The 115,343-nt window shown below is 54.2% G+C and carries 93 protein-coding genes and 1 pseudogene; 46 read left to right on the forward strand and 48 right to left on the reverse strand.

The annotated features are described in order from the left end of the window. The first annotated feature begins 265 nt into the window (after positions 1 to 265). Together MW046_RS17855 and MW046_RS17860 are read left to right on the forward strand one after the other, a co-directional pair. Complete coding sequence (locus MW046_RS17855) at positions 266 to 904, forward strand: TetR/AcrR family transcriptional regulator (RefSeq protein WP_247995868.1); 639 nt, start codon at positions 266 to 268, stop codon at positions 902 to 904. Positions 905 to 1,062: 158 nt separating this feature from the next. Further along, on the forward strand, positions 1,063 to 2,289 hold the full coding sequence (locus MW046_RS17860) for a cytochrome P450 (protein ID WP_247995869.1): 1,227 nt from the start codon (positions 1,063 to 1,065) through the stop codon (positions 2,287 to 2,289). Positions 2,290 to 2,523: 234 nt separating this feature from the next. Here the strand turns inward: MW046_RS17860 and MW046_RS17865 are convergent, their stop codons facing one another. Next, positions 2,524 to 3,996 (reverse strand): cytochrome P450, encoded by a 1,473-nt coding sequence (locus MW046_RS17865; RefSeq protein WP_247995870.1) that lies wholly within the window; start codon positions 3,994 to 3,996, stop codon positions 2,524 to 2,526. A gap of 27 nt (positions 3,997 to 4,023) precedes the next feature. Between MW046_RS17865 and MW046_RS17870 the strand changes: the two genes are divergently transcribed. Together MW046_RS17870 and MW046_RS17875 are read left to right on the forward strand one after the other, a co-directional pair. Then, complete coding sequence (locus MW046_RS17870; RefSeq protein WP_247995871.1) at positions 4,024 to 4,308, forward strand: hypothetical protein; 285 nt, start codon at positions 4,024 to 4,026, stop codon at positions 4,306 to 4,308. 412 nt (positions 4,309 to 4,720) lie between these two features. After that, the gene (locus MW046_RS17875; RefSeq protein WP_247995872.1) at positions 4,721 to 5,491 is read left to right on the forward strand and encodes an IclR family transcriptional regulator; all 771 of its coding nucleotides are present in this window, start codon (positions 4,721 to 4,723) and stop codon (positions 5,489 to 5,491) included. Positions 5,492 to 5,548: 57 nt separating this feature from the next. Here the strand turns inward: MW046_RS17875 and MW046_RS17880 are convergent, their stop codons facing one another. The 5 genes from MW046_RS17880 to MW046_RS17900 all read right to left on the reverse strand — a co-directional run bounded on the left by MW046_RS17880 (position 5,549) and on the right by MW046_RS17900 (position 12,267). Then, a complete protein-coding gene (locus MW046_RS17880; protein WP_247995873.1) occupies positions 5,549 to 6,319 on the reverse strand; it encodes an SDR family NAD(P)-dependent oxidoreductase in 771 nt (256 codons plus the stop codon). Positions 6,320 to 6,482: 163 nt separating this feature from the next. After that, complete coding sequence (locus tag MW046_RS17885) at positions 6,483 to 8,102, reverse strand: acetate--CoA ligase (protein ID WP_247995874.1); 1,620 nt, start codon at positions 8,100 to 8,102, stop codon at positions 6,483 to 6,485. 1,072 nt (positions 8,103 to 9,174) lie between these two features. Beyond that, a complete protein-coding gene (locus tag MW046_RS17890; protein WP_247995875.1) occupies positions 9,175 to 9,924 on the reverse strand; it encodes a hydroxypyruvate isomerase family protein in 750 nt (249 codons plus the stop codon). Beyond that, positions 9,925 to 11,028, reverse strand: coding sequence for a Gfo/Idh/MocA family protein (locus tag MW046_RS17895; protein WP_247995587.1), 1,104 nt, complete (start codon positions 11,026 to 11,028; stop codon positions 9,925 to 9,927). 72 nt (positions 11,029 to 11,100) lie between these two features. Further along, the gene (locus tag MW046_RS17900) at positions 11,101 to 12,267 is read right to left on the reverse strand and encodes a cytochrome P450 (RefSeq protein WP_247995588.1); all 1,167 of its coding nucleotides are present in this window, start codon (positions 12,265 to 12,267) and stop codon (positions 11,101 to 11,103) included. A 440-nt stretch (positions 12,268 to 12,707) separates the two neighbouring features. Between MW046_RS17900 and MW046_RS17905 the strand changes: the two genes are divergently transcribed. After that, positions 12,708 to 13,316, forward strand: coding sequence for a TetR/AcrR family transcriptional regulator (locus MW046_RS17905; RefSeq protein WP_247995589.1), 609 nt, complete (start codon positions 12,708 to 12,710; stop codon positions 13,314 to 13,316). Between the two features lie 342 nt (positions 13,317 to 13,658). After that, positions 13,659 to 13,979, forward strand: a complete 321-nt coding sequence (locus MW046_RS17910) for a hypothetical protein (RefSeq protein WP_247995590.1) — start codon at positions 13,659 to 13,661, stop codon at positions 13,977 to 13,979. Positions 13,980 to 15,040: 1,061 nt separating this feature from the next. Here the strand turns inward: MW046_RS17910 and MW046_RS17915 are convergent. The 3 genes from MW046_RS17915 to MW046_RS19520 all read right to left on the reverse strand — a co-directional run bounded on the left by MW046_RS17915 (position 15,041) and on the right by MW046_RS19520 (position 16,864). After that, positions 15,041 to 15,226 carry a DUF5786 family protein gene (locus MW046_RS17915; RefSeq protein ID WP_247995591.1) on the reverse strand — a complete coding sequence of 62 codons (186 nt, stop codon included), beginning with the start codon at positions 15,224 to 15,226 and terminating at the stop codon, positions 15,041 to 15,043. A gap of 342 nt (positions 15,227 to 15,568) precedes the next feature. Beyond that, positions 15,569 to 16,255 (reverse strand): DUF7504 family protein, encoded by a 687-nt coding sequence (locus MW046_RS17920; protein ID WP_247995592.1) that lies wholly within the window; start codon positions 16,253 to 16,255, stop codon positions 15,569 to 15,571. A 474-nt stretch (positions 16,256 to 16,729) separates the two neighbouring features. Next, on the reverse strand, positions 16,730 to 16,864 hold the full coding sequence (locus MW046_RS19520; RefSeq protein WP_282190251.1) for a hypothetical protein: 135 nt from the start codon (positions 16,862 to 16,864) through the stop codon (positions 16,730 to 16,732). A gap of 96 nt (positions 16,865 to 16,960) precedes the next feature. On the opposite strand from MW046_RS19520, the gene MW046_RS17925 reads away from it, so the two are divergent. Further along, complete coding sequence (locus MW046_RS17925) at positions 16,961 to 17,386, forward strand: CBS domain-containing protein (RefSeq protein ID WP_247995593.1); 426 nt, start codon at positions 16,961 to 16,963, stop codon at positions 17,384 to 17,386. A gap of 384 nt (positions 17,387 to 17,770) precedes the next feature. Then, positions 17,771 to 18,010: a hypothetical protein gene (locus MW046_RS17930; RefSeq protein ID WP_247995594.1), complete on the forward strand. Its 240-nt coding sequence runs from the start codon at positions 17,771 to 17,773 to the stop codon at positions 18,008 to 18,010. Between the two features lie 723 nt (positions 18,011 to 18,733). Here MW046_RS17930 and MW046_RS17935 read toward each other — a convergent pair. Both MW046_RS17935 and MW046_RS17940 read right to left on the reverse strand, forming a co-directional pair. Further along, complete coding sequence (locus tag MW046_RS17935; RefSeq protein ID WP_247995595.1) at positions 18,734 to 19,501, reverse strand: IclR family transcriptional regulator; 768 nt, start codon at positions 19,499 to 19,501, stop codon at positions 18,734 to 18,736. A gap of 417 nt (positions 19,502 to 19,918) precedes the next feature. Further along, the gene (locus MW046_RS17940; RefSeq protein WP_247995882.1) at positions 19,919 to 20,953 is read right to left on the reverse strand and encodes an alcohol dehydrogenase catalytic domain-containing protein; all 1,035 of its coding nucleotides are present in this window, start codon (positions 20,951 to 20,953) and stop codon (positions 19,919 to 19,921) included. 372 nt (positions 20,954 to 21,325) lie between these two features. Here MW046_RS17940 and MW046_RS17945 point away from each other — a divergent pair, with 372 nt between their 5' ends. The 6 genes from MW046_RS17945 (at position 21,326) to MW046_RS17970 (ending at position 28,013) form a co-directional block, all read left to right on the forward strand. Next, complete coding sequence (locus tag MW046_RS17945) at positions 21,326 to 22,720, forward strand: ABC transporter substrate-binding protein (protein ID WP_247995596.1); 1,395 nt, start codon at positions 21,326 to 21,328, stop codon at positions 22,718 to 22,720. A 27-nt stretch (positions 22,721 to 22,747) separates the two neighbouring features. After that, the gene (locus MW046_RS17950; RefSeq protein ID WP_247995597.1) at positions 22,748 to 23,683 is read left to right on the forward strand and encodes a carbohydrate ABC transporter permease; all 936 of its coding nucleotides are present in this window, start codon (positions 22,748 to 22,750) and stop codon (positions 23,681 to 23,683) included. Beyond that, positions 23,683 to 24,558 (forward strand): carbohydrate ABC transporter permease, encoded by an 876-nt coding sequence (locus MW046_RS17955; protein WP_247995598.1) that lies wholly within the window; start codon positions 23,683 to 23,685, stop codon positions 24,556 to 24,558. Before MW046_RS17950 ends, MW046_RS17955 begins: the two co-directional genes overlap by 1 nt. 85 nt (positions 24,559 to 24,643) lie before the next feature. Continuing rightward, positions 24,644 to 25,816 carry an ABC transporter ATP-binding protein gene (locus MW046_RS17960; RefSeq protein ID WP_247995599.1) on the forward strand — a complete coding sequence of 391 codons (1,173 nt, stop codon included), beginning with the start codon at positions 24,644 to 24,646 and terminating at the stop codon, positions 25,814 to 25,816. 66 nt (positions 25,817 to 25,882) lie between these two features. Beyond that, complete coding sequence (locus MW046_RS17965) at positions 25,883 to 26,536, forward strand: class II aldolase/adducin family protein (RefSeq protein ID WP_247995600.1); 654 nt, start codon at positions 25,883 to 25,885, stop codon at positions 26,534 to 26,536. A 16-nt stretch (positions 26,537 to 26,552) separates the two neighbouring features. Continuing rightward, positions 26,553 to 28,013, forward strand: a complete 1,461-nt coding sequence (locus MW046_RS17970) for a rhamnulokinase (protein WP_247995601.1) — start codon at positions 26,553 to 26,555, stop codon at positions 28,011 to 28,013. Positions 28,014 to 28,017: 4 nt separating this feature from the next. Here the strand turns inward: MW046_RS17970 and MW046_RS17975 are convergent, their stop codons facing one another. After that, a complete protein-coding gene (locus tag MW046_RS17975; protein ID WP_247995602.1) occupies positions 28,018 to 28,791 on the reverse strand; it encodes an SDR family NAD(P)-dependent oxidoreductase in 774 nt (257 codons plus the stop codon). 104 nt (positions 28,792 to 28,895) lie between these two features. Here MW046_RS17975 and dgoD point away from each other — a divergent pair, with 104 nt between their 5' ends. The 5 genes from dgoD (at position 28,896) to MW046_RS18000 (ending at position 35,166) form a co-directional block, all read left to right on the forward strand. Then, entirely contained in the window at positions 28,896 to 30,047 is a 1,152-nt protein-coding gene (gene dgoD / locus MW046_RS17980; RefSeq protein ID WP_247995603.1) for a galactonate dehydratase, read from the forward strand. 81 nt (positions 30,048 to 30,128) lie between these two features. Beyond that, complete coding sequence (locus MW046_RS17985) at positions 30,129 to 31,160, forward strand: NAD(P)-dependent alcohol dehydrogenase (RefSeq protein ID WP_247995604.1); 1,032 nt, start codon at positions 30,129 to 30,131, stop codon at positions 31,158 to 31,160. A gap of 146 nt (positions 31,161 to 31,306) precedes the next feature. After that, positions 31,307 to 32,473 carry an AGE family epimerase/isomerase gene (locus tag MW046_RS17990; RefSeq protein ID WP_247995605.1) on the forward strand — a complete coding sequence of 389 codons (1,167 nt, stop codon included), beginning with the start codon at positions 31,307 to 31,309 and terminating at the stop codon, positions 32,471 to 32,473. 240 nt (positions 32,474 to 32,713) lie between these two features. Beyond that, positions 32,714 to 33,598, forward strand: a complete 885-nt coding sequence (locus MW046_RS17995) for an NAD-dependent epimerase/dehydratase family protein (RefSeq protein ID WP_247995606.1) — start codon at positions 32,714 to 32,716, stop codon at positions 33,596 to 33,598. 887 nt (positions 33,599 to 34,485) lie between these two features. Then, positions 34,486 to 35,166 carry a helix-turn-helix domain-containing protein gene (locus MW046_RS18000; protein WP_247995607.1) on the forward strand — a complete coding sequence of 227 codons (681 nt, stop codon included), beginning with the start codon at positions 34,486 to 34,488 and terminating at the stop codon, positions 35,164 to 35,166. 230 nt (positions 35,167 to 35,396) lie between these two features. Here MW046_RS18000 and MW046_RS18005 read toward each other — a convergent pair whose 3' ends face one another. Next, positions 35,397 to 35,954, reverse strand: coding sequence for a transposase (locus tag MW046_RS18005; protein WP_368411447.1), 558 nt, complete (start codon positions 35,952 to 35,954; stop codon positions 35,397 to 35,399). Next, the gene (locus MW046_RS18010; protein ID WP_247995609.1) at positions 35,882 to 36,913 is read right to left on the reverse strand and encodes a hypothetical protein; all 1,032 of its coding nucleotides are present in this window, start codon (positions 36,911 to 36,913) and stop codon (positions 35,882 to 35,884) included. The genes MW046_RS18005 and MW046_RS18010 overlap by 73 nt, the downstream gene beginning before the upstream one ends. Positions 36,914 to 37,186: 273 nt before the next feature. Between MW046_RS18010 and MW046_RS18015 the strand changes: the two genes are divergently transcribed. Next, complete coding sequence (locus MW046_RS18015; protein WP_247995610.1) at positions 37,187 to 37,555, forward strand: WD40/YVTN/BNR-like repeat-containing protein; 369 nt, start codon at positions 37,187 to 37,189, stop codon at positions 37,553 to 37,555. Positions 37,556 to 38,881: 1,326 nt separating this feature from the next. Here MW046_RS18015 and MW046_RS18020 read toward each other — a convergent pair. Continuing rightward, entirely contained in the window at positions 38,882 to 39,304 is a 423-nt protein-coding gene (locus tag MW046_RS18020; RefSeq protein ID WP_247995611.1) for a hypothetical protein, read from the reverse strand. A gap of 322 nt (positions 39,305 to 39,626) precedes the next feature. Beyond that, positions 39,627 to 39,884, reverse strand: a complete 258-nt coding sequence (locus MW046_RS19800) for an LSM domain-containing protein (protein WP_247995612.1) — start codon at positions 39,882 to 39,884, stop codon at positions 39,627 to 39,629. A 428-nt stretch (positions 39,885 to 40,312) separates the two neighbouring features. Between MW046_RS19800 and MW046_RS18030 the strand changes: the two genes are divergently transcribed. Next, complete coding sequence (locus MW046_RS18030) at positions 40,313 to 41,392, forward strand: pyridoxal-phosphate dependent enzyme (RefSeq protein WP_247995613.1); 1,080 nt, start codon at positions 40,313 to 40,315, stop codon at positions 41,390 to 41,392. A 218-nt stretch (positions 41,393 to 41,610) separates the two neighbouring features. Further along, positions 41,611 to 42,807, forward strand: coding sequence for a NosD domain-containing protein (locus MW046_RS18035; protein WP_247995614.1), 1,197 nt, complete (start codon positions 41,611 to 41,613; stop codon positions 42,805 to 42,807). A 499-nt stretch (positions 42,808 to 43,306) separates the two neighbouring features. Here MW046_RS18035 and MW046_RS18040 read toward each other — a convergent pair whose 3' ends face one another. After that, positions 43,307 to 43,540 (reverse strand): cytochrome P450, encoded by a 234-nt coding sequence (locus MW046_RS18040; protein WP_247995615.1) that lies wholly within the window; start codon positions 43,538 to 43,540, stop codon positions 43,307 to 43,309. Between the two features lie 77 nt (positions 43,541 to 43,617). On the opposite strand from MW046_RS18040, the gene MW046_RS18045 reads away from it, so the two are divergent. Further along, on the forward strand, positions 43,618 to 44,994 hold the full coding sequence (locus tag MW046_RS18045) for a dihydrolipoyl dehydrogenase family protein (RefSeq protein ID WP_247995616.1): 1,377 nt from the start codon (positions 43,618 to 43,620) through the stop codon (positions 44,992 to 44,994). 318 nt (positions 44,995 to 45,312) lie between these two features. On the opposite strand, the gene MW046_RS18050 is transcribed toward MW046_RS18045, so the two are convergent. Next, positions 45,313 to 46,641: an MFS transporter gene (locus MW046_RS18050; protein ID WP_247995617.1), complete on the reverse strand. Its 1,329-nt coding sequence runs from the start codon at positions 46,639 to 46,641 to the stop codon at positions 45,313 to 45,315. A 249-nt stretch (positions 46,642 to 46,890) separates the two neighbouring features. Here MW046_RS18050 and MW046_RS18055 point away from each other — a divergent pair, with 249 nt between their 5' ends. From MW046_RS18055 to MW046_RS18075, 5 genes are all read left to right on the forward strand, one after another. Further along, entirely contained in the window at positions 46,891 to 48,816 is a 1,926-nt protein-coding gene (locus MW046_RS18055) for an OPT family oligopeptide transporter (RefSeq protein WP_247995618.1), read from the forward strand. A 12-nt stretch (positions 48,817 to 48,828) separates the two neighbouring features. Further along, positions 48,829 to 49,185, forward strand: a complete 357-nt coding sequence (locus tag MW046_RS18060; protein ID WP_247995619.1) for a PqqD family protein — start codon at positions 48,829 to 48,831, stop codon at positions 49,183 to 49,185. Positions 49,186 to 49,399: 214 nt separating this feature from the next. Beyond that, positions 49,400 to 49,591: a hypothetical protein gene (locus MW046_RS18065; RefSeq protein ID WP_247995620.1), complete on the forward strand. Its 192-nt coding sequence runs from the start codon at positions 49,400 to 49,402 to the stop codon at positions 49,589 to 49,591. Next, entirely contained in the window at positions 49,588 to 50,439 is an 852-nt protein-coding gene (locus MW046_RS18070) for a beta-keto acid cleavage family enzyme (protein WP_247995621.1), read from the forward strand. Before MW046_RS18065 ends, MW046_RS18070 begins: the two co-directional genes overlap by 4 nt. A 21-nt stretch (positions 50,440 to 50,460) precedes the next feature. Further along, positions 50,461 to 50,766: a hypothetical protein gene (locus MW046_RS18075; RefSeq protein WP_247995890.1), complete on the forward strand. Its 306-nt coding sequence runs from the start codon at positions 50,461 to 50,463 to the stop codon at positions 50,764 to 50,766. 1 nt (position 50,767) lies between these two features. On the opposite strand, the gene MW046_RS18080 is transcribed toward MW046_RS18075, so the two are convergent. The 7 genes from MW046_RS18080 to MW046_RS18110 form a co-directional block, all read right to left on the reverse strand. Beyond that, complete coding sequence (locus tag MW046_RS18080; RefSeq protein ID WP_438268216.1) at positions 50,768 to 51,376, reverse strand: trimeric intracellular cation channel family protein; 609 nt, start codon at positions 51,374 to 51,376, stop codon at positions 50,768 to 50,770. A 205-nt stretch (positions 51,377 to 51,581) separates the two neighbouring features. Beyond that, the gene (locus MW046_RS18085; RefSeq protein ID WP_247995623.1) at positions 51,582 to 52,658 is read right to left on the reverse strand and encodes a beta propeller repeat protein; all 1,077 of its coding nucleotides are present in this window, start codon (positions 52,656 to 52,658) and stop codon (positions 51,582 to 51,584) included. A 151-nt stretch (positions 52,659 to 52,809) separates the two neighbouring features. Then, positions 52,810 to 55,254, reverse strand: a complete 2,445-nt coding sequence (locus MW046_RS18090; RefSeq protein ID WP_247995624.1) for an efflux RND transporter permease subunit — start codon at positions 55,252 to 55,254, stop codon at positions 52,810 to 52,812. A gap of 12 nt (positions 55,255 to 55,266) precedes the next feature. Further along, complete coding sequence (locus tag MW046_RS18095) at positions 55,267 to 57,267, reverse strand: COG1361 S-layer family protein (RefSeq protein WP_247995625.1); 2,001 nt, start codon at positions 57,265 to 57,267, stop codon at positions 55,267 to 55,269. A 343-nt stretch (positions 57,268 to 57,610) separates the two neighbouring features. Beyond that, a complete protein-coding gene (locus MW046_RS18100; protein ID WP_247995626.1) occupies positions 57,611 to 58,429 on the reverse strand; it encodes an ABC transporter permease in 819 nt (272 codons plus the stop codon). A gap of 37 nt (positions 58,430 to 58,466) precedes the next feature. After that, positions 58,467 to 58,973 carry a hypothetical protein gene (locus tag MW046_RS18105; RefSeq protein ID WP_247995627.1) on the reverse strand — a complete coding sequence of 169 codons (507 nt, stop codon included), beginning with the start codon at positions 58,971 to 58,973 and terminating at the stop codon, positions 58,467 to 58,469. After that, on the reverse strand, positions 58,970 to 59,794 hold the full coding sequence (locus MW046_RS18110) for an ABC transporter permease (protein WP_247995628.1): 825 nt from the start codon (positions 59,792 to 59,794) through the stop codon (positions 58,970 to 58,972). The genes MW046_RS18105 and MW046_RS18110 overlap by 4 nt, the downstream gene beginning before the upstream one ends. A gap of 278 nt (positions 59,795 to 60,072) precedes the next feature. Here MW046_RS18110 and MW046_RS18115 point away from each other — a divergent pair, with 278 nt between their 5' ends. Further along, the gene (locus MW046_RS18115) at positions 60,073 to 60,660 is read left to right on the forward strand and encodes a metal-dependent hydrolase (RefSeq protein ID WP_247995629.1); all 588 of its coding nucleotides are present in this window, start codon (positions 60,073 to 60,075) and stop codon (positions 60,658 to 60,660) included. Positions 60,661 to 60,791: 131 nt separating this feature from the next. Here MW046_RS18115 and MW046_RS18120 read toward each other — a convergent pair whose 3' ends face one another. Continuing rightward, positions 60,792 to 61,661 carry a UPF0175 family protein gene (locus tag MW046_RS18120; RefSeq protein ID WP_247995630.1) on the reverse strand — a complete coding sequence of 290 codons (870 nt, stop codon included), beginning with the start codon at positions 61,659 to 61,661 and terminating at the stop codon, positions 60,792 to 60,794. 847 nt (positions 61,662 to 62,508) lie between these two features. Next, entirely contained in the window at positions 62,509 to 63,255 is a 747-nt protein-coding gene (locus MW046_RS18125) for a 3-oxoacyl-ACP reductase family protein (protein WP_247995631.1), read from the reverse strand. A gap of 328 nt (positions 63,256 to 63,583) precedes the next feature. Here MW046_RS18125 and MW046_RS18130 point away from each other — a divergent pair, with 328 nt between their 5' ends. The 3 genes from MW046_RS18130 (at position 63,584) to MW046_RS18140 (ending at position 69,438) form a co-directional block, all read left to right on the forward strand. Beyond that, positions 63,584 to 65,362: a 5'-nucleotidase C-terminal domain-containing protein gene (locus MW046_RS18130; protein ID WP_247995632.1), complete on the forward strand. Its 1,779-nt coding sequence runs from the start codon at positions 63,584 to 63,586 to the stop codon at positions 65,360 to 65,362. Between the two features lie 196 nt (positions 65,363 to 65,558). After that, on the forward strand, positions 65,559 to 66,998 hold the full coding sequence (locus MW046_RS18135; RefSeq protein WP_247995633.1) for a ribonuclease H-like domain-containing protein: 1,440 nt from the start codon (positions 65,559 to 65,561) through the stop codon (positions 66,996 to 66,998). Positions 66,999 to 67,005: 7 nt separating this feature from the next. Next, the gene (locus MW046_RS18140; RefSeq protein WP_247995634.1) at positions 67,006 to 69,438 is read left to right on the forward strand and encodes a DEAD/DEAH box helicase; all 2,433 of its coding nucleotides are present in this window, start codon (positions 67,006 to 67,008) and stop codon (positions 69,436 to 69,438) included. Between the two features lie 75 nt (positions 69,439 to 69,513). Here the strand turns inward: MW046_RS18140 and MW046_RS18145 are convergent, their stop codons facing one another. The 6 genes from MW046_RS18145 to MW046_RS18170 form a co-directional block, all read right to left on the reverse strand. Further along, positions 69,514 to 70,743 carry an FAD-dependent oxidoreductase gene (locus MW046_RS18145; protein ID WP_247995635.1) on the reverse strand — a complete coding sequence of 410 codons (1,230 nt, stop codon included), beginning with the start codon at positions 70,741 to 70,743 and terminating at the stop codon, positions 69,514 to 69,516. A 503-nt stretch (positions 70,744 to 71,246) separates the two neighbouring features. Beyond that, complete coding sequence (locus MW046_RS18150) at positions 71,247 to 72,623, reverse strand: glycerate kinase type-2 family protein (protein WP_247995636.1); 1,377 nt, start codon at positions 72,621 to 72,623, stop codon at positions 71,247 to 71,249. 92 nt (positions 72,624 to 72,715) lie between these two features. Continuing rightward, on the reverse strand, positions 72,716 to 73,066 hold the full coding sequence (gene uraH / locus MW046_RS18155; protein WP_247995637.1) for a hydroxyisourate hydrolase: 351 nt from the start codon (positions 73,064 to 73,066) through the stop codon (positions 72,716 to 72,718). Continuing rightward, positions 73,063 to 74,052, reverse strand: a complete 990-nt coding sequence (pucL, locus tag MW046_RS18160; RefSeq protein WP_247995638.1) for a factor-independent urate hydroxylase — start codon at positions 74,050 to 74,052, stop codon at positions 73,063 to 73,065. The genes uraH and pucL overlap by 4 nt, the downstream gene beginning before the upstream one ends. A 159-nt stretch (positions 74,053 to 74,211) precedes the next feature. Then, complete coding sequence (gene uraD, locus MW046_RS18165; RefSeq protein WP_247995639.1) at positions 74,212 to 74,715, reverse strand: 2-oxo-4-hydroxy-4-carboxy-5-ureidoimidazoline decarboxylase; 504 nt, start codon at positions 74,713 to 74,715, stop codon at positions 74,212 to 74,214. Positions 74,716 to 74,780: 65 nt separating this feature from the next. Next, positions 74,781 to 76,031, reverse strand: coding sequence for an MFS transporter (locus MW046_RS18170; protein ID WP_247995640.1), 1,251 nt, complete (start codon positions 76,029 to 76,031; stop codon positions 74,781 to 74,783). 305 nt (positions 76,032 to 76,336) lie between these two features. On the opposite strand from MW046_RS18170, the gene bcp reads away from it, so the two are divergent. Further along, entirely contained in the window at positions 76,337 to 76,792 is a 456-nt protein-coding gene (gene bcp / locus MW046_RS18175) for a thioredoxin-dependent thiol peroxidase (RefSeq protein WP_247995641.1), read from the forward strand. 147 nt (positions 76,793 to 76,939) lie between these two features. On the opposite strand, the gene MW046_RS18180 is transcribed toward bcp, so the two are convergent. From MW046_RS18180 to MW046_RS18210, 7 genes are all read right to left on the reverse strand, one after another. After that, on the reverse strand, positions 76,940 to 77,386 hold the full coding sequence (locus MW046_RS18180; protein ID WP_247995642.1) for a universal stress protein: 447 nt from the start codon (positions 77,384 to 77,386) through the stop codon (positions 76,940 to 76,942). A 345-nt stretch (positions 77,387 to 77,731) separates the two neighbouring features. Continuing rightward, positions 77,732 to 79,111, reverse strand: a complete 1,380-nt coding sequence (locus MW046_RS18185) for a uracil-xanthine permease family protein (RefSeq protein WP_247995643.1) — start codon at positions 79,109 to 79,111, stop codon at positions 77,732 to 77,734. A gap of 190 nt (positions 79,112 to 79,301) precedes the next feature. Then, entirely contained in the window at positions 79,302 to 80,357 is a 1,056-nt protein-coding gene (locus tag MW046_RS18190) for an isocitrate/isopropylmalate dehydrogenase family protein (RefSeq protein ID WP_247995644.1), read from the reverse strand. A 140-nt stretch (positions 80,358 to 80,497) separates the two neighbouring features. Beyond that, positions 80,498 to 81,436 carry a D-2-hydroxyacid dehydrogenase gene (gene ddh, locus MW046_RS18195; protein WP_282190252.1) on the reverse strand — a complete coding sequence of 313 codons (939 nt, stop codon included), beginning with the start codon at positions 81,434 to 81,436 and terminating at the stop codon, positions 80,498 to 80,500. A gap of 630 nt (positions 81,437 to 82,066) precedes the next feature. Continuing rightward, on the reverse strand, positions 82,067 to 82,831 hold the full coding sequence (locus MW046_RS18200; RefSeq protein ID WP_247995645.1) for an IclR family transcriptional regulator: 765 nt from the start codon (positions 82,829 to 82,831) through the stop codon (positions 82,067 to 82,069). A 228-nt stretch (positions 82,832 to 83,059) separates the two neighbouring features. After that, positions 83,060 to 84,328: a M20 family metallo-hydrolase gene (locus tag MW046_RS18205; protein WP_247995646.1), complete on the reverse strand. Its 1,269-nt coding sequence runs from the start codon at positions 84,326 to 84,328 to the stop codon at positions 83,060 to 83,062. A gap of 160 nt (positions 84,329 to 84,488) precedes the next feature. Continuing rightward, positions 84,489 to 84,905, reverse strand: a complete 417-nt coding sequence (locus MW046_RS18210; protein WP_247995647.1) for a DUF3830 family protein — start codon at positions 84,903 to 84,905, stop codon at positions 84,489 to 84,491. Between the two features lie 183 nt (positions 84,906 to 85,088). Between MW046_RS18210 and MW046_RS18215 the strand changes: the two genes are divergently transcribed. Then, positions 85,089 to 87,338: an NADP-dependent malic enzyme gene (locus tag MW046_RS18215; protein ID WP_247995648.1), complete on the forward strand. Its 2,250-nt coding sequence runs from the start codon at positions 85,089 to 85,091 to the stop codon at positions 87,336 to 87,338. A 130-nt stretch (positions 87,339 to 87,468) separates the two neighbouring features. Then, positions 87,469 to 89,079, forward strand: a complete 1,611-nt coding sequence (locus tag MW046_RS18220; RefSeq protein WP_247995649.1) for a thiamine pyrophosphate-requiring protein — start codon at positions 87,469 to 87,471, stop codon at positions 89,077 to 89,079. 109 nt (positions 89,080 to 89,188) lie between these two features. Here MW046_RS18220 and MW046_RS18225 read toward each other — a convergent pair whose 3' ends face one another. Together MW046_RS18225 and MW046_RS18230 are read right to left on the reverse strand one after the other, a co-directional pair. Continuing rightward, positions 89,189 to 90,568, reverse strand: a complete 1,380-nt coding sequence (locus MW046_RS18225) for a dihydroorotase (protein WP_247995650.1) — start codon at positions 90,566 to 90,568, stop codon at positions 89,189 to 89,191. A gap of 112 nt (positions 90,569 to 90,680) precedes the next feature. Continuing rightward, positions 90,681 to 91,487 (reverse strand): IclR family transcriptional regulator, encoded by an 807-nt coding sequence (locus tag MW046_RS18230; protein ID WP_247995651.1) that lies wholly within the window; start codon positions 91,485 to 91,487, stop codon positions 90,681 to 90,683. A 1,155-nt stretch (positions 91,488 to 92,642) separates the two neighbouring features. Here MW046_RS18230 and MW046_RS18235 point away from each other — a divergent pair. Further along, positions 92,643 to 94,010 (forward strand): beta propeller repeat protein, encoded by a 1,368-nt coding sequence (locus MW046_RS18235; RefSeq protein WP_247995652.1) that lies wholly within the window; start codon positions 92,643 to 92,645, stop codon positions 94,008 to 94,010. Positions 94,011 to 94,831: 821 nt separating this feature from the next. Here the strand turns inward: MW046_RS18235 and MW046_RS18240 are convergent. Then, on the reverse strand, positions 94,832 to 95,650 hold the full coding sequence (locus MW046_RS18240) for an IclR family transcriptional regulator (protein WP_368411449.1): 819 nt from the start codon (positions 95,648 to 95,650) through the stop codon (positions 94,832 to 94,834). A 376-nt stretch (positions 95,651 to 96,026) separates the two neighbouring features. On the opposite strand from MW046_RS18240, the gene aceB reads away from it, so the two are divergent. The 3 genes and pseudogenes from aceB to MW046_RS19675 all read left to right on the forward strand — a co-directional run. Beyond that, positions 96,027 to 97,328 carry a malate synthase AceB gene (aceB, locus tag MW046_RS18245; RefSeq protein ID WP_247995885.1) on the forward strand — a complete coding sequence of 434 codons (1,302 nt, stop codon included), beginning with the start codon at positions 96,027 to 96,029 and terminating at the stop codon, positions 97,326 to 97,328. A 339-nt stretch (positions 97,329 to 97,667) separates the two neighbouring features. Beyond that, a complete protein-coding gene (locus tag MW046_RS18250; protein WP_247995653.1) occupies positions 97,668 to 97,964 on the forward strand; it encodes a hypothetical protein in 297 nt (98 codons plus the stop codon). A gap of 119 nt (positions 97,965 to 98,083) precedes the next feature. Beyond that, positions 98,084 to 98,182: pseudogene (locus tag MW046_RS19675) on the forward strand (fibronectin type III-like domain-contianing protein); the annotation flags it as partial. Positions 98,183 to 98,491: 309 nt separating this feature from the next. On the opposite strand, the gene MW046_RS18255 reads toward MW046_RS19675, so the two are convergent. Continuing rightward, a complete protein-coding gene (locus MW046_RS18255; protein ID WP_247995654.1) occupies positions 98,492 to 100,015 on the reverse strand; it encodes an aldehyde dehydrogenase family protein in 1,524 nt (507 codons plus the stop codon). A gap of 838 nt (positions 100,016 to 100,853) precedes the next feature. On the opposite strand from MW046_RS18255, the gene MW046_RS18260 reads away from it, so the two are divergent. Beyond that, positions 100,854 to 101,909 (forward strand): pentapeptide repeat-containing protein, encoded by a 1,056-nt coding sequence (locus MW046_RS18260; protein ID WP_247995655.1) that lies wholly within the window; start codon positions 100,854 to 100,856, stop codon positions 101,907 to 101,909. A 118-nt stretch (positions 101,910 to 102,027) separates the two neighbouring features. Here MW046_RS18260 and MW046_RS18265 read toward each other — a convergent pair whose 3' ends face one another. Beyond that, positions 102,028 to 102,720: a hypothetical protein gene (locus tag MW046_RS18265; protein ID WP_247995656.1), complete on the reverse strand. Its 693-nt coding sequence runs from the start codon at positions 102,718 to 102,720 to the stop codon at positions 102,028 to 102,030. 208 nt (positions 102,721 to 102,928) lie between these two features. On the opposite strand from MW046_RS18265, the gene MW046_RS18270 reads away from it, so the two are divergent. The 6 genes from MW046_RS18270 to MW046_RS18295 all read left to right on the forward strand — a co-directional run bounded on the left by MW046_RS18270 (position 102,929) and on the right by MW046_RS18295 (position 109,856). Next, positions 102,929 to 104,125: an acyltransferase gene (locus MW046_RS18270; protein WP_247995657.1), complete on the forward strand. Its 1,197-nt coding sequence runs from the start codon at positions 102,929 to 102,931 to the stop codon at positions 104,123 to 104,125. A 400-nt stretch (positions 104,126 to 104,525) separates the two neighbouring features. Further along, on the forward strand, positions 104,526 to 105,683 hold the full coding sequence (gene trpB / locus MW046_RS18275) for a tryptophan synthase subunit beta (RefSeq protein ID WP_247995658.1): 1,158 nt from the start codon (positions 104,526 to 104,528) through the stop codon (positions 105,681 to 105,683). Between the two features lie 316 nt (positions 105,684 to 105,999). Then, the gene (locus MW046_RS18280; protein WP_247995659.1) at positions 106,000 to 107,367 is read left to right on the forward strand and encodes a bifunctional metallophosphatase/5'-nucleotidase; all 1,368 of its coding nucleotides are present in this window, start codon (positions 106,000 to 106,002) and stop codon (positions 107,365 to 107,367) included. A 427-nt stretch (positions 107,368 to 107,794) separates the two neighbouring features. Next, positions 107,795 to 108,499 carry a DUF7437 domain-containing protein gene (locus MW046_RS18285; RefSeq protein ID WP_247995660.1) on the forward strand — a complete coding sequence of 235 codons (705 nt, stop codon included), beginning with the start codon at positions 107,795 to 107,797 and terminating at the stop codon, positions 108,497 to 108,499. 5 nt (positions 108,500 to 108,504) lie between these two features. Then, positions 108,505 to 109,029 (forward strand): PIN domain-containing protein, encoded by a 525-nt coding sequence (locus MW046_RS18290; protein ID WP_247995661.1) that lies wholly within the window; start codon positions 108,505 to 108,507, stop codon positions 109,027 to 109,029. 683 nt (positions 109,030 to 109,712) lie between these two features. Continuing rightward, positions 109,713 to 109,856: a hypothetical protein gene (locus MW046_RS18295; RefSeq protein ID WP_247995662.1), complete on the forward strand. Its 144-nt coding sequence runs from the start codon at positions 109,713 to 109,715 to the stop codon at positions 109,854 to 109,856. Positions 109,857 to 110,284: 428 nt separating this feature from the next. Here MW046_RS18295 and MW046_RS18300 read toward each other — a convergent pair whose 3' ends face one another. From MW046_RS18300 to MW046_RS18310, 3 genes are all read right to left on the reverse strand, one after another. Beyond that, positions 110,285 to 111,232 (reverse strand): thermonuclease family protein, encoded by a 948-nt coding sequence (locus MW046_RS18300; protein WP_247995663.1) that lies wholly within the window; start codon positions 111,230 to 111,232, stop codon positions 110,285 to 110,287. 911 nt (positions 111,233 to 112,143) lie between these two features. Continuing rightward, positions 112,144 to 113,442 carry a beta propeller repeat protein gene (locus MW046_RS18305; RefSeq protein ID WP_247995664.1) on the reverse strand — a complete coding sequence of 433 codons (1,299 nt, stop codon included), beginning with the start codon at positions 113,440 to 113,442 and terminating at the stop codon, positions 112,144 to 112,146. Positions 113,443 to 114,012: 570 nt separating this feature from the next. Next, positions 114,013 to 114,894: a cell surface glycoprotein related protein gene (locus tag MW046_RS18310; RefSeq protein WP_247995665.1), complete on the reverse strand. Its 882-nt coding sequence runs from the start codon at positions 114,892 to 114,894 to the stop codon at positions 114,013 to 114,015. Between the last annotated feature and the right edge of the window lie 449 nt (positions 114,895 to 115,343).

Consider the following 115,343-nt stretch of genomic DNA (forward strand, 5'->3'; position numbering starts at 1 on the left):
GAAATGAGCCCGAAACAGTTGATAATTGCTGTCGAAGTTGAATATATTCCGAAACTGAGGCTCCCTACTTTGGAGGATGGAGTTCTGTAAACGGCTTTGTCTCATGTGGATCAGAACGGCATTCGTAAAATCGTTCCACAAAAGGCTCTCTATCAGTATGCTACTGGCTCCACGAAACAGAGACAAAACGTTCTGGATTCACCTGAGACGCGCACGATCGACTGGAACAGAACCCTCATAGGAATGAATAGCCGATGTAATTACAATGAGTACTGCACCGGAGACAGAACGGCGCATTAGAGAAGCCGCATTTCGGGCACTCGTCAAACACGGATACGCAAGTCTCTCGCTTACAGACATTGGCGAAGAGCTGGGCCAAAACCCATCAATTATATATCATTATTTCGACGATAAGGACGATCTATTACTATCAATGATTGATGTATTTGTTGATATTTTCGTCGACGAACGAACAGAGCAGCCGATTACGGACGCTGAAGATGAGCTCAGGATGATAATCGATCAAATACTACATCCACAACCCGATCATGTACACAAGGTTATGTCATCTCCTCCTGAAAACATAGAAACAGCAGTTTCACGGGTGTTCGTCGAATTGTGGGCACACGCGATCTGGGATGATGACTTCCGTTGCGAAACGACAGAAGTAGAAAATAGCCTCCGAGAAATACTTACTCGGACAATCCGTACTGGAATGGAACGCGGAGAATTCCGATCGGTCAATCCAGAATTAACAGCGGAGCACATATTCTTCCTGCTCAAACAAGGGCTACACACACATGCGACGACGAACCGTGCTGCTATCGATCGCGTTCACACACTTGTGAACCAAATTGTAGATGAGTTGTCTACAGACAAGCAAAGCGAGTGCCTCGGGGCTTGATTCCGAGGCGGTTCACAGAGTTCAAGGCAGGATTAGTCCGATAGCCGTCCGATCTCATTCCTGGTTGCTACACAGTTTCCTCCACTGGCTCCGAAAGAATCGAACACGACGCTCTATAGTCCAAAAGGCCTATAATTAATTAATCGTTCAATTAATGCATGCAGTCTTCCGATTCAGTTGTTGGGGTGGGCCAGCCGCCAGCAGCCATCCAAAGCCACAGCGGACAGCTTTCACCGTTCGAGTGGTACGCCGAGATGCGTGAGAAGACCCCCGTTTGTTTCGACGATCAGCGAGAGACGTGGGATGTCTTCCGGTTTGAGGATGTCAATCGTGTGCTCAGGGATCACGACGCGTTCACTGCGAACCGCGCCTTTAAAGATGACACATCCAGCAACGACGAAGACACCGGATCGATACTGCAGACAATGATCACGACCGATCCACCCGAGCACACACGACTTCGAGGGTTCGTCGACGAACGGTTCCAACCGGGAACGATACGGGAATACCAGCCTCGCGTGGAGAACGTGACGAAGAGACTTTTAGACGATCTCGAAGGGAACGAAGCGTTCGACTTCGTCGATGAGTTTGCGATTCCACTTCCCGTCATCGTCATCGCCGAATTGTTAGGAATCCCCGCTGAACGGCGTGATCAGTTCAAGGCGTGGTCGGATGCGCTTGTAGCACGTCCTGAGGAAACCACCCAGGCGGAGTTACAACGAATACAACAGGAACGGCAACGGGCCCAACAAGAGATGGGACGATATTTCGCAACGCTACTGGCAGAGCGACAGGGCAGCGATGGCGACGACTTGATCACGCTCATTGCGAACGCGGAGGACTTATCTAGGGGAGAAAAAGTCGGGTTCTGTATCCTCCTCCTCCTAGCGGGTAACATCACCACGACGAATCTCCTCACCAATGCGATCTGGACCCTCGAAGAACAGGAGATGACGAACGCTGTTCGGACAGGAGACGTTGACCGGGAACAGACCGTCGAAGAAGTGCTTCGATATCGGTCTCCGATTCAATCATTGAAACGTATCGCCATCAAAGATGTCGAGTTAAACGGCCGGTCTATCCAGACCGGAGATGTCGTCACACTCTGGCTGGGTGCTGCGAACCGCGATCCAGCGATCTTCGATTCTCCTGAGACATTCCGGTCCGAGCGGAAGCCAAACCGACACATTGCATTCGGTACTGGGGTACACTTCTGTCTGGGCGCACATCTGGCACGCATGGAAGCGGATGTAGCCCTGAAACAACTCCTCGCTCGCTTCGACCGACTGGATGCGGATCTCTCGGATTTAGAGCCGTTGAACAGCCTTTACGGTCTCGAATCCCTTCCCTGTGAAGTGCACAGGAATACCCTGTCTGGGGAATAGGGTACTGGTCGCGGATTGAAGAATGATATATTTCTGTGAATCTCATGGACGCGAGGGACACAATTTTCTCGCGAGAGGACGTTTACCGGTCTGCTAGTTGGTCTGGGATATCAGGTCGAGGTCATAGCAAGTGGTACTGCGAGTGGAGCTACGAGGCGCCGAGAACTGCTCGGAGCTACCGTGCTTTTCACGTGCTGTCTTGCGGTCTGCCTCGTCGGTTTCACTGGTCCAGTCTCACGTGTAGAAGTGCATCGGTACTTCGTCGAATCCGTAGATCCGCGGATTGAACCCCGGCTGCAGTTCATCGAACTCAACCGCGCATTCGATCGACTTGACGCGGTCTGTAATAGCTTCAATGACGATGTCACCTTCGAGTAACGCTAGTGGTGCACCGAGACAGTAGTGGAGTCCCTTGCCGAACGAAATGTGGGGATTCGGTTTGCGTTTGGGGTCGAACTCATCGGGATCATCGAACTTCCGTTCGTCCCGGTTCGCCGACCCGACCCATAGACAGATCTGGTCTCCTTCTGGGATTATCGTCCCGTTTATTTCGACATCTTCGACGGGAGAGCGGCCCGCCATCGACTGGAGTGCCGTCCGATACCGGAGCGATTCCTCGAATGCCAGTTTCTGGTTGATCTTGCCGTCTCGGAGTTGGGAGTACACATCCTCTTCCGCGAACGTCCAGAGGGCGATGTCGATACTTTTTGCTGACGTCTCGACGCCGGCAGAGTACAGAAAGATCGTCATCCAATACTGTTCTTCTTCCGATAGGTCGTCCGCCTGTGCGATCCTCGAAATGACGCCATCTTTTGGGTCTCGGGCGCGCTTATCGAGTAGATACTTGAAATACGCCTCCATTACATCGTGCCCTCCGGGACCGAACGTTTTGCCGTCCACCGTGATGGTCATCGGCTCGGCTTCCGTGGTATCCAGGACTTCGGTCACGAGTTCCGTGAGTTGATCTGTGTGGTCGCTTGGGACACCAAGAATCTCGGTGATCGACCAAACGGTGATCGGCGTGGACAATTCGTTGGCAACGTCGATGGCACTGCCGGTTTCCAACACTTGGTCGAGTAGTTTGTCGACCTTCGTTCGGAGTTCCGGACGGAAGTCCCGCAGTTTCCCCGGCCGGAAGAAGTCGTCAACGGCCCCTCGCTGCCGTTGGTGGTCGGGTAGGTCCGTGTCGCCGAAGACCCTCGCGCCGAAGGCTCCGACCGGATCGATATCAGATATCTTTGATGAGATGAACGTCTCATGGTTCGTGAGGATACGCTCGACATCGTCGTAGCGAAACACGTCCCACCGTTTGCGGTTCTCGTCGTATCGAATCGGGTTGGTCTCTCGCATCTCCTTGTACCAAGAGTACGGATTGCGCTGGGCCTCGATGGAATCGATTTCAGTAGGAAGTTTTTCATCTAGCTCAGGGTTTGGATTCGCCTGCATTTCCATACTAATAGGCGGTTTCGGGAAAGCTGTAAGTTTTATTGTGAATGTAGTTTTGTAATTCCCAAGAGCGTTCGGGCCGACCGCCAGTGCGAACCGAGCGACGTCTTCTACGTTGGCAAGGGGGGCAAAACGGTCTTCGAGGGAGAGAAAGCGGTCAAGCAGGACTTCTATGTCAACACGTTCTACGAGCTCCCGTTTTCGTCGTGCCTCTACGACGAGATACTGTTCGTCGAGGACTGGGGTTTGGGCTCCTACCACACGTCCGTGAGTTTTCCGACCGGCGAAATGCTACTCACTGACCCAGACCAGTTCGGGATCGAATGGGGATGGGACTTCGAGAAAGACGAGATCGATCCGGACGCCACGTACGTCTCAGAAACCAGATCCTCCATGTTTTGGCGGTTCGATGGGGACGCCAAGCTGATTGGGGAGGAAGTCTTCAACCGGAAGCCCGACACCGTGCGGAAGGCCAATGACGACGACATCATCATGACCAAAGAGAAACGGACCGAGATTACAAAGCAGTACTGGCCTGAAGAGATCAAGGCAGAACTCGAGGCGGAGACGTGATCGGGCGCCTACAACTGTGCACCTACTGGTCATGTAGATAATACTTCTGCAAGCAGATGATTTCAAAAATGAGTGCTCCGAACCGTCGATTTCTCATCGACGCGCACCGGCGGTACCTGCTGATGGCTGTTACGACGAGTATCCCACGCTGGTAACCCGTGCCGCGAATTCCGTCATGGAGAATATTCGAATGGACGTACCTGCCAGGAGACACAGCAGCCCACCGATCCGTTACAGATGTAAAACCGTAATTTCGGGTTATCAATGGTGAAAATCAGCTCAGCTCAATTCCGCTTTGCGGAACGGACAGTCAAACAACCCATATTATGAATGACACACTAATCTGTTGCCATTCAGTGGCCTATATTCCGCAGCACGAAAAATATTAGAAGTTAGGTATCATATCGCATTTATGGCTGGACGATCTGCGACAGACGGGGGAGTGAAATCCGACGAGACGCTCTTTTCGATCATCGAGGCGTTGCAATCGGGGGCGTGGACCGGCGTCTCGGAGATCGCTAGAGAGATCGACGTAGCCAACAGCACCGTACACCGTCACTTGCAGTCGCTGCTGACCCATGAGTTCGTCGTTGAGCACAACGGTCGGTACCGGCTGGGCTATCGGTTCCTAGAACTTGGAGGAGCAGTTAGGTCGAGCGACGACCTCGTCAATCAGGTTCGACCGGTGGTTACCGATCTCGCGACAGAAACCGGCGAGACAGTTCACTTCATTATCGAGGAGCACGGCCGTGGGATCGTTGTCTATCATGAGGCAGGAGCGAACGCTACCCCTGTAGTCGTTTCTACCGGGGCACGCTTTCCTCTACATACCAGTGCTGCGGGCAAAGCGATCATGGCCGAGCTCTCGGACGAACGCATACACGACATCGTCGATCGACACGGCCTCAACGCGCTCACAGACCGGACCATCACGGACGAGGAAAAGCTGTTTGCGGAGTTGGAGACGGTCCACGAGCAAGGTATCGCGTTCAATCGTGGTGAGAACAACGAGGTGGCCCGCGGCGTGGGGGCCGCGATCATCCGGCCGAACGGCGAGGTCCTCGGCGGCCTGACCATCGTGGGCCCCCCTCACCGAATGTCGGGCGAACGCTTTGAGGAGGAGATTCCAGCGTTGATTCACAGCACTTGTCAGGAGTTCGAGGTTCTCGTTACCCACCTGTAGCGACTATCCGGGCGCTATGGGCTGCGCTATCGGCGAGAAAACGTGGCGACGAGGCAGTTAGTCCGCAGCCTGACCCCCGTCAACGGGGACGGTGTGGCCAGTGACGTAGCTGGCGTCCTCCGAACAGAGGAAAGCGACGACGCCGGCCATCTCCGCCGGTTTCGCGCCGCGATCCATCGGTACCTCGGTCATCGCGTCCATGCTAAAGGGCAGCGATTCGACGTCATCAGCCATTTTCAGGTTCGTAGCGATGTTCGTCTCGGTGGGTCCCGGTGCGATGGCATTGATTCGGACGCCTCGTGTGGCATACTCCAAAGCGACCGTTTTCGTGAGACCGACGACGCCGTGCTTACTGGCCGAATAACTCGCCAGTCCAGGCATGCCGACCAATCCGGATTCCGAGGCTGTGTTGACGATTGCTCCACCGCCGTGCTCAACCATGACGGGAAGCTCCGCCCGCAGACACGTCCAGACACCCTTCAGGTTGATGTCGAGCAGACGATCCCACGCGGCCTCGTCAACGTCGGTGACGTCTTCAAAGCTCGTGAGGATGCCGGCGTTGTTGTGCGCGAAATCTAAACCGCCATAGGTGTCGACGGCGACATCGACCATGGCCTCGACCGACGCCGGATCGGTAACATCAGCTTCGACAAACGTCGCCTCACCGCCGTCGTCATCGATCAGTTTGGCCGTCTTGTGGCCGCTATCGGTATCGATGTCCGCGATCACAACCGATACCCCTTCCTCAGCGAACCGCTGGGCAGTCGCGCGGCCGATACCCGATCCAGCACCAGTAACTACAGCTGTCTTCCCATCAAGTCCTCTCATGATCGAAATCCGAGTTGAACTTTCAACCAAAGCCTCATAAACGTCTAGGGATCGCCGATCCCACAACCCACTCGGTGGGCCGGGCAGCGGAGTAACGCGAACACCACCCCCTGTTACATGCCGCGGATCACGGCTCCGAACGCCGCCATCCTAATCACGGCACTCAATCGCTCTGGCGGTCCTGTTCCTGTTTTCGCAGCTGAATCCGGCGTATTTTCCCGCTAGACGTCTTCGGGAGTTCCTCGACGAACTCGATGCGGCGAGGATACTTGTAGGGCGCCGTCTCTTTTTTCGTGTGATTCTGGATCTCCTCTGCGAGTTCGTCATCCCCTCGGTGCTCGTCTCGAAGCACGATGTACGCCTTCACGACGTTCCCGCGCTCGTCGTGAGGACTCGCAACGGCGGCAGCCTCGGCGACTGCCTCATGTCCGATGAGCGCGTCCTCGACTTCGAACGGTCCGATGCGGTAACCAGCCGAGAGGATGATATCGTCGGCCCGACCCTCGAAGAAGAAGTAGCCGTCCTCATCACGGGAAGCAAGATCTCCAGTCCGATAATACGTTCCGCCGAACGTCTTCCTGTCGAGATCGGGGTTTTCGTAGTATCCATCGAAAATGCCTGGACAATCGACAGGGACAGCGATCTCGCCTATTTCGCCGATCTCGACCTCGTCTTCCTCTTGGGTATCGATGATGATCGTTCCGAGCCCGGGCGTCGGCTTCCCCATGGAGCCGGGCTTGACGTCGATGCCCGGATAGTTCGATACGAGTGCGACGGTCTCGGTCTGTCCGTAGCCGTCGCGTGGCGTGACACCGAACGCCTCCTCGAACGCCTCGATAGGTTCGCGGTTCAACGGCTCGCCCGCCGAGAGCGCGTCGGTCAGTTCGAGATCCCAATTCGAGAGGTTTTCCTGGGTAAACATGCGGTACTGCGTGGGAACGGCACAGAGCTTCGTGACGCCCTCGTCAGCCATGATATCGAGGAAGGTTTCGGGTTCGAACTCACCCTCATAGAGGAGTTGGGTAGCGCCCGAGGTCACACCGACGCCGACCGGACTCCAGAACCACTTTGCCCACCCCGTACCCGTGGTCGCCCACATGAGCTCGTCATCCACGTCGGTGCTTTCGTCGAATCCCCACCAATGTGGGCCGTTCACGGCATTAAACGCATGCATCCACCGATGCTTGTGCATGACAGGTTTGGGCTGTCCGGTCGTCCCGGAGGTGTAATTGATGCTCATCGGATCCTCAGCGGTGAGATCGGGACCATCGTGGCTGGTGGACTCGCCGTTCAGGAGGGCATCGAAGGCCTGCCACTCTCCGGGTCCGCCGTCTAGTGCGATGAACGTGTCTAAAGGCGTCTCATCTAGTACTGGCTCTACCATATCCGTCAGGTGTTCGTGACAGACGATGGTGGTCGCTTCGCAGTCGTTAGCCCGGAACTGGATGTCTTTCGGTCGTAGCTGCGACGAACACGGTACGAGGAGCGCCCCACGTTTCAATACGCCGAACTGGATGGCGAAAGCGTCCGGATGACGAGGAAACAGATGCATGACGCGGTCGCCTTTCCCGACGTTGAGGTCGGCGAGCGCATTCGCGAACCGGTTCATGTCGTCTCGGAGATCTCCGTACGTTCGCTCGGCTGCTGTCCCTTGCTCGTCGCGATAGATTACTGCGACACGATCTTCGAACGACGCGGCGTGGTCCTCAACGACAGCCGGTAGGTTGTAGTCTGTTGGAATATCCCACTCGAACTCGGCCACGTTGGGGTCGTGTTCGTCCATATGAGGAATGATAGACAGTAGCACTTAATACTTGCTCCACACATGCAAATTACATATTGGGGATACTCCGGGGGAACGGATGGTATTGAACAGTATCGCGGGTACGTTCTTCGCCGCTCGGTAAAGGCGTTACACTCAAACGACAGAACAGTGTTCGGCCGAATATGCGTATAAGGGCACCCAGCAGCCGATTAGATGGGTCGCTCGGTGCTCACACACCGGCAGTAGTCCGCCGATAGTCCTTGTGACGGACCCCAACTTCCGACCCCACGACCGTTGGCCCGAATTCCGCCACGAGGTATATTCGAATGGACGCGCTAAACCGCTTTCACTTCGTGGAACGAATTGGCAAATCACCTCGCCGTTACAGACAACCACAAGTCAAATAGCACTATTCCACAGCGGGTGTTCCGCACGAAAAGTATTGGTCGTATTTCAAATCGGTCTATGGTTTGTTTCTGGCCGTCTCGACCAAGTATGATTACAGACGTACGTCTGTAACCCGAGAGCGATCGCTGTTCTGAGTCGGGCAAGGTATGACGACCACAAGTAGACCGATAAGTCCCAGTTGCCGAAACTACAGTGGGCACCGATCGAACGTCTACGACGATCGCATCGCGTATCGCATCTTCGGGACAGTTCATCCGTCATTACCGAATGGATCAGTGCAATATGAGTGGACGGTAGCCTCCTGATGATCTGGTTGCGATCGTTCAGCTCTGAGAAGCCCATACGAGGCCACTGGTGGGACTTTTTGTCCGCCCCTATACAGCTCGGGATCCGTAACTCGATAGATCTACATCATAACTTAATTAATGTAATAATGTAATCATACAAATAAACTGAGTTTACTATCCGATTATACCGGACAGCTACGAGCCGGTCGTGGTGACAGTGACACCGTTCGTAATACCTCAAACACGACGTTGACTTCCCTTTTCGAAGGGAACACTGTGTAGGGGCAATGCGCTCGTTCAATCTCGTCACGAATATCCGTACACAGTTTAGAGAACTCACCGGTATGTTCGTCGACGACCTCCCTCGTCTTGCTACGGGTCGTCGGCAGCTCCCGTTACCAGTTCAGAACCGCAGCTATCGCCTCATCAGCGTCGCCGGTGGGCGAGAATTCACAGCCGACGTAACCATCGTATCCCGTCTCCTCGATCGCCTCGAAGATGTTCTTGTAGTCGAGTTCACCAGTTCCCGGTTCGTGCCGACCCGGAACGTCGGCTACGTGAAAGTGACCGATACTGTCGACGTTCTCAGTGATGTTTTGGATGATGTTACCCTCAGAGATCTGTTGGTGATAAATATCATAGAGCAATCTGATGTTCGGTGAGCCGACGGTGTCGATGATCTCGTATCCTTCCTCGGACGTTTCGAGGTAGTGCTCCGGATGGTCGACCGCCGTATTCAGTGGTTCCAGAACCAGCGTCACCCCCGCCGCTTCAGCGTCAGGCGTGACCCGAGAGAGGATGTCGACGATAGAATCGCGCTGTGTCGTCCGATCCAGTCCGTCCTGATCCGGACCGGTCGTCACGATGAGTGAGGGAACCCCGAGGGTGACTGCCGTTTCGATCGACTCCCGAATGGTCTCGACGGCGTCGCCGGCTGCGCTGGGATCGGTGAGTGTTCCGCCTGCGACGCAGCTGACGATCGGAATATTCGCAGCGGCAGCGGCGTTCTCGATTTTATCGAGGTCCTTTCCACGCCAGTCCCAGAATTCGACGGCGTCGGCACCCGCCTCGGCGGCCCGCGTAATTCTCTCGTGGAACGGCTCGTCGTCGTACACCATCTCTATGCAGATGGAAATGTTCGGCATTTACTCTCCCTCCGCCGATACGGGAGCCAGTGCGCCAGATTCAACCATCGCTTCGAGTGGGTTGTCGTCGATGTTCAGCGGGAGATCGACTCGACCGCGGCGGCGAGCGGACTCCCACGTAGCGAAGATCAGCTCGGTCGCGTTCAGCGCATTCTCCGCGCCAAGTTCCGGTTTCTCACCAGCCTTGAGGCAGCGAACGTTTTCGGCGATGGCGCGGTCGATGAACTCCCAACTGTGCAGGCCGTCATCGGTCTCGACTGCCTTCCACTCCTCGTCGCCGGCACGGCGGATTCGCAGCGTCGGTAACTCCTCGTCCTCGGCGGAGGGACCGAGTTCGATCGTGCCACGGGTACCGGTCAGGCGATGGTGACAGCCGACGGCGTTTGCTGGGCCCCTGCCATCAGTGCTGTCGCTCGTTCCGAGACCATTGACACCGTTCTCGTACTCCCAGAGAACGACGGCCTGATTCTTGTTGTGCGAACCGAAGAGAATGTTCTCCTCGCTGTACTCGATCTGACCGAGTGCCCAGTCGCCGGGCACCTCGTCGTTAAAGTAGTTACAGAGATCAAAGGAGTGAGATCCGTAATCGAAGATGCCGGCTGGAGAGGCGAATTCGATTCGCTCGAGGTCGCCGATCGCACCACTGTCGAGCAATTCCTTTGCCGTTCTGACCGCGTCACTGAACCGCCGCTGGTGGTTGAACGTTAACTGGACATCATGACGACTTGCTTCCTGGACCATCAGGCGCGCCCCGCCGTAACTGTCGGCCATCGGTTTCTCGCAGTGAATCGCCTCGACGACGCCCGACCGAATGCAGTCGATCGCGATCCAAGCATGGACCGCAGGAGGTACACACAGTGAGACGATGTCAGGGTTGACCGCCTCGAACAGTTCGTCATACGCCTCGAAGACGTTTTCCCCATGAATGTCGAACGCCTCGGCGAACGTTTCAGCGTTCTCGCGAACGATGTCCGCACACGCGATGAGGTCGCACTCCGGATGGCTTTCGTAGGCAGTAGCGTGATGATAGGCCATCGCGTAGCCGTCTCCATCGGGAGCATCCGGTTCTGTGCCGGTACCGATAACAGCGACTCGGTAAGACATACGCTTCGATAGTAGAGAGCACGTATAATAATTGTCACTGTCAAGACGTACCGGATTAGAAGGACGATACGCTCAGGTACGAACTGAGATCGGGAGCGTCTGTAATCCCCAAAGGGTCGGCGTCGTGATCGGGGTGCGTTCATCGGTCGTGACATCCACATCCGAAATTCGGTCGAAGAACACGCGAAGAACGGTTCTGGCCTCGAGTCGGGCTAATGGCGCACCCAAACAGACGTGAATACCCCTTCCAAACGTCATATGGGGATTCGGTTTCCGTTCCGGATCGAAGGTTTCGGGATCGTCGAACTGCCGTGGATCCCTGTTCGCTGATCCAACCCATGCAACGATTCGATCACCTTCCTGAATGGTGTTGCCGTGGAGTGCAACGTCTTCGGTCGCGGTTCGTACGACGGTGTGGACCGACGGCTGATACCGCAACACTTCCTCAATCGCGGTATCGAGGTCGATAGCACCCACTCGAACGTCCGAAATGAAGTCGTGTTCGGTAAACATCCAGATGGCATTTGTCAGAAGAGTAACTGTCGTATGACTCCCGGCAAGCAACAACAGTGCACAGAAATTGTATATCTCTTCCGCAGTCATCTCTTTTCCGTCCGGTGTCGCATGAATCACCTCCGAGAGGATGTCATCCGTCGGGGTCTCCTTGCGTTCCTGAACCAATCCAGTAATGTACTCTTTTAGCTCGCGTTGGGTGTTATCGCCATCCTGTCTTACCCCCGTAAGGATCTCCCGTTTCTCTCGCGGAATACCGAGGATCTCACCGATGACGATCGCTGGAATCGGAGCTGCAAACTCCGAAGCAAAATCGAATTCGGTTCCGTCTGCGAGGATCTGATCGAGTTGTGTATGCGCTAACTCTTCGAAATTCTCCTCAAACTGACGCAGATATCCCGGTTGAAAGTATTCGTCGACGATCCCGCGAAGACGTTCATGTTCTGGGGGATCCCTGTTGATCATCGTTTCCCCGAGATCGAGCGCACTGTCCTCGCTTTCATTTCCCAGGGATATATCGTGTTCAGAGGAGAACGTGTCGAAATCGGTAAGTACGGTTTGTATATCATCGTACTGGAACATATCCCAGCACTCACGTGTTTCGTCGTATCGAACAGGAGCCGTGTCACGCATCTTCTGATACCACGGATACGGATCCAACTGTCCTTCGGGAGAAGCGATCGGATCTGGCATGTGGTCTACAGTGAAACTCTCCGAACCATCCATAACTGAACGTTCAGTCAGCATCAGTGAAAAGTGTTTCGACCGTATTGATACATGTACGTTACGCTTCCCTACAGCAGCACGTCGTTTGCTGGACGCCAAAATACACTCTGGGGACATCTCGGCAGCGCCCGAGCGTTTCGTCAGCTGTCGGAGTGTGATACATGACAGAGTAACGTCTCCGGACAACTGAGTATCGAGAAGAACGAACGGTACACAAACCGTTGCCGTATCCGTGATAACGGTTGCAAACACGTTCGAAGCTCAAGTATCCAACTCATCCTCGTGATGTGTGGGACCCCAAGCTTTATCCTACTGACCGTTCATTAAGGGTATAGAATGGGTAGTGCTATCACCTCTTTTTGTCCCTAGTGTGCAACCGCATTCGAAACGCCACACATCGTCAGACCGAACACGACCGACAACGACGAAACTACCAACTGATGTCCATCGATTCAGCCACCCAAAACTGGAGTACCGCCGAACGAAAGATCATGGAAGCGACCTACCGCGCGATGCTCGAATACGGATATTCGGGCCTTTCGATTTCGAGGATTGCCGACCAGTTCGATAAGTCGAAAGCATCGATATACTACCATTACGATTCGAAGGACGACCTTCTGCTCGCGTTTCTCGACTTCGTCGTCGACCGGTTCAAAACCGATTTCGCAGAGGGAGTCGACGAGGATCCCAACAGCGCTCTCACTACCGTCATCGAAAAGCTGGTCCCACTTCGGATGAACGACGAGGAGTTTCAGGGACAGAGGGTACTCATCGAGTTGCGATCACAGGCGACCAGAAACGATGCTTTCCGCGAGAAATTCACCGAAATCAATGAGCTGTTAGTGAGAACCATCTGTGAAATCATCGAGCGTGGTATCGAAAATGGGACGTTCCGCGATGTTGAGGCTGCTCGTGTTGCCGAACACATCGTTGCCACGGTCAACGGCTCGACGATCGACCGCGTTACGACCGACCGCGAGACTGCCCCTGCTGCGGTTCGCATCTCACTCGTCTCGTATATCGATTCCGAGCTGAGGTCACATCGGTGAGTAGGTCGATCGCTCTCACCAGCGTGGATGGTGAAGTACGTCGTATCGGTGGGCATGTAACAGGCCAGCAGTAGAGATCCGACTTCTCCAAACCGAGCTGTCGAACGTACCTGTTCGATCTCCGTCGTGAACCTCGAATGAATGGTTTCGACCACAACCAAGGCCTTCGAGCAGTCTGTTCGGGATCAGGTGTACGTGCCAGTGAAGTGCGGACTGAGGAGCATCCAACGGTTCCAGACGTACCAAGCAGGTATTGAAGCGTCGGTCCCACGATACAAACATCGAATTCTTTGTACACTAATTCGTGGACAGTTCCGTTTTCCATCACTATTCTAACACTCAATGAGCATCCGAACGTGTTTCCAGTGGATCCCCCGTCGTGCGCTCGTAGTGGAGCCACTGTTTCTCCTCATCATCCGTTCCGTGATAGACGACGGTGTCGAACGTGCCGTCGTCCCAGAGGCGGATCTTGCCGTTCGAGGTGCCGGCAACTCTTCGGTCACAAGATCAGACATTCAGTCGATGAGCGGTTCTATCAGTAAAATCCCTTCCGATCGTATGGTGGTACTGTCTCGTTCTCCCACAGCCACGCGAGGAGGCTGGTCATGGTCGTACCGGTGGTTAGCAATCGGCAGCTGTACCCAAGACCGCGAGAAAACGTGACGGAAGTTATTCCGGCAGGCACTACCTCTTGGGCAGTCGCCTCGTCCGGATCAGTTCACCGCACAGGAGTGTATTGATACGGTCAACGAGGGCGAAAGATACCGTTCTCTTTAGTTAACCAACAATCAGGATCTGAGAATGGGAATCGACTGACGGGTGAACGGGCCATGAGAAACTCTCGACAGTAACACTATCAACTGTCACTAGGAATCATACTGTTCGTATCGATATCAATCGGAAGTAATAGAGCCATGTAGTTGTTCTTCGACGAACTGCCTCTGCTGTGCAGCAACAGCCATACGATCTAGTTCGCCTGCACACCACATGTAGCGGGCTGATTACTAATGATATATAAAATTCATATAATTTATTAATAATTATTCATCCCTTAGTTTCGTATAATCACTTGTGTTTCCACGTACAGCACTCTCCACCAGTCGCGATACTAGTCAGCATAGCTGTGGGCCGATCAGTTTCAAGGTGCGTGGTCTGGCTATGACACCTAATCCGTCGAACTAAAACACCCATTGTCTAGTGAATAGAACGAAGAAAAAGATGTGGGTAGGAAAAGAATTTTATCGACGGGTAGATACGGTTCTATAACGCCCGATGAAGCGGCTAGCCGAGGGCATCAGTGAACACGGGCTATCCCCGTACTCGCGTCCCGAACGTGTCGTGAATGGACGCACCTAACTAGTGAGCGTATCCATTCCAGGTCACGAGACAACCTGTTGTTTCGCCATATTTTTTAGTGTTCGATGGGGAACGTCGTTTCTATATGATTCAGATGAGCTTGACAGACGTACCCTTGTAACACCGAAGATAGTGACACCTCTCGTCGGATAGTATATTCTATATCCGCCAGACGTATTAACCCTTTCCACAATCTGAGAAGTGAATATGAACAAAGCGATACAGTACGAAGATTTGCATCTGTTCTTAAAATTCTCTACCTTATGAATAGAAATGGCGATATCAGACGTTGATCGGCCGGTTTCTGATATCAGAATAACTCACATAAGTAGACAGTTATTTTATGGAAAATATATTATTTATTCGTTTTAATCGTCGTTCGCAGTCGATTTGATCGTTTTGAGTTGATCGACGAGATCGTCGGTCGATGCCTGGGATTCGAATGTGAGTTCACCCTCGTGATCGTTCTCGTGAACGTTGACGCCCTCGGTGTCGTCGTCAGTGTTCAGTTCTTGGTTTTGCTGCTCGGATTCATCGTAGCTTCCAAATCCCATGTCTAACGCTGTGAGTGAGACGAACTAAAAGCACCCGATTCGTAGTAAGCCGAATCAGACCATCCATGTTCAATATTGTTTGTGTTAGAGGGTGTTTGTTCTGATTCCGTCGAACGCAGCTGCTCGCGTCACTTTCCCTGACGAGATAATCATAGCGAACCGTGGCTAACTACGGTATGATCAGCGACAGAGTCTGTAGTTACCGGTATTCGGAGAACACCGAAGCAGAGCCACGATAAACATCGTGTCTTCTGCCTCAACCACTGATGTTCGATCTCAACATGCTCAGGATGATCCCCTACGTTTCGATCACTCAGGCGGAAAATGGAGTCGAGATCGAACTCAACCGTTTCCATCAAGCTCTGTCAGAGCCTGTCGACAGTGGCTGTTTGCTGGCCAGTATTCACAGTCGAACTGTCCGTCTACCGGTCCCAGTATCCAGAGCACACCATCGACTCGCTCGATCAGTGTCGTTATCGTGGTCTCATCGTGGGCCGTGTAATCGACGCCGAGGAAACACCGACCAGTGCCGGTTGGGAGTTCAGTAATTCGATCAAGGATCGTACACACACGTGCTGTCGAGGTCGCCATAAGCAACGGGGTGAGTGACCGGATGAGGAGGTGACGACCCTCTAACGAGGGAAGATGCTCCGTTAGTTCCGAAAGAGCCATGACAACCCGTTCGATATCGGTCGGCGACGGGACGAAGACGACCGGTGTATCCCGGTACGGAGCACTCACATACTGGTGTTCGGAAGCCGTATCGACGAACGCAAGCGATGGCCGATCAGAGTCGGGATGGACTGTCGTATACGTATCGAGGGTAGTAGCAGCACTCCTCGTCGTGGTAACAACGAGTCCTCTATCCTCAGCGTGGCCATACTGGGCAAGAGCCTGGAGCCCGATCGTACACACTGCTGGCTCATCAGACCCAACGATCAAGACCGTCGATTTCGGTGGAAGTTCCTTCGGAAACGCTTCGATCTGCACTGTCTCGGGATCCAGAGATGATTCTGAGTGTCCGGTCATTCGTGCTTATTTTCCTTGTTGTCGGCGTGTGGTATCCGACCGATCTGAGCTCCGTGAGAGTGCCGTTTCTGTACAGTACCGAGCTCCACACGTGGGATACTCGGCGAGAGTCACTCGACCGGTCCATTCGGCCGTCACTGCCAACGTTCGTGTATGAATGGAGCGTTCGATAAGGTCCGTTCCACAGTCGGAGTAGGGGATTGTCGTTTCATACGTCATTGGTATCGTGTATGGAGTCCCATCAGGAATACCTAGTCGGTATCGCCGACAGCCACCGTTCGATGTAGTGACTGTTATCGCGAATCAGTTCTGCTGTCGTGGCGATCCGGGAACGAAAAACGGACGGGACAGTATCCAAATACATTACAGAATTATTGTGTGGATGGTAAATATCTTTCGCTCACAGTAGTTGACAGGCCGGTGCGACCAGCGTATCCAGAAAAGCACTCATCGATCTCACCGAAAGCCGAAGTGTTAACTGCTTGGCGTCGCTTCGGCGGCCTGTGAACGCAAACTCCTCCGACGCGGATCGTCAATGGAGAAATCGACGAACGTGGGCGTCTTCTGAGTGAGAATCGTGAGAACGGGTGAACGACTCGTGATGTCCATCTATAAAAACCATATTAAATATTACTATATTTTTATATAATGTGTTGGTATGAAAGCTGAATCTTTACCCCTATCCGCCGGGTATCATGGTATGTCATGCCCGTTGGTCATCTCGGACCAGAGGCCGTTGTAACGATCAATCCGGATGCACAGATAAGTGATGTCGTCAATAAACTCGACTCAGAGAACGTGGGAGCGATCGTCGTCACGGAAAACGACGAACCAGTTGGCATCGTTACGGACCGGGACATAGCGTTGGCCGTCAATGAAGACGACAATATCGGAACCGAAGCAGTGCGATCGGTCATGACGGAAGACCCAGTGACACTTCACGAAGGCGAAGAAGCGATGGAGGTCTCTCGGGCGATCGATGAGTATAACGTTAGACGGATTCTCATCGTCGACGATAATGGAAAATTATCAGGAATCGTGACGCTGGACGATCTCATTGCGACGGTCGGCGAACAGCTTGATAACGTTGCAGAGACGATCGAAGTCCAGTCCCCCGAGTATAGTCCTTAATTTCGAGAGTAAGAATACATCGGGTGAGTCGCTCTTCTGCTGATGACGTTCGACTTTAGCTCGCTGGTAGTTCTGATTGCTCTAACGAAACTACGACAGTCCTCGGGCTCGCCCGGATACTCCCGCATCGCCTCAGGGTGGAACGTCACACCGAGGTTGGGTTCGTCGGAGACTTCGAGAACTTCGACGGTTTCCAGTCCTGCCCAGGATGGACCGGCCGTACTAACGCCGGCATTGGGATATGACAAACGTCTCGCTATTAGTGGATATTTCGTCATCAGGATCGTCGGAATGGTGCTCGGATCCCCGACACCATTCCCTATGCCGGATACGTCGCAACCGCGTTTGTCCCGCTTCTCTGCCGCCGTCCGTGAACCGGCGAGTATGGTACTGTACACCGACGAGGACAGTAGCGATGAGTTAAGTAGTGTTGCTGCCAGTGCCGCCACCCGTGATTTGATCTGGCGGTCGGGGTGTCGCCTCGCACCTATCGTCGGTGGTTGGCTCATGAGTTCCCTTGGAATATGGGGGTTCTACCGCAGTGGACTGGCCGCCATCAGTGGCGGCCTCACGTTTTTGTGCGCTGTCGTTCACGCCTACGGCCGAGGTGTGCTTACTGGATAGTAGCCAAAATACTGTTGTCTGTACGAATACAGTGACCGAGAGCTGATCAGTGGAAACTGAGGCCGTGGTTGCATCTCAGGTAGACTTGATCAGTTTAGATCTCCCGAAGTAAGTGATGTGAGTGATATCTAAGCCGATTAATACACTAAATTATATAATAAAATAGTGAAATATAATATATATTATAATATATTTTTGAGTGTGTTTTTCTTTCTAGACAGATTTTAGTAATATGCTAGTAGACATCGTTGAGCGCAGCAGCATCTTCAGGCAGAACGCAATCACAAGATAGGAAGCGTACTCTTGGAACGTCTGTTTCTCTGGTCTTGCTTCCCCTAGTACCGTCGCCTTCCGGTCGTACCATAGCCCTGGAGGAAGCCATCGTATTTCCATACCATCTAATGTGAAACAAAATCATTTAGTGGGAAACTCCCAGATTACCATACAGAATAAAAATATGATTGATATTGGGATAATACTGTTATAAGATATTATCTTGATCCGGTTACAACCTCTAATTGCTCTGAGGGAGAAGAATTCCATCAGCGTTAATTTCCAAACATATCCATGGGAAACCTCGGTAGCACTGTATAAACTGTACATACGTGATCTTTCTTGGCTAATACACTACTCCCCCCAGATCTCCTGTCGTCGGTGTCCGGATCGTGAGAACCCACGATTGGGCTTACAGAAGTACAACTGTAATCCCACCGGAAGCCAGCATCAGTTTCCAGTGAGCGCAGCCTGAATAGACTTTGTCGTACTCAACACCTGTCCAGTAATGTCTTCCTCAAGATATCGTCCATTGAGCTGGTCAGTCGGACCAGAGACACTGAGCGCAGCGGTTCGAGAGCCGTCTGTCGATGGGATCGGGGCTGCAACACTGACAATCCGTTCATAATATTCTTCTCTGCAGAACCCAATACCCTCGTCACGCACCCGGCGGAGTTCCGCTGAGAGTTTCGTGAGGCCGGTGATGGTTGTATCTGTAAACGTTTCACGGTCGGCATTTTCCAATATTGTCTCGAGTTCATCGTTCGATAAGGACGCCATAAGGCACTTCCCTGAAGCAGTGGCGTGGAGTGGGAGTCGATCACCAGCTTGGAACGGCGGCATCCAGTCTGTGTTACCTTCGGTGACGTACACCGGTACAGCGTAATTCTCCTCTCTGATGAACAGTGCTGTAGTCTCATCGGTCGCCGCCGCTAGGTTATCGATCGCTTTTTTCCCGTTCTGGTAGATGGATAGCGACCGTCGCACTTGTTTTCCACGCGATAAAAGTCGTAGCGACGCTTCGTACTGTCTTCCACGCTTAACCACGTACCCGTGCGCACGGAGCGTCGAAAGGTGATTGTGAACAACGCTTTTGGCAACGCCGGCGTGCTTGGATAGGGCTGTGACACCCATCGGATCGGACGCCTCGGTGAGCGCCTCCAGTATCGCGAGCGACGTTCCCGTTGCCTCGACCACGTACTGTGGCATATCACTCATTCTGAACTCGACTATGATATTAGTAGGCATAAATTTTGTTCATCACAGCAGAACAGATTCCTCGTGCCAACCGCTTCGTAACGTTTGGATCAATAAAATGAGCTTTCATACAAGAATAAATGCCATATATCTCCCGTTCGTAATAATATTGTTCTTCTCTGAAGAACGTATTGGGATCCATCAAGACTGTATTCGGGCAAGAAAAGCACTGGTACACATCGTGATAGCGTTAGGAATCCGTTGTCAATGTCCTAGTCCTCGAATGCCACTTCGAAGAAGACGACGATACTGACCGATCTATGCATACCGGGCATTCCGATCCCGAATGCGTTCGCCAGTACGGACGGGCACATTCTCACCGTCGAACGCCAGCGATAAATACACAGTCGGAGGGGGGTACCCGATAAGTGACCTAACTCACTCCGAATCGGGGACGACGACGTGTTTCAATCCATCAGCGTTCTCCATGCGCTCGAACGCCGTCGGTAAGTCCTCAAGACCGATCCGGTCGGTTACAAGCGACTCTGCCCCAATCCGTCTATGTTCCAGCAGCGTGACGGCTCGTTCAAAGTCCTCGGTCGTCAGCGAGTACGAACCACGATACCCAACTTCACCGAAGAAGATGTCATGAGGACGAACATCTATCGTCGCCTCTTGATCTGGGACGCCGAAGATGAGCGTCGAGCCGCCTTTTCCGGTTACCGCGTTGGCCTGTTCGATAGTCGGAGCGAGCCCGATCGCCTCAACGCCAACGTCGACCGGTCCGCCCGCAGCCACTTGGATGGCTGCGCTCGGATCGTCGCTGGCTTGGGGATTGACGACGGCGTCTGCACCGAAGTCTGCTGCGAGGTTCCGACGTTCCTCGTCGAGTTCCGAGACGACGACCGGAGCGGCACCGACGTTGCGGAACACTCGGAGTAGGAGCAGTCCGATCGGGCCAGCACCGATGATGGCGACACTGTCCCCCGGCTTATAATCGACTTGCTCAACACCGTGAAGACAGCAAGCCAGTGGTTCGGCTATCGCAGCCCGCTCAAACGACATCTCACCGATCGTTTCGACATTCGTCTGAGGAACCCGGACGTACTCAGCGAACGCACCGTGGATGATGTTGTCGGCGGCCCCGCCGATGCTCGTGTTGTGCTCACAGAGATGCGTCTCGCCGCGTTTGCAGTACGTACAAGCGTTACAGGGGATGGTGGGGTTGATCGCGACCCGATCTCCCGATTCGTAACTCGTAACGTCCGTACCGACCTCGGCAACGGTTCCGGCACTCTCATGACCCAACACTAGCGGCGTCTCCGCGGCGAACGAACCATGATACATGTGGTAGTCGGTCATACAGACGCCGCAAGCGCCAACTTGGACTAGCAACTCGTCATCGTTTGGGGTCGGTCGGTCACGTTCTTGTACTTCGACTGATCCGACATCCGTCAGTGTCGTTGCGCGCATCGTTAGCGGCCCTCTATACGAGAGTTGGCTCTGGACGTGATCCGACTCGGGTACTGTGTGCAGTGTCTCGTTCTCATAGTTTGTGGACTTCGTCACGGTCGACACCGTTGGTCGGTCATCCATGGCCGGTGTCGACACGAGGACGTATGTGGAGGACGACCGTCGCCCCTGTGTTACTTCCTCTGAGTTACTGTTCTCGAACTCTCTATTAAAGGTTTGCCACCCTCATCGTCGATTCATGAGCGAACTACCTCGAAGAGACGATAAAACGTGCTTTTTCGAGCGCTTCAATTCCCACATCATATACTATAAATGACCAATGACTAGATTTATTATTGATGGTTTGTTTGATAGGGGACGAGGTCAACAAATATGACCATCCAACGGAACAGGCGTGACTTTATCAAAACAACGAGCGTTGGACTGCTCGGCGGGCTTGCTGGCTGTACGCGAGGGGGCAGCTCGGACGACAGTGGGGGGGCCGAATCGGGCAACCCGTCCCTCTCGCTCAACGAATACGAGAACGCCGATATCGACTGGCAGCAGTTCGAAGGTTCGAGTATCAACATCGGAGCAGTCCAGCATCCCTGGGTGAGCGCTATCGAGCCTGTGGTTCCCGTCTTCGAGGAGCTGACCGGCGTCGAAGTCAACTGGAACGTCCTGCCTGAACAGGAGTACCGGACCAAACGACTCACCGACGTCGGAACCGGTGCCGGTGAGTGGGACGTGTTCTTCGTCGATCAGGTCGTCAACCAGTTTCGCGAGGCCGGGTGGATCCAGCCGCTCGATCCGTACTTCGCCGACGACAGCATGTACGACGAGGACTGGTACGCGATGGACGACCTCTTCGAGGCCACGCGATGGCAGGCCCACGGAGGCGGCTATAGCGACACGTGGACCGGTAGTCCAATCACCGTCGAGGTTCAGACGCAGTTCTATCGGACGGATCTCTACGAGGAACACGGACTGGAGGTCGCCGAAACGTTCGAGGAATTCCGCTCCAACGCCCGGACACTTCACGAGAAAGCCCCCGACGTGATCGGTACCACCGGCCGCGGTCAGCAGGGCTATGGGATGAACATCTACGTCCTCAACACGTTCATTCGCGAGCACGGCGCCCAGTTGTGGGATGACTACCCCGATAACTCGGGACTGGACTCCGAGGGTGCTCTCTCCGCAGCCGAGTGGTACGTCAACCTCCTGCAGGATTACGGTCCGGGAGGAGTGGCCAGCCAGACGTGGTCGGACGTGCTTTCGACGATGCAGTCGGGTCGTGCTGGTCACATCGTCTCCGACGCGAACCTGTTTTGGCCCAACTTGGTCGATCAGGAGACATCAGATGTGGCCGAGGACATCGGCGTTGCGAAGGTCCCGGCACCGGTTGATGGCGAGTTCGCACCTAACGCTTACGCGTGGCAGATCTCTATCTCGGAGAACGCCAGCAACCCCGAAGGAGCGTTCCTGTTCATGCTGTGGGCATCCTCGGAACCGACCAACACCTGGATCCACCTCAACAGCAGTGCTGCGTTCTCGGTGCGCCAGTCAGTCTGGGAAAACGAGGAGTTTCGGTCCCGGGTCGGCGAGAACTTTGCGCAGGTTACGCTCGAATCTCTCCAGGCGGCTGCGCCGGATCCGTTCGACAGCTACTATCCCCAGTGGGGACAGACGTACTCCGAGGAGCTCCAGACGGCCATCGGCGGCAATCAGGATGTAAAAGAGGCGATGACCAGCGCCGCGACAGTGGCCGAGGGGATCACTAGTGAGTAACGCGCATCGCGGTCAGAACACAACATCATGAGCACACCGACACAGACGACGCCCCCGAACGGATCGGGACTGTCCAGATTTCGGGAGCTGTGGAATGACTACCTCCCGTACTGGTTCATGACGCCGATGGTGATAGTGATGTTGCTGATCACCATCTTCCCGGGGGCGTATGACCTGTATCTCAGTTTGGTCAAATACAATCTCGCCAATCCAGCGACGATCGGGCAGTTCAACGGACTAACCAACTTCGAGACGGCTTTCACCAGCGGCGGTGCGGTCAACTCGTTCACCCTCACGATACTATTCGTCGCTGGCGCGCTGGCCCTGGAAACCAGTATCGGGTTCGTGCTTGCGGCACTCGTAACCGGTGTCAGATCCAGTTGGATGAGGACATTCTACCGGATTGCCTTCATCCTTCCTATGGCGGTCGCACCCGTGTCGCTCGCGACGATAACTCGGATCATGCTGAACACCGAGATCGGCGTCATTCCCTACTTGATCGGGGATTTCACGCCGTTTACGGCGCCAAGTTTTCTCAGTGACGTTCCGCTATTGACGATTATCCTCGTCGATACGTGGAACTGGACGCCGTTCATGTTCATTATCTTCTACGCCGGCATGTCATCGGTGCCCGAGACGCTACTGGAAGCGTCTCGTGTCGACGGTGCACCGTTGTGGCGACGCTACCTTCACGTCATCATTCCATACATGAAGCCGGTGTTGTTCGTTGCCATCCTCATCCGATTGATCGACCTGTTCCGTACGTTCGGTCTGGTTTTCACCCTCACGCACGGCGGTCCCGGTACGGCAACGGAACTGGTAAGCATCAATATCTTCCAGACAGGGTTCACGTTCGTTGACTTGGGTGGGGCAGCCGCAGTCGCCGTCGTGTACCTCGTCGGTATCGTTGCACTGTGTAACGTCCTCATCATCAAGATCGGGTTCGAGGGGGTGTGGGACTGATGGCCAGCGTCGATGCGCCACGGAAGCCCGAACGCAGGCTCTCGAAAACCGGCCGCGAGCGTCTTGTCTCGGTCGGACGTCACGCCGTGTTGCTGATTTGGTCATTCGTGGTCCTCTTTCCCCTGTACTGGATCGTCTCAATGTCACTCAAACCGCCGAGCGAGGCGATCACGCTGCCGCCCGACTGGATCTTTCTGCCGACGGTGTACAACTACATCCAGCTGTTCCAGCAGTCGAGTTTCATCATGGCGTTTGCCAACAGCGTCTTCATGGTGAGCGCCTCGGTGATACTCGTCTTGATCATCGGCGTGCCCGCTGCGTACGTCCTCTCGCGATGGAAGGTGCCGAAACAGCGGGATGTACTCGTGTGGATCCTCTCTTCACGGATGCTCCCCCCGGTCGCCGTCGTTTTCCCGTTTTTCGTCATTTTCCGGAGGCTCAACCTCTTCGACACCCGAATCGGGATGATCTTCATGTACGTCACGATAAACCTCTCGCTGGTCGTATGGGTGATGAAGGCCTTTTTCGACGGCATCCCTGAGACCCTAGAAGAAGCAGCACACGTCGACGGTGCGACGCAGTTTCAGGCGTTCTGGAAGATCATCCTGCCGGCAGCCAAGCCCGGAATCTTCTCAGTGGCCATCATCAGCTTCATTTTCGCCTGGATCGAGCTGCTGTTCTCGCTCGTACTGACGAACGACACTGCCGTGACGGTGACGATGCAGGTTTACCAGTTCATCGGCGTGCGCCAGATCGAATGGGGTATGCTCGCGGCGGCCACGACCGCGACCATTCTTCCCGTTCTGTTGTTAATCATTGCAGTCAACAAGTATCTCGCCGCCGGACTCAGCTTCGGCGTGGTGATCAAAGAATGAGAAATCGACACCCACGATCGATCGTATCGCTACCGAATCACGCCCGTGTAGCGGGGCCAATCAGCTGCACCACGAAGACCGTATAATGGCACGAATCGACATCGACGACGTGACCAAACGGTTCGGCGACGGTGAAGACGGTATCGTTGCTGTCGACGACATTTCGCTGTACATCGACGACGGCGAATTCGTCGTCTTCGTCGGTCCTTCAGGGAGCGGAAAGTCAACGCTCCTGCGGACAGTCGCTGGACTGGAAGATCAGACCGAAGGCGACGTCGTAATCGGCGATACGATCGTCAACGAACTCGGTCCGCGTGCGCGGAATATCGCGATGGTGTTCCAGAACTACGCGCTGTACCCCAATATGACTGTTGAGGAGAATATGGCCTTTGGCCTCAAGATGTCGACGGACATGTTAGAAACAGAGATAGAAAAGCGCGTCCACGAAACGGCAGAGACGATGGGCATCGAGAAGTTACTACACAGCACGCCCGGGGAGATGTCCGGCGGCCAGCAACAGCGAGTCGCCCTAGGCCGGGCGATCGTCCGTGATCCCAATGTCTTCCTCATGGACGAGCCACTCAGCAACCTCGACGCAAAACTCCGGACGGAGATGCGCACCGAAATCAATCGGCTCCAGAACGACCTTAGCGTAACGACGCTGTATGTCACACATGACCAGACCGAGGCGATGACGATGGGCGACCGGTTGGTCGTTCTCAACCACGGCGAACTTCAACAGGTCGGGACGCCATTGGAGTGTTTCTACCGGCCATCGAACCGGTTCGTCGCCGGTTTCCTCGGCTCACCGTCGATGAATTTCTTCGAAGGACACGTCGAGGGTGGAACGCTCCGTGTGGACGGTTTCGACTACGATCTCACTGAGGAGATGCAGATTTCGGTCGGTGACCGGAACGACCTCCTCCTCGGGGCTCGACCCGAGGATATCGTTCTCCACGACGACGCGTCGTCGGCCCACGAATTTGAGGCGATCGTCGACGTGGTCGAACCCATGGGGAGTATCTCTTATGTCTACCTACAAGCCAAGTCACAGGACCGCGATACGATGTTCATCGCTGAGACGGACGGACAGCGGCCCATAAACGAGGGAACGTCTCTCTACGTAGAGATACCGGACGATGACGTGCACTTGTTCGATGCTGCTACTGGCGAGACGATCCACCACCGATCGCTCGATTCGGAAACGGAGGAGACGATGGAACAGCGGTTCCAGACTGCCAGTACGACCACGGAGTGAGTACCTGACTCTGTAGATCAGTTCACAACTTATACGACGAATCCACATCAACACCGAAATCCACCAATGGCAGAAAACGACATTGAACACTACGAGACGAGACGAGCCATCGCAGAGTATGGTCGTAATCTCTTGGAAGACGATCTCACGACCGGTACGGGAGGCAACTTGAGTGTCCGTCTTGACGAAGATCACGTTGCAATCAGCCCGTCGGGAATCCCATACGCAGAGGTCGCTCCAGAGGATGTACTGGTCGTGCGAACGGACGGGACTGTCATCAACGGGGATCACGACCCGTCGACGGAGCTTCCGATGCATTTGGCTATCTACCAGAAGCGAGACGACGTCGGCAGCGTGGTCCACACTCACTCGCCGTACGCGACGACGTTCGCGTCGCTCGGCGAGGCGATACCGGCCTCACATTACCTCATTTCGTTCACTGGATCCGAAGTACCCGTGGCGGAGTACCGCACCCACGCGACTGAAGAGCTAGGTGAGGCGGCCGTCGACGCCCTTGGGGAGTCGTTCAACGCGACGCTGCTTCGCAACCATGGAGTCTTGACTGCCGACGACTCACTCAAGGATGCCTACACCGTCGCGCTGATGGTAGAGTACTGTGCCCGCATCCACTACCAAGCGCGTGCGATCGGCGAGCCGGAGATCCTTCCAGACGAAGAGGTCGACCGGCTGAGCAGCAAACTCGACAGCTATGGGCAGTAAGTCCCGTGACTGATCAATGAACCATGTCGCCATCGATCTTGGAGCCAGCAGCGGAACCGTGTTTCTCGGGAAGATCACCGCCTCGTCGTTCACTGTCAAGGAGGTCTACCGATTCGATAACCGCCCTGTCGAGCGCGACGGACGGTACGTCTGGGACCTCGACGAAATCGTCGACCACATTGGGGTCGGTATCGAAGCCGCCACAGACCATACTGACGGCATCGATACAGTAGGGATCGACACGTGGGGATTGGATTTTGGACTCCTGGCTGATGGGGAGCCCTTGCGCGATCCGATCTCGTATCGAGATCCCCAGTCGACGGCAACCCGTAAGGAACTGCTTGAGACCGTCGGGAAGCGACGACTGTTCGAGGCCAGCGGCATCACCCACTGGAACACACCCAACACGTTGTGGCAGCTCCATACCATCGCCCAGCGAACACCCGATCTCCTGGAACGCGCTGATAGGCTGCTCATGATGCCACAGCTACTCTCCGTGCTGTTAGGCGGTCGGCCGGTCGGCGAAGTGACGATCGCCTCGACGACACAGATGGTCGATCCGGACGATCGTGATTGGGCGACGGATCTACTGGCAGAGCTCTCACTGCCAACCGACCTGCTCTCGTCGCTGGCTGAACCCGGCGAGTCGTTGGGAGCAGTCGACGAGCGATTCGCGCCGGATCCAGAGGCACCACCAGAGCTTCTCACACCGGCGAGCCACGACACCGCAGCGGCCGTCGCCGGACTCCCGCTGTCCGACGACGCGGCGTTTCTTAATACGGGCTCGTGGTTCATCATCGGTCTCGAACGCAACGAGCCGGTTCGGACGGACGTCGCGTTCGAGCATTCGTTATCGAACGAACTCGGGCCGAACGGTACCGTTCGGCTGCTGAAGAACGTCAACGGGTTCTTTCTGCTGGAGGAGTGCCGAACGGCGTGGCGCGAGGCCGACGAACCGACGGCGTACGACCAGCTTCTGTCGGCAGCCCAGCAAGCACCACCGCGGAAGGCGCTCATCGATCCGGACGCCACGGCCTTCTCGATCGAAGGATCGATGCCGGATCAGATCAGAGCGTACTGTCGACGGACGGATCAACGGGTCCCGACCGTTCAAGGAGGCGTCGTCCGCTGTCTACTGGATAGTCTCGTGACCAAAACAGCACTGGTACTGGATCGACTGGCCACAGCCGTCGGCGAGACGCCGAACCGAGTCGTCCTCGGGGGTGGTGGCGCCCGCAACGATCTGTTCTGCCAGCTCCTAGCCGACGCCATCGACCGACCAGTGATGACCGGTCCAGTGGAGGCGAGCGCCATCGGCAACCTCCTGACCCAGGCCGTCGCGGTCGACACCTTCCCCAATCTCGAAGCCGGTCGTCGATCACTCGAAGCGTCGTTTCAGATGACGACCTACGAACCCACCGGTACTGGCGATTGGGACTGTATGAAAGAACGGATGCGAGAGCTCTCAGTGAACTGACCGGCTACCGGGACGTGTATCCGCCGTCCATCACGACCGTTGAGCCAGTCATATAGGAGGACGCCTCCGAGGCGAGATAGACGACTAGTTCCCGCAGTTCGTCCGGTCTACCAAGCCGGCCGATCGGCGTGTTCTGGAGCCAACTCTTTTCCATTTCGGGATTCTCCTCAAGCACTTCATCGACGAGTTCCGTCCGCATGTAGCCCGGCGCGATAGCATTGACCCGGACGCCGCGGTCGGCCCACTCGACGGCTAGCGAACTCGTGAGCATCGAGACGCCGGCTTTCGTCGTGTTGTAACTAGCCTGTTTCTGTGGGACGTTGACGTCGAAACCGGACATCGACGAGACGTTGATGATACGTCCCCCTCTTCGTTCTAACATCTGTTTACCCACATGTTTAGCACAGAGAAAGACACCGTCGAGATTAACTGCAAGGACTCGCTGCCAAGAGTCGAGTGACGTCTCCTCGGCCGGCGAGTTCTCGACGATACCAGCGTTATTAACGAGCACGTCGACCGGTCCCAATCGGTCGGTCACGTGTTCGACCATCGCCTCGACCGATGGTTCGTCAGTCACGTCGACTTCGACGGCGATCGCTTCGGCTTCGCCATCGAGGGCGTCCGCCGTTTCCGACGCTTTCGACGCGTTCATATCGGCGATGGCTACGTCGGCCCCCATCTCGGCGAGGCCTGTCGCCATTTCCTTTCCAAGACCTTGTGCCCCACCGGTTACGATGGCTGTCTCTCCTTCGAGGGAAAAACGCTCCAGTACGCTCATAGTACGGTTCCATGGGCGAGTCCTTCGAAGTTAAATGTATGTGACTTCATCTCCCTCCTCTCGGATCCTGTCTATTCAAGTGTGTGCTGTCCATTGTCACGGGCATGCAAATCACAAACTACGAACTGTTCGCTGTGCCTCCGCGGTGGTTGCTACTCAAGCTAGAGACCGATGAGGGAATCGGTGGGTGGGGAGAGCCGATCGTTCAGGGACGACTCGAAACGGTTCGAACGGCAGTCTCCGAACTGATTGAGGGGTATCTTCTGGGAACGGACCCACTTCGAACGGAGTACCACTGGCGAAAGCTCTACCAGAGCGGCTACTTCCGGGGGGGACCGATACTGATGAGCGCACTGGCGGGAATCGATCACGCTCTCTGGGATATCAAAGGACGATGGTACGACGCACCGGTCTACGAACTGCTGGGCGGTCACGTCCGCGACCGAATGCTCGTCTATCAGTGGCTTGCAAGCGGGGTACCGGACGCTATCGCCGAATCCGCTCGAAAGGACTATGAGCGAGGGTACCGCGCCTTCAAACTCAACTGCGTTCAAGAGTTCCGGCCAATAGAGACGGCCGCTGCTGTCGATCGTGCTGTCGAACGGGTAGCTGCAGTTCGGGACGCTATCGGCAACGAGGCGTTTCTCGGCATCGACTTTCATGGCCGCGTTTCGAAACCGATGGCCAGTGAGCTCGTGCGACGGTTCGAACCGTATGATCTGATGTTCATCGACCAGCCCCTTCTCCCCGAACACGCTGATGGGTTCGACACCATCAACGACTGGACGACTACCCCCATCGCCACTGGTGAGCGGTTCTCCTCCCGATACGAGTACAAGCAGCTGTTCGTCGACGACGCTGTCTCCGTTATCCAGCCCGATGTTACTCACGTCGGCGGCATCAGCGAACTTCGAAAGATCGCTTCAATGGCCGAATCATTCGACGTGGCCGTTATCCCACACTGTCCCCTCGGACCGATCGCCTTTGCCGCTAGCGTACAGGTCGGATTCTGTTCGCAGAACGTCGTCATGCAAGAGCAAGACCTCGGCCTACATAACCCTGATTCGAGCCAGCAGTTGGCACTGCTTGAGGATCCCGAGACGTTCACGTTCGACGACGGCTACGTCGAACGGCCGACCGGCCCCGGGCTCGGTATCCAGATCGATGAGAGCCACGTCCGCGAACTGGCCCAAACAGAGGTCAATTGGCACAACCCAGTCTGGCACCACGAGGACGGCAGCGTTGCCGAGTGGTGATTTACCGCTCCGACGCTGTCAGATCGGTGTTCGGCAGCGACGACCCGCATATTTTAGTAGCCGATCACCGTGGCTGTACGTATGCGAACCGCCGTGCTAGTCGAACCCACTGAATTCCAACTGCAGGACCGTGAACGTCCCGAGCCCGGGCCAGACGATGTACTCGTAGCAATTCGTGACGTTGGAATCTGTGGCTCGGATATCCATTACTATGAACACGGTCGTATCGGGGATTACGTCGTTGACGAACCCCTCGTCCTCGGTCACGAGAGTGCCGGCGAGGTCGTCGAAACCGGCGAGAACGTTACTGGGATCACACCCGGTAACCGAGTCACACTGGAACCGGGCGTTCCATGTCGACGCTGTCCACACTGCAAGCGGGGTGACTATCACCTCTGTGAAGACGTGGTGTTCATGGCGACGCCGCCACATGACGGTTCCTTCGTCGAATACGTTACTTGGCCCGCCGACTTCGCCTACGAACTTCCCGAGACCGTCTCCAGTATCGAAGGTGCACTGTGTGAACCGCTTTCAGTCGGCATTCACGCCTGTCGGCGTGGTGACGTCGGAGCCGGCGATACCGTCCTGGTCACCGGCGGAGGTCCGATCGGGCTGATGATCGTTGAGGCCGCTCGTGCAGCGGGGGCGACGAACGTGATCGTCACCGATGTCGTTCCAGGGAAACTCGGGTTCGCTCGTGAACGTGGCGTTGATCTGGCGGTGAACGTTACTGAAACCGATCTAGAAGCAGCTATCAACGAGTATACGGACGGCTTGGGAGCCGACGTAGTGATCGAGGCCTCTGGGGCCCCACCGTCTATTCGGTCGACCCTAGACGTGGTTCGGCGTGGTGGAACGGTGGTTCTCGTCGGACTTGCCAGCGAAGCGACCGTACCTATCGACGTGCTAGAGCTCATCGACAACGAGATTGACGTGCACGGCTCATTCCGCTACAAGAACACCTACGACGTTGCGATCGATCTCCTGACCGACGGTGCCGTCGATGTCGAAGGAATTGTCGACTTTCAGTTACCTCTCGATGCGATCGACGATGCCTTCCAACGGGCAATCGATCCCGACGTCGTCAAAGGGATGATCACTATCGGTAAGTGACCCAGTGATCGATGCCGATTCCGCGTTCCGGATCGTACGATGTTCGGATGAATTTTGCCACCATCAGGCACGTTTTACTCAGGAAATCGCACCTTACAAGTATGGAGAACGATCGCATTAGTCAGTACCGTGGGAGGCTACTGGCTATGCTCCGAGTACAATACCCAGACGTTCTTGCCAAACGTGGCTTCCAGCTCATCCATCCAATGACCGGGGAGCAATATTCTAACGACCGTCGACACCTCATTGCCGCCTGTCGAGCAGTCTCGAACTTCGCACTCGGTACCGCTATCGATGGACCCGATTGGTGTCGTGACGCGGTTAAACACGGTATCCACTTCCTTCGAGAGGCCCATCGCTCTCCTGACGGCGGCTACCATCTCCTTGTTGATAGCGACGGGAAGCCGATCGATCGGACACGTTCGGCGTACGGACACGCCTTCGTCCTACTTGCGTACTCCCGAGCAGCAACCATCGGAATCGATGGGGCCACGTCGGATCTTCGGCGGACACACCAGGTGATCGAGGAACGATTACGGGATAACGAAGGATTGCTTCGAAGTGACTGTGATCCCGACTGGTCCGAATTAGAGGCCTACCGTGGACAAAACGCTAACATGCATGCTTGTGAGGCGTACATCGCTGCATACGAGGCGACCGGTGAGGATCGGTTCCTTGACCGCGCACGCCACATTGCCAAGACGATTACTGTCGATCTTGCAGAAGAGACCGATGGGCTCCTGTGGGAACACTACTCCGCAGAATGGGATCACGACTTCGAGTACAACGCAGATGAGCCGCGCCACCAGTTTCAACCTCCCGGTTATCAACCCGGACATCACGCGGAATGGGCGAAGCTTCTCGGCCTGCTCGACCGCTACAGCGACGACACAGTAGACGGAGACTGGCAGTACGCTCGAGCAGTGGAACTGTTCGACGCTGCTGTCGAAATGGGCTGGGCCGAAGACGGGTTCGTATACACTATCAACAGGGATGGTAAGACGATCGTTCCGGACCGTTATGGGTGGGCACTTGCAGAGGCACTGGGTGCTGCGGCGACGCTCAAGGAACGCGCTGATGCCTGTGGGGTCGCGGACGAACGCGACAGGTTTCGCAACTGGGAACAGCGATTCCTCGAAGAAGTTCCTACATACCGGGGTCCTGCTGGTGTCTGGTACGAGAAGCGGCTCTCACCCGAGAATGGCGGCATACCAGTCGCACCGGACGCGCCGGGCGTTGAACCGGACTACCATCCCGTGAGCGCGTACTATGAAGAGCATCGGTCGACAAGGGAGGTACATCGGCGTGCGTGACGAATCAGGATTCAGATGGGACGTAGAAACGACTCAGAAATCAGAACAGCCTCCCAAGAGCGGACGCACTGTTACAAACGAAATGAACCCGGCCAGACAACGCCCCGCGCATGGTCGGCGAATCGGACTGCGAGGATGCCCTAGCCAGCACCACCGATATGAATCGACTCTTCGCGATTGGATACAACAAGGGATGACTGGTACACTGTCCTCGCTATCATCCACACGACATAGACACCCATGACACTCGAAACGATAGCTGTGACAGGCGGAAACGGTAAGATCGGCTCTGCGATCCTCGAACACGTTGACGAGCACGGTTACGAAACGGTAAACATCTCGCGGGGGAAACAACACGAGGAGATTTCGGATACGTACGTGACGACGGACCTGCTGGACGCTGGCGAGACGTACGGCGCCCTCGCGAAGACAGAGGCCGACGCGGTTATCCACATGGGGACGATCCCTGACCCGTACAGCAATCCCGATTTCCGGGTCTACGAGAGTAACGTGATGTCTGGTGCGCACGTCCTCGAAGCGGCAGACGCACTTGGGTTGGAGTCAGTCTGTCTGGCCTCCAGTATCAACGCGATTGGCAGTGAGCACCAAGAGCGCCCGGCAGACGTACGCTCCATTCCGCTCGACGAGACCCACCCACGAACACCTGACGATCCGTACGGTATGGCCAAACACGCTGTAGAGGTGACTGCGGACGGGTTTGGCCGTCGTCCCTCGACCGACCTGACGATAGCTTCCCTACGGTACCCATGGGTGATGACCGATGCGGAGATGCGCGAATACGTTTTCGAGCCGGACCGTTCGCTTGAGGCGCTCCACGACGTCCATCCGGCCACCGGACGGGAAGTACTATTCTCGTACCTTGCGATAGAGGATGCGGCGTCCATCGCTCGAAAAGCTGTCGAGGCCGATTTCAATGGTCACGAGCCGTTCTGGGCGGTCGCGGGCGACACCACGGCCGACGCGTCGACTCCCGACCTCATATCGGAGTTCTACCCGGAAGCTGACGTACAGGAAATGCCGTCGGGCTATGAGACGATCGTCGACCTCTCGAAGGCCGAGAAGCTGCTTGGATGGAAGCCACAGTGGTCGTGGCGGGACCTGTAGTCTCTGTGACGGTCGTGATGCAGGCCCGGGCGTCGATTCGGGTCCTGATGTAGCGCTATGCGCTCAAGAACCTCACTGCGAAAGAGGTGGAATCAGGTACGATGCGATCTCCACAACGGCCTATGTATGGCTAGTATGTTTAGACGAGTTCAGGTAATAAGAATCGGTAGGGAGGCTATCGTAACACGCTGCGTGTTGCCATTCGCCGGCAATATAGATAGAGTCCAAATGTCATCACTATAATTGACATATCAAAGATAGACATCTGTGGTCCAAACATGTCCCAGCGGTTCATAAATCCAAACGTGATAAAGGTCAAACAAGCTTGGGAAGCAGCAGAAATAAGTGCGAGCCAAACTGCCCAACGGGTCCGCAATAGAAGCAAGATTGGTGCAACCAAGCCGCTTGCAATACCTATCGTCCAGAATATCCGTGGCAGCAACGGGTAATCGGTGAAATAGGCGATTTGGGTAGCCCCATAGTTTTCAGCGCTGAAGTACGCTTCGTTGAGCTCGAGTATCATGAGATAATCATATGCCCCAGCCGCATACAGCAGAATAAAAAATACAGCCACAAACCACAAGTGCCACGGTGGTTTTTTACTATGTCTAGACACGCTTTTCATCTTAGTCAAGTCTATCGTCATGGGAACTTCAGTTCCTTGCTGAAAAGAGTGTGTGCAAGTAGCGTACGAACGAGGAGACTGCCGATCAGGCCAGTCATATCGGTAACAGTAACCGTCTGAGAACTGGCTTCAGTGGTGGGTCGTTGGTTCATATTGGCCTCTGTAACCATACTGTGATGGGAAATACAGTTTCATTAAATCACGTCTAAACATGTTCAGGCTATACCGAATGATTGATACAATCTGCTGCCTAGTCAGTGGCATGCCCGCCATCCGAATGGCAGTTACACCGCCTGTAGAATACCTCACCGAACTCCCTGTCGATAGCTCCACGGCTTCAGTACACATCTTAGCCTTGTGTGATCTCGACGACCGGGCACGGGGTATCTTAGAAATCCGACCACCGGACGATGAATTACAGTCAGTGGTTCGGTTTCTTACATCGCGTGAAGCGATCGTCTCGGCGGAGGTGTTATACGCCGACGCGGACATCGGTCTGATTCAATACACGACGCGGGAGGAGCCAACGGTTTACTTTGCGGCTCTTGAGGCCGGAGCGACGCCAGTCTTCCCGGTAGAGATTCGCAACGGACAGTTGTTGATTGAAGGGTTTATGGCGTATGACCGTCTCTCACGGTTTGAAGAAGCGTTAGAGCAAACTGACGCTCTATGTGATATCCGTTTGATTAAACAACCACCAAACATGGATGCGCTCAAACATTCACCCAACGTGGATGACCTACTCACGGCGCGTCAACAACAGTTCATCCTCGAAGCAGTCAAGTGGGGGTACTACGACACACCCCGGCACTGTACCCTCACCGAGCTAGCGGAGTCACTAAATGTCACCAAAGGAGCTGCGAGTGGTCTTCTCCATCGCGCCGAGGAACAAATCGTCAAAGAGTTCGTTGAGAATCTCTCCGGAACGTCTGTGGAGATATGATATATTCCACGCTCTAAAGTTGACATCTAACCTAACTTCGGAGTATAAACGCAAATAGTTCGCCCCCAGCTTTGATTCTGTTGTACTCTTCCGAAATTATTACTCGCAGCTGTACGCTTTAGGATCAGAGTTGGTATACAAGCCGTATATTATGCTGATAGTTGATATGGTATGGGATTACAGAGAGATGTCGCTCCTCGCAATGCTTCAACCGAGAGAAGCCAGGCTGTTTAGCCAGGCCCGAGTTGGAGATGAATCGCCACCCAATCAGCGAGCTCCCCCGCAGTAAGGACTGGTGGAGCGGTCGTCAGTTCCCGGGAGACGGTGACTTTCAGGAGGACATCCGTGAGCCGCCAGACGTTGTACATCAGAATGGCGAATACGAAGTAGTACAAGCGCAGCGTGTGATCGTTGGAGGATGTTCTCGCGAGGAACTCCTGTTTGATTGAGCGATACTCGGCTTCGATCCACCAGCGGGCGGCGTAGCGCTTTACCCACCATTGTGCTTGGTCGGGGTCGTTAATCCGTTCGTTCGTGATGAACGGCTGTGTGTCGCCAGTTCGTCCTGGAACGAACAGCACTCGACAGTCATGGCTTCCATGTCTGGCTCTGACTGTTGCCTGTTCGACAGCCGTGTCTTGTCCCTCATGATCCATCTGTTCGATATACGTTGTTTCGGGCTCCCGTTCGACCTTGGGAAGGAGATAGGTGACACCTAGATTATCGAGGGTTTGGTAGACCTCCAATGATTCAAAGCTCCGATCAGCAAGGACAAGATCGATCGACACGAACTCCTGTGCTCGTCTGACAAGCCGTCGGACCGTGCGATGATACTGGTGGGGGGAATTGTCATCCCATTCCGAGCTCTCGATGACCGGTTCGACGGCGAGGACGATTGGCGTGCTTTTGCCGCCAGCGACGATGTGGCGAACTTGTAGGCCAACTCCCCCAAGTTATCGGTCCCACTGACTTCACTAGGTAGCTCACCCTCAGCGTGGTAGGGCCAGGTCGTGATGTCGATGGCAACGGTGACGGGCGGTTGGAGGATCTGGAGGTGGTTTACGGCATCGAGTAGGTTCTCGATCGACTGCTCGAACCCCGCTTGAATCTGCTCTTGGGAGTATTGCTTGACCGTCCGGAGGTGGGTATCACCGTGGGGGGTGTAGTCCTCGCCGAAAAACGTCTCCATTCGTGATTGGCCTTGGGGTGTGCCACAGCCACCTAACGCCACCAGTGCCTGGAGTTCGTTGAATCGGCTGTCTGGATACGTCGCGTTCGCCGCGCGCCCGGAGTCGAACGTTCCGAAGACCGTCTCCCGAGCGTGTCGGACGTGCATTCGAATCTGCTCATCGGAGAACTCGCCAACGTGTCGGTCCCGTAGGTCTGACTTCGTCTCGTCGATGTGCTGTGGTGGGCGCAGATCGAGAGCGTCGTCGTTCCCGTAGGCGACATCAAGGAGGCGCTCGCTAACTGAAAGGAGCGTTCGCTTGGCGTCATTTGAGAGATGGATATCCCATGCAGTTGTCAGCGTTTGGCGTGTCGGGGCAGTATTGTAGGGGCCGAACGTCGAAGGATCAAACCCAAGACGAGTCGCTCGTTCGTGGATGGAGAGCCACTCGTAGAGGCCGTTCCACGAAAGCCCAGCGAGTTCACGGCAGAACAAGGCGCGAACGGTCGGTGCAGCATCATACGTAAGTGCCTCAAACCGGTCCTCGTCTACAGCTCGGAGCACTGAGTTAACGTTCATGTGTTGCACAAGGTTGACAAGCGTTGGAGTCGTTTCAAGCCGTTCGTGTGTTTCATCAAGTATATTTTTTCGAGTGTCTACAGAATGAATTGTAATTCCCTACCTATCCTTAACACATATAGTCTTAGTAATATAATATTTCTTTAGATGTGTAAAGATCTGTACCGTACTGACCATAGCTACTGCTAGTAGGATCTCGAGTAAAATTGTGTATTTATTCATCCAGCGACGCCACAGCGACTCGTCGCGGGGGTTGAACCGGGCGGCGTTCACGTGAGCGAGGATGGTGGTGAGACCTGGACAGAACGCACGGATAGCGTTCACGACGACATCCACGAACTCCGGTTGATCGATGCCAGCGAGTATCTCGCCTCAACAGGTGTCGGTCTGTATCGAACGACTGACTGCGGCCGGACGTGGACCCGTCTGGATATGGATGTGAAACAGCGGTACTTCCGTGCCGCTTGTCTCCACGATGGGACTCTGTACGCCTCTGCCGCGTGTGTTCCCCCAAACCGATGGGAGGAGCCCGATGCCAATCCTGCGCTTTTCGAATGTCGAGATGGGGTCACGTTAGAATGCGTCAAATCTCCTGTCCAGAGGAGGTCGTCGTGGGCTGGACCGTCGATGAGAACGACCTAATCGGTGTGACCCACCGGGGAACGGTACTCAGAAAGCAAACAGGTGCTTGGGAGATCGTCGGTCACGTTCCGAATCCAGACACCCTTTACGGTCAGTTCGGAAATCTCATATGGTTCGGTAGATGATATATTCTAGTGTAGTTACCGCTATAGCATCACTGCTGTATAGCTACACACCGCAACTGAAAACGAGTTACCTCTACAGTAGCACCGCTGAGCACTTGATTGCCGCTTGAGACTGCATCATAGACACCCACTTGCAACAGATGTCCAAGATTGTGTGGTTTGCTTCTCTATTAAGCGACAAGCAGATGAAATCATCACTCCAGAAATTACTTGGCCGATCCTCGCACGCAGCCTCACAGCTCACCACTACAAGACCGCGGACACCTACCCGGACTGGCACGACTCTATCCCATTCGAACCGCTCTTCCTTGCTACACTCTGGATCCGCGTCGAAGACCATTCTCCACGACTGTCCCAACTCGCCTTGAGAACGATCCGGAACTTGCAACGGCGTTCGACTTCGACCCGGATTCGATTCCCTCCGAAAGCACGGGAGCCTGCACCGAGATGGTTTGATATGGCGATATACGATTCATTCGTTCCGCGCCATATGTGGACACGGTAGCGGTCCGTGTGGTGGTCTCTGGACAGCCGTATATAAAATAATTATTATATTTACTGTTTTGGTCTGTATCTAGGAATATTATGTATCTATACCGCTATACCGGCAGCGTACTGGCTCCTTCGAGCAGTGTATGCAATCACCGCGTTCGATTTTCTGAGCTTATAAGCTATCAGTCAACGATAAAATGATATCGATGACTACGAACGCATTGGGTTCGGATCGAGTAGGACAATTTAGCGCTCGATCGGACGGTTTTTCTCACTGCATGACGGTAATCGTGGGGAACCTTACGACCAGAATCATCAGCTCCAAGAGAGTTCGTATACATACGCAGACAGGATGCCGGCAACAAGTAGCACACAGCACAGCGGCAGGGGTACGATACACCCTAAACCAGACACCACTCAGCCAACCCATCGGAGTAGCGTCGTTTGAGTCGTGGTGAGCTGATCATCAACGAACGTGACGCGCGTCGAGCGATCAATCTGCCCGTTGGTTCCGTGCTGTGCCACGGGACAGCGGTCATGGATTCCGTCGCTGACGCGTGGTTACCCGTAACCGTGTAGCCGCTCGGGCCCTGAAGACAGAGCATTGCCAACATTCCATGTTTCTGATGGGATAAAACGAGAAGCTACATCTACAGAGGTGGCGTCTGTAAGCGTCTCTAACTACGACGATACGTGATTTAGCGGAAGCTTAATCTACAGGTACAAGTCGTCGTTGTCGAGCCGCTCGTAATATCCACTCAAGAACTGTGAGAACCGCGATTCCAGCGAGTGCGAACAGTCCATACATGATACCGACGTACAGTGCGGAGACACCGACACCCGTCGTCATCCCAAGAATCGCCCAATAGGCGATATAGCAGACGAGGCCGATGATCGGTGCAAGAAGTTCGTACCGTGCCAAGAGAAAGACAGGGCCGCCGACGAGTAGGAAGGTGCCGACGATAGCTATCACCCCGAACTCACTCAAGAAAGCAACACCAGCTAACCCCCACAGGTCAGAGAGACGCCAGACGCTGGTCGCCAGCCCGGCAACTACGAGCGCAGCCATGCTCCCGCCCCACGTGAGGACGGCAATACCGAGCGCACGACGAGTCCGGTCTTTGATCACCATATATAATGATACGTACCAACGTCTGATGGCTTTATCGCAAGCATCCCCCGGCCTCTGGGGCGGCACGGTATGTATGACACCGCTCGCAATCCACCCGACCGACATCCAGTCACACTTGACTACACCCACTCGTGAGCGGGGGCACTGTGTCACGCCATCCGACCCCATATCCTGATAATCCAACACTAAGATAATGAACCGATTACGTCGTCGCGTTCGAGCACCTAACACATTCGCGACTAGACCGGAGCGTCGTGAGGGCACAAGTGGGCGTTCCGACCGCTCTACGAGTATGTCGAGTACACGGCTGAAGTCGTCGGCATCAGGTGGTCTCGCTCCCGATGGGTGGGTGAGTGATGGTAACGACACGAGTGCCACGAACCAAGCGGTGATCGTCGTCCGTGTCGTGGTTGTCAGTGGCTGAGCTCACTGCAAGTGTCAGGTTCATGTGCTCATCGACCCCAGCGAGTGTCCCCTCGATCAGCTGGTCGGCTTTCGTCCGAACGGTGACCCGGCTCCCGACCGTATCTTTGAGGCTGTCCAACGGCGTGGTTGCAGCCGCTTCATCGTTGTCGCTCATAGTTCCTCTCAGAAGAACCCCGCCGTAAGAGTATCGACTGCGAGGTGGGGATTTGTCCGAGAGATCGCTCTTTGGCTCTCCGATGGTCAGTAGTAGATGGCTGTTCATCGTAAGGCCCCAGTAGAAATGGGCCGGCGATCGTGGTCCACTTCCTCGGTGATCAGAAAGCAGGCTCCAATCACTCCGGCTACAGCATCGATACTGCGTCTTCCCGACGAGAGCGACAACGTCGTCCACGACTACCAAGACAAGAACTCCCAAGCGGGTCCAGCGTGGCAGTCGATCCACTACGCTTATCGGCTGCATTGCACTGGAGCTATCTCGAACAGTTTTCATGAGTACGCATTCACAGATATAAAGGCAGCCTCGTCGATAGCTGCGGTGACAAAGACCGACTCCGTTTTCAATGCACGTAACTGAGGGAGAGTATGGGTATCTTAGAGCTTGTCTGCTCTTCGTGTGGGCGGACGTTCACCGATCAGTGGCGGTGTGATTGTGGCGGCGTGCTTGACTTCATCGAACAACCGCATCCAGCCGCAGATCGGCCGGACCCAGGTCAGTTTGATACGCGAGATGGACTCTGGTCGTTCGATATGTTCCTGCCCGTCGAGCAAGGCCCATCCCTTGGTGAAGGGATGACTCCGCTCGTTGCAGCACCAACGTGGAATGCCCAGTACAAACTCGAATACGTCTCGCCGACGGGAAGTTTCAAAGACCGGGGTGCAACCACAACGATCAGTCACGCGATCATGTGTGGTGCAGACCGAGTCGTTGAGGACTCATCAGGGAACGCTGGGGCTGCAATCGCAACGTACGCTGCTCAGGCTGGACTAGATGCTGAGATTTACGTCCCGGCATCGGTCAAGGCGGCAAAACTCAGAGCAATCGAACGAGCCGGTGCGACACCAGTTCGAATCGAGGGGGGGCGCCAAGCCGTGACCGATGCCTGTATCGAAACTGTTGAATCAGGGGATGGGTGGTATGCGAGCCATTCGTGGAGTCCAGCGTTCTTCGCAGGGACAGCGACATTTGCGTACGAAGTTGCGCTACAGCGTGACTGGAGTGTTCCTGATGCTGTCGTGATGCCACTCGGTCACGGAACCCTGTTCCTCGGAGTGTATCGTGGTTTCGAGGCGTTGTTTGAAGCTGGGTGGATTGATTCGGTTCCTCGTCTTCTTGGTGCGCAAGCTGCGGGTTATGCACCGATCGCGGCCGAACTCCACCCGGTCCCTGAGAGTGAGAACGACGTCGCAGACGGGATTCAGATACGAGAGCCGACGCGAAAACGACAACTGCTCGATGCGATCGCTGAGACGAACGGTGACGCAATCGCGATCACGGAGGAGGCAGTGCAAGCCGAGTTGGACCGGCTCCATGCTAACGGATTCTATGTTGAACCGACATCAGCGATCGCTCCTGCGGCACTTACCGAGTATCGAGAACGGGGAACTCTTGGACAAGATACAGATGTCGTTATGCCGCTCACAGGACATGGATTGAAAACCTAACTCGGCGCAGGTGCTTTTTCCCCTGTTTCATCTGCCAATCACTGATAGAGTTCGTGGCGACACATATCACACCTACCGAACCGACCATTACCAGTACTGTCCTCAAAGCGAGTACTGCGGGGACTACGATGTATCCTTCTCGTAGCGGTACCGCACAGCTACCACTCAGCTAGTCTCTAAGTAACCATTGTTGCGTCTAGTAACGGTTGGAGTGTAGTATGAAAGATCGATCATATCGGAGAATACAGGCGCTCGGGACCGTACTCCTGTTGATCATGTCGATGATCGCAGGAGTCAGCGTTGCAGCGGCACCCACGGACACGAACACTGTGACACACATCGATTCGTGTACGACGATCACTCAGCCTGGGCGGTACGTTCTGACGAACGATATCGAGAACAGCCAAGAAACGACGTGTCTCGTGATCCACTCCGATGATGTGATCCTCAATGGTAACGGCCACCGGATCGACGGCGTGGACGCAGAGCCATCAACGGGCATCCTTGTCGAGCCAACCGATGCTGCGCTGTCGAATGTCGTCATCCGGGATGTCGTGGTCACAGACTGGGTCACGGGCATCGAGTTCAGCATGGAGGTCGACAACAGCACTGTCAAGAACACCGTCGTTCGGTCGAATCTAGCTGACGGGATCGCACTGTTTTTCAATTCACGCGATAATAGAATCGTCGACAACACGGCGTCGAACAACGGTAATGCCGGCATTCGAGTCGACAATGCCGCCGAAAATAAGCTATTCGATAACACGGTCATCCAGAACAGGGTGGGGCTTCTCATCATCGAAAGTGGTGGTCATGTGCTTCAGGGCAACATCGCAAAGCGAAACGACGGCGATGGCATCGCACTACTTGACTTCGTCAGTGACACACTCGTTAAGGACAACACCGCGGAGCGGAACAGCGGCGACGGTGTTTCTCTTCAGAGCTCCAGCGAGAACCGCATCAAGCACAACACGATTGCTCGGAACGATGGTAACGGTATCGCGCTCAGCGAGCCGTTCGAACCATCCGAGAACAACATCATCGCGCGCAACGTTCTCACGCGGAACAGCGACAACGGCATCTCCCTCGATGGTGCGAACAACAACACGATCACGCGTAACACCGTGCAACGGAACCAAAACGACGGGATCAATCTCCAACTGTCCCGTACCAATCGCATAACACACAACACGGTGCGTCGTAACGGTGGCGATGGCGTCGTGCTGTGTCGGTCCGACAACAACACCCTCAAACGCAACACAGCGAGCAACAATAGCGACAATGGATTCGTATTGGCCGACGCGAACAACAACGTCCTTAAACGTAATACAGCAGTCGACAACGGCGGCGATCCACTAGTTGTTCGGGCCGACTCGATGGGGAACCAGTTCATCAACAACACCTTCGAGAGCTAACGATACCGGCGGGACGACCCCGTTCCACTCGGTCTAGTAACGATTTTTGAACGGAAGAAGACCGATAAGTTTCCGATCTAAGAGGAAAGCTAGTCACCGATATTTCATCCGTTCACAAGGGAAGGGGAGCCACGTTCGTGGACAGTCATCCAGACGACTGCGTTGGGCGTGCTGTGACCGCTGCTTCCACCTGAAGTGACGTCTCGGGCGTTCCAGATTCTAGATGATACTGTTGTAGAATCGCTGTGAGGACGGGGTCGCCTCTGGGCGGTAAACTGGTCACCAATGCACCGCCGTGGTCCAGTCCCAAACGGAAAATACGCGGGTCGGTCCAGCGTTCGGAATAAAATGCAAGCGGATCCCGATGGACGACCCATTGTGGGAGCACGACGATTGCGCCTGCCGAGATCTGATGGCCTCCTGTTACGATATCGTCTTCTGGTTCGCCGTGGAGACGATTCGTCGGGGGAAAGCCGCATCGTCTCCGGTATTCACGTGGTTAGCTCCTCGCCGAGGCGCTGTTCGACGCTGGGGTAGGTGACAACAGATACAACGCATACGTCAAGATGACGGTGGTCGTCTCGTGTTCAGCAATCAGAAACGTCATCACTTCGTGAACGTCGATACGCCTCTCATCCGACCACTCATCTAACGTTCGTTCGATCATCCAGTCATGATATCCCCGTCCACCGCGATCTGATCGAGTTGGAACGACGGCTGGATGAGGTGTCATTGGGTTCGTCACCGAACCGTGGTGTGCATGATCCAGATCCGACCAACCTCTATATACTCACTGGGCGCAGTATGAGTATGGCTACCTTCGACCTCATCGTCGTCGGTGGCGGCACAGGGAATACGGTCGCCTCAGCGGCCGCTGCCGAAGGGCTTGAAACTGCACTCATCGAGAGGGGACCGCTCGGGGGGCTGTGTCTAAACCGTGGCTGTAACCCCTCGAAGATGCTCATCCAACACGCGAACCTCATCAATCGAATTCGAGACGCCGATGAATTTGGCATCGATGCGACCGTCAACGGGACGCACTTCGGCGAGTTCGTCCGAGAAGTTAACGATGAACTCGGAGACGTCGCAAGCGCGAAGGAAGACAACAAACGAGATGAGGAGAATCTAACGCTCCTTCAGGAAGAAGCCCGGTTCGTTGACGATTACACCGTCGAACTCACGGAAACCGGAAAGAGTCACACCGCCGAACGGGTGGTCATCGCGGCGGGGAGCACGCCTGTGATCCCCGATGCGATCGACGGACTCGATGAGGTTGATTTCATGACGAGTAACGACGCCATCCGACTAGAGGAACGTCCGGACCGGCTTGTGGTTCTCGGCGGCGGATACATTGCCGCCGAACTCGGCTACTACTTCGGATCGTTCGGAACGGATGTCGCGCTCATCGAGGTGGAAGATTCGTTGGTGTCTCGCGAGGACAGCGAGATCGCAGAGGCCTTCACCGATATCGCCAGTGATCGCCACGCGGTTCACACCGGATATCGTGCCACAGGCGTCACTGAATCCGAAGGCGAAATCGCCGTGACCGCTGAATCGGAAGACGGTGACGAAATAAAGGTAGCCGGCGAGGAGTTGTTAGTAGCGCTCGGTCGCCAGCCTAACACTGACGGCATTGATCTTGACGCAACGAACATCGAGACGAATGATGCGGGCTTTATCGAGACTGATGACCAACTCAGGACGAACGTTGAGAACGTCTGGGCGATGGGAGACATCGCTGACAATTCGATGTTCAAACACTCTGGGGACTACGAAGGCGAAGTCGTCATCGACAACGTTGTACACGAAAAAGAACGGACGGCGAACTTCGTCGGACTGCCACACGCTATCTTCACCGAACCTCAGATTGGGGCGGTCGGCCGGACAGAGTCGGCGCTTGTCGATGCCGATCAAGAGTACGTCGTCGGCCGAGCCGTATTTACCGACACTGCGATGTCCCGAGCGTTGAAACTCGATCACGGATTCGCCAAGGTTCTTGCCGATCCTGAGACGCGCGAGATACTCGGCTGTCACATTCTCGGTCACGAGGCATCGATACTCATCCACGAGGTGACTCCCGCCGTCCGCCACGGACTGACGGTTGATGATCTCGCCACGACACTCATCCACGCTCACCCAGCCCTGAGCAAGGTGATACTAAAGGCCTGTAAGGATGTCAACAGATAACGCGTAGACACTGATCACCGGCGGGGTGGTCGATCGCACCTTACCGATGCAGCGGCCGAGCAACTCCGAGCTGGCACAGCTGGTAAACCAGTCGAATCCACCGTCCCGGAGATCGAGCACCGCGTGTCTGCTTCACAGCTCCTAGTGTGGTTGGGTCCCCAATCTAAATCCCAGCTTCGCCCGAAACGGTCTCGACGGCGTCAGTTATGTAGTGAAACACTCGGTGTCTGATGTGATCGTGGTGCAATCGTCACACCAGCCACCGACAGCCGACGCCGTAGAGCAGGAAAGACTTCGTTAAAGTGATCCTGATCGCCGTCACCGGTAGGCTTTGAACTCCTCACCGAAGATCAGAAAGTAACCGGTCCCGAGAACGCCAAGAGCGGTAGCGATCGTAAAGGCCACGCCGGGGCTGACGAACTCCCAGAGATATCCACCCACAGCGGCGCTCGGGATGACGAGCGCGTTTCGAAGCAAGTAGTAGGTGCCGGTCACGCGTCCGCCGGCACCCTGTTCGGCAGGCCCGACGATCAACGCCTTGTGTGACGGCAGTCCGGCAAACCGCAGTCCGGAAAACGCGAAGACGAGAATCAGCGCCGTCGCGCTCGCGGGCGTGTTGATGAGAACGATCGGAAAGATCGCGTACACCGCAAAGCCCAGCCCCACGATCGGTTTGAGCCCGACGTGCTCGGCGAGTTTGGCTGCCGGTGCCATGATGAGCAACGCGATCAGCATCTCGACGCCGAGCAGATAGCCGAAGAAGGCAGCTGGCGAAAGATCGATCGCATACGAATACCCTGCGATCGATACGGTCGTCTCCACACCGACTTGGAGGATCTGCGTGACCACGAGTACGAAAAAGACGTACACCATGCCGTTTGCGAAGCGAACGATCGTATCACCGACCAACAGCGGCCGGAGCGGATCGGGCATCCCCCGGAGATCCCGCCTGATCTGATCGATTCCCGCGAAGGAGCCGCCGATGTCGTCCGCACTCGCATCGTACAGATAATGCTGGACGATCGTGCCGACGATCCCGAAGCCGACCGCCACCGCAAGCACGTACTGGAAGCTCACCGTGAACGCCGGGTGAAGACCGATGAGGACGGCAGCAGCCACCGGGCCGATGAGGAAAGCGGTCCGACGGAACGTCTCAGTGCTGGCAAAGCCGGCCGCCAGCCGCGAGGGATCGGTCGCCTGCTTGACGACCGCAAACGTCGCGCCGAGCCCGAACGACTTCCACGCTTGGGCGAGCACCAACCCGACGAATATCCACAACCACGGCTCGATGGGTACCCCCGCGATCGTGAACGCACCGATACGCGGTGCGACCAGCCAGACAGCGAACCCGACCGTCGAAATCAGCCCGAACAGCGTCAAGGCGTACCGCGAACCGATCCGATCGGAGACCGCCCCACCCGGATACGGATAGAGGGCCGAGATGACGTTGCCGAACGTCCCGAACAACCCGACCACGAATCCCGACGCACCGAGTGCGACCATGTACTCCGGGAGGAACCGATTGGTCATCTGGAACCCAAGGCTGAACGCGAACATTGCCGCGGAGAGAACGAGTACGTCGCGTTCAAGCGCGAAAAATCGGCGAAACGAGGCGAACACGCTAATGGACTCATCCTCTGTAGCCATCTATCGAGTAATAATTACCGAACAAGAAAATATATTTCACTTTACTGTGGAGGGTTCAGTATCAACGGATAGAATCACATCGATAACAGACACTGTGACCCACTACTACAAATTGACCAAGACGACGATACGACAACACCGGAGCGGTCGTACTTCGAGGACTGTCTCTACGTAGTGCTATGTGTTCTCATTCCCGAACCGATTACGCAATATTTTCCCGATCGTAGCCGGTAGCGGTAGTAGTTGTCAATGGTTCAGAAGAAAAGTGCGTCTTCAGATACCGACGATGCCGGTCCGTACGTTCCGGCCGACCGCAGTGTCACGGAACTCACAGTAAAGGCCGTGGTACTCGGTCTCGTTCTCAATGTCGTTCTGATGGCAGCGAACACGTATCTCGGATTACGCGCCGGACTAACGATTAGTGCTTCCATTCCGGCGGCAGTCATCAGCATGGGAGCGTTCTATGGTCTTGGACAGTTTGGCATCGGTGGCACCATTCTCGAAAACAATATCGTTCAGACGATGACATCGGCGGGCTCATCGCTCGCCGCAGGAGTGATCTTCTCGTTGGCTGGTGTGGTCTTTCTCGGCGAGTCGATCGATCTCGTGACGACGGCGATGGTTGCGTTGCTCGGCGGTTCCTTGGGTGTGTTGTTCATGATACCGATGCGGCGGTATCTCATCGTCGAACAGCATCAAGAACTTCCCTACCCGGAGGGGACCGCCTGTGCGGATGTCCTTCGTACTGGGGAACAAGGCGGGCGTGGCGTTCGATTCGTCTCGGCTGGATTTATCGTAGGTGCAATTTACATGGCACTCGCAGATATCTGGGGCGTGATCCAGACGACGATTCAGGGTGCGTTTTCAGTCGCTGACACCCGCGGATTCACCCTCGGTGGTGATTTCACGCCTGCGCTCGTCGGTGTTGGATACATCATCGGTCCGCGCATCGCTGCTTACATTCTCGGTGGAGGCCTCGTCTCGTGGATGATGTTCATTCCCCTGCTCGTGACTGGGGGAATGGTTCCAGCAGACGCCGCTCAGGCGTCACTGTTCGAGCAAGCAAACGCCGTCTGGAGCAGCTACGTCCGCTATATCGGTGCGGGTGCGATGATCGTCGGCGGGCTCTATGCGATCGGAGCAATGCGCACGACGATCGTCGATGCTGTCCATCTCGCCGGTTCTGAGTTCACTCAGGGATTGAGTGGTTCCGACCGCAAGCGGACCGCTCGCGATCTCCCGATGGGTATCGTTGTCGTCGGTGCGGCCGTTATCGCGGCCTTGTTGGTTATCGTTCCGCAGGTCCGTGTCGGACTGCTCGGTGGTATCATCGCGGTGCTGGCAGCGTTCTTGTTCGTAGCCGTCTCCTCGTATCTCGTCGGCGTCGTCGGGAGTTCGTCGAATCCCGTATCGGGAATGACGGTTGCGACGATTTTGATTGCCGCGGTCGTGCTCCGCTCGACCGGCGTATCGGATCCGGTCGTGGTGTTGGTGACCGGTTCGGTCGTCGCCATCGCTGCTGCTGTCGCCGGTGACACCTCACAAGACCTCAAAACTGGCTATCTACTCGGTGCGACGCCCCGGAGCCAACAACTCGGTCAACTTATCGGTATCGCTTTCTCGGCATTGCTGGCTGGTGGCATCCTTGCGTTCTTTAATCAGGCCTACGGCCTCGGTGGTCAGACACTTCCAGCGCCACAAGCCGGACTCATGGCGCTGATCGCAGAGAGCGTCCTCGGCGGAACTGCCAACTGGGGAATGGTCCTCATCGGCGGCATCTTTGCGATCGTTCTCATCCTGATGGATGTACCAGTGTTGCCTTTCGCAGTCGGCATCTATCTTCCAGTTACTTTGTCGACGCCGATCTTCCTTGGTGGGGTGTTGAAGGCCCTCGTCAACCGCTACGCCGAATGGTCGGAATCCGAAACCTCCAGTGAACAGGTCACTCGTCAGGGCCGAATCGTCGCTGCTGGACTCATCGCTGGCGAAGCGATCATGGGGATCATCGTCGGTGCGATCCGTATCCTCGGTGTTGGCAACGACAGCGGCGTTCCGTTTCCGATAGGCGTTGGCGATCAGCTCTCGCTGTGGCTAGGAATCATCGCCATCGCTATCTTGCTGGCGTTCCTTGGAACGAGTACGCTGTGGGGAACCAGCACTACATCGAACACCTAGGAACTGCCAGACATGACTGAACTTGCTCGTGATCCAACTGCGGTTCCGGTTCGGACGACCGACAACTGGCACTGCGAGCAAATAGAAGGAACACCACAAGTGACGATTCAACGCCCTCGTCGCGTTCGAAACCGACTCGACCAGCTTCTCTTCAAACTGTTCGATACCCCCACAGACCGGGAGCTCGAACTCGATGCAGTCGGAAGCGTCGTCTGGTTGCAGTGTGATGGCGCAACGACGGCCGAAGAGATCGCAAACGAACTCGATGCAACCTTCGCCCCAGAACGCATCGATCCCGTTTCTGAGACACTGCCGTACTTCCTCAGACAGTTGTCTGAGCTCGGATTGATCCGCTATGCTGATAGCTGAGGCGACGACGGCGTTCGAAAGGGGCTGACCGGTCGGTGTCACACCGTCCCGACCGCGGTCGGCGAACAGGCCAGTCGGCTCTGGGCACACGAGCGGGTCGTGTGCTTCCGGACGGCAAAAACGCGATTGCCACGGACCGAGAGCGTCGACACGCACCGGCAAACCGCTGTGGATGTCACCGAACCGTTATTCAGCTAGCCCGAAAAGGTCACTCATGACCTGTCCGTATCTGGAGTACCGGCAAGAGGCGAACGGTGAACGGTTCGATCACTCGCGGGCGTACTGCACCGCAACTGAGCGGTTCGTGCAGGCGATGCGAGCCGACATCTGTAACGACCGATACGATCTCGATCACGCAGAGCAGTGTGAGATCTACCGCAAGCACACTGAAGAGGCGCAGCTGTGAGCTACGAGGACTATCTCGCCAGCGAGCCACTGATCATCACCGCGGCGCTGACTGGTGGCGTTCACGGGAAGGAAGCGAACCCGAATCTCCCGGAAACGCCGGGCGAAATCGGTCGAGCCGCCGCGGCCGCGGAGGAAGCGGGAGCGGCTGTAGTTCACTTGCACGCCCGGCGACCGAACGGCGAGCGGTCGTTCGCCACTGGACGCTTCCAAGCCATCGACGACGCGGTCCGAACGCACGCTGATGACGTCGTCATTCAACACTCCACCGGCGGGACGGGTGTGCCAGCCGAGGATCGACAGCTCCCGCTTCGAACGGATCCGCCCCCGGAGATGGCGTCGCTAGATATGGGTCCGCTCAACCGATATGACCACCTGACCAGCGAGAATACGCGCGGAACCGTCGATGCACTCTACGAGGAGATGTGCGACCATGGGATCAAACCCGAGCTAGAAGTGTTCAACGACGGCCACCTCAACGAGGTTCACGGCCTACTGGAGCGCCACGATCTCGTCGATCCGGCGTACGCCACGCTGATCTTCGGTGGCGGGACACTCACGCGCCCACGGCCACGAAACCTGTTCAACGCCGTCACCAACCTTCCAGAGGGCACACTCTTCAACACACTCGCGTTCGGCCGCCATCAGCTACCGCTTACGACGATGGCGATTGTACTCGGCGGCCACGTCCGCGTCGGCTTGGAGGACAACGTCTACTATCGTACCGGAGAGCTCGCAACGAGCAATGCACAATTAGTTGAGCGAGTCGTGCGTATAGCGAACGAGCTCGGACGGCCGGTGGCAACTCCGAACCAGACACGCGACATTCTCGATCTCGAGTGCGAATAAGAGCAGTATAAGAACCGAGTAATGGCAAAACGCGCTGTTTCGAGCGGTCAAAAAGAAGATGGCGACTACGCTGACTGGGTCATCGTCGTCATCCACAGTCTCCGTCTCTCCGCTGATCTACACGATATCGGCGAGATACAGGCTATCGACGCGACTGGCGTCGACCGGCTACAGACGATTCTTACGGACAAGGGCCATGACTGGGACGCTCTCCGCGAAGAACTTCAATTCCGTGAACTCGTTCTGGAAGCGGCTGTGAGAAATCTACGATCCGAACGAGAATCCCACCTCAATACGAGAAGACGCCGTTCCATTACTCATCAGTAGCTCAGCTATTTATCAGTCCTAATCCCTGTATCGTTGGGAGATTCCAGCCGTACGTAACTGCTGCTAACCGTGTCCCAACGGTCACTACCGCACACGCTACGGCAGCAGTGCTTCCAGCAGCTCCCACAGTTATCACTGCCCAGTATGCACTCCCGCCCAACACGGCACAACTCGCATAGAAATCGTCAAAGAGAATAAACGGGGAGCGATCGAGAAGTATATCTGCAACTGCACCGCCGCCCACTGCGTTGATTGTTGCGATAGCGACGACACCAAACGCCGAAACATTCGTCTCGGTTGCGACGATAGCGCCAGTCGTCGCAAAGGCAGCAAGCCCGATAGCATCCGAGACGAGAGTAATCGGATGACTATCCGGAGACGTTAGGACGGCGCTTAACGCGATCGCTAAGCCGACTCCAAGCAGACCCAAACTGATTTCGATCGATGACTGAAGTGCTAGTGGGACTCGACTCACGAGGAGATCACGTGTCGTCCCACCAGCAAACGCCATTATCAGACCAACGACAGTAATTCCGAACAGATCGAACTCCTCACGAATCGCTTTCGCCGATCCAACGAGTGCGAACGCGATCAATCCGATCGTATTCATAACAGCAAATTGATCGCCGAACAGAACGGTGATGAAATTCTGAATCACTGTTTTTCGCCTATCCGACCGAGTATCTTGAGCGCTGCGTATGCAGCGGCGATGTATACACACCAGTAGTATACGAGGTCCGGATACGCTATCAGAGGGTAAGACGACGCCAAGAGGAAGTATTCCAAGCAGTGTGTCTCAAGACGTTCTCTACCCTTCAAGCAATAACGAGAGACTGGGGATGTTGTGTGCGATAGTTCTCCTGCCACGGAATCTCTAATTGTGTCCACGTGACTCCAGCGTCGGTGGAGCGGTAGAGCCCGTGGTTCGTAAGAGCGTAAAACGTTCCCACTTCTGATTCATCAGCTGCTAGTACGGGGATGAGAGTTCCCTCGGGAGCTGGAAGTCCCTCGGTGCATCGCTGCCAGGGATCCTGTCCGCTCCGGCGATAGATCACGGCTAGTGGCCCATCCGAGCGATGGGCTGGTGACGGTCCGTGTAGCCCCTTCCCTTCGACACGGTGTGCTTGGGCAGGACTGTACGAGGCTGACAGGAGTTGCGTATCCGGATCGCCAGGGTCGACAGCTAGTCCCCATCCGTACTGGTGTTCGATTCCATCGCTGTGGTACGTCCACGTGACAGACCCGTCGCGGCTTTCGGCATACTCCCGTCCAGCAGTGATGTATCCGTCTCCTGTGGCTGCATAAAGTCGTCCTGGTGCATCGGGATGGGTGGCAAGAGTGTGTACATCGCGCGGTGAGCCAGGTACACGATCCGTCCATGTTTTTCCGCCGTCTTTGGTAGTGACGAGAGCTCCCATCTCAATGCTTACATAGAGATGCCCGGCTTCAATCGGGTCGGATTCGATCCATCGAACGTGATGGGTATCCGGACGACCGGGAAACGCCCAATCCGGTTTGGAGGCGAGATCGGTAAATCCCGAACACTCCGTCCACGTCTCGCCACCATCCACCGAGCGGAACAGCGCACTCGGCTCCGTCCCCGCATACACCGTACCGTATCCCTGCGGACGCTCTTGGGTATCGATAGCGAGCGCCATCACTCGATCTGATGAGAGCTGATCACCGATCGAAGTCCAAGTGTCGCCTCCGTCCGTGCTGCGCCAAAGCCCGTTATTGAATGTCCCAGTAAAGACGAGATCACGATCTTCGGGAGCAACCGCCACGCACTGGGGCTGGTAATCCGTCAACCGAGTGTCGACGTCCCAGTCGCCATCTCGCGTGGTGAGTACGACCAACACGTCCTCTAATGCTGCGTATATTCGCTCAGCCATCGTACTCATTCCCCCGGCTATGTCCAGTCACTCGTTTGTCGTTTGGCATCAGTGTTTCACACACACGAGAGCGTATTGAATATTTCCCATATGGAATTTTTGTAATATAATATAAATGGCGGGCGTTCACAGCATCACAGCCGCATATTTTTCAGTCACATAGATGATCCCACACGACGATAGCGGACGGTGTGATGAGAATCGATGTCAAATACGCAAAAAAGACGGAAAGCGCCACGACGAGTCCGAACTGACCGAGGATCGGCGTAATCGCCAGTATGAGCACCCCAATTCCGGTCGTGGTCGTAAGCATGCTTCCAGTGAGGGCACCGCCAGTCCCGCGGACAGTGTTTTCCAGTGCTGTGTAGAGTGGTGTGTGCTCGGTGTACTCGTCGGTAAACCGATGGACGAAGTGCGCCGAGTAATCGACCCCGAGACCGACAGTAATCGAGAGAATCGTCGCAGTCAGTGCATTGAACGGGATACCGAACAGCCGCATCGATCCTGCAAGCAGCGCGACCGAGACGACGATCGGTGCGAGATTCACGATCCCGAGCGATGGCTGTCCCTCGATAACGTAGTAGGCCAGCACGAGGAAGAGTACTGTGACGACAAGCGCTGTAAGGAGACTCTGAATCGCCGACTCTAAGATGGTGTCCGAGACAGCTTGCAACACGATCGTTTGACCCGTAGCAATCGCGGGGAGGCGATAGCGGTCGACGAATGTGCGGGCGTCGCGCGTGATTTCGTCCTGCGAGGCATCGCTTGCGGTCGAGTAGACCACTTGGGTACACCGATAGTCCTCAGTGATGTACCTCAGTGCCTGCCCACGATACGGCGAATCGAGCAGCGCATCGTAAATATCACGGAGGTTGTCGTCGGGAACACCATCGCCGTCGGCATCGTTTCGCTCAATCAACCGCGCGAACTCCGCCGACTGATCCGCATAGTCACGAATCACTGTGAGAATACTTTCGGCGTCGACCTCCCGGTCGACCGGTGTGAGTGAGGGAGGTGGATCCTGATTCGCCCGCTGGATCGATTCGAGCGCAGAATCCTTGTGAAGTCGTCCGTCGACGTATATCGTCACTGAACCGTCCTGGGTGGTCGCGAATCGCTCATCGAGGAAATTTGTCGTATCCGTCACGCTGTAACTGTCAGGCGCAAACGGTTCGGGAAGTCCTCCAATGTAGTCGGGGGGGTCCTCGGGTGGGAGAAAATCATCCTGTGAGAACGAAGTATCGACGCCGGTCGCATAGAAGCCAGCCCCCACCGAAACGAGCAGCGTCACCGCGAGCAGTGCGGAGGGCGCACGTCGGGCGACGACGACGCCGATAGTCAACATTCGTCCCAACAGCGATCCCTCCGAGCCGAGCGGACGACGCCCGAACTCCGGAATCCCGAATCGAATCCGGAGTCGGTCGGCCCCTACCTTGGCAGCCGGAAGGAAAATGCCGAAGATCAAGAACGTAAAGACGATGCCGACGGCAGCGACGAGTCCGAACTGACGAATCGGCCCGAGATCGCTGATACCGTTCGCGGCAAATCCGACGACAGTGGTGCCCGTGACGATGAAAAACGCCACGAGCAACTGATCGGTCGTCCGCCGCATCGATTCGGCAATGGCAGTTCCCTCGATTCGCTCTTCCCTGTAGCGATTGATGGTATGAATCCCGAAGTCGATTCCCACTGCCAGCAACAGCGGCGGCACGGCGATCAGCATCTGTGTGAATCGCAGACCCGCCAGTCCAGTGAAGCCGAACGTCCAGATGACTGCCATTACGAGCGAGAGCAGTCCCAACAGGAGATCGATCGGATCACGGTAGGCGAACACCAGAAAAGCGAGAATCAATAGTGCAACCGCTGGTACGACGATGATGAGCGAGTCGAAGATGATGTTGGTGAACTCCGCGGAGACGATACCACTGCCGAACACTCGAATGTCGCTGTCGACGCTCGTGACGACAGACTGTGCGTTAGTTTGGATATCCATCAGCGGATCGCTCCCGCTCGTTCCGGCCGACTGTGAGACACCCCTCGGAACGTCGTGCTCGACGGTTCCGATCGTTGCGGAGGCTGATGCCGACTGTCGGTTGAAGTCCTCGCTGAGCAGATCAGTGAATCCGGAGCCTGCAATGGCCGTCCGAATCGCACGCTCGATTGCTGTGGACGTTGCGCCTTCGAGCGTGCGAATCTGTGCGTCGAGCGTCGTTGCGCTCGGATCGAGCGTTTGGGCAACGATACGCGCGACACTCGACGTAGAGACCACACGGAAACGCTCGCGCTCTTTGAGACGCTGTTGGGCTTCGAGCATCGCTAACAGCTCGTCTTTTGTGAGTACGTTCGACCCCGACTGAACGAGTCGAGTGCTCCCGTTGGTCTCCTCGAACGGTGGCGTGAATCGCTGGTTCACCTCGTCGAATGCGTCCTGTGCAGGGGTGTCTTCGGTGAATTGGCTGGTTCCCGACTCGGCTGAGATGTTCGTGAATCCGACAGCGAAGATCGCCGTCAACAGGAGAAATGCGATGACCACTGCATGCGGCCGCTCGGTGATCCATACATCGACCGCATCGATGTATCGTTGATACTCGATCATTTCCGTCCGAAATCACCGTCTCGACCGAACCCAGCCGACACCGAGCAGGACGAGCACCGTACTCAGACCGACCGTCACGCCAAGCAAGGGAAAAATGCTTCTCTCTGCCGGAGTGACCACTGAAACCGGCACCTCATACGTCTGAGAGAGCTTCGAGTCACCTGATGCCGTCTCGTATTCGAAATCAACCGATAATGGGTACTGTCCTGTACTCGCGCTGTCGCTCGCCCTCACGTGGAAGGTGATTTGCGCTGACTCACGGGGATTCAACTGTACGATGTACGCATCGCTAGTACTGGTCGATAGGGGATCATCGACGAACGCTTTGGCGTTGATGTTTCGTACCAACGTTTCTCGGTTGTTGATCACAGTCAACGTTACCGTCTCTGAGGACCCGATATCGATGCTGGTGTTCACCCGTTCGACAGAGAATTCGTCGCGCTGTGGGGCAACAGCGACTCGTGTATCGAGGGTCTCGCTACGATGGGCATCGCCGTCCTGGTCGTCGTATTCCACGACAAAGGAGAACTGGCGTTGACCGGCCTCTGCGCTGGTGCTTGTCTCTACAGGAACGGAGACAGTCGCCGATTCTCCCACCGAAAGACTGCCGATAGCGGCTTGGGTTTCCTGTGGATTGCTGTTCTGGCTATGCGCCACGAGGGTAACGACGGCATTAGAGACGTTCTGTGGACCCCGATTCGTCACCACCGTGGTAACGGTGCCTTCCTCACCCACCCGGAGTGTGCTGTTCGTGTTTGCGATGTCGAAGCTCTGTTCAGGTCGGAGCGTAGCGCCAACGGTGAACGGTCCGGCCCGGGATCGATCGCCGTCCGCGTCGTCGTACGAGACGGAGGCCTGAAACGGGTAGCTCCGGCTAGTGGTTTGGTTGCTCGCGGTGGCATTGAGCGGGATCGTCCGCTGTTCACCGACGGGCCACTCCCCGACAAACTGCGTGGCGTTTGCGGTGTGTCCGAACGTAATACCTTCCGAAAGCGAGCGGAGGTTGACAGTAGCCTCTGAGGCGTTCGCACCGGTGTTTTCGAGCGTTACCGAGATGGTCCCTGTATCGCCGGCCTGTACATCGGTGGACGATGAAACCACTTCGAAGTCGTCACGTTCGTCGTCAATATCGATCCGAGCAGTGAGCGTCCGACTCTGTACAGGATTCGCATTCGAATCGTAATACTCCACTACAAGGGGTACCTGTCGCTGACCGGGTTCGGCAGTGCTATTGACCGCCACCGGTAGTTCGAACGCTTCCGATTCATCAGGACCGAGACTACCGAGCACGTAGTTGGACTGGCGAGCGATCACATCGTGGTGACCCTCATGATCGAGCCTAAGTACCGCATCAGTGGCGATGTTGGGTCCCTCGTTCGTGATCGTACCCGAGATGGTTCCCGATTCACCGGCACGCAAGTCGCCTCCGACATCGGAGAGCGAGAACCGCTGTTCGCCATCCGCCGCGACACCGAACGCGACCGGCGCCGATCGAGACGAATTACCACTGTCGTCCTCGTAGGAGACGACCGCCTGCACCGGATGTTCCGTCGTATCGGCCGTCCGCGTCAACTGTGCTTGCACCTCGATCGTCCTGTCTTCCCCCTCGTTCCATTCGCCGACGAACCGGCTGGTGTTGGATGAGTGGCCGAACGAGAGAACACCTGAAAGCGATTGGAGGCTCACGACCGCATTCGTAGCATCCTCGCCGGTGTTCTCGATGGTCACGGAAACGTTTCCGGTTCCACCGACGGGCACATCAGAGGATACCGAGACGACTTCGAACTCCGCCTCAGGCGAGGCGACGATCGCGTCGATCCGGTCGTTCGTACCAGTGCTGGCCCTTGCCTCGAAGAATGAAGATTCGATAACCGACGATGCAGTACCGGTCGAAGATGCCGCGTCCGTGGTCGCGCTGTACTCGTTCGACTGCGTGAAGAAACGTTCTACTCCCTCCGTGGCATCCGATGAGACGGTTCCAACGGCTAAATCTCCCCCGACGAAACTGGACACAGTTCCGTGAAAAACGAAAATACAAATCAACAAAACGACAATCATCGAGCGATTCATCGACCGTTCCAGACGACGAGTGTCTCCATCACGACCGCTGTACCTCGTGACCTGTACCGTTCGACTGTCGCTTCCCACTACTGTCGTTCACACTATTTTATTGCATGCCTTCTATAGAAATAATTTATTCGGTCTTCGCTCCGACACGTTTCACAGGTGAGCGTCTTGGAGAGCGGTCGTAGTTGCTGATCGGCGAACACTCCGGGTCGGTGGCGGTGACTGCGCTGTGATTGCAACGGGGACATCCAACCTTCGAGTTTCGGACGTTCTCAGGGACAGGCAGAGATTAGGTGAGATCGCTGTTCCGAAAGCGCAGATACGCGAGTCCGAGCGGGACGACGAGCCAAGCGACGACGATTACCCAGCCAAACCACGGATCGAGATAGAAGGGAATCGGCTCACTGATTTCATACGGCGAGGGCTCGTAGAACGCCTGCCGTGGATTGAGTCGTTTGAGCAGAAAGAGCCAGTTTGGTCCGGGATCGGGACTACCCCATCCCGTTTCGGGATCGATCTGAATGGGATCGACGAACTGTGCAAAAAGCCCGTATAGGAAGTCCCACAGGAACGAAAACAGGATCGTCAGCCCGAGCGCGCCGATCGACGCTGTCATCGACGATCGCATCGCTGTGGAGAACGCCATGGCGATCGCCACGAACATGATCCCGAACAGCGTGATCTCGCCAGCAGCGAAGAGAAACTTCGTTAGCGAGAAGAGATCGGTGAACAGTATTGTCTGAATGCCGATGAGGACGAATCCAACGGCCATCGTCACGACAACGATCGCCGATCGGCCGAGGAACTTGCCGAGCATGACGTCCCGACGGGAGTGGGGCAACGCAAGCAACAGCTTGAGGCTCCCCGATTCTCGCTCCCCGACGATCGCCTTGTAACCGACCATCATGCCGAGCACCGGCACGACGACCCCGAGCATTCCGATGATGCCGTCAAACAGCGTGGTGAACGTCGGTTCCTCGCCCAGCCGCGAACGATGATAATGAAACACCAGCGTCGTGAACCCGACGAAAAACGCCACCAGCAACTGGAGTGTACGCGCACGGATCGCATCTTTGAAATCTTTTTTCGCTATGACGAGCGTGCTCATCTCCGATTAACCCCGATAAAATTTGTTATTTCTGTGTTCATCGTTTTCCCTCGAGCCACTGCTGTCCTGCCAGTCCGAACAGCCCGATCGAGCCGATGAGCGACCCTAGACGCAACGCCACTGCCTGCTGTGGGGGACGTGGTTCGATGCGCCAGAGGATCACGCGATGATAGCGGCCGTCTTTTTCGACCTGTGTGTATGTCAGGACCGACCAGAGTCGTCGTGTCTCGTTGAATTGCTCGTTCGCCTCGCTCCCGTTCGGAACGAACGACGCCCATGGTTCCGGCGGACCGTCGACCGGAAAGACCTCAGCTGCATACGATTGTTCGCTTTGCGGAAGCTCCTCGAACCACTGCTGTGCATCGGATGAAAGGTTCTGATACTGTATCGTCTCGTTTATGGCTGGCTGGGGCTCAGCAGTGCTGTTCGGATCCCGAAGCACTTCCACCGCAGGGTCCTGTGTGGGCACCGGCGAGACGAGTGGGAAAGCAAACAGCACCAGCGCGAGGATGACCAGGCCACCGAGGCGTCTGCGACGGTTCATGAGAGATCACTCCGTTCGAACCGTAGATACGCCAGTCCGAGGGGAACGATCAGCCACACGCCCAGAATCACCCCTGCGAACCACGGTTCGAGATAGAACGCACCTGAATCGACGCTGAACGGGGTGACATCCTCGAACGCGTGGCGCGGGTTGAGTCGCTCGATGAGATAGTACCAGTCGGGTAACGCGGAGATCGGTCCGACAGGACTGTTCTCTGGTGTCCGTTCCACGAACGATTCGAACAGAACGAGCACTGAGTCCCAAAGGAATACGAATAACAGTACGAGTCCGATCGCTCCCCACATCGCCATCATCGACGACCGCATCGCCGTGGAGAACGCCATGGCGATCGCCACGAACACTACCCCAATGATCGCCGTCTTCACGGCAGCGATCGCATACACCGACACGGAGAACAGATCCGAACTGGCGGCGAACTGGATCCCAACGACGGCGAAGCCGGCGAGAACCGAGAGGACCACCACAGCTGATCGACCAAGGAACTTGCCGAGCACGACGTCCCGTCGCGTGTGTGGCAACGTGAGCAACAGTTTGAGACTGCCCGATTCGCGCTCTCCGACGATCGCCTTGTAGCCCAACATCGTTCCCAGGACCGGGACGAGGATAGTCAGCTGTGTGGTGATCCACGAGACGACATCCTCGGCGGTCCTAAGTTCCGTCGTCTGGGCCTCCTGAGCAACGTACAGTTGAAAGTACACCAGCACCGCCAACGCCACTGCAAACAGCGTTGTCATCACTATCAGCGCCCGCGATTTGACCGCGTCCTCAAACTCCTTTCTGGCGACCGTGAGCGTACCCACCGTCGATCACCCCTCGCTCCATCGACTATACAGAATTGATATTATCATTGTTGGGTTGTGATAGGAGAAATACTATGAATGTTCCGATCTAAATGCCCTCGTCAAGGACTTAGCACACTGTTCCGAACAGATTACATTGTACATTTATTATTACGGGAGTAATTCACGATCGGCCCATTCGCGATGTTGAACCCACACATTACTTGTCGATCGAATACCATTGACGGCCATGCAACAGTTCCTATTCGATCATTTACTGCTTTCGAGGTGGTGTTGAGATGTGGCCGTGGTCACACGCAGCAGTGGGCTATCTCTGTTACTCGCTTGGCACGCGTCTCGTCGGTCGGTACCCGACAGTGGGACCGACAGCTGCCGTGTTGTTCGGCGCGCTCCTTCCGGATCTGGTCGACAAGCCGCTTGCGTGGGTGTTCGGACTGGTTCCACAGGGATACGCGGTCGCCCATTCGGTACTGGTCGCCGTACCAGTGGGAATCGGTGCAGTCGTCTTGGCTCACCAGCGCGCCCGTCGCCCGCTGGGCATCACGTTCGCCGCCGGCTACTGGTCGCATCTACTGGGTGACGTGGTGTTCGGGTGGTTACAGGCGAATCCGCACGCGCTGGGGCGCGTGCTCTGGCCGACCGTCACGCTGCCACCGTACGACCGGCCGGTGGTCGCCCGCCTCGGCGAGTACGTTTCGGTGTTCACTGGCTCCCAGACGACGGCCGACGCGATGACCGTGATCCTCGGGGCGAGCGTGGTTTACATCACGGTCGGCGTTTGGTTCGTCGACGGTCGGCCCGGGCTGGCCCCGATCAGGCGAACGCTAGAACGGTCTTACGACGAGTCACCCGAGTACGACGAGTGACTTCATGGCTTCGCCTACAGAGACTTGCTGATGACAGCACTGATCCCGTGGTCAAGTATTTCTTCGCGGCAGTGACCTGACCATGCCGTCAAACGGACGGACCCCCTCGACGGCACATCAGAGAGCAGAACTTACTGGTCGTCATCAGGCACGTTAGTGTCCTCGTACTGGGTAACGTATTCATCGGAGAGGTCCCAACTCACTCCGACCTCCTGACGGATGTCCGCAACAGTCTCGGGATTGAACTGAGATGAAATCGTGGCCCTCTGAAGGATTTCTAGCATCGTCCATTGATCAACGTTAGCGAGTTCGGCTGCCTTATCGATCGAGACCTCGCCAAGGGCGTACTGCCCGACTGCATAGGCGAGGGCATCCTCGGCAGTCCCATTCGGTGAAGCATCCGATCGAGCCATTACTCCCTTGATCTCCTTTAGGAGATATCGTGCCTGGACACGAAGTGTGACGTCGGAAAGATAATAGAGTGTGCCGAGATCTTCGTCCGGAACTGACACTGGCTCAAAAGACGAGTCCTGTAGATGTTGTATCCCTCTGGCTAAGACAATGGGGGAAACACAAAAGAGCCGCTGACGAACCGCGGCCCACGTGTGTGCATCGGTCAGATCGACCGATTCGAACGCGACGATCGAACCCGCGTCGAGTTTCGGTGTCAACTGTTGTAGTGTTACACCACCTTGAGGTGCATCGTGAAGAAATTCCCACAATCCTGCTGGCGTCCCGCGATACCGCCGAATGTCACCGTGATGGAAACTCAACACCCCATACTGTGGTCGGCTCAGAATATCACCCTGAAGAATACCCACCCGGTAATGGACCACGACATCGCACGTCTTCGCGATCGTCTTGACGACGTCAGACGGAATGGTAACACCGATCTGCTCCGCCGGTTGTGCTTGACACTGGATACACGGTACCGAGGCCGACCAGTCGGTCGCAGAGAGCGCTGTAAACGTTTGTGGATCTCTTCGGATGATATTTTTCATCGTTTTTATACCGCTATTGTAATATCCCTTTAACTGATGTGTAATGCTGGTCTGCCCGGATAAACCCTTGTCCGGGCCGGTCGCGTGGACAACGAGTGAGAGCTCTGCATTCGTGGCTCGCATCATCGCTCGTACTGATGCGACCATCCAGTCCGCGATCTTTCGCCGACCTGTGAGGAAGCATACCTGAAGGGGTGTGCTAGACGACATGGCCATTCAGCGATCTTAATGGCGTAGATACCGATAGTTAATCACCGCCAAGATGCATTATATATAAATTTATTTTTATAAGAATATAAGAAAAATATTATTTTTATATATTATGATCATGTTGTATTTTTAATGGTTTATGTCGCGTGGTACGGTCGTGATCGCGCTGTTCACAATATCTAAAATCGCGTGTACTATCGCCTGTTATCCCGCACTTCCCGATCATGTAAGGAGATAATCTCAGTTTCTATCATTGCACGACTGAAATCGGCGCTCTCAGACCAGCAGATATCCGATCGTTATGATCCGTTACGATACCGTTTTCTCAGACCGGTGGTAACGGAGTAGACTTAGTTAGCTAGGAACTGTGACCCAACTTCCGGAGTACCGATCTCATAACGACCCCATTCGAAATCCTTACCCCTATATTTATAAAATAAAATATATTTGTTCCAGAACTAACGACTCATCGAGACGGTAGCTATCGGATCTGACTGGTACGTATTCCTAATAGGATCAGTTCTCTCCGTTCCGGTCAGTCGTATTCATGTTTCTGTCCGATACCACTCTTAGAAGCATTCGAATCGTTCGAACGAGGGCTGCTATCAGAGACGGTTCCCAACCAGCGCAAGTGAGTTCAGTGCATTGCGTCACCGCCGTCGGGACTGAGCGTCTGTCCCGTGTAGTAGTCACCGCCGTCTCCAGCAAGCAGTACCGCCGTGGGCACGACTTCGTCTATGGTTCCAATCCGCCCGAGTGGTACCTCGGCTTTCTTATTCTCACGCCACTCGTCGCTTGTGTCATCGAGGAGATCTGTTTCGATGGGACCGGGCGCGATGGCATTGACCTGAACGTCTGGCGCAACTTCACGAGCGAGCGCACGGGTGAAGGCAATAACCCCACCCTTCGCAGCCGAGTAGTGGGTGAGTTCTGTGGCACCCTTGAACCCCAACTGTGATGCAATATTAATGATCCTGCCTTCGCCTTGGTCAAGCATGTCCCCGATGACGAAGCGCGTAACCAAGAATGTGCCCCGGAGGTCGACCGAAATAGTCTGGTCCCATGTCTCGACATCCATCTCTGCAAGCGTCGACGGTTTGAGGATGCCAGCATTGTTCACTAGTACATCGATGCCGCCGAACTCCTCCGTAACCGTCTCGACGAGTTCCTTAGCCTCCATTTCTTCACTCACATCAGCCTGTACAGCGGTAGCAGTACTGCCTTCGTTCTCGATGGTTTCGACGGTCTCTTCGGCGGCCTCGTCGTTCGAATGGTAGTTCACCGCCACTGTAGCGCCCTCACGACCGAATGCTTCCGCTATACCGCGTCCAATGCTTCTCGATGCTCCGGTAATTAAGGCCGATTTGTCGTCGAGAGATCCCATGGTGTCCCTACGCGATTAAACACTGTTAAAGTCCACCCAGCGAATTAGTGTCCCAAGAGTACACAGCTAGTACGAACGTCGTTCGATGGACAGCACGGAGATCGACGAAGATTTCGGTAGTGCTCTCAACTCCGTATCGAGAAACTGGTTCCACTCCAGATGAACGACAAAACGTTTCAAGGCCACAAAGTACTGAGCGGGTTGCACTCGCAAGCCACGAGAAACGATGGCCGTTCGTGAAACGTTGACCGAGATCAACAACCATTTGATAATAACATATTTCCCCTCAAATCTTTGAAGCCGAGTCCGTCGTATTTTCGAAATCAGTATGACCCAGAATACGACTTCGATCGGTCAATGGCGGTCTCTCGACGGGCGTGTCGCTAGCCACGAGAAAGGAGACCTCGATCTGATGTTCACGCACGTCAGTGACTTACACGGGCAATTGACATCTCGACATCAAATTTACTATGATAACCCGACATCGGCTCCCAGCTTCGAATTCGGGGACGATGACCGCACCATCGAGCAGACTGGCGGCGTCCCGGTACTGGCGGCGAAACTCGCTGAGCTTCGGGCCGACAACGACGTGTATACACTAATGAGCGGTGACACGTTTCACGGCTCAGCCGTGACGACGTACACTAACGGGCGGGCAATGCTCGAACCGATCAACGAACACATCAATCCCGACATCTACGTTCCCGGTAACTGGGACTACTCGAACGAGGCGGCCGAGGATGGTAACTTCACGGACCTGATGGACGCTCTTAACGCACCCATCCTTGCGAACAATCTGTACGATTGGAAGACCGACGAGCGCCTGTATGACGCGTACAGAATCCTCGACAGCGGTGGACTCTCAGTCGGCGTCGTCGGCATGACGAACGTCTACGTCGACCGTATGGCACCTGCGTTCTACGAGGGAAAATACCGGTTTGGGAAACATCCTGCACTCCTCGAAGAATCGGCGCAAGCTGCCCGCGAGGACGGTGCGGACATCGTCGTCGCAGTCACCGAAATCGGTCTTCCGTGGATGGTCCAAGCCGCGAAAGACTGCGAGAACATCGACGTGATGTTCAGCGCACACACCCACGAGTACACCTACAATCCTATCGTCGTCTCGGAGACTGAGACGATCGTTGTCGAGTCGGGGATGGGCGAGGCGCTCGGCCGGGTCGACATCCGCGTGCAGGACGGAGAAGTACAGTTCCGCCATCACCTCTACTGTCTGACCGAAGGTAGTGATGAGACTCCGGATCCGGATCCCAATGCCGAGGCGACGATCGAAGAGATTCTCGCCCCGTTCTACGAGGATGATCCGGAGTTCGAGCGGGGAGCCGGGACGCTCGACCGACCACTCGATACGGTCGTTGGAGAGACAGAAACACCGCTTTACCGACAGACATTCCTCGAGAGCGCGTGGAATACGCTGTTCAACGACGCCCTTCAAACACACTTCGACACCGATCTCGCGGTCTCCCATGGGTTCCGATACGGGACTGCCATCCCATCCGGAGAGATCACGTCCGGTCAGCTGTACACGTTCTTTCCGATGACGGCGCCCGTCGTCCGCGGCATCGCCTACGGTCAGCAGCTCACATCCCATATGGAGGCATTTCTCGACGACAACTTCACGCCGTATCCATACAACCAAGAGGACGGTCGCGTCCGAAATTTCTCTTCGAACGTCGAGGTGACCATCGATCCGACTGCCAAACAGGGCCGCCGGCTAGTCGAGATGTGTATCGACAGCGAACCAGTCGATCCCGAGGAAACGTACTCGGTGGCGACGTTCCGTCGTCCTGGCGATCCCGAGCGCGACCTTGGCAACTGTGGGTTTCCCTTTCAAGACGTCGAGGTCGACGAGACCATCCCGGTCGATGTCATTATCGACTACCTTACGGACAACTCGCCGATCGACTACGAGGTAATGGGACTCGTCCAGACTGCAGACGATGGCGGTCGGGCACAGAACACACCCGCCGACGGACCGTACCCGTTCATCCAACCGGGAGTCGACTACGACGATGACAAGACGTACTGCGAAACGTCGATGATTCCCCGCGGAAACGTCTTTCCCGATACGGGACGGAACATCCGATAGCGACGTCAGTAACCGATGGCGGTAGTGACACATACCTCCTTCAAAGAGACCGAGTCAGACACGGGTGGAGATGCTCGCGCTATCCGTATTGAACCGTTCTCTGAAAGATACAGTGAATGCGGTGGTGTACATTCCAAAGGAACAGTGACTGTTCCAGACATCAGGTATTATACAGGGAGAGTACAGACAGTAATCCATGTCGTCGGTTGCTACTGCTCGGCTCGCGTGTGTATCGCCCCTGTTCGTCGAGCAGGCAACAAGGATGGAACGGGACGATTGGCTCTCCTATTTCGATCCTGCTGTCGTCCTCTTGACGGGGGGTGCTGCCGCTCCACAGGCAACGAACATTCTTCAGGAATGTCTCGAAGGATCAATTCTTTTTTCTCCGCAGAGCACCGCTGTGTGTGGTCCACATACCATTAATGGAGTTCAGTTCGTGTTCGCCCCCACAACGCAGGTACTTGTGGAGTTCCCAGCGTACGAGCACACTGATCTCGATCCGGACACTCCGACTTACGTCGTTAGCGGACTGCTCGAATTGGATGTAGACACGACGACGCTATCAGCTACACTCGTCGGTCGGGAGGAGTACGTGGCTCGGCTTGCATCAGATCGTCTCGACGGCAATTACGTTCACATCTCGACGCGGCTCCCTGCGAACTATCACCGTGAATGGAACGGCTTGACCGTCGTTGGGTGTGGTGCTGACGCTGGGATCGACGGGACACCGTTGGCTGCCCTCGACTGCCGAGCAGACGGACGAGTACTTACGCATGAACTGGACCGAACCCATCTCGGCATCCGTGCACTAGACGGCGTCGGTCGCCACCGCTCCCAGCAGCTGCGCGAGGCAGGACACGTTTCGCGGGAATCGATCGCCGACGCGAATCGAGATACCCTCACCGATATCCGAGGCATCAGTCACGCGACTGCCGAGCGAATTCAGAACAGTGCTCGGGCGATCACTCACGGGACGATCGTCCGCGAATCCGATACGCCACTCCCGAACGGCAAACCGATCTACATCGACATCGAAACGGATGGACTCTCTCCCACGATCACGTGGCTCATTGGCGTCCTCGATGGTGCAGCCGACGACGGAACTTACCGCTCGTTCGTTCAGCGCGATCCCGACGAGCCGGGAGGAGCGATCGAGGCGTTCATGACTTGGTACACAGACCACGCTCATCCCCGCCCGGTCGTGGCGTACAACGGCTGGACATTCGATTTCACGGTGATTCACGAGCACATCACCGAACACTGTCCCCACTACGAAACCGACTGGACCAGCACCTACCGGTTCGATCCGTATCGGTGGGCCATCGAGGAGGGCAACGCGGTCCTGCCGGGTCGAACGAATGCCCTTGAGGACGTCGCTGCTGCGCTGGGCTACGAACGAGCCGAGACCGGACTAACTGGAGCTGCCGTCGCGCGGGCTTACCAGCAGTGGATGGCCGACCGCTCGCCGGCGACCGAACCCGACTGGGATCGTTTCACCGCCTACTGTGAAGACGACGTGCGGGCGTTGGCCGTCATCTACGAAGCACTCGACGCCAGCGGCCGGATCGTCTCCGACGGCGAACCACCGCGTCCCATGAGCGAAACGACCACTCAAGCAACGCTCTCGGACTGGTAAACGAGTTATGGACACCGATTCGAACCCCTCAATGGACGCCCCGATCACTGCCGACGGACTCCAGCAGACGTTTCCGGAGTACGATGACCAGCTACAACACACAGAAACGATTCCTGCCGACGCAGGAGCGTACGTCGCTCCCAATGACGCACTCAGCGAGGAGCTCGCTGCGTCCGTCCGCGAAACCGTTGGCGAGTTGTACACTCATCAAGCGACGGCGCTTGACCGCCTCGCCGCAGGAGCAAACGTCTGTGTTGCTACCTCTACATCCTCGGGGAAGACGTACGTGTACGCCCTCCAAATCGCGCGGAACCATCTCGCTGATCCCGCATCGACGGCGTTGCTCGTCTATCCAACCAAGGCTCTCTCACGGGATCAAGAACAGGAACTCAACACGTTCTTCAATGATCTTGGTATAGACATTTCTGTCCGCGTGTACGACGGCGATACACCTCAGAACCGTCGGAAACACATCCGGGAGACCGCGGACGTCATCATCACGAACTTCGCTGGTGTGAACACGTATCTGGCTCATCATACCCGGTGGCGCTCGTTTTTAACTGGCTGTGCGCTACTCGTCATTGACGAGTCCCACACGTACACCGGCGTCCACGGGATGCACGTCGCATGGACGATCCGTCGGCTACGACGCCTCCTCAAGCACTACGGGAGTGATCCCCAACTCGTCTGTACCTCCGCGACGATCGGCAACCCCGAAGAACACTCCCGACGACTGACTGGTGAATCGTTCACCGTCGTCAACGAGGATGGCTCCCCACGGGGCCCCCGTGAAATCGCGTTCTGGGAGCCACCCGTTGATGAGGTCGGCCTCGATTCCGATGCCGGCTTCGAGGAGTATATGGCGGCCCAGACGAATCCAGTTCGGGAAGCAGGTGCACTCCTCGCGCATTTGGGCGCGAGCGGCTACCAGACGCTAGCGTTCACGCGGAGCCGGAAGAACACGGAGCTGGGGGCGAAATACGCGACTGCCGCCGCGCGCGACCAACCACGAACCGAATACGTGGACGTCGAACCGTACCATGCGGGTCTCGGTAAGGAAACCCGCCGGGGCACTGAACACCAGTTCAAAACGGCCCAACTCGATGGGCTTACCTCGACTAACGCGCTCGAGTTGGGCATCGATATCGGCTCGGTGGACGCGACGGTCCTCACGGGCTATCCCGGGACGCGCCAGTCATTCTGGCAGCAGATCGGACGGTCTGGTCGAGGTACAGCTGCTGCGCTGTCAGTGTTCATCGCGCGGGCGGACGCGATCGATCAGTACATCCTCGAGCACCCCGAGTACGTCCTTGGCGATGCGATCGAAGACGCCGTTATCGGTCTCGAAAATAATCCAGTGTACGCCCAACACATCCTCTGTGCCGCGCACGAACAGCCACTAACCGAGACCGATCGTGAGTGGTTCGACGACGATCGACTCGACCGAGCTGTCGAAATGTGGACCGATGCTGGGAAATTGGCTGGGGATCTCTCCCGAAGCGTTCGCTACACGGGATCGCCACGCCCCCAATCCGACGTTTCGATGTACGCGACGTCGACCACCCAGTTCGCCGTCCGTTGTTCGAACGGAGAGATCGACATGGAGCCGATCGAGCGTGAACGCGCCTACCGCGACCACCACGCTGGAGCACTTTTCTTACACGACGGTGCCCAGTATGAAGTGGTCGAATTCAACGAGGACGTTCCGTATCCGTATATCACGGTTCAAGAGGTTCGGACTAACGAATACACGGATACGATCTCAGAGAAAACCGTTCGAGACCTCGTTCCGGAAGCGACGCGCGAGCTGGGTGCTGGCTATCGGCTGGCATGGGGGACGGGGACCGTCAGAATCCACTACACCCAGTACCAACGCAAAAGCATCAAATGGAGTAACGCAACCGCACCGCTGCAGCCGACCGGTCTCGATCCGATCGAGCTTCGAACCCATCTCGTGTGGATCGAGCTGCCGTCATCGCTTCGTAACGATGTTCTCCAGAATATCGCGAGCAGCGATCCGCCGGCAGTCTCTGAGGGGGCGGTCATGGAGATCTTTGGCGGCGGACTACACGGAGCTGAGCACGGAATGATCAAACTCACACCGTTAGTGTTCCGAATGGATAGCTCCGATCTCGGCGGGTTGAGTACACCGCTGCACGAAGAGACAGGCGTTCCGACGGTGTTCATCCACGACGCGATCGAGGGAGGACTCGGATTCAGTAAACGCCTTTACCACCACATCAAGACGATCGCTGAACGAACCCGAGAGCGCGTCGCCAACTGTAGCTGTACAGGCACGAACGGCTGTCCGGCCTGTATCATGGATGCTCAGTGTGGTAATCGTAATCAATATCTTCATACGGAGGCGACCGTGATGGTGCTCGATCGGCTACTCGAACAGGTAGCAGCCGATAGCGGAGCGGACTCTTCTACACAGTAATGTGACGTGATCACGCCCTCCATGAAATATCTCTATCATACTATCTATTAAATTATGAATTGTATATTAAACCATTCAGGTATCGGTTACGTCCGTATCGGCCGGGACCGTGGCCCCAAACTCCCGGACGAATCCGTCGAGCACAGACGGATCGTCGCTCCCGGGCAACGGTTCCGTAGCTGTGCGACAATCAGCAGTGACGCCGAGCCGATCACAAACATGGTCGGCAACGACCTCAGCCATCCGCCGGTGAGTCGTGAGCTTTCCGCCAACGATGCTGGTGAACCCGGCGGTATCGTCCCGTTCTGCGTGATCGAGCAGTGTGAACCCCCGTGAAATGGCGCGCTCGTCGCCCGGTTCCGCCGCTAGGCCATAGAGCGGTCTGACGCCCCAGTAGGTTCGTAGTATCTGGTCCACACCGATCTCCGGAAGCATGGCTGTACACTCCTCGAACACACGACTGACCTCCCAGTCCGCCTTCGGATAGTCGTCCGGGTCAGTGACTCCTTCGCTGGTTGTGCCGAGGATCACTCGCTCGTCGTGTGGAACGATGATGTCACCGTCTGCCGGAGGGCGACAGCGGTTCAACACCGTATCGAGTCCGTCGTACTCTACCACGACCATCACTCCCCTGCTCGGTCGCATATCGACGTCGAGACCGGCCAACTCGGCGACCTTCCCAGCCCACGCACCGGTCGCATTGACGACGTGTGCAGCGTCAATCGTCTCCGTTGTGCCATTTTCGAGACTGATGGTTCCGCCCGTGACTCGGCCATCCGTGGTGTGGAGATCGGTGATCGGTGTTCGAGTAACGATTTCCGCCCCGTTTTCACGGGCACTCACAGCGGTAGCCGCCGTGAGCCGCGAGGGATAGACCACACCGTCAGGAACCCTGACAGCACGCTCCGTATCCGGCGGGAGTACTGGAACCGTTTCCTGGGCAGTCTCACCCGACAGTACCTCGGTCTCGATGCCGTGTTCGCGGCATGCTTCGACTTTCTCCTCGAAGTACACTCCGCTGTCGGCCGGGAGCTGAACGAACAACCCACCGGTGTCGGCAACACAGCTTCCGGCTATCTCCTTTAGGATCCGGTTTTCCTGGGCACACGCTTTGGCACCAGCGGAATCATCGGGCATGTAGCGTGCTCCACTGTGAAGCAAGGAATGTGAGCGACCCGTAGTACCACTCGAAATCGTCCCCGCTTCGACAAGAGTCGTGTCGAGTCCGCGCATTGCGAGATCGCGGACGATGCCGGTCCCGGTTGCTCCACCACCGATGACCAGTACGTCGGTCTCTAGTCCCATACGTGATCTTTGGTTGGGAGCCGTATCACTTCGTTGCCGATACTACGTCAGCTGCGAAGCGATCAGCACCCTGTGCTCGATATGCTTATTGTTGACGTTATTATTATCGTAGTTAGGATGGAATAAAACAAGTTACATGAGCTTCGAACGATAGTCTGTCTCAAAAATGATAAGTAGTTGGTGTCATAGCCTCGTCTATAAATCTGAAAGGTAATGATGATAATTTAGATGAGATACAATACTATTCATTCTCCGAACAGAACCAATCGAGCTTTGAAGCAGTCACTACGTCGTAAATCAGGTTAGAGATCCAAAAGACAACTGATCTCCAACAATAGTTTTTATCATGTAATTCTTATTTACCGATAAGATAAACTGTACATAGATGTACGCTCGGATCGGTACGCCCGTGTTCCTTCCGAATAATTCACATTTGGACTATCGGTACGTTCTTCAGCAGGCACTCCATCCCGACATATCTCAGCAACCACGCGAGCGGTCAGTTACTTCGAGCGGCCCGTATGCGCTCGGTCATTACCTTGCAGTCGTTCGTCGTCCTTTTCGATAACGACGACGTGGATGTCGTTGACGTTCGTTCCTGTTGGACCAGTGTACACTAGTGCTTCTGAATCGTCAAGAAATGGATACACGTCGTTGTTTGCGAGTGCTGAGCGAGCCTCATCGGACGGCACCGCTGTTTCACAGTCGACAACAGCTCCGGCGGCATCCGACGCGCCGTCTAAACCGTCCGTATCGACGCTGGCAACGACCACGTTCCCATCAGATAGTTCTAGCCCGCCACTCAGTGCGAGTTCTTGGTTCGGTCCTCCGTGTCCATTTCCTTGTAATGTAACGGTCGTCTCGCCACCGGCAAGCACAACTGCCGGGGGACCGATCGGCGTTTCCGTCGCCTGAATCTCCTCCGCAACAGCAGCGTATGTTTTCGCAACTTCACTGGCCTCACCTCTTATTCGTGAGGAGATCATGAACGTTTCATATCCCCGTTGCTGGGCTACGTCACGGGCTGCTTCTAAGGCAGTGCGTCCATTCGCGAGGACGTGGTTGTGTACGGCTTCGAAAAACGTTTCGCTGGGATCAGGGGTTTCAGGTATCTCTCCATCGATACCGGCCGTGAGATACTCATCAATGCTTTCGGGAACAGATAGCCCGTACACATCGATGATATCGATCGCGTCCTGAAACGTGGATGTGTCCGGGACCAGCGGCCCACTGGCAATGACATCGAGATCATCACCAACGACATCGCTGACTGTTAGCCCCACAACGGTCGCTGGAGCTGCAACCCGAGCGAGTTGTCCACCTTTGAGCTTCGAAATATGCTTTCGAAGGACGTTGATCTCGTGGATGGTCGCCCCGCTAGCCAGAAGGTCGTTAGTGACCGTTTGCAAGTCAGCTAACGAAATCGTACCAGCAGGCGCTGGTAAGAGTGCACTCCCGCCACCAGTGATGACGGTCAAGATGAGAGTTCGTTCGCCAGCCTGTTCGGCCAGTTCGAGTAGTCGTTCTGCTCCCGCGACGCCATTCTCATCCGGAACCGGATGATTTCCTTCAAACATCGTTACGTGGGATGTCTCCGTCGGGTCGTTGGTCACGACGACGCCCCCAGTGAGGTGATCGCTAAGCAACGATTCCAACACTTCGGCCATCTGTCCGGCTGCCTTGCCGCCGCCCAGGATCAGCACTTCCGAATAATCACCCAGATCGTATGATTGCTGTTCAATATGAAGGGTGTTACCCGTCACTGAAACAGTGTGTCCGATGACTCTTCGTGGCTGGGCAGCAGTGATTCCTGCCTCGATACACTCTATTGCGATATCGTGCGCGGGCGTTTTGATTACTTCCGACCGATTCTTGATCATTCCTCGGAAAATAGGACGTGGGGATAAAAAACGTATCCCTACTGGGTTGCATCGGAAACGCCAACCAAAGGACCGTACTCGAAACCGTCCGATCAGCTACCCCGGTACGTCGTGTAACCGCCAGGGGACAGTAAAAGGGGGACGTGATAGTGTTCGCCGGGATCGTCGATAATAAACCGCACAGGGACTGTCTCTAGGAACGTCGATTCCAACGGTCCCTCACGATAGTAGGAGCCAACGTCGAACAACAGTTGATACGTTCCAGTTTCCATCCGGTCCGGAGTCAAAAGCGGCTCATCGAGTCGCCCATCGTCATTGGTCGTTCCCTGAGCGATCGTCTCTGCCTCACCGAACGAATCTAATCGCTGAAGTGTCACTTCAACGCCAGCGGCAGGACCCTCACGGCTGGTGTCGAGAACGTGTGTTGTCAATCCTGCGCTCATTGGGATGCCTCCTCGTCGAGATCACCGCGATTCATAGAAAATTGCTGATATCCAGTGGGTCGGGGCGGTTCTTTCAGAACCCGTGCTTTCTCCGCTCCCTCAATATCATCCCGCACTTCGAGCCAAGTGCGGTTGTTGGCTTCGAAGCTGACGGTTTCAAGCTGTGGGAACCGCCTAAGAACCCGTAAACCGATCTGGTAGATCAGGTCTTGGATCGAATTCGAATCGACTTCGTGGAATACAACCTGTGCGATGTCACGCACCTGCTCGGCTGGAACATAGCGCTGGGGATCCATTCCCAGCGCATCCTCCGAATCCTCGTAAGTCCAGAAGACATCTAGCGAGATGTAGAGCGTCCGGTCCTCTCGCTCCGGGAGGGTCGTGTACTCGTCTTGTACATAATCGGTGAAGGAACTTCCATTCACCTTGACCAGTTCGAGCCCAGTCACACCACTTGTTTGGTCTTCGACGACAAGACCATCCTGTCCCCGATCGAGATACATCTCCCCGAACGCTGACTCGTTATCGGACACTCGGAAGACGAGATCGCTTGGTTCGAATCCCTCGTCCCCGGGAATAGGTCGCTCGTCGAAGGGGAGTTCGTTGGCTGACATTTTCACCGCATCGATTTGTGAGTAGGTTTCGAGGAACTGAGACCCTACAAAATCGAGAAAGCCCTCAACCGTAGCGCCATCGTACTCTCCAATCTGATGGTGAACGAAATTCTTCATCGTATCCGTTGCAACCACCATGCTGTTATCACCCTCGCTGAAGGACGGCAAAAACTCCTCGCCTTCGAGCTGCACCCGAACATCTAATCCAAATAAAGTGTTATCACGTCCGTCGAATGAGGACTCCGGAATAGTACGAACCCCTTCCAGTGGAGTCGCGTATGTGCGGTATACAGCGATTTTTTCCTTACCGTAGTTCATCGTTCGTCGATCGGTGCTTCGAGTGTCGTCATCAGTCTCCTTGCTGTAACTCATAGCTCATCGGTCGGTGCCTTGTGGGTTGACACCGTTCATCAGTTATCTCTTCCCCCTTGTATAAAAATATTTTGTATAGTTTTTGATTTATTGAGTATAGTGTTCGGAACAACGATGGTTCTCATCGCCTGAGAGACGGCCAGCTAACACATCGTTCTCTCACGGCGTTATTAATTTCTCAATTCTAAGTTGAGCAATTTTATTGACTTCATCCAGAGCGGTTTGGAATTCCTCGGAGTTCGAGTGATCGAGCCGGTCTTCCATCGCTTCCCTGATTGCACCGGGAGACTCGTCTTTCACTGCCATGATGAACGGGAATTCGAATTTATCCTGATAAGCCTCGTTCAACCGTTGAAAAGCTTCGTACTGGTCTTGCGTCAACTGATCAAGCCCAGCGGAGGCTTGCTCTCTCTGTGATGCTTCAGTCATGTCGGCCCGTTCACCGAGGTCGGGGTGTGCCCGAAGAAGTGCGAGCTTCTCTTCTCGTGAAGCGTTCCGGACAGTGCTTTCCATGGTTTCCTGTACGTCGTCGATGGAAGTGAACGGCTGTTGTGACCAAGTCCGCTCGGCTACCCACGGAGACAGTTCGTAGACACCGCCCAGGATCTCCACGAAAGTCCCTTTATCAGCCTGGTTTAATCTCTCGACCGTGAACTCTTTCATCGCTTTTGGATTATGATTTCCCCATTCATTTAAAACTTCCTGTAATATTATAAATATTTTTCATGTTATACCTCAATCGTTCGATCTGGATGAAAGCCTATTGCACCGACAAGCATAATGATGTTGAGCACAGCAAGGCCTGAAAACGGTACTTGGTAGCCGCCAGTCAGATCACGCATCCACCCGATCACGAACGGGCCAAACGCACCGATGAGATAACCGACGCCCAGCACGACCGAGCTCAACAGTCCCGCCGTGTCTGGAGTCGGAGCGTAATCTACCGGAAGGGTCAGCCCGAGCGTGAACGAGCCTGCAGTCCCAAAGCCCAGCAAGACCGCCCAGAACCACGGAGCGACGAGCGGAACGAACACAATAGCGGCTAATCCAACGGCACTCGCAGTAAGCACGACAGCCAATACCGGCCGTCGGTCCGGAAAACGGTCGATCAACCCCGTCACACACAGCGAACCAACCAGTTGTCCACCCATAGCGACAGTCAGCAAGAACCCAGCGTGTTCGGAATTCCAGCCGAGACCGACGTAGAGCGGAGCGAGCCACGTCAGCATCGAATAAAAGAGGATCGTCTGACCGACAAAGAAGAGCGCGAGTGCCCACACCCACGGATGTCGCCACGGTAAGCGGCTAGAGGGGATCGTCGTGCCGGTGTCTGTGGAAGACCGTGTCAGCCGCATCGCCGGGATCCAAACGAGCGCAGCAACCACTGCAAGGATGGACCAAGCGGCAAGGGCGATAGGCCACGTTCCAAGCGCGTTCATAAGAGGTGCAGTCAAACTGGTAGCGATCCCCCCTCCAATAATCAAACTCGTGGTGTAGAGACCAGTAACGTAACCAGCGCGGTCGACGAAGTGTTCGCTCACGAGTTCGGGAAGCAGTGTCTGCGCGATGGCGATACCGATACCAACCACAGTAGTCGTTGTGAATAGCACGGTGATGTGGGTACTCCATAGCCGTGCGACTGTCGATACACCGATAAGAACGACTGCCCAAAACACGGTACGCTCGCGCCCAAGATGTCGGGCGAGCAACGGTGTTACAAACGCGAAAAGCCCCATGCAGAACGTGGGAATGGTCGTGAGAAGGCTGATGGAAGCGTAGTCTAGGTTGAGGTCGCTCCGCATCTGTTCGAGCACCGGCGAGATAGAGGCAATGGCCGGCCGGAGATTCAATGCGACCAGTAAGATTCCGACGAGCACGAGGGCTTGCGTACCAGAAAAGCCGAGGACAGTTTGGTTCGGTCTGAACCGCTCCAGTCCGGAGCGAGAAGCCGTATCCTCCGATTTATCGTACGAATCCATCACTTTCAGTTCATTGCCACCATGTATATACGTTTGGCCGACAAGCGTACGATGATTGATGACAAGGTGTGTCCGGGTTCGATACCTGTCCGACTCTATGCTTGCCCCACATAACTACCGGTGTCCTCCAGACACGGCCATCGCTGTTAGCTACCACCGTCGACTTTGTCATTCGCTGGAATCTATCGACGATGCTCCCGTTCTACAGTCGTCACCGTCTGACCGTCGCAGTAAAACTACGACCGGATACGGATCTACGTCTGGAATTATAAAGATATTAGTAGAGCCACAAACATGTTTTCATCATGCTCGATGCCGGTCAGAAGGCACCAGCGTTTACACTGCCGAACCACGAGGGTGAAACCGTGCGATTGTCAGATTACGATGGACAGCATGTCGTGCTGTACTTCTATCCGCAAGCAGACACACCCGGTTGTACCAGAGAGGCGTGTTCTTTTCGTGACGCATGGCATCGATTCGAAGAACAGGAGGTTACCGTTATCGGCGTGAGTGACGACTCCCTTGAGGACATCAAGGCGTTCAAAGAGAAGTACGATCTTCCTTTCGAACTCCTCAGTGACGAAGACGGAGAAGTAGCAACGGCATACGAGTCGTACGGGACAACGAGCGTCGAGAGTGAGACAAGAGACATCATCCGCCGCAATACCTACGTTATCGACGAAACAGGCGTCATCAAACGCGTTTACGAGGACGTTTCTCCCAACAGCCACGCTCAGAAGATCATCGATGATCTCTCATAACAGTGCGTGAACAATGCGCTTCGGTCCCGTATGGTGTCGGAGCGTTTCCTGTGTATCTACTAGCTGTCGACTACGACTTCGACCAAAACTGATCCGGTGTGTCAGAACGTACCGACCCCGGTCAGTTAGGTGAACAGCAATGGGAAATTAGACAGTGATAACAGTCACCTTCCCATCAAATGTGAGAAGGATCGACTGGGTAACGTCTCCAAAGACCGCTTTGCCAGTCGGTGAACGCTTTCGTCCGCTGATGAAAAGGTGATCACAGTCCTTCTCACGGGCGACTTCGAGAACCTGTTCTTTTTTATCGCCGAGTTCGCCGATAGCCTCATACTCGACTGCGAGTCCCTCAAAGACGTCTCGACCGATATCTTCTGCGAACCGTCGGGCTCCCTCGCGTGCTCGGTCGATGCTGTAGCCCGTATCACGGTCTGGAATGTTCGCAAGGGAGGTCGCGTACTCACTGAACGTCTCTTTCGTGGTAACATGGACTAGATACACCTTAGCCCCGACGCCAGCGGCAAGTTCGCCAGCCTCACGAACGAGTTTCTTGGTTGATTCAGTCCCCTCAACGACCACAAGCGCACGCTGCATAACTGATATGCTATGTGAATTACCCTAAATCTATCGGAGATCATTATTTCGTTTTCAGGTGTGAGTGTCTATAATGATTCTTTGGCATTCGAATATAAAGCCGACACGACAGGGGGATCGTTTCCGTCAAGGTCGAGAACGCGGTCCAGAGAGCTGAAATTCCGGAGGAACGTCTTTATATATTCCAGACCCCTCAGTTCAGAAAACAGCACCACGAAAGCCTTCGCTGTCTGTTCAACTAGCCACTCTAAACGAGGGCTTCGAACGTCAGTGAAACATCCCGGAGACGTTCTCAAGAGTGACCACACCAAATCAGTACTCAACCTTACCGCATGACATTTACTATCAATCATCATCTGAGACCTCTTGTACGGCTGTCTCGGTATCAGAGAGACCGTTGATAGGGGCATCTCGAGGGACCACGAGATTCAGAACGAGCCCAGAGAGTCCTCCCAAAACGACGCCGGAACCGAACAAGGTCTGAATCGTTTCGGGAAAGTTCGCCGTCAGTTCAGGACGGAACGTGACCCCCAAGCCGAGTGCGACGGCGACAGCGATAATAGTCGTGTTGCGATTGGTGAGAACCACTTCTTTATGAATAATGTTGAGTCCACTAGTGAAAATCATCGCAAAGAGGATGGTTGTAGCCCCACCAAGAACGGGGTCGGGTAACGTCGTCACGAGTGCACCGACCTTCGGAACGAATCCGAAGACGATCAGGAATCCACCAGCAATTCCGACCACGTGACGGCTAGCGACGCCGGTGAAGCTAATCAATCCGACGTTCTGACCGAACGAGGTATTCGGAAACGCCCCAAATATGGCTGCAATGCCACTCATCACGCCGTCAGCGAGTAACCCACCGCGGACCTCGCTCGTTGTAGCGTTTCGCCCCGTTTCCGAGACGATCGCTGAAATATTGCCAACAGTTTCCATGGAAACGATGAGATAGACGGCTGAGACGGCGAGGATAGCGCTCGGATCGAATGCAATACCGAACCGCAACGGGTTAGGTAGTGCTATCCAACCAGCCTGCGCGACCGGCGTGAAGTCCACCATTCCAAGGAATACAGCCGTGATATAGCCGATGAGAATACCGAAGAACACGCTTGCGATACGGAGGATCCCCCGAAAGAACTGGTTCAGCACGAGCGTCACGAGAAAGACGAGAGTAGCTAAACCGAGATTGACCAGTGAGGCGTAGTTTGCAGTCGCCTCCGGACCGCCGCTGGCACCAGCAGCGTAGTCGATCCCCGTTTGAATAAGCGTCAGTCCGATAAGCATCACTACGATACCGTTGACCAATGGAGGAAAAAGGAATTTGAAATGTTCGTAGAAGGAGCCGATGAAGATTTGAACCATCGAGCCGACGAGTGCTGCCCCAAATACCACTGCAAGGCTCGACTGATCAGCGATAAGGAGTAGTGTTCCGAGAAACGCAAAGCTCGTTCCCATCATGACAGGCACCTGGCCACCGATCGGACCGAGAGGGTATGCCTGAATGAGACTTGCTACTCCCGCAACGATGAAAGCCATCTGAACGAGAAAAATCGTATTTCCAGTTGCAAGGCCGACTGTGGAAGCGATGATCAGCGGCACAGCAACGTTTCCAAGAACCATCGCAAGTACGTGTTGCAAGCCGAGTGGGACTGCTTCGCCCAGTGGCGGTTTATCCTCTATATCATAGATAACATTCGATTGCCTCGGTTTGTTTGATTGTGTCATACAATCACGAATCATGAAACTTGTTTACAGATACTTAATAATTTCGATACCAACAATAAAATTGACAATAATTAATCTATATGTTGAAAATGCATTTAGAAGGGTGTCAGATTCTCAGTGGTTGCGCGTGAAATACTGCTCGGCTCAAGACGTGTTTCTGAGGTATTTCTACATTCGTGCTTGCTTTCGCTTAGATACGTTGTCGGAGATCGTCAACAACGTTCGCTGTTGTACTTCCTCCTCCCAAATCAGGCGTTCGTGGAGCACCGGGAGTAGATAGCTGTTCAGTAACGGCATTCCAGAGCGCAGCGGCAGCGTCATTCTCTCCGAGATGGTCGAACAACATCGATCCTGAGAGTACGGTTCCGAGAGGATTCGCAATACCCTGATCGACGATGTCGGGAGCACTTCCATGAACCGGTTCAAACATTGACGGATAGTCGCCGGACGGATTGATGTTCGCTGACGGTGCGAGACCCATGCTTCCGGTGATAATCGCGCCAATGTCTGTAAGAATATCTCCGAACAGGTTTGAGGCAACGATGACATCGAAATCCTCTGGACGACGGATGAGATCCATACTCGCGGCGTCAACCAGCAGCCGTTCGACCTTGACATCAGGATAATCGACCGCTATTTCTTCAACTATTTCGTCCCAAAAGACCATACTATACGCTTGTGCGTTCGACTTCGTAATACTGGTCAGCATTCCGTCCCTCCGACTCGCGGCGTCGAACGCAGCTCGAAGGATTCGTTCAGTCCCTTCTCGCGTGAATGCAGCACTCTGTACAGCGATCTCGTTGTCGAAACCGGAGTGTTCGCGTCCACCGAGATCCGAATACTCACCTTCCGTATTTTCTCGATAGACGACAAAGTCGATATCGCCTCCAGTGTAGCCCGCGAGTGGACTTTCAATCCCATCGAACAGGACTGATGGCCGCTTGCAGATTCCTTGATCGAACCCTTTGCGGATCGGAAGGAGCAGACCATGAAGAGTGACGTGGTCCGGAACATCCGGATGTCCAACCGCGCCGAGGAGAATCGCATCGTATCCGCGCAGTGTATCGAGTGCGTTATCCGGCATCATAGACCCCGTTTCAAGATACCGCTCGGTCCCCCAATCGTATCGCGTCGACTCGAACGAGAAATCAAACGACGCCGAGACATCCTCGAACAGGGGTTGCACCGCATCGACAACTTCCGGACCGATACCGTCACCTGGAATGGTGGCTAACTCATACGCCATACTACACCGATTTCGGTCATAGGATAAAAACGCTACGGCAATAACAGTTGTCACCCCATCCTCCGACTAGCACAGCGAACGATTACGGTGACAGTAGTCCGATCGTCGCTGGACTGTGGATCTGCGTCGTTTCCGTCGGCTCACGCTACCCGATTTTTGAGATCCTCTTCCGACTGGAAGCGCTGTACGTTCTCTTTCACGACGGCAGCAATATCACGGTGGTAGCGGTTCGTGGCAGAACCTTTGTGGGGGGAAATGATGACCTCATCCATGTCCCATAGGGACGACTTCTCGGGCAAGGGTTCGGTCTCGAAGACGTCCAACGCTGCGCCCGCAATGGTTCCCGATTTGAGGGCAGTAACGAGGGCGTCCTCGTCAACAATAGGACCACGAGCAACGTTGATGAGATAGGCGTCATCGCGCATCGTCTCAAGTTCGGCAGTGCTTATCAGATTCTCCGTCGCTGGCGTATGCGGAATAGCGAGGGCGACAAAGCGTGCATCTACAATGGCCTCATGGAGGTTTGCAGGATCATAGATGGCAGAAACGCTGGGGACAGGCTCGTCGGACCGTCGGACGCCGACGACGTCCATTCCGAGCGCATCGGCGCGACGAGCGATACCTTCACCCAACGTCCCAAGCCCGACGACACAGAGGCGCTCCCCTGCAATCGTGAATGGACGGTCGTACGTAGGCGTATACCAGTCGTGAGTGTTCTGGTAGTCCCGGTAGAGATGCAGCAACCGGGACAGTGAGAGCATATAGCCGACGGAGATCTCTCCGACAGTAGCGCCGTGGATGCCTGTACTGTTAGTGAGTGGAACGTCAGCGGCCTCATAGGCATCAGTATCAAACTCGTCATAGCCAGCTCGAATAACATGAACCCATGCGGCATCCAGAAATTCTGAGCGCGGAGTGAAGGAAGCAACTGCGTCGGTCTCGTCATACGTCTCATCATCACCGACGAGCTCTGTTGGAATATCGAGATCGTCGAACGCCTCAATGAAGGCTTCTACGGGGATTTTTTCATCGACTGAGTTATGGATGCAGAGCCGTTCAAGTCCATGTATCTCGGTCATACGCATCTGAGTACGAGAAACGAGACTGAATATTTTTTGGAATTGGCAGAATGTTCATCTATTGTTTTATAGTAGCTGCAGATACTGGTTACACCGGATCATATGGTTCAACAGGTACGTCTCGCCCGCTATACGATCGGTCGACGGGTCCACTCTCCCTTGTTTTGTTCCTCCGAGATCAGACCGTCTTCGGCCAGCTCGAGCCGTATAACGATAGTACTGTGGTGTCCATTTCAACCACGACGGGCACTCACGATCGTTTGAATCACTGCTAACCCCTAATGATCAAACTGACAGGCCATTATCGAGTGCACGAACTGTATCTGCTACGAATCTCATACCAACTAACGGTGTCTATAAGAACTAGTGGCACATATCGCATCAAGACTAAACAGATACGGCATATCTGTTTCGTATTGTAACAATTGCGTTCACAGATGGGGCTGAAGGAGGGACTGCCTTGTAAGTTACAGTTGTACATGTGTAACGGCGCACCATCCGTACGCTATCCAGTGTTGTCCCGATCTCCACGGAGGTTCACTTACGCAAAACTCCGAGTCTGCCTGCGTATATATTGACAATAGCGAAAGTCCTATTTTACATTTTGAAACCGTACTTAACCGTTACAACCTAGTAATACTCGACGTTGAGTTCAATTATGTTCTTTGCATTAGATAATTTTTCTGGAATATCTTTCGTGAATCGTTTTTCTCCCATTCGACTCGTTGGGCCGGAGACGCTGATTGCGCCGAGGACCTCATCGTCTGTCGTGGTAATAGGCATCGCAACGCATCGTAGTCCGTTCAACCGTTCCTCATCATCAAAGGCATAACCTCGTTCACGAATTTCGGTGAGTTTGGCAGTTAACTCCGCACGATCTGTTACCGTCTTCTCGGCCGCTTTAGGCAACCCATGATGGTCAACTATCTCTTCGACCCGTTTGTGAGGCAAGTGTGCGAGAATCGCCTTTCCAAGAGCAGTTGTATGAAGGTAGACGCGCATGCCCGCGTGGGTATCGAGATTTACCGCCTGCTCACTGTTGGCTTTTAACAAGAAAACACCCATTCCGTGCTCTTCGATCAGTAGATTCGCCATCTCGTTAGTTTCGTCCGCCAGTTTGTGTACCTCCGGTGCGGCGATTTCGTACAACTTCTTCCTGTTTCGTGCGTGTTCACCATAATTCAGAAATCGTACCCCAATCTGATATGTACTGCCGTTTTTGATTAGGTATCCTTCGCTTTCGAGTGTGTTGAGGTATTTGTAGACGTTGCTTTTCGACATGCCAAGATGATCAGCTGCTTCGCTGACACCTGCTCCATCCAATTCTTTGATCGCTTCAACGACTCTCAGAGTGGTCCGGGCAGTTTTCACCTGGCTTTTCTGCTTTTCCGCCATGATGTACTATTTCAAAAAACCTGTTTCTCATTAATATAGGTGTCTATTTATAACCTATTAATATAATAAGAAATTTTATAGAATCCGAACGTACGAATAGGACGATCGGCTCAAGGATTCTCCGTTGGATGGGCACGGTTTCAATGGCCTATCCAGGAACAATAAGAAACTCGTAAGTTTGTACCTTCAGGAGGTTTGGATGCAGAGAGCAGTCCCATTCCGCCTGTCTCATTCAGTTGCCAGTTCAGCAAGTCCTTCAGCTATTATTTTCGTTGCCGCTGTACAGCTCGTCCAGTCGGTCCACTCTAACGGACTGTGAGATATCCCCTCATAAGAGGGGGCGAACACCATCCCCACATCAGTGCTATTCGCGATATGCATCGTATCGTGTCCTGCTCCTGAATGAAGTTCGAGGGCTGAGAGTCCAACCCGAGACGCTGCATCGTGAAGCGTAGTTATACAGTGGTTGTCCATGACGACCGGTTCGATATCGTATGGACGCTCGAACGTAGTAGTGACACCGCGTTCAGTCTCAAGTCGATAGAGACAGCTCCGGACATCGTCGACGATAGACTCCATCAGATCATACGTAACATCTCGGATGTCGATCCCGAGTTCGACCGTACCTGGAACCACATTGATAGCGTTTGGGCCCACGTCAAGCGTACCAACAGTTCCGACAGCAGTCTCCCCATTGGCATCTACGATGTCTTGTGTTGCCGATTCGACTTCGAGAACCAGCTCGCTCGCTGCCGCGAGCGCATCGTTTCGATCCGCCATCGCTGTACACCCCGAATGGTTGGCCTCTCCATTGATTTCGACTCGACAACGAATCGTTCCCGTGATCGATGTTACTATTCCCACATGAACGCCCGCATCTTCGAGACGTTGACTCTGTTCGACGTGGAGTTCCAGCCACGAATCCCATCTGCTCGCGTCTAATCGACCGTCGCCTCGAAATCCGATATCGGTCAACGCCTCATCAAGCGTCACACCGTCGCAGTCCTCAAGTGAGAGTGCATCCTCAACCGCATATTGACCACTAGCGACAGAAGAGCCGAGTACACCATCTGAGAACCGTGCCCCCTCCTCTTCGGTGAAACACACCACGTTGATGGGTCGCTGTAAATCAATGTCGGTTTGTTGTATCGCACGGACCGCCTCGAGAGCACCATAAACACCCAATACACCATCGAAGATACCACCTTTCGGAACCGAATCAAGGTGGCTACCAGTAGCGACTGCTGGTGTGGTTGGGTCGACACCGTCAGGCACCCATCGTCCGACGATGTTACCGACCGCATCAACCCGAACATCGAGACCAGCCCGTTTCAATCGATCGACGAAGTACTCCCGAGCGTCTCCATTGGCTTCTGATCCAGTCAACACCGTTCGACAATGGCCCTGCTCGACTGGAACTTTGCCGTATTCCGCGTTCGTCGTGATATCACTCCGTAGCCGATCTTCGCTAACATACTGGTGAACTTCTTTGTTCATACCTTATACCATGTGTGATTATAGACTGATGCAGCTTGAAACTATCGAAACTAACGATCTTTCTGATTTTCGGTAGCCGCCGTGAATAATCCCTCCGTTCGGCGTCAAGCATCGCTTCGACGGTACTACAGAGAAGGGTTTAAGCGCCGAGAGGGAACCGCTATACCTCTCTGACGACGATTTCCTTCATTCCGTTTTCGAGTGTGTCCTGTTCCAGTGCCACGAGGTCTTCCCTGGACGCATTGAGTGTTGCGACGTGATTCCCTGCAAGCTCTCCTGCTGGACTCTTAAAACACGTCGGTCCACATGGAACGAGGATTTCCTGTTCGTTGCGATACCCTGGATAGAACAGGATGTCGCCGCGTGAAGGATAGACGGTGTGATTCTCACGAGGAATCTCCGGAAGGTCGATTTCATCGATGTTGATCCAGGTCGCGTGACCACTCCAGCGGACATGCATGAGGTATGACTTGAGTGGAAGGAACTCCCGGAGTACTTCGATCGAACGCGGCGCATCGTCTTCGAGCAAATCTGCCGTAAATACGGTTCCCTCGATATCGAATTCGAGTTGACCCATATCTCCAGAGGCATTCCCTCAGGTAATAAATGTTTCGGTCATGGTTTTTCATAACAACTGAACACCTGCCAGTACTGTGTCCCTCGTCGCGTTCCCACCAGAACCGACCCGTCACTATCGATATTATCGGAAGAATTTGTCTCAATCAACAACACTTTATGATTCCAAAGAACCCTACGTAGTATGGGCATAGAAGAAGATTCACTTGAGTATCACCAGCAGGACCCCCCCGGAAAGATCGAGATGTCAACTACCAAATCGACGAGTACCCAGCACGATCTCTCACTCGCATATTCGCCAGGGGTCGCAGCGCCGTGTGAAGCGATCGCTGCTGCGACCGACGAGAGTTATTCATACACCGCCAAGGGGAACTTGGTTGGTGTAGTTTCGAACGGGTCAGCCGTACTCGGACTTGGCGACATCGGTGCACAAGCCTCAAAGCCAGTTATGGAAGGGAAAGGTGTTCTTTTCAAGCGCTTTGCTGATATCGATGTCTTCGATATTGAATTAGATCAGACCAAATCAGAGGATATTATCAAATCAGTACAAGCGATGGAACCCACGTTCGGGGGAATCAATCTCGAAGATATCTCATCTCCGAAGTGTTTCGAGATTGAGGAGCGACTGAGAGAATCGATGGACATCCCAGTGTTTCACGATGACCAACATGGAACAGCCATTATCTCGGGGGCAGCGTTGCTCAATGCGGCAGCACTCGTTGAGAAGGACATTAGCGATATGCGGATCGTCTTCTCTGGAGCAGGCGCGAGTGCGATCGCAACAGCCAGATTTTATATTTCTCTCGGGGCAAAAAAGGAGAACATCGTTATGTGTGATTCCTCTGGAATCATCACCCGAGCTCGGGTCGACCACGACGATTCCCTGAACGAATTCAAAGAGGAGTTCGCGCGTGATGTGCCCGACGGCGAGTTGGCAGATGCCATGAAGGGAACCGATGTGTTCGTCGGCCTTTCAGTTGGGGGGATCGTCTCCCAAGCGATGGTCCGGTCGATGGCTGACGATCCGATCATCTTTGCTATGGCCAACCCTGATCCGGAGATCGGCTATGAGGAGGCCAAAGCGGCCCGAGACGATACGGTCATCATGGCGACGGGACGGTCGGACGATCCCAACCAAGTCAATAACGTCCTCGGGTTCCCATTCATTTTCCGGGGAGCGTTAGACGTGCGTGCAACCGAGATTAATGAGGAAATGAAGGTGGCTGCAGCAGAATCACTCGCAAAATTAGCGCGTCGAGACGTTCCCGATGCAGTGGTGAAAGCATACGGTGATCGGCCACTTCAGTTCGGTCCCGAATACCTGATTCCGAAACCCGTAGATCCCCGCGTGCTCTTCGAAGTCGCTCCCGCTGTCGCCAGAGCTGCCGAAACAAGTGGGGTAGCCCGCAGACATCTCGACAGCAACACGTATGTCGAGGAACTCGAAGCTCGCCTCGGTAAATCCAGAGAGATGATGCGGGTGGTTCTGAACAAAGCGAAAACAGATCCCAAGCGTGTCGTACTAGTAGAAGGCGATGACGAGAAGATCATTCGGGCCGCCTACCAGATGGCTGATCAAGGAATCGCGGAACCGATTCTTATCGGCAACTCCGGATCGATTTGGAACACCATGGAAACCCTGTCGCTGGATTTCGAACCTGAAATCGTCGATCCTGCCGAAGATCAAGTTGGACCCTACGCAGAGAGGCTCTATGACCTTCGCAAACGCAAGGGTGTTACTCATCGTAAAGCGACCGAGCTGATCCAAAACAGGGACTTCTTGGGAAGCGTCATGCTCGAAATGGGAGATGTCGACGCTATGTTGACGGGTTTGACTCACGACTATCCGTCTGCTCTTAAACCCCCGCTCGAAATTATTGGTACCGCTGCTGATGCGGAGTACGCGGCCGGTGTCTACATGCTAACGTTCAAAAATAAGGTCGTTTTCTGTGCTGATGCCACAGTTAATCGGGATCCGGACGGGAAAGCCCTCGCAGAGATCACGAAACACACCGCGACCCTCGCTCGGCGATTCAACGTCGACCCACGCGCTGCACTGCTGTCATACTCGAATTTCGGCTCTGTCGTCGACGAAAAGACCCGAACTGTACGAGACGCAGTCGAAATTCTCTCGAACGACCCGAGCGCGGATTTTACTATCGATGGAGAGATTCAGGCTGATGCGGCTGTCGTCAAAGAGATGCTGACTGATGAATACGAGTTCTCAGAACTCGACCGTCCGGCGAATGTGCTTATATTCCCGAATCTGGAATCCGGGAATATCTCCTATAAGCTTCTCCAGCAACTCGGGGACGCAAAAGCCATTGGGCCGATACTAGTTGGCATGGACAAACCCGTTCACATTCTCCAGCGCGGTGATGAAGTCAAGGATATCGTCCATCTCGCAGGCATTGCGGTCGTTGATTCGCAGTAAAGACGGATCCAAAAATTGATTTCTATTTCTTGAATTTATATCTGTATGTGATCATTTGAATAGATATACATAATATATTATTTCCCTAGAAACATTTATAGATATTGAATTCCAAGGAATCGTTCATAGCATGAATGTAACAGACAGTATTGCCCATATCTTAGCAGAAGAGGGCGTCGAACACCTGATCGGTTTCCCAAGTAATCCTCTTTTCGACGATAACGCTGCTGAGAAGGCAGGTATTCGGCCAATAGTCGTTCGACAGGAACGGACCGGTGCGCACATGCTCGACGGGATCGCCCGCGTCACATCGGGAGACCAAGTCGAGGCATTTGCCTGTCAACACGGTCCCGGGACCGAGAATTCGATTGGAGGACTTGCGCAAGCGTACGTCGAATCAGCACCGATGGTTGCGTTCCCAGCAGGTTACTCCCGTGCGAAGACCAACACCGATCCGAAATTCAGTTCGCTCATAAACTACCAGCACGTTACTAAAACGACCGAGCAGCTGACCGATCCCGATGCGGTCGACGAAACAGTACGGCGAGCGTTTCAGGCAGCACGCAATGGGCGACAACGCCCCGGGCTCGTTGAGATACCGAAAGACGTTTTCGACGAAGAAATCGGTGAAATCGAGTACTCGCCCACAACTTCGACGCGAACTGCTCCCGATCCGGATGGTGTCCCTGAGATCGCCGAAGTGCTTCTCGAGGCCGAACGACCGGTCATCAACGCTGGTCAGGGGGTTCATTACGCGAAAGGCTGGGAGCCGCTGAAGGAAGTCGCGGAGCTCTTGGAAGCACCGGTAGCTACCACCCTCAACGGCAAAAGCGCGTTCCCAGAGGACCATCCGCTCTCCCTAGGGGCTGGAAGCAAGAGCGAACCCCGCGAACTTAACCACTTTCTCGAACAGTCGGACGTGATCTTCGGTATCGGTTGTAGCTTCACCAAGACAGCCTACGGTATCACTGTGCCGGAGGGGAAGACAGTTATCCATTCGACGCTGGACGCAGGTGATATCGACAAGGACGTCAAATCTGATTACGCTCTGGTTGGGGACGCCAAGCTGACCCTCGAAGCACTCAGAGACGAAATCGCCGATCAGCTCGATGGCGAACCACGGGGTCGCCTAGCTGAGGTAGAAGCGGAAATCTCATCGATTCACGAAGAATGGGTCGAGGACTGGCGACCGAAACTCACCTCAGATGAGACACCCATCAACCCCTACCGGGTCGTCCACGAACTTGACCGGACCATCGAGAAGGAGAGTATCATCGCGACCGCCGACGCCGGTAATGCGCGTGACTTCATGGCCCCGTTCTTCGAAGTGACCGAGCCACTCTCTTACGTCGGCTGGGGAAAGACCACGCAGCTCGGCTACGGACTCGGACTCATGATGGGTGCGAAGCTCGCCCATCCCGAGAAAGTCTGCGTCCATGTCATGGGCGACGGTGCGATCGGCATGACAGGGATGGACTTCGAAACAGCTGTCCGCGAGGACATCCCTGTCCTGGAAATAGTGCTGAATAACTTCGAGATGGCGAGTTATGACACGCCGTTCTCCGGGCATTACGCCGATTTCGCCGAGTCGATGGGTGGCTACGGCGAACGGATCGAAGATCCCAACGAGGTTGCCCCAGCTATCCAACGCGGCGTCACGGAAACTGAGGAAGGGACGCCGGTCTTATTGGAGTTTCTCACAGCCAAAGAAACGTCCCTCTCCCGGCCCGATCTCGCGTGATGGGTGGACGACCTACAGTATAATATAAACCCATCTCTCCTTCGTGTGCTGTGAACTATCGAGGTCGTGGACAAGCACATAGAACAGCTGTACTCGCTAGCGAGACGCGTTACACACTCCAATCGGGGATATCACGCTCAATGAATCGTCCGTGGCCACGTTCTCCCACGACTTCGTCATCTACTGCTACGATTTTACCCCGAACCAATGTTGTCGTCACGGTGCCTGTCACCTCACGGTTTTCGTAGATCGAATAATCCGCCTTCGAAACGTTGTCTGCAGAAGTTATGGTGTGCGTCTTTTCGGGGTCGAACAGCACGATATCCGCATCCGTACCGGGATCGAGTGTTCCTTTGTTCGAAAGACCGAACGTCTTCGCAGGATTTGTAGACATGACGCGAACCAAGAACGGATAAGAATACCCACGATTGTTCACTGCTTCATCGTGGAAAACGGGCAAACTGACCTGTAACCCATTCGACCCAAACGGATCCTCCCACCACGGCCGATCTTGTTTGATAGCTGCTTTCTGTGCAACGTGATCGGTCGAGACAACACTCAATACGTCCTCTTTCAGGTATTCGAACATCGCATCATTGTCGTCATTCGAACGAAGAGGGGGTGCTATCTTCGGAAGGTTTCCTTGGGTTTCGTGAGCTGACTCGGTCAGCACAGTGTAATGGGTACACGTTTCACCTCGGACCCGGCTTCCATCGTTTCGATGGTGGTCAATCGCTGCTGCAGCCCTTCGGCAACTGGTGTGAAGCCCGTAGTACTTTGCCCCGGATTCGTTTGCGATTCGTAGTGCATCGTCTGCCGCCATCGCTTCGGCACATTCCGGTCGTGACCCGGGATACTGCACGGGATCGTCCTCGCCAGCAGTTCGTAGTTCCGACGTCAGCGCACTACAGACCGAATCATCCTCGGTGTGCATCACGCCAACAGCACCGAGGTCACTAAGACGATCGAAGATCTTGTACAGAAACCCATTCGAGAGACCGAAATCGTACGTTGTATACATCTTAAACGACGTGATCCCCGCATCAACGAGTTCTTCTAACTCTTCGAACAGGCCATCGTCCTCTCTGAGAATCCCCCCGTGCAAAGAATAGTCGATGAGTGCCTCGCGTTCATTTTCTCGTTTGCGGGCAAGTCCATCAAGGAGTGAGCCGTCTTTATTCCACGGGCTTCCCTCGCTGACGTACGGTTGCCACGCGAAATCGATAACAGTCGTCACCCCTCCGAGTGCAGCTGCACTCGTTGCCGTCGCGTAGGAGTCGATGGAGACGTGATCATCGATGTGTACGTGCGGATCAACGATGCCGGGCATCACCAACTGCCCGGAAGCATCGATAGTCCGATCGGCATCTGGAAGTGACCGTTCTGTTCCTACACCAATAATTGTGCCTTCGTCGATCGCAATGCTGGCATCAAACATGGTTGTTGCTGTGACGACAGTCCCACCAGTGATGATCGTATCGACAGCCATCATACGACAATCTTTATCGGCAGTATTATATGTTATGGTCGAGGTGGATTCTGAACGATTACATATTGACCCATCCAGTCGGTTCAGGGGATTCGGAACTTACATCGAACGTCTATGACCCGTTCAAACCGTTCCTACCGTTCAGTACAGATTCTACAGATTCGATCGCGTCCACCAACGTCGATACCGATGTATTTAGTTCAGAACCTGATAGTTCGAATCTATACGCTGGCCCTCCGATCGAAAGGGCACCGACGACAGTGTTTTGTGGTCCGTTGACCGAAGCTGCAATCGCATGGTAGCCCCGCTCTAGCTCCTCATCGTTCGTCGCATATCCTTGTTCCCGGATTCGCTCTAGTTCATCGAATAGCTCTTCTGGGTCGGTTATCGTGTTTTCCGTCGTCGCAGAAAGACCATAGCGATCGATGATCCGCTCGACTAGCTCGTCATCGTATTCAGCAAGAATTGCTTTGCCAGGTGCTGAGTTGTGCATGTCGTATTTGCTTCCGACGGTGAGGAACTGACTACCGGCCTCCGGATTGGATGGGTTTGCATCACCCATGACGTATTCGATCGTGTACATCTGTCCATTCTCCTCGACAGCGAAGTACACTTCTTCGTTCGTCGACTCTGCGAGACGGTAGACTTGAATCTTGATAGGCTTGTACAACTGCTTCCTGTTTCGTGCATGCTCTCCGAACTCCAAACACCGCAACCCGATGTGATATCGTCGCTGTTCTCGGACAAGGAGTCCTTCCTCTACTAGCGTTGCCAGATGGTTGTGGACGGTACTTTTAGCCCGGCCGAGTTCCTCCGCGAGGTCGGAGAGTGTCGCGCCCTCCATCTCTCGAACGTGTTCAAGGATTCGAATCGACGTCTGAGTCGTTGTAACCGTTCTAGCCTTGTTCGTATCCATCATTGGCGTAATGAGAACTGATACTATTTAAATATTCGGTATATGTGAACAGCCACCTGGTACTGACTGATCACACGATGGGGATACCGGATAGTTACCCATCTCTTCGGCCAGAGACGAATCCGAAACACTGGATGAAGCGTGTGAATCCCTGAGCAAACAGGGCTGGACAGGAAAGTCAGATCTACATATATTGCGTGTTACAGCGTCAGAGATGACTCCGTGCGACCATTATAACACATTCACGTCCGAAGATCATTCACATATCGTGAATTCATTCTCTTTACTACATATCCATATCCATCATAACATTTTATTTCACTAACTTGCAGAAAAATATTAGATATATTATCAAGATATTGGATATGGATACCCAGTCGTTCTATATGACTTGAACGATTGGTTTGTCGGCCGGCCCTGAGTTCGGAATATGCGAACAACCATCATTATATTATAATTATATCTACTCTGTCTTGATCTACGATGCAGTCGATGAGAAGTACGAACAGGATGCTAGACGGCATCATCTTATCTCTACTTGATACCACTGAGCTATATCGTACAGCGGCTCGCAGATGCATTACATACGTACTTTTGTAACCCGCACAGCGGGTAGCGAGTCGAAGATGTATTACACACGTACTCTTGTAACGGGAACACTCGATGACCGAGTGAACAAGTACGATTTACGGCCGACTAATTAGATTCACTGGATCACATTAGACTAGCAGAATATAATTTAGTATAATAATTATATATCTATTATATGTTATATAAGATTAGAGAGATAATAGATCAAAGTGTATACAGCATTTTGGGAACCACGATATCTCTTGAGACAGCTCTATGAAACATAATCTATATGGTATCAGGACTGTCCTCTCGTTGACGAGAGGATACCAAATACCCTCATTTCCTACTTCCCCACTACAGAAATAGAGGTGATTAGAATTATAATAATATTATATAATGAATAAACTACATTCTATCTGGGCCAGATAGATGCTACAATAGATTGAGATAATGGTTAATGAAGAAACGTCGTATTTTGTCACGTTTTCATGAAAAGTCAGGTGCACTGATGGCGGAGGATTGATCATATAGAATATATGAATTCAAGGCAAAGGCTAATACGTATTAATGACCTATCATTCACTGATGACTGTCTCGTCAGACGATAGCGTATCTCAGGGCTTTTTCGCCTATTACCGAGCGTATGCTCGTTCTGGGATACACGCAGCAAGCGCAGCAGCACTGACTGCACTGATCGGGCTTGCCAGTTACACCGACAACAACGGATACATTCTGCTGGCGATCACAGTCTACGTGGTCCCGCCAATATTTCTGTACCTCACTGCGGAGGGGGAGAACGTGCCCTCTGTTGTGGGCGACGAAACCGCCGATAGCGACAAACTCAAACACAGTGATAGAGATGGAATGGAGATCGATCGCTACGACGACTCTGCTGTGAGTGGTAAATCAGCGACCCGAGCAATCAACGCGACAGATGCTGACGATACCACCACGAGAGTGGGGGAACGCTCGCGAAACGATACGGGTGAAGATACGGTAGTAGCCGATTTCGTCACCTCAAAAACAGTTGGTAGCGAACACGACGCTAGCAGTCAGCGCAACATCGACTCCGAGATCGAACACGACTGGATCGAGGCCGAGACGCCAACTGAAGAGACGCTCCTTGATGTCGTTTCCACCAACAACGGCGCGTATGCAGTTGGCGAGGGCGGTGTCGTCCTCACCACTGCGGGCGAGGAGTGGTCGATCGCGCTCGAACGCGGTCCCACAGCGAATTCGAACACCCTTCGTGGTATCGACGCCACTACGGATGGCAAAACAGTGTGGTTCACTGGTGACAGCGGCGTACTCGGACGTTATGAAGACGGACGACTTACCGACCACTCCGCGCCCCGAGATCAGACGAGCACGTGGGAAGACATCGCCGTCACTGGTGCGACTGGTAACGAGCGGATTCACCTCGTCAACGGCTCTGGCGAACTCCTCAGTGGTTCATTCGAAAGCGGGAACGTCTCGTGGGGTAACATCAAACAACCGGGCAGCGGGTCAAGCATTTCGAACATCACGTTTGTTGATAGCGACCACGGGCATATTTGTGACACCAACCAATGCGTCTACGAGACGACCGATAGCGGCGAGAGCTACAAAAGGATCGGTATCGAAGACGCAAACGCCACATTCACCGGCGTCGGAGCCACTGGTTCGATGGTAGCCGTTGCTAGCGACGATGGTTCGGTGTTCCGCTACGACGATGCTGTCTGGACGCGGCTTCACGTCGGTAACGCGCTTTTTGCTATCGATCTTATCGAAGAAACAGGCCTCACGACGGGAGACGGTGGGACAGTTTACGAGCTCACTGAGGATGGTTGGAAGACAGTCGAAACACCGACCGATGCCGACTTATACGGGATCGATATCGGGGCTGACGACAGCACACCGTCCCTTGATGTCGCAGCCGGAACCGATGGGACGGTTATCGAACGCCATCGATAGATCGGTTTTTACCGCGTCTAAAAGCCACGGTCATCGCTTTGCTCCGCTCCGGAGCGAATAGAGGTGTTAGTGATGTTAGATGTCGGCGCTCAGGGTGGTCATCTCAATTCGAGTCAGACGGATGATCTTCGACGCAATCAAGCCCTCTACCCCGTGTGATTCACTGGCCAACGGTCCGTTCGGTATGTACGAACGCGTGTTTTTAGTGGATATCTTTCATGTCTTCGAAGGCCGATCGTGCAATAAGACCCAGATTTATCCTAAGAGATGTATCCTCATATAAATAATATTATTTAATATTTATGAGGTGGATGATTTCCTAATGAGACCGTAATAATGAATCTGCTCGGTAGCGAACAGGGGGATTTCTCTGTTCTTTCCCAGCCGTCTACCCAACGGAATTTCCTAGAGACGGTCCCTGAGGGACCCTATGCGATTGCTGATTACAGTGACACAGTGTATTCAACCACTGCTGTCGGATAGTTCGATCCGAAGGTCCGTTACAACAGTACGTATGTAATGAAATTCACGATCTAACGCAGGATATTTACGAATACGAAACTCCTGTTCGTGACAAAGCTCGATCCCAGTAACGTGAATCCTGTCGATTATCTCCAGTTCAAAGGCAACAGCCAGTACGCAGCTGCCTATCGTCCTTGATCACCTGAACTCTCCCGCATAAATATCATATTTATATCATTTTTCGAGATGTTCTGATAAGTTATCTGAGTCACCGACGTGATCGGTGCGTTACATCACAAATAACTTCCATAGATGACGGAGCCCTCCACGCCTTCGATATGGTATCTATCATCTATACCCTATTCATATGATACATTAAGTTCTATGATGTTTTGAGCATCTAAGACCAACTGCGGAAGTTCTTTCTCGAATCGTTCACCGTTTAATCTACTCCGTGGACCCGATACACTGATTGCTCCGAGTACTTCTCCGTCTGAATCTGTTATCGGGGCAGAGATGCAACAGAGCCCGTATAACCGTTCTTCCTTGTCGTACGCCCATCCTCGATCTCGAATCGAACGTAACTCCTCAAACAGTTCGGACTCCTCAGTAATCGTGTGCTCAGTCATCCGAGCAAGCCCATGCTGGTCGATGATCTCAATCACACGTTCTTCAGGTAAATATGCGAGGATAGCTTTACCCATGGCTGTCGTATGTAAATACACATCTCTTCCTGCGTGCGTGTCGAGGTTGACTGCTTGATTGCTATCAGACCTATAGAGGAAGATGCCACGGCCGTGCTCTTCAACGAGGAGGTTCGCCATCTCATTCGACGCTTGGGCCAACTCCTGTATCTGTGGCTTTGCCGTCTCATACAACCTCCGACGCCGACGTGCTTGTACTCCAAGACTCAAAAATGGAAGCCCTACGTAGTACGTGTCATCATCCTCTTTGACCACGTATCGCTCTGCTTCAAGAGTTTTGAGGTGTTTGTACACTGTACTTTTCGATAAGCCAAGTTCTTTTGATATTTCTGTGACTGTGCTCCCGTTCTGTTCGTGGAGCACTTCGACGACGCGTAGTGTCGTTGTTGCAGTCTTGACTTTGGTTCCGTTTTTTGTAGTCATGTATTCTTCATCTTGGATACACCATCCGAAGTTAAAACGGTTGTTCTTCATGCACAAATTGGTTTTTACTATACATGGATTACCGTTCGTATCATTTATATTACTTCATCATATACGAGGTCGAAGGCAGCACGAATACGCTCGAAATACCCAACGGGCACAAAACCGCTCGATATATTCATATTTTTACTCAATCAGCACGACGTGTATATCAGATCCAACTACATTGGACCATAGGATTCCGCTGGGCGAAGAGACAACTTCGTCGATCCTGCAATATTATCTACTTTTATTATTAATGATTAATAATTCTATACTACAATCCAACGATGTAATGCGATCGTCCTGTGAAGTGGTGCTCCCGGATCTTAATTCACCACATTTAATAATGTTCGAGTTGCCACTCCGAGTGACTAGGATGACTGCAATCGACGAGCGGATACACGATCGGAAATTCGTGCGGACGTTCTTCACGACCCCGACGGCGGTCGAAGAAGACGATACTGCCAAGATGTTGCGCAGCGCGTCCCAGCTTCGCGGGATGCAAGCACCCGACGTTTGGGTGCCGGACAACGAAGACGCTACGGCGCCAAATATGCGCGACGAAGGCGCCAGAAACATCACTGAGGTCGTCGCCGAGGCGGGCGAAGACGTCCCCGGCGAAATCCACCCCCGCGTCGTCTGGCACCGGGACAGTCCCGAGACGCGCTACCGCGGCTTTCAGCATATGCTGGAGATCGCCGACCCAGAAAAGGGCGCTGTTGAGCACATCGACGGGTTCGTCATCCCCGAAGTCGGGGGTATCGACGACTGGAAAAAAGCCGACGAATTCATCACCATCGTCGAAAACGAGTACGGTCTCAAGGAAGGAAGTCTCGCGATGTCGGTCATTATCGAGTCTGGGGCAGCCGAACTCGCCATGGAGAAACTACGTGGTGAGATGGGCAAGCCCACGAACAACCTTGAACGGTTATTCCTGCTGGTCGACGGCGAGGTCGACTACACGAAGGACATGCGCGCCATCACCCCGACGGGTGAACTCCCATCGTGGGACGAACTGCGCCACAATACCTCACGAGCTGCCAGTGCAGCCGGTCTTATCGCGATCGATGGGCCGTACGACGATATCCGTGATGTCGAAGGCTACCACGAGCGCATGCAGAACAATCAGGCTAAAGGACAGCTAGGCATCTGGTCGCTAACGCCAGGGCAAGTCGTCGAGGCGAACAAGAATCCCCTCCCACCCACAGAGGGCTACTGGCTCATCGATGAGGATGGCCGTGAGGTCGAACTCAAGGAGCAGGATGATATCCAGGTTTACAACGGCAGCCGCATCGCACTTGAAGAAACAGGAGAAGGCTACATCCTCACGATCGGTAGTGATCAGCTTGAGCTCGAAGACGAGGATGCACTCCAAGAGGAACTGCTGGGGTTACTGTCCTACGTGCCGAGCCTAGACGACATTGTCGACTCCATGGAAGAATTCGAGGCTGCTAAGGAGGCAGGCCAAGGAGCCATTGCTATGACTCAGTCGGCCACCGTCAGTATCGACGGCGTCGAGACCGACATCAGTCGAGACCGAATGTGGGACGAGGCGACCTATCAGGCCCTCCAGACGCCAATCACCTACTTCCAGGATATCTACGAGAGCCGACCAGACCAGCACGACGATCTCGCCGAGCTCTACAGCGAGGACATCGTTAACCGCGCGATGGACGTCGGAAACTAAAGCCGACCACGTTACTGCTGTTTTCCAATAACTGGTTTCCGAACACGACATCTCGGTGGTGGCCAAACGATAGATCCCCAGTGTCCACATCCTCACTATCATAATCACCACTTCAACGAAGCTACTCAAACGGTGTGGCCATCCACGACACACCGAAGTACCGTTTTCATACGACTGTGGCCTGCGAGCCGCCTGCTTCGAGAAGTGCACATACCGACTAATAACGATCGAAAACTGGCTAGAAAACCTCGATCGCCTGAGCATTCCGGGACTTGAAATGACCGATGGATCCGTGGCGTACGTCATCCCATTCTCGTTAACCTTTTCGATATACGAAATTTGGCGGCCAAGGCTGAAAGACGGCCACGCGACTGCCGATCGATTGTTCGGCGATGTGAATCCCATCGGAAAACCCTGATCACCTTCGGACAGGAGCGTGGGAACTACCCGACAGCGACCGAAGAACGCTATTCCGGCGTCGATCGTGGCAACGGCTTTCCGGTAGCCGAGTACTCAGAGAGAGTGGTCGTGGGCTACCGCCACTTCGATGAACAGGACATCGAACCGTTGTTCGCGTTCGGCATGGGCTACGTACACGTCATTCGCACATCACGATCTGCAAGTGACCTCAAATAACCGATTAATTGACTAATCCCGAGTGGCGGTGAAACAGTTGTCGAGAACATTGGCGAACGGACAGGTACAGAGATCATTCAGCTCTATGTTGCTGAGGAGCATGCCAACGTCCACGACCACCGCGGGAACTCAAGATGTTTACAAAAGTAACTGTAGAGCCTGATGAGCGAACAACCATCAAATTCGAGTTCGACGAAAACGCGTTCTCTTTTTTATGACACTGATACCGATGGGGGAGTGGCCGATCCCGGTCGATTCGACGTACTAGTGGGCCGGTTATCACGGGATATTCGATCCACGGAACAGACCCTCATCCATGAGTCGGGGTCGTAACGTCATTTCGAACAGGATGGGACACACCACTGGGATACGAATAGAAATGTGGATTGTTCGCTCAACGGTCGACCCATACCTCCCTACTACCAATAGTCCTATATTTAAATTAATACATTATAGATATTCATATTATGAAATATAGAACTGCGTATGATTATCCTTGATGCTACAGCATCACCGGCCAATGGGTATCATTTGAGATCGAAGTTGATGGTTTTCGTCTGAGTGTAGTGCTCAAGAGTTTCAGCGGCGGTTTCACGTCCGATACCGGACTGTTTATAGCCACCAAACGGTTGGCCAGCTGGAAACTCGTTGTACGTGTTTACCCAGATGTTCCCAGCCTCTATGTCTCGTGCGGTCTTGTGGGCTTGCTGGAGATCCGATGTGATGACACCAGCAGCGAGACCGTAATCGACGTCATTTGCCTGGTCGATCATCTCATCGTACTCCGACCACTCGAAGACTGTCTCAACCGGACCGAATATCTCTTCCTGAACCGCCCGACTTTCGTGGTCGATGTCAGTGATGACCGTTGGAGTGACGAAACAGCCATCGGAGAGTGCTTTTTCGTCCGGTTCGCCTCCACCAGTTACAATGTCTGCACCGGAGTTTCGCGCCTGTTCGATGTATTCAAGGGTACGCTGAACCTGTTCGTCAGTAACCTTTGGTCCAAGAGTCGTCTCCTCACGAAGTGGATCTCCCACTGTAAGAGACGTGACTTCGTCGATAAACGCGTTGAGGAATTCATCTCTAATATTCTCGTGAACGAAGAGACGCGTTCCTGCACAACAACACTCTCCCGTGTTGTGGAACATGCCGACGCGTGCAACCTCAGCAGCCGTTTCGATATCAGCGTCCGGATAGACGATCAGTGGACTTTTACCGCCGAGTTCGAGAGTAATATCGGTAATCGAGTCCGCAGCGTTTTTCATCACAGTACGACCCACCTCAGTCGAGCCCGTAAAGGCTATCTTCCTGATATCATCGTGATGGGAAAGTGGTGCACCCGCATCTGGACCGTATCCTGTGACGACGTTAATGACGCCAGCAGGGAGGATCTCGTCGATCTCACGCATCAACTCAAGGATTGACAGCGGGGTCTCCTCAGCGGGTTTCAGAACGATCGTGTTACCGGCTGCAAGCGCTGGGGCGAGCTTCCAAGCAGCCATCAACAGCGGAAAGTTCCACGGAATGATCTGTCCAACAACACCATACGGCTCTCGGAGCGTTTCGATATGGTGATCGGGACCGCTCGGAAGCGTCCTTCCTTCTTCAACACGGCATGCACCGGCGAAATATCGGAAATGATCGATTACGAGGTCAATATCGATACGTGCTTCCGAGATTGGTTTCCCATTGTCGAGGGTTTCGATCGTCGCGAAGTCGTCCGCACGAGCTTCGATTCGGTCCGCGATCGCGTGAAGCGTCGCTTGTCTATCAGTCACCGAATAGTCCGACCACGTCTCGTGATAGGCTACCCAGGCGGCATCGACTGCCCGGTCGATATCTACAGGTCCTCCGGCTTGGACTTCTGCAAGAACGCTGCCCGTCGTGGGATCGCGCGTATCCAGGGTATCACCGGAGTCACTGTCCCTCCATTCACCACCGATGTAGAGTTGGCCGGGATCGGAAGGAACGAGTTCGTCAGCTACTTCGAGGTGACGTTGTTTGATCGCGCTTTTTGACTCGGTCGATCGCTGCGAATCGGTAGACATCGCAATATGGTATATTATACAATGCGTATTAATTGTTTTTCTTATATGGTTATTAATAACTATAATGAGATATAGTAGAGATATAAACTATTTTGGTTATTGGGTTTTTATGAATATCAAATGTAACATCAAGCGTAGTAGTTGAGTTTGAGGCTCAGCAATCATTCGATATCCAAGAAGGTGAGCGTGCCACTGGAATCATATGATGTCGCCGAAGTCACTGGGTGGAACATCACCGAATCGACTGGCACCGCTGGATCGATTAGTTATAACGATATCAATTCTTGAACCTTGGTTAACGTCTACTCTCGAACACCCGTCTCAAGTGCAGAACATCGATCAATAGGGGGAACAAAGTAGTGAAACAGCAATTTAGTTCGGGACAAGTGTCCAAGAACATGTAAGATCACGAGAAACCTACGTTGACTACTATCGTCAGATATAGCAACGCATACATAACTATTGATCACACTAACAATTATTTTTAATATGATTTATACGTAGCGTCATAGGGACGTCTCAGCTACTCACCCCGCCACTAGAACACGAGAGGTTTGAACTCTGATCAACAATTTCTACCTGCGAAATGCCACTACGTAACTGTACGATGGCGTTACAGTCGGCAGGTCCTTCTCGCCGGTCTTATTTATTCACACGTCCATGATGAACGATACTTCCCAAGTAGGGGAGTGACAAAGGACCATTAATTATAGATAAATAATTATACCAACATCATTACCGCATCCCCTCCATTTAATTATAAATTATTATATAGAAACTAATTTTCTAAGGAGGGAGATTAAAATATCTAAAGCGAGAAGCGAATAAGTGGTTAATGATGTCCAGCGACCCACCACATAACCGATGCGGATACAACCCTGACGTTACATTAATACACGAAAACATACCTCAAATAACTTGTTATAGACCTGTTTGGAACGACCGAGATCGCTGTGTCTGGCATGCGAGGGAGGCAGGAAAATCGATCACTGACCTCAAAGAATTGAAACCGAATCCCGGAGAGCATCTCGATGGAGCCTACCTCGAGGGGGCAAAACTCAGAGATGTTGACTGGTTCAGTGATGTATCATTGGTTAACGTCGATTTCACTCGTGCAGATGTCCGAGCGACGGACTTCTCAGGGGCACAGCTACGATTCTCGAGGTTCGAATATACAAACGCAATATATGCTGATTTCAGTGGTAGCGACCTCGAAGGAACGATTATGTCAGATACGGATCTCCGAAGTGCCACACTCGTCGAAACCCGTCTGAATGGAGCAATATTTTCAGATGTGTATATGAATAGAGACACCGATTTCGGTGAGTATTCAGTGTACGAAACGGAGGCGACACCAGAAACACTGTACGAAACCCACCCACTCCAAGCTGCTGCATGGGTGTATCGTGAACTTCAGGAGATATATCATGATAACTCACTTCCAACGTTAAATCGGCACAGCTATCAACGAGAGAAGGACGCTCGTCGCCGACTGGCATGGAAAAAAGGAGAGTATGGTAATGCGATCAAATATGAGCTTTCACGGTGGATAATGTTGTATGGAACGAGTCCATACCGAATTCTTACAGCATCAATAATATTAATGCTGTTATGCGGTGTTTTATATCCATTGGCTGGAGGGGTTCGGATAACAGGAGATGGGGGATCGACCACGTATACATTCGACCATGTACAAACTGCCCCTTTATCATGGATTGTAGAGGTTTTACTTCAAAGCATCTACTTCAGTGTAGTTACCTTTTCTACGCTTGGCTATGGAGATATCAAACCAGTCGGCTATTGGGCACAGCTCTTGTCTGGGATTGAAGCGATTCTCGGAACACTGTTTGCGGCGTTACTAGTGTTCGTCTTAGCACGCAGCGCCACGTGGTAATACATGTCCCAAATCACTCAGTGCACGACATCTCCATGACGGACAAACGGATCGTTGTCGAAACAGAACTGACCGACAAACCCTAGTGATAATATTTCTATCTTTCGTGGTACGGGGACTATCGCCGAGCCAGTGCTCGCATAACTAGCTGGAGGACATGCACGAACACGCCAGCAACTGCGATGTAGACGCCGATCGTCTGTAGAGCGATGGAGGCGTTTCGCTCGTCACGTACCTGCCAGACCTCCCAACCAAGTCGGAGTACGAATCCCAGGAAAATCAGAATGAAGCCGACGAGCAGGACGGGCTGGATGAACGTTCCGATCGCGATCGCCACGATGCCACCGATAAACGAGTAGTTAGCGACAGTCCCCCAGGTCTCGAATGTCTTCGATCGGGCGTAGACGTAGCCCGAAATCACTGCAGTGAGTACCGCAACGACGATCGCAGTCACACCGAGGATCATCGGTTGGCTCCCCCGGGGTGCAAACGAGAGTATTCCCGCACCGAAGATTCCAAAGGCGAATTGTAGGATCAACAGTCCAACGACAGCGAGACCCATGTTATCGCCATGGATACCTCGCTCTGCGAGGATCTCGCCGCCCATGATCGCTGCGCCGTACACCAGAACACCGATGATCGGAACTGCGAACAGGTAGTTGTTGATGGCCGCGAGTGGCGTCACGACGAAGACGTACATCAACAGGACGTTGATCACCATCAGGGCACTTGCGCCGCCAATAATTCGTGCTTCACGACTTGAGAGCCCAAACCATCCCCCAGTCTCTTGTGGAGTCTCAAAGGTGCTCATAATCTTTCTATACACTGCTGAGTCGGAAAAGCATGCCCCCTATTCACGGATCGTTCCCGGTACTATTGGAGATCGTGGTAGACTCGATACAGAACTGAGAACCGACTGTCAACTACAGTCGACAACTGCTACCGCAGAACTCATGCTACGTCTGCTCCATTCTATTCGAAGAAAGCCAGCAAGACCGTATTTGTAGCTTAGCTAACTGATGCTGAAACGAATCCGGAGTATATTGATAACAGTAATAAATGCCTACGGACAAGGGGCAACTATGTCGAACCGTATCTATAGTATCGATAGTTTACGTGCTATTGCTATCTTTTTTGTCGTCATAGCACATGTCTCACCGTTCTTAGGATTTGACACGTATGGAACGTACGTCTTCTTTGTACTGGATACGATTGGACAGTTCGATGTGCCGATCTTCTTCGTGACTTCCGGTTATTTTTTCGCGAAGAAAGTTGATCACTCCAATGTCAGTGCATACACGAGATACTCCGTTCAGAAACTGAGCTCGCTCTATCTGTTCGGGATACTCATCGCATTAGCAGCAACTGTTGGTGTTGCACTGATCCACGACCAGAACGTAATAGACGCATTACTCACCCATCTATTCGAAGATAACTCATTGATTCAACTGCTGTACTACGGTGATGCGATCTCGATTCACCTCTGGTTTCTAACTGGATTGATCTTCTCTATCTGCTTCGTGTCGCTGTTCGTCGCTGTCGAGAAGAGTCACTATGTTCTACCCGTCGCCACGGTTACACACGTTCTCGGCATTCTCAGTCAGAACTATCCGATGATCGTTGATTTTTCATATCAAACTCAAGATGCTCTTTTCTTCGGATTCTTCTATGTCGCCCTCGGATTCCACATTCGGTCATCCGACTGGACGATCTCCGAGAACCGTAGTCGACTCTATCTCGGAGCATTCTGTATCCTCCTGATGATTCAACTACTCGAACAGTATATCATCGTCTACCACATCCACGGACTCACGTTCGGGCAGGATATCTACTGGACGGAGTTCACCGTTTCGACGGTCCCCCTCGTTTTCGTACTCTTTGCCTACGCTCTCTCGAATCCGGATCTGGGCAAAGGAACCATTCTCCCGGATTTGGGAGAATACGCTGTCGGAGTTTATCTCGTTCATCTTCCGGTGTTTAACGTACTGTTGGCTCTGAACGACATCATAGTACCGATCATCGGTATTGATCTCAGGACGACCGTTCTGTGGCATCTGTTCATAACGCCATTCGTCTATGTACTCTCGTTGGCCCTCTACATCCTCATAGCAAAGATGGGTATCATCGAAATCGGGGGGAGTCACATTCCGTGGTTTAGTTATGTGCGCACTCGATTACGAACGTTGAGATCAGACCGGGAGGTCACAGCGGACTGATTGTCCACTACCGTGAGAACGAGTTCAATGATGAGGGGTTGGATACGTTTGTCGAGCTGATCGATACACTAAGCATGATGGACGGTGACCGACGAATCCGACGGTGTCGTAGACCACACCAGTGAGGGTTGGTGACGATACCAAACGAAAATAGGCTGAATGATCACGAAGACAGTAACAGCCCTCGAAGGTGAGCCGATCAGTGGAAATGAATTGGATCCTATCACAGTGCATGTAGTGAGATATCTATCACAGTTTCGCTTAATCAACCACAATAAAGTGGCAGTGTTTATGATAGTTGTAGCTAATAATATATTACCTAGTTTTCAGTTCTAGCATTGAACAGTAACGATATCATAGGACAGATTTATGCCGTGCTGGGGCAATTAATTCGACAGTTATGACAGGTTCTTCCGGTGAGTTCGACGGGTATGGTGGGCGTCACGTTCCTGAGGCTCTGAAGGGCGCACTCGAGCAATTAGCGAACGACTACGACGAGATCAGTCAGACGAGCGAGTTTAGGGATGAATATCGAACCCTCCTCGAAGAATACGCAGGTCGACCGACACCGCTGTACTTCGCTGAGAATCTCAGTGATCGGTATGGTGCGGACATCTACCTCAAGCACGAAGACCTGCTCCATGGTGGCGCTCACAAGATCAACAATACGCTCGGTCAAGGGTTACTCGCAAAGAAAGCGGGCAAAGAGCGGCTTATTGCCGAAACCGGTGCTGGCCAGCACGGGACGGCGACAGCGATGGTCGGAGCCTTACTTAACATAGACACGGAGATATACATGGGAAAGAAAGACGTCGAGCGCCAGAAGATGAACGTCTTCCGGATGCGTCTCATGGGCGCGACGGTCAACGAGGTCACCCGAGGTGGGGAAGGTCTCGCTGACGCCGTTGATGCTGCGCTTGAGGATCTGGCCCAGAACATCGATACGACCCACTATCTCGTAGGATCAGTTGTTGGTCCCGATCCATTCCCTCGGATGGTCCGGGACTTTCAGTCCGTCATCGGCCGGGAGGCTCGTGAACAAATCCTCACGAAGACGGGCGATCTCCCGGACGCGACAGTTGCTTGCGTCGGTGGCGGATCGAACGCCATCGGGCTGTTCGACGCTTTCCGTGACGACGATGTCGATCTCTACGGCGCCGAAGGCGGTGGTGAAGGCTCTTCATCAAAGCGCCACGCGGCTCCCCTCGCGAACGGGAAAGACGACGTGATTCACGGGATGAAAACCCGAACTATCGACGACGATGTCGAGGTTCACTCCGTTTCTGCAGGACTTGACTACCCCGGGGTCGGTCCCGAACACGCCATGTTCCACTCGATGGGGCGGGCTGATTACACGGCAATCACCGACGAGGAAGCTCTCGCAGCATTTAAGGAACTCAGCGAGACTGAAGGAATCATTCCAGCTCTCGAATCGAGTCACGCTATTGCGCGGGCACGCCAGATCGCAAAAACGGACGAGTACGAAACGATCATCGTGAACCTCTCCGGACGAGGAGACAAAGATATGGAGACTGCAGCAGAGAGATTCGATCTATAACAGAAGATTATGGCTAATATCTGATAATTATCTGTAATCAATCAGAAAACACAACGTTCACGAAGGGGGAGAATGCGACACGTAGCCGTCTATTCAACTACTGCATTCCGTCGGTGTCGAGACACTTCGCTCTTCCAACAGCAACCCCCTCCATGATGATTGCGGAGCACCCGAGCTACCACTGGTTGTACTACCGAATCTCGGAGATCGAGTACTCGCTGCCGGTCTCAACGGACTTGAATACGATATCTATCGTCTCATTCTCTCAATACAGATATCAGAAGAATCATCAGATAGAGAGATAACTGATCAATCTGTGTCGCTGCGTCTATTACAGTACTCGGACATCGAGAACGCCTACGACGATCCCGAGCGCATCGGACGCCTTGCCGGGCTCATCGAGGAATTGCGCGATGAAACGGCGTTGGTTGTCGGTACCGGTGATAATACTGCACCGGGTGTACTCGCTATGGTGACAGAAGCCGAGCAGGCGCTTACGTTCTTTCAGGCTGTGGAGCCGGATGCAGAGACGTTCGGCAATCATGACTTCGACTTCGGGCCCAAGCGCACGCGTGAACTGGTCCAGGCCTCCCCACAACCGTGGCTGTGTGCGAACGTTTATGATGAGGATGACCGTTTTGGAGCGGCCGAGGGAGTCGTTCCATGGACGATTCTCGAAGCTGGTACCGATCGTGTTGGGCTGTTCGGTGTCATCGATCCAAAGACTCCGTCGATGGCCCCTGCTGTTGACAATCTCACCTTCACCGATCCCGTTGCTGAAGCTCGAACGGCTGTCGCCGAACTTCGCAATCGACAGGTCGACCATATCGTGGCACTTTCACACGTAGGATCCAGCGATGATGACCTCGCTGCCGCACTCGATGTTGATGCTATTCTCGGCGGGCACATCCACAACGAACGACTCGAGCACAGACACGGGACGCTGCTCACGCGACCAGGTGCTGGTGGACAGATCCTCTTTGAAATCACGCTTGACGAGAATGTGAGTGCAACGCGGTATGATGTCACGGATGCGCCGATCGATCACCCGGTACAGGCCGCACTTCACGAACAGTGGGAGCAAGCGGGCTTGACCGAGGTCGTCGCCCATACCAACGCCTCGATCGAGTGGACCGGGGCCTCGGTGTACGAGGGGGAGTGTCAGATCGGTAACTTCGTCGCAGACGCGTATCGCTGGGCCGCGGATTCGGATGTCGGCCTCCAGAATAGCGGTGCGATTCGCGTGGGCCCGCCCCTTACCGACGACGTAACCGTGGGTAATCTCGCAAGCATCGTTCCATTCGGCGCACCAGTCGTCGTTGCGGCGGTCTCTGGCGTCGAACTCTGCGAGCTATTCCGTCAGGGTGATAGCGCGTTGGTGGAGCTCGGTGATGCAACGCGGTGGTATGCCCACATCAGCGGTGCCGAAATCGTCTATGACCATGCCGAGAGGTCGCTTGCCGAAGCGACTGTCGATGGCAAACCGATCGACCCAGAGCGAACCTACAGCGTCGCGACATCGGAGTATCTCCTGCAAACTGATCTCGAATTTCCAATACTGACACCAGCCCATCGAACCCAGACGCTCGACACCCAGTACGAGATTCTCGCTGCATACGCTCGTGAGCACGGTATCAACCCACAACTCGAGGGAAGAATCACACGGCACGGGCGCTCTTGGTAGTATATCACGATACCAGTCGAACGGTTCGATTCATGCCTCGCGCGTTGAGAGTTCTGTCACCTGACATCGGCTCGGTAGATTTCGAGATAAAACCGTGCAGTAGGGGTCTTACCTAGCCAACTTCAGATACGTATAGAAGCGTGTACTCAGAACGGGTCGAAGAAGGTCACTCGCTGTCTGTAGGATGGATAGATGCGTTCGATGATTGGTAGATAAAGCGAGATAGTCGGTGTACTTGGGATTCAGATTGCTCGATTGTTTCCTCCAGCACCTACGAACACAACTGCTAAGATGGATCTATACCCATTCCCCTGAAATCTATACTTCCGTTATAACCATCATAGCAAATGGTTGATATGCCCGTACGGAGGATCCTTTGGATAGTACCACCGATAGTCTGAAGTTCATGGATCTCGAACACCTAGTTATGACTTCAAATCGTGATGGTGTCCGCTCGGACGGAGGAATCGGTGCATTGGATCCTCCACCGATCGACAGCATTGACAATACAACGCTCGATCCAGCAACGTTGGCGCGGAACGCTCCACGGCTTGAAACGGTCATCCACCTTCTCAATCAACCAGCACTGGCTCGTGTCTACGTGTTCGTGTGCTACTGGGGCCCTGTGTCTCCACGGACGGTCATGGAGACACTTGATCTCTCGAAATCAACCACCTACGAGTACATCGATCGGTTGGTCGACTACGGCTTGCTTGAGCGCGATGACTCGACGCGCCCTCAGCAGTTGACCGCCGAGCCGATTATCATCGTTGAGCAGGCCGTCCCGATCGTTATCACGCCAACCGTTCTCCACGCGTTTGCCCGCCAAGAGATCGACAAGGATGTTGCCTACTTCGTCGACCACCATGGTATCGGAACCCTCGTGGCGGCTGTCCGTGGGGCGGGTTTACACGCTGCCGGGAGAACGACTCAACGGATGGTCGCCAGCGACATCGATGTCCGAGACACGGAGGCGATGATGATCATCTATGCGCTTGAACCGGTGCTCACACTCGGCCGCGCCCAGGATCCGTACTTCGAGTATCTCTTTCCCGATGTCGACGATGCAATGGACCTTCCGGAGCTCACCGACAGTGACCTGCCAGCAGACCTCCCTGATGTTGACGAGTGACACGAATGGGCCACGATACGCCGTTGTCCGCTGGAACGGACGTCATCGTCGATACGAACGTATTCTTTGCGATCGGCCAACCAGACAATCCACGGTATCGGAAGTTTCGACAGGCTATCCAGACTGCTGGTGTCATCTGTAAGCTCCCGAAGCGAGTGATCAGCGAGTTGGGCGGCTCGGAGACCGATCGAGTCCAGACAGCACTGACAGAAGGGTGGGCCGAAATGATTGATCCCCCATCCCTAACCGATGGAGATGCTGTAGCGGCGAGTGATATTGCTCGGCGCACCATTGCAAGCGAAACTGGTCGCCCCGAGCACGAGATCGAAAAAGCTGACGTGCTACTCGCCGGGATTGCCGTTCAATACGCCAGAGATCGCTCGAGGGTGGCTGTGCTTACTGATGATAAACCGGCGAGAGCAGGCATCAAGAGCGCTGTCAGCGCCCTGGGACATGAGGAAAAGATTACCGTCTACGGAGTGACGGACATTATCGGCAATGATTCTGGCGACTCAGTGAAACTGATTTGATCGCTCGAAGTGCTCAACTGGGGCGTGTTGCGATTACCATCGGCTTTCACGGTTACGATTAATACACTCTACTACAACAATAACTTAGGGTACCATCACTATAGTGAATCGGTCAAATCTCGGTCTGAACGTCGGAGGATAGTTTGCTACAAACCACATGTTCTTTTATAAGTCTGTTTTTTTGATCGACCTGTGTATCAGCAGTCAAACTCACAGAGAACGTAACCAAAGATGATCACTTGATCAGCTACTCTGAGGTGAGGAATTCGGGCCTGTGATCTGAATCACCGCTCTCCGGGTTCATGCCCTGGCGGAAGAGGCTAGCTCCAAGGATGGTGATGACACCTAGTGAGACGAACAGGACAACATACCCACCTGTCACGCGATGGAACGCACTTGCCGGAAGCAGTGCGAGGAAGCGGAGCTAGCCGTGACAACAGTGAGCACGCCAACCGTCGCAGATGCGTTCTCGGATCCGAATCGTGTGGGGACGATGGGGGACCCGAGCAAGGTGAGTGACCGAGAACGATCCCAAAGCCGACGAGACCAATGTAGACTAGAGGGTCGAGTGAGCAAATGGGAAGGCGAAGGCACGCCCTGGCGAGGGCTACTCTTATCACGAAGGTTTTACGATGATCAACACGGCCGCCAGTGATCACCCATCGACGCGCGAGTGAAGACACTTGCAGTCTGCAAGCCCTTGGTGGCCGGCAGTAGACAAGGCTCGACACGAACACGACGACGGCAGCCACACCGATGACGACGGCGAAGGTGGTTCGGAGGCCGGTCCGATCCAAGAGCCAGAGCCACGCGAACGGCAACACTAACGAGCCGAGACCGACCCCGACCGTTGCGAGGGTGAGCGCCTCGTATTGTCGGTCAGTCCGTACTGAGACGGCTCATCATCCTCGGGAGGGTTCTGAGAGATGGAGAGCAGTCCGTTCCCGACGAGTTACTCTATGCGCCGAGTACGAGCGACAATATCGAGGGAGGTTGGTAGTGGTCGTGACGAATCAGGCCCGCGTCGAACCCGAGTAAAGCATTTCTCATTCTGGATTGAGAATTTGGTGGATATAGCTCTGTAAACCCTCGTTTCTCTCATGAATTATCAATAAATATATCATTCTTGATCTGCGGTCGGTGGCTGCGTGTCGATGTATTTTGGCAGCAAAGTTATCGACAACACTGCTGAGTCAGGCAAGATTGGATGATTGAATGACGGAGACGTGCACCCACCATCAGAAATAAAACGTATTTAATTCGACGGCGGCTGATCAGCGATCTGGTCGATCGACGTCACCACAATCTCCGGGTCACCGTCAGGCTCTGGATAGCGTGTAACTGTGCCAGAGACGTAGGCGTAGCTCCGACGAGGTCGCCCGATCGTCTGACCGTCGTATTCGCCTGCGATGTACCGTTCGGTGAGCAACGAGAGAATGCGCTCTCCATCCAACGTCTCGAACGCATCAGGGATGAACAGCTTAAACGGCTGGCTCTGTGACCCAATCGTAACAATAGCGTGGTCACCACCGAGAGTCCGCCGGTAGTTTCTTAGTTCAGTGAAGATGATGACTTCATCGCCAATTCGATCGGACAGTTCAGCGTAGTCGAGGCGACTGTCGTAGAGGTTTTCGACACCTGATGCTTTCGCCTGCCTGAAAGACTCAACTATCTCCGCCCGCAGTGTCCACCAAGCATTCAGGGTATCGTAGTTGCGCATCTCCTGACCGTTGGCTTCTATCTGGTCCCACACGCCAATGTGGTCGGCCTGGGCCTGACGTTCGGCTTCGATGTAGCGGTCGTGGTACGACTCGAAGTGGGCGTACCCGTACTTCGTGAAGTACGGGCTGTATCCGCGTTGGATCATCCGCTCCTGGAAGTCTTCACCATCCTTGTGGATGTAGACGAGGGGTCTACCGTAATTGTCCCGGTATCGACGCAGGCAGGTATCGACCGGTTCGTCACCCGGGAACTCGACAGTAATCGTCGAACCCTCCGGAAAGAACGATGTGGCTTCCTCCTTGGCGGCTGCCCCCCAAGGCGTGTACGGCTTCCCCGGAACCGGACGAGATTCTTCGGTATCGAGAGTGAGTATGCGAAGGTTCTCAGGCTCACCCTCTAGGTCGATTTTCACGGTGTCTCCGTCCACGACGGCGATCACTTCGACATCTATGGTCGTTCCAAAATAACTAGCATTTGCCATATACACATTCCTCGTTTTCATTGGGGCGTCGAACCGTTCTCTGAATTTTCAGTCCATTCCCCAAGTGGCACAATTAATCCGCACAGTTTTAGTATTTTCTTAGGACAGAGATATAAATAGGATTTTTGCTTAGAATAATTTTAGAACGTGTTGTGCTTCAACCCTCTCGACATAGACGCGTGCCATCATCAACGTCGAGAACTCGACACCGAACATAGTTGATCCCTGACTGATGTGGTTGTTGATGTTGGGTTCAAGAGGCAAAAGAAGCGCACCCATCGACATGATTCGTATTTGAGTCGGCGAAACCATGCGAAACCGATATATGATGTACGGCGAGCGCTCTCTGTTATGCGTCCGTGCTCATAGCTGGAACTACAGTGGCACGTGAGCCGCTCCAACCGGTAGAAGCGATGTAGTGACTCATGCTATTGCTCTACGACAGTAGTAGCTGTACTCGTCGGTGACAAACCGGCAAGAGTAGATATTGAAATCTCCGTCAGCGCACTGGGCAACAATGGAACGACCATTGACATACAAGGTATCTAACATTATCGGTGCTCTAGCCAGTGTTAGAACCCCCACAAGCTGAGTCGAGGCCCGTTTGTCACGCTGTAATTGAGTGGCGAGTTTCAGTCCCACAGTCGGAACACTGAATGATGATCACATCCTGTTCGTCAGCGGGATCTCGACATCTTTAATTCTCATACGTTTCATTTTCAAAAACAGTACGGACAGAAACGTTTAAACTCCTTTGCAAGATTACTGATTGGAAATCACAGTCCTAGACGGTATCGATTATCGGTGGGGGCCGTTTACCGTTCGGAGTAGCGTTGGATTTCGAGGGAGCTGGTTATATCGGCTGATACGGTGGCTCACGTGTTTGGTTTCGGCGAGAGCCGAAACTCTTGCTACGTCCAGAATTTTGGTACTGTCGCATTGACCTGATAGCCCTCGCTTTGGGTGCTATCAGACACGACCGTTCGTCGGGGACCATCCATCGACAGTGGTCCCAAGACGGTGGTGAGCAGGATCTTTCGGGTCTGGGTCCGGTAGAGTTCATACCACTCGGCTCCGTTGACGCTGGCGAGCACGACCGAATCCGTTCCCGTGTCCATTGGGGAGTAGCCGAACGCCATAAGACAGAGTTCGCGCCCATCGTCTTCCCGAATGTGCCAGCGCCCACGGGCGTACATCTCCATCGTGTCGTCGGTTGGATCGGTCTCTATCTTAATGTATGGACGAACGAGATCATCCACTCCGTCCGGTTTGTCGTTAGCCCCCTTACGCTCCCAGCGGATGATCCCCTCCGGAGTGCCATCAGTGCCGAACGCGACGCAGTCTTTGAAGGCAGCAATCTGGGTCAACATGGTGACCTCACCTTGTTCTGCGATCGCCTCCCACGAGCTGCCACGGTCGTCGCTCCAATACAGCTGTGTGTTGCCATTGTCACCGACCACCACCCAGATCCGATCGGCGTACGGATCGTATTCGACGTCATGGACATGGAGGTTTGCCGCGTCTGTGGTCTTGAGAGGAGCTTCGAGGATGCGATTGAACGATCGACCGCCGTCAGTCGAGAGGATCACCTCGTTGGCGTGCTGGTTCGCCTCAAAATCCGAGAGAGCATAACACGAGAGAACGATAATGTCGTCGTAGACGGCGTGGCCCATGCCGGGCAGGGCGCGGCCGTACTCGAACTGGTACAGCTTTTCTGCACCGCTGAGATCGTCATGGAGGCGGTAGATCCGTCCTCCGGTGTCGCCCCGGCCTCCCACCGCCGCAATGATGTTCCCACCCTCTGGAACAATGACCATTTGGACGTGATCGTCATCTATTTCCTCGAATGAAAATAATACCTCGGTCGTATGATACCAGTCGTCGCTGACCGTCACGTCGGTGCCGGAGCGTCCGTATATTCGGCCGTTCTGATCGATCCAGAGAGGATACGTGTTCCAGCGCTTGTCGTGAACGTCCAACTGGTAGTTCGTCCGTGGATGACTTCCAGGTTCCACGTCCACTTCGTGCTCTTCCCTGGTAGTCTGTGCCCGTCGGTGAGTCGAGGACGTTTCTGTATCCGTTTCTGTCTGGTCCTCATCCGTCTCCGCGGGCAGTTGGTCAGCGCCACACCCTGCTAGCGCCAGACTCGTACCTGTCGTTGCCGTAAGCGTTACAAATCTCCGTCTTGTCAATGATTTATTAGGTGCCATTGATCGTTCGCTCGTGCGTGTATTTCGTACTACGTTCGACTGTGAGCGCCAGCTCGTAGTAGTATGACAACACTCATGATAGATATCAGATCGTCAGAACCGATCGTAATTATACACCCTATATATGGATTGATTCACTATATATCTATCTATTAAAATAATAACAAGCCAACCTACCTGGATACTTCTGAACCGTTATTCTTCGTTTTGTTCACCCTCGTCATTGAGGAGATGTCGTTTTTCAATGAATCCAAGGGTATCGAACGTGCTGGACAACTTCTCGAAGGGACAGTGCTGACGCGGTGAAAATCGAACTCGGAGACGACTAGTCGGATATCAATAAAGTTTTAGGAAGATAGTCAGTGGCGAATTTCACGTTCTGCAGAGACACACCTCGCGATGATCGACTTCGACATCCGGTGTATGACACACAGTGAACGGGTTTTCAATCCGTGTTCCGGTATGTGGTCGTGCTGGCGAGGTCCATCGGTCTCCTTGCGGAGAAGTGGTGCGATAGTCCAGCGACGTGTTCAGAACCGAAACGTAGGAGATCATCCCAACAGCGATCTATCAGCCGGTGCGGCGAAGTAGCGCGGTCGCTGTGAGAGCCACGACGGCAAGGATCACCAGACCCACATCGAACCTCGGGACGGATACTCCGAACCCGTCACTACTACCGGCCTGTGTAGTGGTCGCTGGCGTCCCGGTACTCGAAGTCGGGGTGACTGTTCCACCGGTCTCTGTGAGTGTACTCGGGGCACCACTGGTCCCGGAACTGATTTCGATCGGGTCGTTCATATCGAGTGCGATCATCTCACCGGTACCCGAGCGAACAACCCAGCGTTCGATCTCGTTCTGGTCGGGCGGGCCCTCCCACTCCTCGAACGGATAGTTCGCGGATCGCTCATTGAACTTCATATCGACGGTAATAGTGGTGTCGGACGAGCGTCCAAGACCTCGAAACGCGGCCCCATCCGTTCGGTTTCCTCTCAAAAGCCACTCGATGTGGCTCGATCCATCATTATGTTGGAACACGTCGTCTCGGTTGTTGTAGGTATCGTCTTCGACGACCCAGTCACCGTTTGCTGGCAGGCCGGAGATATCACCCGTGATAACCGCTCCGCCCTCGTCGCCAGACTTGTCGTGAAGAAAGACGAGGCTCAGGCCGCTGCTCCCACGATAGATGAAGAGTTGGCTGACCTGATTGATCTGAATGTTCGATGTGCCGTAGGAGCCGTACTGACCCTCTGGTTCCGTTGCTGGCGACCGGTAATCGTAGAACTCCTCGACCGACCGAGAGCCGTCACCGAGCGGTGTGACACGGATGGATCTGTCGCCCTGCTCGATGACGAACGTCTGAGGGGACTTTTGAGCCATCGTTGACGTAAGCGGTGTCGACGCGACCACGACTACCACCGTAAGTGACACGACCGCAAGTAACAATCGGTTCATCTATTCTCCAGCACCGTTTGTTACAGTCGAGATTAGGTGTTCAGGTGTGAATACGAACCCACACATAATATAATCCACTCCCCCATATATAAATTTAGATCTGCTTGCCAACAGCAAGCAGTGGTAGCTGGCGTTATTGGCTACACGAGTACTGAACGACGACGATACGATAGCGTCGTATCGATGGGGACCCGCCTCATCAAACCGCCCCAAACTAGTCCACAACCCATCTACTTTTTTAAGTCGAGACCCCGCAGTTTTCGAACGACTCCGCCGTGTGCAGTCCGTCTCCTCGGGAGTGTACTGGCTTCCGGTAGAGCTATGATTTTTCTTTTCGTTGTCCTCATGAATTGGCTGTACTTCGCAAGTAGTCGTGATCTATCGTTTCGTAGTAGGTTCTGCAAATGTGGAACCTCGCTACTGTCCCCACTTCACTGTTTTTCTCAGCT

The sequence above is a fragment of the Halocatena salina genome (assembly GCF_023115355.1).
Lineage (GTDB): Archaea > Halobacteriota > Halobacteria > Halobacteriales > Haloarculaceae > Halocatena > Halocatena salina.

What these genes read in the sequence shown, in the direction of transcription:
- MW046_RS17960 (WP_247995599.1), top strand. Translation starts at nt 24,644, where the DNA reads ATGGCACGAATCGACATCGACGACGTGACCAAACGGTTCGGCGACGGT.
- MW046_RS18105 (WP_247995627.1), bottom strand. Translation starts at nt 58,973, where the DNA reads ATGAACCGTCGCAGACGCCTCGGTGGCCTGGTCATCCTCGCGCTGGTG.
- MW046_RS18290 (WP_247995661.1), top strand. Translation starts at nt 108,505, where the DNA reads ATGGGCCACGATACGCCGTTGTCCGCTGGAACGGACGTCATCGTCGAT.
- MW046_RS18125 (WP_247995631.1), bottom strand. Translation starts at nt 63,255, where the DNA reads ATGGGATCTCTCGACGACAAATCGGCCTTAATTACCGGAGCATCGAGA.
- MW046_RS18035 (WP_247995614.1), top strand. Translation starts at nt 41,611, where the DNA reads ATGAAAGATCGATCATATCGGAGAATACAGGCGCTCGGGACCGTACTC.
- MW046_RS18130 (WP_247995632.1), top strand. Translation starts at nt 63,584, where the DNA reads ATGACCCAGAATACGACTTCGATCGGTCAATGGCGGTCTCTCGACGGG.
- MW046_RS18270 (WP_247995657.1), top strand. Translation starts at nt 102,929, where the DNA reads ATGCTGAAACGAATCCGGAGTATATTGATAACAGTAATAAATGCCTAC.
- MW046_RS18100 (WP_247995626.1), bottom strand. Translation starts at nt 58,429, where the DNA reads ATGAGCACGCTCGTCATAGCGAAAAAAGATTTCAAAGATGCGATCCGT.
- MW046_RS17890 (WP_247995875.1), bottom strand. Translation starts at nt 9,924, where the DNA reads ATGCCGAACATTTCCATCTGCATAGAGATGGTGTACGACGACGAGCCG.
- MW046_RS18205 (WP_247995646.1), bottom strand. Translation starts at nt 84,328, where the DNA reads ATGAACAAAGAAGTTCACCAGTATGTTAGCGAAGATCGGCTACGGAGT.
- trpB (WP_247995658.1), top strand. Translation starts at nt 104,526, where the DNA reads ATGACAGGTTCTTCCGGTGAGTTCGACGGGTATGGTGGGCGTCACGTT.
- MW046_RS18285 (WP_247995660.1), top strand. Translation starts at nt 107,795, where the DNA reads ATGACTTCAAATCGTGATGGTGTCCGCTCGGACGGAGGAATCGGTGCA.
- MW046_RS18020 (WP_247995611.1), bottom strand. Translation starts at nt 39,304, where the DNA reads ATGGTGATCAAAGACCGGACTCGTCGTGCGCTCGGTATTGCCGTCCTC.
- MW046_RS18140 (WP_247995634.1), top strand. Translation starts at nt 67,006, where the DNA reads ATGGACACCGATTCGAACCCCTCAATGGACGCCCCGATCACTGCCGAC.
- MW046_RS18085 (WP_247995623.1), bottom strand. Translation starts at nt 52,658, where the DNA reads ATGGCTGAGCGAATATACGCAGCATTAGAGGACGTGTTGGTCGTACTC.
- MW046_RS17935 (WP_247995595.1), bottom strand. Translation starts at nt 19,501, where the DNA reads ATGAGTGATATGCCACAGTACGTGGTCGAGGCAACGGGAACGTCGCTC.
- MW046_RS17900 (WP_247995588.1), bottom strand. Translation starts at nt 12,267, where the DNA reads ATGGATGGTTCGGAGAGTTTCACTGTAGACCACATGCCAGATCCGATC.
- MW046_RS18045 (WP_247995616.1), top strand. Translation starts at nt 43,618, where the DNA reads ATGGCTACCTTCGACCTCATCGTCGTCGGTGGCGGCACAGGGAATACG.
- MW046_RS17995 (WP_247995606.1), top strand. Translation starts at nt 32,714, where the DNA reads ATGACACTCGAAACGATAGCTGTGACAGGCGGAAACGGTAAGATCGGC.
- MW046_RS17985 (WP_247995604.1), top strand. Translation starts at nt 30,129, where the DNA reads ATGCGAACCGCCGTGCTAGTCGAACCCACTGAATTCCAACTGCAGGAC.
- MW046_RS18065 (WP_247995620.1), top strand. Translation starts at nt 49,400, where the DNA reads ATGACCTGTCCGTATCTGGAGTACCGGCAAGAGGCGAACGGTGAACGG.
- MW046_RS18180 (WP_247995642.1), bottom strand. Translation starts at nt 77,386, where the DNA reads ATGCAGCGTGCGCTTGTGGTCGTTGAGGGGACTGAATCAACCAAGAAA.
- MW046_RS18260 (WP_247995655.1), top strand. Translation starts at nt 100,854, where the DNA reads ATGTCCAGCGACCCACCACATAACCGATGCGGATACAACCCTGACGTT.
- MW046_RS18200 (WP_247995645.1), bottom strand. Translation starts at nt 82,831, where the DNA reads ATGGCGGAAAAGCAGAAAAGCCAGGTGAAAACTGCCCGGACCACTCTG.
- MW046_RS18000 (WP_247995607.1), top strand. Translation starts at nt 34,486, where the DNA reads ATGCCCGCCATCCGAATGGCAGTTACACCGCCTGTAGAATACCTCACC.
- MW046_RS18220 (WP_247995649.1), top strand. Translation starts at nt 87,469, where the DNA reads ATGAATGTAACAGACAGTATTGCCCATATCTTAGCAGAAGAGGGCGTC.
- MW046_RS18075 (WP_247995890.1), top strand. Translation starts at nt 50,461, where the DNA reads ATGGCAAAACGCGCTGTTTCGAGCGGTCAAAAAGAAGATGGCGACTAC.
- MW046_RS19520 (WP_282190251.1), bottom strand. Translation starts at nt 16,864, where the DNA reads ATGGACATCACGAGTCGTTCACCCGTTCTCACGATTCTCACTCAGAAG.
- MW046_RS17965 (WP_247995600.1), top strand. Translation starts at nt 25,883, where the DNA reads ATGGCAGAAAACGACATTGAACACTACGAGACGAGACGAGCCATCGCA.
- MW046_RS18230 (WP_247995651.1), bottom strand. Translation starts at nt 91,487, where the DNA reads ATGATGGATACGAACAAGGCTAGAACGGTTACAACGACTCAGACGTCG.
- MW046_RS18265 (WP_247995656.1), bottom strand. Translation starts at nt 102,720, where the DNA reads ATGAGCACCTTTGAGACTCCACAAGAGACTGGGGGATGGTTTGGGCTC.
- MW046_RS17930 (WP_247995594.1), top strand. Translation starts at nt 17,771, where the DNA reads ATGGTACTGTACACCGACGAGGACAGTAGCGATGAGTTAAGTAGTGTT.
- MW046_RS18215 (WP_247995648.1), top strand. Translation starts at nt 85,089, where the DNA reads ATGGGCATAGAAGAAGATTCACTTGAGTATCACCAGCAGGACCCCCCC.
- MW046_RS17905 (WP_247995589.1), top strand. Translation starts at nt 12,708, where the DNA reads ATGTCCATCGATTCAGCCACCCAAAACTGGAGTACCGCCGAACGAAAG.
- MW046_RS18120 (WP_247995630.1), bottom strand. Translation starts at nt 61,661, where the DNA reads ATGAAAAATATCATCCGAAGAGATCCACAAACGTTTACAGCGCTCTCT.
- MW046_RS18150 (WP_247995636.1), bottom strand. Translation starts at nt 72,623, where the DNA reads ATGATCAAGAATCGGTCGGAAGTAATCAAAACGCCCGCGCACGATATC.
- MW046_RS17910 (WP_247995590.1), top strand. Translation starts at nt 13,659, where the DNA reads ATGAGCATCCGAACGTGTTTCCAGTGGATCCCCCGTCGTGCGCTCGTA.
- MW046_RS18135 (WP_247995633.1), top strand. Translation starts at nt 65,559, where the DNA reads ATGTCGTCGGTTGCTACTGCTCGGCTCGCGTGTGTATCGCCCCTGTTC.
- MW046_RS18055 (WP_247995618.1), top strand. Translation starts at nt 46,891, where the DNA reads ATGGTTCAGAAGAAAAGTGCGTCTTCAGATACCGACGATGCCGGTCCG.
- MW046_RS17860 (WP_247995869.1), top strand. Translation starts at nt 1,063, where the DNA reads ATGCAGTCTTCCGATTCAGTTGTTGGGGTGGGCCAGCCGCCAGCAGCC.
- MW046_RS17925 (WP_247995593.1), top strand. Translation starts at nt 16,961, where the DNA reads ATGCCCGTTGGTCATCTCGGACCAGAGGCCGTTGTAACGATCAATCCG.
- MW046_RS18145 (WP_247995635.1), bottom strand. Translation starts at nt 70,743, where the DNA reads ATGGGACTAGAGACCGACGTACTGGTCATCGGTGGTGGAGCAACCGGG.
- MW046_RS18210 (WP_247995647.1), bottom strand. Translation starts at nt 84,905, where the DNA reads ATGGGTCAACTCGAATTCGATATCGAGGGAACCGTATTTACGGCAGAT.
- MW046_RS18030 (WP_247995613.1), top strand. Translation starts at nt 40,313, where the DNA reads ATGGGTATCTTAGAGCTTGTCTGCTCTTCGTGTGGGCGGACGTTCACC.
- pucL (WP_247995638.1), bottom strand. Translation starts at nt 74,052, where the DNA reads ATGAGTTACAGCAAGGAGACTGATGACGACACTCGAAGCACCGATCGA.
- MW046_RS17870 (WP_247995871.1), top strand. Translation starts at nt 4,024, where the DNA reads ATGCTACTCACTGACCCAGACCAGTTCGGGATCGAATGGGGATGGGAC.
- MW046_RS18240 (WP_368411449.1), bottom strand. Translation starts at nt 95,650, where the DNA reads ATGAAGAACAACCGTTTTAACTTCGGATGGTGTATCCAAGATGAAGAA.
- MW046_RS17915 (WP_247995591.1), bottom strand. Translation starts at nt 15,226, where the DNA reads ATGGGATTTGGAAGCTACGATGAATCCGAGCAGCAAAACCAAGAACTG.
- MW046_RS17975 (WP_247995602.1), bottom strand. Translation starts at nt 28,791, where the DNA reads ATGAGCGTACTGGAGCGTTTTTCCCTCGAAGGAGAGACAGCCATCGTA.
- MW046_RS18235 (WP_247995652.1), top strand. Translation starts at nt 92,643, where the DNA reads ATGACTGTCTCGTCAGACGATAGCGTATCTCAGGGCTTTTTCGCCTAT.
- MW046_RS17885 (WP_247995874.1), bottom strand. Translation starts at nt 8,102, where the DNA reads ATGGACGAACACGACCCCAACGTGGCCGAGTTCGAGTGGGATATTCCA.
- MW046_RS17895 (WP_247995587.1), bottom strand. Translation starts at nt 11,028, where the DNA reads ATGTCTTACCGAGTCGCTGTTATCGGTACCGGCACAGAACCGGATGCT.
- MW046_RS18010 (WP_247995609.1), bottom strand. Translation starts at nt 36,913, where the DNA reads ATGAACGTTAACTCAGTGCTCCGAGCTGTAGACGAGGACCGGTTTGAG.
- MW046_RS18040 (WP_247995615.1), bottom strand. Translation starts at nt 43,540, where the DNA reads ATGACACCTCATCCAGCCGTCGTTCCAACTCGATCAGATCGCGGTGGA.
- dgoD (WP_247995603.1), top strand. Translation starts at nt 28,896, where the DNA reads ATGCAAATCACAAACTACGAACTGTTCGCTGTGCCTCCGCGGTGGTTG.
- MW046_RS18190 (WP_247995644.1), bottom strand. Translation starts at nt 80,357, where the DNA reads ATGGCGTATGAGTTAGCCACCATTCCAGGTGACGGTATCGGTCCGGAA.
- uraD (WP_247995639.1), bottom strand. Translation starts at nt 74,715, where the DNA reads ATGAAAGAGTTCACGGTCGAGAGATTAAACCAGGCTGATAAAGGGACT.
- MW046_RS18300 (WP_247995663.1), bottom strand. Translation starts at nt 111,232, where the DNA reads ATGGCAAATGCTAGTTATTTTGGAACGACCATAGATGTCGAAGTGATC.
- MW046_RS17920 (WP_247995592.1), bottom strand. Translation starts at nt 16,255, where the DNA reads ATGACCGGACACTCAGAATCATCTCTGGATCCCGAGACAGTGCAGATC.
- MW046_RS18050 (WP_247995617.1), bottom strand. Translation starts at nt 46,641, where the DNA reads ATGGCTACAGAGGATGAGTCCATTAGCGTGTTCGCCTCGTTTCGCCGA.
- MW046_RS17970 (WP_247995601.1), top strand. Translation starts at nt 26,553, where the DNA reads ATGAACCATGTCGCCATCGATCTTGGAGCCAGCAGCGGAACCGTGTTT.
- MW046_RS18185 (WP_247995643.1), bottom strand. Translation starts at nt 79,111, where the DNA reads ATGACACAATCAAACAAACCGAGGCAATCGAATGTTATCTATGATATA.
- MW046_RS18080 (WP_438268216.1), bottom strand. Translation starts at nt 51,376, where the DNA reads ATGAATACGATCGGATTGATCGCGTTCGCACTCGTTGGATCGGCGAAA.
- bcp (WP_247995641.1), top strand. Translation starts at nt 76,337, where the DNA reads ATGCTCGATGCCGGTCAGAAGGCACCAGCGTTTACACTGCCGAACCAC.
- MW046_RS17990 (WP_247995605.1), top strand. Translation starts at nt 31,307, where the DNA reads ATGCTCCGAGTACAATACCCAGACGTTCTTGCCAAACGTGGCTTCCAG.
- MW046_RS18090 (WP_247995624.1), bottom strand. Translation starts at nt 55,254, where the DNA reads ATGATCGAGTATCAACGATACATCGATGCGGTCGATGTATGGATCACC.
- uraH (WP_247995637.1), bottom strand. Translation starts at nt 73,066, where the DNA reads ATGAGCGCAGGATTGACAACACACGTTCTCGACACCAGCCGTGAGGGT.
- MW046_RS17940 (WP_247995882.1), bottom strand. Translation starts at nt 20,953, where the DNA reads ATGCGCGCAACGACACTGACGGATGTCGGATCAGTCGAAGTACAAGAA.
- MW046_RS18310 (WP_247995665.1), bottom strand. Translation starts at nt 114,894, where the DNA reads ATGAACCGATTGTTACTTGCGGTCGTGTCACTTACGGTGGTAGTCGTG.
- MW046_RS17875 (WP_247995872.1), top strand. Translation starts at nt 4,721, where the DNA reads ATGGCTGGACGATCTGCGACAGACGGGGGAGTGAAATCCGACGAGACG.
- MW046_RS18115 (WP_247995629.1), top strand. Translation starts at nt 60,073, where the DNA reads ATGTGGCCGTGGTCACACGCAGCAGTGGGCTATCTCTGTTACTCGCTT.
- MW046_RS18170 (WP_247995640.1), bottom strand. Translation starts at nt 76,031, where the DNA reads ATGGATTCGTACGATAAATCGGAGGATACGGCTTCTCGCTCCGGACTG.
- MW046_RS19800 (WP_247995612.1), bottom strand. Translation starts at nt 39,884, where the DNA reads ATGAGCGACAACGATGAAGCGGCTGCAACCACGCCGTTGGACAGCCTC.
- MW046_RS17955 (WP_247995598.1), top strand. Translation starts at nt 23,683, where the DNA reads ATGGCCAGCGTCGATGCGCCACGGAAGCCCGAACGCAGGCTCTCGAAA.
- MW046_RS18060 (WP_247995619.1), top strand. Translation starts at nt 48,829, where the DNA reads ATGACTGAACTTGCTCGTGATCCAACTGCGGTTCCGGTTCGGACGACC.
- MW046_RS17950 (WP_247995597.1), top strand. Translation starts at nt 22,748, where the DNA reads ATGAGCACACCGACACAGACGACGCCCCCGAACGGATCGGGACTGTCC.
- MW046_RS17945 (WP_247995596.1), top strand. Translation starts at nt 21,326, where the DNA reads ATGACCATCCAACGGAACAGGCGTGACTTTATCAAAACAACGAGCGTT.
- MW046_RS18305 (WP_247995664.1), bottom strand. Translation starts at nt 113,442, where the DNA reads ATGGCACCTAATAAATCATTGACAAGACGGAGATTTGTAACGCTTACG.
- MW046_RS18255 (WP_247995654.1), bottom strand. Translation starts at nt 100,015, where the DNA reads ATGTCTACCGATTCGCAGCGATCGACCGAGTCAAAAAGCGCGATCAAA.
- ddh (WP_282190252.1), bottom strand. Translation starts at nt 81,436, where the DNA reads ATGACCGAGATACATGGACTTGAACGGCTCTGCATCCATAACTCAGTC.
- MW046_RS17880 (WP_247995873.1), bottom strand. Translation starts at nt 6,319, where the DNA reads ATGAGAGGACTTGATGGGAAGACAGCTGTAGTTACTGGTGCTGGATCG.
- MW046_RS17855 (WP_247995868.1), top strand. Translation starts at nt 266, where the DNA reads ATGAGTACTGCACCGGAGACAGAACGGCGCATTAGAGAAGCCGCATTT.
- MW046_RS18225 (WP_247995650.1), bottom strand. Translation starts at nt 90,568, where the DNA reads ATGGCTGTCGATACGATCATCACTGGTGGGACTGTCGTCACAGCAACA.